Origin of the sequence: Bradyrhizobium sp. R2.2-H (assembly GCF_004346455.1) — a bacterium.
Classification (GTDB): Bacteria; Pseudomonadota; Alphaproteobacteria; order Rhizobiales; family Xanthobacteraceae; genus Bradyrhizobium; species Bradyrhizobium diversitatis.
Window position 1 is genome coordinate 565488 of sequence record NZ_SMBR01000003.1, and the last position, 111189, is coordinate 676676.

The 111189-nt window shown below is 64.5% G+C and carries 108 protein-coding genes, 3 tRNA genes and 3 pseudogenes (2 of these 114 running past the window's edge); 50 read left to right on the plus strand and 64 right to left on the minus strand.

Annotation, left to right across the window (positions count from 1 at the left end; all coding sequences use genetic code 11):
• The 19 genes from EDE08_RS10125 to pncA form a co-directional block, all read right to left on the minus strand.
• Positions 1-11, minus strand: the beginning of a protein-coding gene (locus EDE08_RS10125; RefSeq protein WP_131868740.1) for a hypothetical protein. The gene continues 1264 nt to the left of window position 1, outside the view; only the first 11 of its 1275 coding nucleotides appear in the window; it begins with the start codon at positions 9-11; the stop codon falls past the left edge of the window.
• Between the two features lies 1 nt (position 12).
• Complete coding sequence (locus EDE08_RS10130; RefSeq protein ID WP_131868741.1) at positions 13-360, minus strand: helix-turn-helix domain-containing protein; 348 nt, start codon at positions 358-360, stop codon at positions 13-15.
• 144 nt (positions 361-504) lie between these two features.
• Positions 505-1020: a hypothetical protein gene (locus EDE08_RS10135; RefSeq protein ID WP_131868742.1), complete on the minus strand. Its 516-nt coding sequence runs from the start codon at positions 1018-1020 to the stop codon at positions 505-507.
• Between the two features lie 61 nt (positions 1021-1081).
• Positions 1082-1804, minus strand: a complete 723-nt coding sequence (locus tag EDE08_RS10140) for a hypothetical protein (RefSeq protein ID WP_131868743.1) — start codon at positions 1802-1804, stop codon at positions 1082-1084.
• Between the two features lie 4 nt (positions 1805-1808).
• Positions 1809-2099: a hypothetical protein gene (locus tag EDE08_RS10145; protein ID WP_131868744.1), complete on the minus strand. Its 291-nt coding sequence runs from the start codon at positions 2097-2099 to the stop codon at positions 1809-1811.
• Between the two features lie 307 nt (positions 2100-2406).
• Positions 2407-2496 (minus strand) — tRNA-Ser (locus EDE08_RS10150).
• A gap of 541 nt (positions 2497-3037) precedes the next feature.
• Positions 3038-3361, minus strand: a complete 324-nt coding sequence (locus tag EDE08_RS10155) for a hypothetical protein (protein ID WP_131868899.1) — start codon at positions 3359-3361, stop codon at positions 3038-3040.
• A gap of 219 nt (positions 3362-3580) precedes the next feature.
• Positions 3581-5431 (minus strand): dihydroxy-acid dehydratase, encoded by a 1851-nt coding sequence (gene ilvD / locus EDE08_RS10160; RefSeq protein WP_131868745.1) that lies wholly within the window; start codon positions 5429-5431, stop codon positions 3581-3583.
• 360 nt (positions 5432-5791) lie between these two features.
• Positions 5792-6652, minus strand: coding sequence for an ABC transporter permease (locus EDE08_RS10165; protein WP_131868746.1), 861 nt, complete (start codon positions 6650-6652; stop codon positions 5792-5794).
• Entirely contained in the window at positions 6649-7578 is a 930-nt protein-coding gene (locus tag EDE08_RS10170; protein WP_165935806.1) for an ABC transporter permease, read from the minus strand. The genes EDE08_RS10165 and EDE08_RS10170 overlap by 4 nt, the downstream gene beginning before the upstream one ends.
• Complete coding sequence (locus EDE08_RS10175; RefSeq protein WP_131868747.1) at positions 7578-8564, minus strand: ABC transporter ATP-binding protein; 987 nt, start codon at positions 8562-8564, stop codon at positions 7578-7580. The genes EDE08_RS10170 and EDE08_RS10175 overlap by 1 nt, the downstream gene beginning before the upstream one ends.
• Positions 8561-9544: an ABC transporter ATP-binding protein gene (locus EDE08_RS10180; RefSeq protein ID WP_131868748.1), complete on the minus strand. Its 984-nt coding sequence runs from the start codon at positions 9542-9544 to the stop codon at positions 8561-8563. The genes EDE08_RS10175 and EDE08_RS10180 overlap by 4 nt, the downstream gene beginning before the upstream one ends.
• A gap of 1 nt (position 9545) precedes the next feature.
• Positions 9546-11183, minus strand: a complete 1638-nt coding sequence (locus EDE08_RS10185) for an ABC transporter substrate-binding protein (protein WP_131868749.1) — start codon at positions 11181-11183, stop codon at positions 9546-9548.
• Between the two features lie 28 nt (positions 11184-11211).
• A complete protein-coding gene (locus EDE08_RS10190) occupies positions 11212-12027 on the minus strand; it encodes a sugar phosphate isomerase/epimerase family protein (RefSeq protein WP_131868750.1) in 816 nt (271 codons plus the stop codon).
• Between the two features lie 452 nt (positions 12028-12479).
• Positions 12480-13709, minus strand: a complete 1230-nt coding sequence (locus EDE08_RS10195; protein ID WP_131868751.1) for a DUF1236 domain-containing protein — start codon at positions 13707-13709, stop codon at positions 12480-12482.
• Positions 13710-13811: 102 nt separating this feature from the next.
• Positions 13812-14195: a GrlR family regulatory protein gene (locus EDE08_RS10200; protein ID WP_131868752.1), complete on the minus strand. Its 384-nt coding sequence runs from the start codon at positions 14193-14195 to the stop codon at positions 13812-13814.
• Positions 14196-14231: 36 nt separating this feature from the next.
• On the minus strand, positions 14232-16265 hold the full coding sequence (locus EDE08_RS10205; RefSeq protein WP_131868753.1) for an NAD(+) synthase: 2034 nt from the start codon (positions 16263-16265) through the stop codon (positions 14232-14234).
• Between the two features lie 150 nt (positions 16266-16415).
• Complete coding sequence (locus EDE08_RS10210) at positions 16416-17531, minus strand: alpha/beta fold hydrolase (protein ID WP_131868754.1); 1116 nt, start codon at positions 17529-17531, stop codon at positions 16416-16418.
• 16 nt (positions 17532-17547) lie between these two features.
• The gene (gene pncA, locus EDE08_RS10215; RefSeq protein WP_165935805.1) at positions 17548-18174 is read right to left on the minus strand and encodes a bifunctional nicotinamidase/pyrazinamidase; all 627 of its coding nucleotides are present in this window, start codon (positions 18172-18174) and stop codon (positions 17548-17550) included.
• A 266-nt stretch (positions 18175-18440) separates the two neighbouring features.
• Here pncA and glk point away from each other — a divergent pair, with 266 nt between their 5' ends.
• Together glk and EDE08_RS10225 are read left to right on the plus strand one after the other, a co-directional pair.
• Positions 18441-19412 carry a glucokinase gene (glk, locus tag EDE08_RS10220; protein WP_131868755.1) on the plus strand — a complete coding sequence of 324 codons (972 nt, stop codon included), beginning with the start codon at positions 18441-18443 and terminating at the stop codon, positions 19410-19412.
• A gap of 146 nt (positions 19413-19558) precedes the next feature.
• Positions 19559-19762 carry a hypothetical protein gene (locus EDE08_RS10225; protein WP_131868756.1) on the plus strand — a complete coding sequence of 68 codons (204 nt, stop codon included), beginning with the start codon at positions 19559-19561 and terminating at the stop codon, positions 19760-19762.
• A gap of 44 nt (positions 19763-19806) precedes the next feature.
• Here EDE08_RS10225 and EDE08_RS10230 read toward each other — a convergent pair whose 3' ends face one another.
• Together EDE08_RS10230 and EDE08_RS10235 are read right to left on the minus strand one after the other, a co-directional pair.
• On the minus strand, positions 19807-20184 hold the full coding sequence (locus tag EDE08_RS10230) for a response regulator (protein ID WP_131868757.1): 378 nt from the start codon (positions 20182-20184) through the stop codon (positions 19807-19809).
• A 111-nt stretch (positions 20185-20295) separates the two neighbouring features.
• Entirely contained in the window at positions 20296-21081 is a 786-nt protein-coding gene (locus tag EDE08_RS10235) for a Spy/CpxP family protein refolding chaperone (protein WP_131868758.1), read from the minus strand.
• 479 nt (positions 21082-21560) lie between these two features.
• On the opposite strand from EDE08_RS10235, the gene EDE08_RS10240 reads away from it, so the two are divergent.
• The 6 genes from EDE08_RS10240 to EDE08_RS38345 all read left to right on the plus strand — a co-directional run bounded on the left by EDE08_RS10240 (position 21561) and on the right by EDE08_RS38345 (position 27679).
• A complete protein-coding gene (locus tag EDE08_RS10240) occupies positions 21561-22901 on the plus strand; it encodes an ABC transporter substrate-binding protein (protein ID WP_131868759.1) in 1341 nt (446 codons plus the stop codon).
• A gap of 122 nt (positions 22902-23023) precedes the next feature.
• Positions 23024-23962: a carbohydrate ABC transporter permease gene (locus EDE08_RS10245; protein WP_131868760.1), complete on the plus strand. Its 939-nt coding sequence runs from the start codon at positions 23024-23026 to the stop codon at positions 23960-23962.
• The gene (locus tag EDE08_RS10250; protein ID WP_131868761.1) at positions 23962-24873 is read left to right on the plus strand and encodes a carbohydrate ABC transporter permease; all 912 of its coding nucleotides are present in this window, start codon (positions 23962-23964) and stop codon (positions 24871-24873) included. The genes EDE08_RS10245 and EDE08_RS10250 overlap by 1 nt, the downstream gene beginning before the upstream one ends.
• Before the next feature lie 20 nt (positions 24874-24893).
• Positions 24894-25994: an ABC transporter ATP-binding protein gene (locus tag EDE08_RS10255; protein WP_035712328.1), complete on the plus strand. Its 1101-nt coding sequence runs from the start codon at positions 24894-24896 to the stop codon at positions 25992-25994.
• Between the two features lie 33 nt (positions 25995-26027).
• Complete coding sequence (locus tag EDE08_RS10260; RefSeq protein WP_131868762.1) at positions 26028-27017, plus strand: hydroxyacid dehydrogenase; 990 nt, start codon at positions 26028-26030, stop codon at positions 27015-27017.
• Between the two features lie 164 nt (positions 27018-27181).
• Positions 27182-27679 (plus strand): hypothetical protein, encoded by a 498-nt coding sequence (locus EDE08_RS38345; protein ID WP_165935804.1) that lies wholly within the window; start codon positions 27182-27184, stop codon positions 27677-27679.
• A gap of 3 nt (positions 27680-27682) precedes the next feature.
• Here the strand turns inward: EDE08_RS38345 and EDE08_RS10270 are convergent, their stop codons facing one another.
• On the minus strand, positions 27683-28180 hold the full coding sequence (locus EDE08_RS10270) for a DUF1993 domain-containing protein (protein ID WP_131868903.1): 498 nt from the start codon (positions 28178-28180) through the stop codon (positions 27683-27685).
• Positions 28181-28220: 40 nt separating this feature from the next.
• Here EDE08_RS10270 and EDE08_RS39055 point away from each other — a divergent pair.
• The 3 genes and pseudogenes from EDE08_RS39055 to EDE08_RS38350 form a co-directional block, all read left to right on the plus strand.
• Positions 28221-28352 (plus strand): annotated as a pseudogene (locus tag EDE08_RS39055) (transporter substrate-binding domain-containing protein); the annotation flags it as partial.
• A 209-nt stretch (positions 28353-28561) separates the two neighbouring features.
• Positions 28562-29434: a DUF2147 domain-containing protein gene (locus EDE08_RS10280; protein WP_131868763.1), complete on the plus strand. Its 873-nt coding sequence runs from the start codon at positions 28562-28564 to the stop codon at positions 29432-29434.
• A 65-nt stretch (positions 29435-29499) separates the two neighbouring features.
• Positions 29500-29661: pseudogene (locus EDE08_RS38350) on the plus strand (hypothetical protein); the annotation flags it as partial.
• Positions 29662-29724: 63 nt separating this feature from the next.
• On the opposite strand, the gene EDE08_RS10285 reads toward EDE08_RS38350, so the two are convergent.
• Positions 29725-30129, minus strand: a complete 405-nt coding sequence (locus tag EDE08_RS10285; protein ID WP_131868764.1) for a (R)-mandelonitrile lyase — start codon at positions 30127-30129, stop codon at positions 29725-29727.
• Between the two features lie 24 nt (positions 30130-30153).
• Positions 30154-30852: a ribonuclease activity regulator RraA gene (locus tag EDE08_RS10290; protein ID WP_027550912.1), complete on the minus strand. Its 699-nt coding sequence runs from the start codon at positions 30850-30852 to the stop codon at positions 30154-30156.
• Between the two features lie 260 nt (positions 30853-31112).
• On the opposite strand from EDE08_RS10290, the gene pxpB reads away from it, so the two are divergent.
• The 3 genes from pxpB to EDE08_RS10305 are packed head-to-tail and all read left to right on the plus strand — an operon-like array spanning position 31113 to position 33680.
• Positions 31113-31844, plus strand: coding sequence for a 5-oxoprolinase subunit PxpB (pxpB, locus tag EDE08_RS10295; protein ID WP_131868765.1), 732 nt, complete (start codon positions 31113-31115; stop codon positions 31842-31844).
• The gene (locus EDE08_RS10300) at positions 31841-32878 is read left to right on the plus strand and encodes a 5-oxoprolinase subunit C family protein (protein WP_131868766.1); all 1038 of its coding nucleotides are present in this window, start codon (positions 31841-31843) and stop codon (positions 32876-32878) included. The genes pxpB and EDE08_RS10300 overlap by 4 nt, the downstream gene beginning before the upstream one ends.
• Positions 32879-32909: 31 nt before the next feature.
• Positions 32910-33680 carry a LamB/YcsF family protein gene (locus EDE08_RS10305; protein ID WP_131868767.1) on the plus strand — a complete coding sequence of 257 codons (771 nt, stop codon included), beginning with the start codon at positions 32910-32912 and terminating at the stop codon, positions 33678-33680.
• 108 nt (positions 33681-33788) lie between these two features.
• On the opposite strand, the gene EDE08_RS10310 is transcribed toward EDE08_RS10305, so the two are convergent.
• The 6 genes from EDE08_RS10310 to EDE08_RS10335 all read right to left on the minus strand — a co-directional run bounded on the left by EDE08_RS10310 (position 33789) and on the right by EDE08_RS10335 (position 40399).
• Positions 33789-33941 carry a hypothetical protein gene (locus tag EDE08_RS10310; protein WP_035677849.1) on the minus strand — a complete coding sequence of 51 codons (153 nt, stop codon included), beginning with the start codon at positions 33939-33941 and terminating at the stop codon, positions 33789-33791.
• A 202-nt stretch (positions 33942-34143) separates the two neighbouring features.
• Positions 34144-35748: a sulfite reductase subunit alpha gene (locus EDE08_RS10315; protein WP_131868768.1), complete on the minus strand. Its 1605-nt coding sequence runs from the start codon at positions 35746-35748 to the stop codon at positions 34144-34146.
• On the minus strand, positions 35745-37526 hold the full coding sequence (locus tag EDE08_RS10320) for a NirA family protein (protein WP_131868769.1): 1782 nt from the start codon (positions 37524-37526) through the stop codon (positions 35745-35747). Before EDE08_RS10320 ends, EDE08_RS10315 begins: the two co-directional genes overlap by 4 nt.
• A gap of 333 nt (positions 37527-37859) precedes the next feature.
• Complete coding sequence (locus EDE08_RS10325; protein ID WP_131868770.1) at positions 37860-39023, minus strand: CmpA/NrtA family ABC transporter substrate-binding protein; 1164 nt, start codon at positions 39021-39023, stop codon at positions 37860-37862.
• Positions 39020-39610: an ANTAR domain-containing response regulator gene (locus tag EDE08_RS10330; protein ID WP_061881694.1), complete on the minus strand. Its 591-nt coding sequence runs from the start codon at positions 39608-39610 to the stop codon at positions 39020-39022. Before EDE08_RS10330 ends, EDE08_RS10325 begins: the two co-directional genes overlap by 4 nt.
• Positions 39611-39838: 228 nt before the next feature.
• Positions 39839-40399 carry a hypothetical protein gene (locus EDE08_RS10335; RefSeq protein ID WP_131868771.1) on the minus strand — a complete coding sequence of 187 codons (561 nt, stop codon included), beginning with the start codon at positions 40397-40399 and terminating at the stop codon, positions 39839-39841.
• A 155-nt stretch (positions 40400-40554) separates the two neighbouring features.
• Here EDE08_RS10335 and rimO point away from each other — a divergent pair, with 155 nt between their 5' ends.
• The gene (rimO, locus tag EDE08_RS10340; RefSeq protein ID WP_131868772.1) at positions 40555-41874 is read left to right on the plus strand and encodes a 30S ribosomal protein S12 methylthiotransferase RimO; all 1320 of its coding nucleotides are present in this window, start codon (positions 40555-40557) and stop codon (positions 41872-41874) included.
• A 103-nt stretch (positions 41875-41977) separates the two neighbouring features.
• Here rimO and EDE08_RS10345 read toward each other — a convergent pair whose 3' ends face one another.
• The 3 genes from EDE08_RS10345 to EDE08_RS10355 all read right to left on the minus strand — a co-directional run bounded on the left by EDE08_RS10345 (position 41978) and on the right by EDE08_RS10355 (position 43866).
• Positions 41978-42397 (minus strand): carboxymuconolactone decarboxylase family protein, encoded by a 420-nt coding sequence (locus EDE08_RS10345; protein ID WP_131868904.1) that lies wholly within the window; start codon positions 42395-42397, stop codon positions 41978-41980.
• A complete protein-coding gene (locus EDE08_RS10350; RefSeq protein WP_131868773.1) occupies positions 42330-42761 on the minus strand; it encodes a MerR family transcriptional regulator in 432 nt (143 codons plus the stop codon). The genes EDE08_RS10345 and EDE08_RS10350 overlap by 68 nt, the downstream gene beginning before the upstream one ends.
• A 157-nt stretch (positions 42762-42918) precedes the next feature.
• Positions 42919-43866 (minus strand): hypothetical protein, encoded by a 948-nt coding sequence (locus tag EDE08_RS10355; protein ID WP_131868774.1) that lies wholly within the window; start codon positions 43864-43866, stop codon positions 42919-42921.
• Between the two features lie 336 nt (positions 43867-44202).
• Between EDE08_RS10355 and EDE08_RS10360 the strand changes: the two genes are divergently transcribed.
• From EDE08_RS10360 to EDE08_RS10370, 3 genes are all read left to right on the plus strand, one after another.
• Positions 44203-44850, plus strand: coding sequence for a hypothetical protein (locus EDE08_RS10360; RefSeq protein WP_131868775.1), 648 nt, complete (start codon positions 44203-44205; stop codon positions 44848-44850).
• A gap of 268 nt (positions 44851-45118) precedes the next feature.
• The gene (locus EDE08_RS10365) at positions 45119-46309 is read left to right on the plus strand and encodes an acetylornithine transaminase (protein WP_131868776.1); all 1191 of its coding nucleotides are present in this window, start codon (positions 45119-45121) and stop codon (positions 46307-46309) included.
• Between the two features lie 116 nt (positions 46310-46425).
• Positions 46426-46498, plus strand: a tRNA-Arg gene (locus EDE08_RS10370).
• A 59-nt stretch (positions 46499-46557) separates the two neighbouring features.
• Here EDE08_RS10370 and EDE08_RS10375 read toward each other — a convergent pair.
• The 6 genes from EDE08_RS10375 to pcsA all read right to left on the minus strand — a co-directional run bounded on the left by EDE08_RS10375 (position 46558) and on the right by pcsA (position 53154).
• Complete coding sequence (locus EDE08_RS10375) at positions 46558-47322, minus strand: Crp/Fnr family transcriptional regulator (protein WP_131868777.1); 765 nt, start codon at positions 47320-47322, stop codon at positions 46558-46560.
• 187 nt (positions 47323-47509) lie between these two features.
• Positions 47510-49765, minus strand: a complete 2256-nt coding sequence (locus EDE08_RS10380; protein WP_131868778.1) for an alpha,alpha-trehalose-phosphate synthase (UDP-forming) — start codon at positions 49763-49765, stop codon at positions 47510-47512.
• 87 nt (positions 49766-49852) lie between these two features.
• A complete protein-coding gene (locus tag EDE08_RS10385; protein ID WP_131874988.1) occupies positions 49853-50257 on the minus strand; it encodes a hypothetical protein in 405 nt (134 codons plus the stop codon).
• Positions 50258-50635: 378 nt separating this feature from the next.
• The gene (locus EDE08_RS10390; RefSeq protein WP_131868905.1) at positions 50636-51610 is read right to left on the minus strand and encodes a quinone oxidoreductase family protein; all 975 of its coding nucleotides are present in this window, start codon (positions 51608-51610) and stop codon (positions 50636-50638) included.
• Between the two features lie 75 nt (positions 51611-51685).
• Positions 51686-52420: a TerC family protein gene (locus EDE08_RS10395; protein ID WP_131868780.1), complete on the minus strand. Its 735-nt coding sequence runs from the start codon at positions 52418-52420 to the stop codon at positions 51686-51688.
• Positions 52417-53154, minus strand: coding sequence for a phosphatidylcholine synthase (gene pcsA / locus EDE08_RS10400; RefSeq protein ID WP_207912919.1), 738 nt, complete (start codon positions 53152-53154; stop codon positions 52417-52419). The genes EDE08_RS10395 and pcsA overlap by 4 nt, the downstream gene beginning before the upstream one ends.
• Positions 53155-53283: 129 nt before the next feature.
• Here pcsA and EDE08_RS10405 point away from each other — a divergent pair, with 129 nt between their 5' ends.
• On the plus strand, positions 53284-54468 hold the full coding sequence (locus EDE08_RS10405; protein WP_131868781.1) for a UbiH/UbiF family hydroxylase: 1185 nt from the start codon (positions 53284-53286) through the stop codon (positions 54466-54468).
• Between the two features lie 6 nt (positions 54469-54474).
• Here the strand turns inward: EDE08_RS10405 and EDE08_RS10410 are convergent, their stop codons facing one another.
• Positions 54475-55428 carry an AEC family transporter gene (locus EDE08_RS10410; RefSeq protein WP_131868782.1) on the minus strand — a complete coding sequence of 318 codons (954 nt, stop codon included), beginning with the start codon at positions 55426-55428 and terminating at the stop codon, positions 54475-54477.
• Positions 55429-55534: 106 nt separating this feature from the next.
• Between EDE08_RS10410 and hspQ the strand changes: the two genes are divergently transcribed.
• On the plus strand, positions 55535-55867 hold the full coding sequence (gene hspQ / locus EDE08_RS10415; protein WP_061881708.1) for a heat shock protein HspQ: 333 nt from the start codon (positions 55535-55537) through the stop codon (positions 55865-55867).
• 72 nt (positions 55868-55939) lie between these two features.
• On the opposite strand, the gene EDE08_RS10420 is transcribed toward hspQ, so the two are convergent.
• Complete coding sequence (locus EDE08_RS10420; RefSeq protein ID WP_131868783.1) at positions 55940-56758, minus strand: invasion associated locus B family protein; 819 nt, start codon at positions 56756-56758, stop codon at positions 55940-55942.
• A 259-nt stretch (positions 56759-57017) separates the two neighbouring features.
• On the opposite strand from EDE08_RS10420, the gene EDE08_RS10425 reads away from it, so the two are divergent.
• The 3 genes from EDE08_RS10425 to EDE08_RS10435 all read left to right on the plus strand — a co-directional run bounded on the left by EDE08_RS10425 (position 57018) and on the right by EDE08_RS10435 (position 61678).
• On the plus strand, positions 57018-58862 hold the full coding sequence (locus tag EDE08_RS10425; protein WP_165935848.1) for an extracellular solute-binding protein: 1845 nt from the start codon (positions 57018-57020) through the stop codon (positions 58860-58862).
• 4 nt (positions 58863-58866) lie between these two features.
• Positions 58867-60369: a class I adenylate-forming enzyme family protein gene (locus EDE08_RS10430; protein WP_131868785.1), complete on the plus strand. Its 1503-nt coding sequence runs from the start codon at positions 58867-58869 to the stop codon at positions 60367-60369.
• A gap of 85 nt (positions 60370-60454) precedes the next feature.
• Positions 60455-61678: a GGDEF domain-containing protein gene (locus EDE08_RS10435; protein WP_131868786.1), complete on the plus strand. Its 1224-nt coding sequence runs from the start codon at positions 60455-60457 to the stop codon at positions 61676-61678.
• 12 nt (positions 61679-61690) lie between these two features.
• Here the strand turns inward: EDE08_RS10435 and EDE08_RS10440 are convergent, their stop codons facing one another.
• The 5 genes from EDE08_RS10440 to EDE08_RS10460 form a co-directional block, all read right to left on the minus strand.
• On the minus strand, positions 61691-61933 hold the full coding sequence (locus EDE08_RS10440; protein ID WP_131868787.1) for a hypothetical protein: 243 nt from the start codon (positions 61931-61933) through the stop codon (positions 61691-61693).
• A gap of 230 nt (positions 61934-62163) precedes the next feature.
• The gene (locus EDE08_RS10445; RefSeq protein WP_165935802.1) at positions 62164-63336 is read right to left on the minus strand and encodes an acyl-CoA desaturase; all 1173 of its coding nucleotides are present in this window, start codon (positions 63334-63336) and stop codon (positions 62164-62166) included.
• A 145-nt stretch (positions 63337-63481) separates the two neighbouring features.
• Complete coding sequence (locus EDE08_RS10450; RefSeq protein ID WP_131868788.1) at positions 63482-63691, minus strand: cold-shock protein; 210 nt, start codon at positions 63689-63691, stop codon at positions 63482-63484.
• Positions 63692-63938: 247 nt separating this feature from the next.
• Positions 63939-67457: a transcription-repair coupling factor gene (gene mfd / locus EDE08_RS10455; protein ID WP_131868789.1), complete on the minus strand. Its 3519-nt coding sequence runs from the start codon at positions 67455-67457 to the stop codon at positions 63939-63941.
• A complete protein-coding gene (locus tag EDE08_RS10460) occupies positions 67454-67744 on the minus strand; it encodes an FAD assembly factor SdhE (protein WP_131868790.1) in 291 nt (96 codons plus the stop codon). The genes mfd and EDE08_RS10460 overlap by 4 nt, the downstream gene beginning before the upstream one ends.
• 332 nt (positions 67745-68076) lie before the next feature.
• On the opposite strand from EDE08_RS10460, the gene EDE08_RS10465 reads away from it, so the two are divergent.
• The 4 genes from EDE08_RS10465 (at position 68077) to recG (ending at position 72513) form a co-directional block, all read left to right on the plus strand.
• The gene (locus EDE08_RS10465; RefSeq protein WP_131868791.1) at positions 68077-69267 is read left to right on the plus strand and encodes an RNA ligase RtcB family protein; all 1191 of its coding nucleotides are present in this window, start codon (positions 68077-68079) and stop codon (positions 69265-69267) included.
• A complete protein-coding gene (gene prfH, locus EDE08_RS10470) occupies positions 69264-69887 on the plus strand; it encodes a peptide chain release factor H (protein ID WP_131868792.1) in 624 nt (207 codons plus the stop codon). Before EDE08_RS10465 ends, prfH begins: the two co-directional genes overlap by 4 nt.
• Before the next feature lie 65 nt (positions 69888-69952).
• Positions 69953-70369: a hypothetical protein gene (locus EDE08_RS10475; protein WP_131868793.1), complete on the plus strand. Its 417-nt coding sequence runs from the start codon at positions 69953-69955 to the stop codon at positions 70367-70369.
• A 35-nt stretch (positions 70370-70404) separates the two neighbouring features.
• Positions 70405-72513, plus strand: a complete 2109-nt coding sequence (recG, locus tag EDE08_RS10480) for an ATP-dependent DNA helicase RecG (protein WP_131868794.1) — start codon at positions 70405-70407, stop codon at positions 72511-72513.
• Here recG and panE read toward each other — a convergent pair.
• The 4 genes from panE to glmS form a co-directional block, all read right to left on the minus strand.
• Positions 72510-73439 (minus strand): 2-dehydropantoate 2-reductase, encoded by a 930-nt coding sequence (gene panE, locus EDE08_RS10485; protein WP_131868795.1) that lies wholly within the window; start codon positions 73437-73439, stop codon positions 72510-72512. The two genes, recG and panE, sit on opposite strands and share 4 nt — an antisense overlap.
• Before the next feature lie 77 nt (positions 73440-73516).
• Positions 73517-74386 carry an NAD(P)-dependent oxidoreductase gene (locus EDE08_RS10490; RefSeq protein ID WP_165935801.1) on the minus strand — a complete coding sequence of 290 codons (870 nt, stop codon included), beginning with the start codon at positions 74384-74386 and terminating at the stop codon, positions 73517-73519.
• Between the two features lie 105 nt (positions 74387-74491).
• A complete protein-coding gene (locus EDE08_RS10495) occupies positions 74492-75262 on the minus strand; it encodes a DUF502 domain-containing protein (protein WP_131868797.1) in 771 nt (256 codons plus the stop codon).
• Positions 75263-75351: 89 nt separating this feature from the next.
• Positions 75352-77178 (minus strand): glutamine--fructose-6-phosphate transaminase (isomerizing), encoded by a 1827-nt coding sequence (glmS, locus tag EDE08_RS10500; RefSeq protein WP_131868798.1) that lies wholly within the window; start codon positions 77176-77178, stop codon positions 75352-75354.
• 220 nt (positions 77179-77398) lie between these two features.
• On the opposite strand from glmS, the gene EDE08_RS10505 reads away from it, so the two are divergent.
• Positions 77399-77617 carry a hypothetical protein gene (locus tag EDE08_RS10505; RefSeq protein WP_131868799.1) on the plus strand — a complete coding sequence of 73 codons (219 nt, stop codon included), beginning with the start codon at positions 77399-77401 and terminating at the stop codon, positions 77615-77617.
• Between the two features lie 6 nt (positions 77618-77623).
• On the opposite strand, the gene glmU is transcribed toward EDE08_RS10505, so the two are convergent.
• Positions 77624-78979, minus strand: coding sequence for a bifunctional UDP-N-acetylglucosamine diphosphorylase/glucosamine-1-phosphate N-acetyltransferase GlmU (gene glmU / locus EDE08_RS10510; protein ID WP_131868800.1), 1356 nt, complete (start codon positions 78977-78979; stop codon positions 77624-77626).
• 176 nt (positions 78980-79155) lie between these two features.
• Between glmU and EDE08_RS10515 the strand changes: the two genes are divergently transcribed.
• The 3 genes from EDE08_RS10515 (at position 79156) to EDE08_RS10525 (ending at position 81596) form a co-directional block, all read left to right on the plus strand.
• Positions 79156-80544 (plus strand): hypothetical protein, encoded by a 1389-nt coding sequence (locus tag EDE08_RS10515; RefSeq protein WP_131868801.1) that lies wholly within the window; start codon positions 79156-79158, stop codon positions 80542-80544.
• A 135-nt stretch (positions 80545-80679) separates the two neighbouring features.
• Entirely contained in the window at positions 80680-81120 is a 441-nt protein-coding gene (locus EDE08_RS10520) for an MgtC/SapB family protein (RefSeq protein WP_028178747.1), read from the plus strand.
• Positions 81121-81215: 95 nt separating this feature from the next.
• The gene (locus tag EDE08_RS10525; RefSeq protein WP_028178746.1) at positions 81216-81596 is read left to right on the plus strand and encodes a hypothetical protein; all 381 of its coding nucleotides are present in this window, start codon (positions 81216-81218) and stop codon (positions 81594-81596) included.
• Here the strand turns inward: EDE08_RS10525 and EDE08_RS10530 are convergent.
• Positions 81556-83115 carry a glycoside hydrolase family 17 protein gene (locus tag EDE08_RS10530; protein ID WP_165935800.1) on the minus strand — a complete coding sequence of 520 codons (1560 nt, stop codon included), beginning with the start codon at positions 83113-83115 and terminating at the stop codon, positions 81556-81558. The genes EDE08_RS10525 and EDE08_RS10530 overlap by 41 nt on opposite strands.
• A gap of 330 nt (positions 83116-83445) precedes the next feature.
• Here EDE08_RS10530 and EDE08_RS10535 point away from each other — a divergent pair, with 330 nt between their 5' ends.
• The 9 genes and pseudogenes from EDE08_RS10535 to EDE08_RS10580 all read left to right on the plus strand — a co-directional run bounded on the left by EDE08_RS10535 (position 83446) and on the right by EDE08_RS10580 (position 93139).
• Positions 83446-84042 carry a beta-1-3, beta-1-6-glucan biosynthesis protein gene (locus EDE08_RS10535; RefSeq protein WP_131868803.1) on the plus strand — a complete coding sequence of 199 codons (597 nt, stop codon included), beginning with the start codon at positions 83446-83448 and terminating at the stop codon, positions 84040-84042.
• 211 nt (positions 84043-84253) lie between these two features.
• Positions 84254-86920 carry a glycosyltransferase gene (locus EDE08_RS10540; RefSeq protein WP_131868804.1) on the plus strand — a complete coding sequence of 889 codons (2667 nt, stop codon included), beginning with the start codon at positions 84254-84256 and terminating at the stop codon, positions 86918-86920.
• A gap of 460 nt (positions 86921-87380) precedes the next feature.
• Positions 87381-87456, plus strand: a tRNA-Lys gene (locus EDE08_RS10545).
• Positions 87457-87818: 362 nt separating this feature from the next.
• Positions 87819-87974: pseudogene (locus EDE08_RS39625) on the plus strand (hypothetical protein); the annotation flags it as partial.
• Positions 87975-87990: 16 nt separating this feature from the next.
• Positions 87991-88812 (plus strand): acyltransferase family protein, encoded by an 822-nt coding sequence (locus EDE08_RS10555; protein ID WP_165935799.1) that lies wholly within the window; start codon positions 87991-87993, stop codon positions 88810-88812.
• 610 nt (positions 88813-89422) lie between these two features.
• Complete coding sequence (locus tag EDE08_RS10565) at positions 89423-90595, plus strand: peptidoglycan-binding domain-containing protein (RefSeq protein ID WP_165935798.1); 1173 nt, start codon at positions 89423-89425, stop codon at positions 90593-90595.
• 666 nt (positions 90596-91261) lie between these two features.
• Entirely contained in the window at positions 91262-91528 is a 267-nt protein-coding gene (locus EDE08_RS10570) for a hypothetical protein (protein ID WP_131868808.1), read from the plus strand.
• A 742-nt stretch (positions 91529-92270) separates the two neighbouring features.
• The gene (locus EDE08_RS38355) at positions 92271-92441 is read left to right on the plus strand and encodes a hypothetical protein (RefSeq protein ID WP_165935797.1); all 171 of its coding nucleotides are present in this window, start codon (positions 92271-92273) and stop codon (positions 92439-92441) included.
• 455 nt (positions 92442-92896) lie between these two features.
• Positions 92897-93139 (plus strand): hypothetical protein, encoded by a 243-nt coding sequence (locus tag EDE08_RS10580; protein ID WP_131868810.1) that lies wholly within the window; start codon positions 92897-92899, stop codon positions 93137-93139.
• Between the two features lie 46 nt (positions 93140-93185).
• On the opposite strand, the gene EDE08_RS10585 is transcribed toward EDE08_RS10580, so the two are convergent.
• Positions 93186-93455: a hypothetical protein gene (locus tag EDE08_RS10585; protein ID WP_131874989.1), complete on the minus strand. Its 270-nt coding sequence runs from the start codon at positions 93453-93455 to the stop codon at positions 93186-93188.
• Positions 93456-93666: 211 nt separating this feature from the next.
• Here EDE08_RS10585 and EDE08_RS10590 point away from each other — a divergent pair, with 211 nt between their 5' ends.
• Positions 93667-94362 (plus strand): UPF0149 family protein, encoded by a 696-nt coding sequence (locus EDE08_RS10590; protein ID WP_245524759.1) that lies wholly within the window; start codon positions 93667-93669, stop codon positions 94360-94362.
• 60 nt (positions 94363-94422) lie between these two features.
• Here the strand turns inward: EDE08_RS10590 and EDE08_RS10595 are convergent, their stop codons facing one another.
• From EDE08_RS10595 to EDE08_RS10610, 4 genes are all read right to left on the minus strand, one after another.
• Complete coding sequence (locus tag EDE08_RS10595; protein ID WP_131868811.1) at positions 94423-95091, minus strand: hypothetical protein; 669 nt, start codon at positions 95089-95091, stop codon at positions 94423-94425.
• A 408-nt stretch (positions 95092-95499) separates the two neighbouring features.
• A complete protein-coding gene (locus EDE08_RS10600) occupies positions 95500-96009 on the minus strand; it encodes a hypothetical protein (protein WP_131868812.1) in 510 nt (169 codons plus the stop codon).
• Between the two features lie 24 nt (positions 96010-96033).
• Positions 96034-97095, minus strand: coding sequence for a hypothetical protein (locus EDE08_RS38850; RefSeq protein ID WP_207912917.1), 1062 nt, complete (start codon positions 97093-97095; stop codon positions 96034-96036).
• 132 nt (positions 97096-97227) lie between these two features.
• Positions 97228-100335, minus strand: a complete 3108-nt coding sequence (locus EDE08_RS10610) for a DEAD/DEAH box helicase (protein WP_165935796.1) — start codon at positions 100333-100335, stop codon at positions 97228-97230.
• A 726-nt stretch (positions 100336-101061) separates the two neighbouring features.
• Between EDE08_RS10610 and EDE08_RS10615 the strand changes: the two genes are divergently transcribed.
• Positions 101062-101298, plus strand: a complete 237-nt coding sequence (locus EDE08_RS10615; protein ID WP_131868814.1) for a hypothetical protein — start codon at positions 101062-101064, stop codon at positions 101296-101298.
• 81 nt (positions 101299-101379) lie between these two features.
• On the opposite strand, the gene EDE08_RS10620 is transcribed toward EDE08_RS10615, so the two are convergent.
• Positions 101380-101772 carry an NUDIX hydrolase gene (locus EDE08_RS10620; RefSeq protein WP_207912915.1) on the minus strand — a complete coding sequence of 131 codons (393 nt, stop codon included), beginning with the start codon at positions 101770-101772 and terminating at the stop codon, positions 101380-101382.
• A gap of 144 nt (positions 101773-101916) precedes the next feature.
• A complete protein-coding gene (locus EDE08_RS10625; RefSeq protein ID WP_502700582.1) occupies positions 101917-102996 on the minus strand; it encodes an AI-2E family transporter in 1080 nt (359 codons plus the stop codon).
• 282 nt (positions 102997-103278) lie between these two features.
• Here EDE08_RS10625 and EDE08_RS10630 point away from each other — a divergent pair, with 282 nt between their 5' ends.
• Both EDE08_RS10630 and EDE08_RS10635 read left to right on the plus strand, forming a co-directional pair.
• Positions 103279-103506 carry a hypothetical protein gene (locus EDE08_RS10630; RefSeq protein WP_131868816.1) on the plus strand — a complete coding sequence of 76 codons (228 nt, stop codon included), beginning with the start codon at positions 103279-103281 and terminating at the stop codon, positions 103504-103506.
• Between the two features lie 106 nt (positions 103507-103612).
• A complete protein-coding gene (locus tag EDE08_RS10635; RefSeq protein WP_027575377.1) occupies positions 103613-103915 on the plus strand; it encodes a hypothetical protein in 303 nt (100 codons plus the stop codon).
• 67 nt (positions 103916-103982) lie between these two features.
• On the opposite strand, the gene EDE08_RS10640 is transcribed toward EDE08_RS10635, so the two are convergent.
• Positions 103983-104201, minus strand: coding sequence for a hypothetical protein (locus EDE08_RS10640; protein ID WP_028180534.1), 219 nt, complete (start codon positions 104199-104201; stop codon positions 103983-103985).
• Between the two features lie 476 nt (positions 104202-104677).
• Here EDE08_RS10640 and EDE08_RS10645 point away from each other — a divergent pair, with 476 nt between their 5' ends.
• The 3 genes from EDE08_RS10645 to EDE08_RS10655 all read left to right on the plus strand — a co-directional run bounded on the left by EDE08_RS10645 (position 104678) and on the right by EDE08_RS10655 (position 106278).
• The gene (locus tag EDE08_RS10645; RefSeq protein ID WP_131868817.1) at positions 104678-105265 is read left to right on the plus strand and encodes a formyltransferase family protein; all 588 of its coding nucleotides are present in this window, start codon (positions 104678-104680) and stop codon (positions 105263-105265) included.
• A 172-nt stretch (positions 105266-105437) separates the two neighbouring features.
• Entirely contained in the window at positions 105438-105788 is a 351-nt protein-coding gene (locus EDE08_RS10650) for a hypothetical protein (protein ID WP_131868818.1), read from the plus strand.
• A complete protein-coding gene (locus EDE08_RS10655) occupies positions 105733-106278 on the plus strand; it encodes a hypothetical protein (RefSeq protein WP_165935795.1) in 546 nt (181 codons plus the stop codon). The genes EDE08_RS10650 and EDE08_RS10655 overlap by 56 nt, the downstream gene beginning before the upstream one ends.
• Before the next feature lie 49 nt (positions 106279-106327).
• Here EDE08_RS10655 and EDE08_RS10660 read toward each other — a convergent pair whose 3' ends face one another.
• Positions 106328-106726: a RidA family protein gene (locus EDE08_RS10660; RefSeq protein ID WP_131868820.1), complete on the minus strand. Its 399-nt coding sequence runs from the start codon at positions 106724-106726 to the stop codon at positions 106328-106330.
• Positions 106727-106877: 151 nt separating this feature from the next.
• On the opposite strand from EDE08_RS10660, the gene EDE08_RS10665 reads away from it, so the two are divergent.
• The gene (locus EDE08_RS10665) at positions 106878-107753 is read left to right on the plus strand and encodes a DMT family transporter (protein WP_131868821.1); all 876 of its coding nucleotides are present in this window, start codon (positions 106878-106880) and stop codon (positions 107751-107753) included.
• A gap of 201 nt (positions 107754-107954) precedes the next feature.
• On the plus strand, positions 107955-109373 hold the full coding sequence (locus EDE08_RS10670) for a caspase family protein (protein WP_131868822.1): 1419 nt from the start codon (positions 107955-107957) through the stop codon (positions 109371-109373).
• 84 nt (positions 109374-109457) lie between these two features.
• Here EDE08_RS10670 and EDE08_RS10675 read toward each other — a convergent pair whose 3' ends face one another.
• Together EDE08_RS10675 and cysK are read right to left on the minus strand one after the other, a co-directional pair.
• On the minus strand, positions 109458-109697 hold the full coding sequence (locus tag EDE08_RS10675) for a BrnA antitoxin family protein (RefSeq protein WP_035678505.1): 240 nt from the start codon (positions 109695-109697) through the stop codon (positions 109458-109460).
• Positions 109698-109700: 3 nt separating this feature from the next.
• Entirely contained in the window at positions 109701-110678 is a 978-nt protein-coding gene (gene cysK, locus EDE08_RS10680; RefSeq protein WP_131868823.1) for a cysteine synthase A, read from the minus strand.
• A gap of 217 nt (positions 110679-110895) precedes the next feature.
• Between cysK and EDE08_RS10685 the strand changes: the two genes are divergently transcribed.
• A complete protein-coding gene (locus EDE08_RS10685; RefSeq protein WP_131868824.1) occupies positions 110896-111114 on the plus strand; it encodes a hypothetical protein in 219 nt (72 codons plus the stop codon).
• Between the two features lie 52 nt (positions 111115-111166).
• Here the strand turns inward: EDE08_RS10685 and tgt are convergent, their stop codons facing one another.
• On the minus strand, positions 111167-111189 hold the 3' portion of the coding sequence (tgt, locus tag EDE08_RS10690; protein WP_131868825.1) for a tRNA guanosine(34) transglycosylase Tgt. It continues 1123 nt past the right edge of the window; the window shows 23 of its 1146 coding nt (coding positions 1124-1146); the start codon falls outside the window, past its right edge; the stop codon is at positions 111167-111169.

The following is a 111189-nucleotide window of genomic DNA, read 5'->3' on the forward strand; positions in this document are numbered from 1 at the left end:
GGTGCAGTCATTTCAAGGCCGCCCATGATGCGATTGTGCCCCGGCAGCCACCAGTCGCCGTTTGGACGGAGGCGCGGCGGCCGTCTCAGTTGGGGTGCGAGTTGCCCCGGTGTTTGCATCACCAGATGATGCGAACGGAAGGCTTTCCAGCCACGCGAGCAAGTCGCTCCGTAAGATCAAAGTCTTGATGCCGAGCTTGCGCGCGCGAAGGGCGCCGCTCTGAATGGCTACGCCAAGATTGCTGCGGCCGATCCTCGCAACTTGGCACGCTTCAGCGATCGTGAGTGCCAGGGGGGTGAGGTACTGTGGCTCTAAGGGCGCAATCTGCCGCGATACTGCGGGCTTCGGTTGGTCGTCCATAACATTGCCTCCACCCCCACACTGGGGGGTTCATGATCATCGGCAACTTGTTTTGGACGGCGGCAAACAACCATAGAATTGGAGCGCGCGATAGCTGGTAACAAGCAAATTCTTGTGCGAACCCCTTCGCATGCGATCGTCGAGCTAGTCTGACCAGCGAATTTTCTGCCCTTTGAGGTGTCGCGTCGCGGCGGCATGCTTAATGGTGGATTCCATGCGAGCTTGGTCGACGATTGGAGAGATGACCAACTCAAGCCTGCGAACGATCCCGATGCAATGGGCAGGTGAAGGCACCGTCAGATTGTAGTTCGTGACATACCGAAAATCGTGATCGCCATTCATTTCTTGAATGCTAGCAAGGTAGATGCGCAGATCCGCAATCACGGGCAGGTGGTGGGCTTCACATAAATCGAGAAGTGCGATGAGGTTGTGACGGACATCCCTTCGCATCAAGACCTTCTTGGTGATTTGGCGCGCCGCCAAATATGACTTGAGGAATAGCTCGATCGAGTGCGCCAAGAGGAAGTACATTGGATAGAGAGGTCGCGGCTCGGGCGTATTTGCCAGCCGTTCAAAAGCATCGAGGTATTCGTGCGCCCGGATGAGTTGCTCTCCGGCGAAAATTCCCAACGGCTGCGGCATCTCGTGGTGGGAAGGCATTCGAACTCTCTGCAGTGAGACGTCGCTTTGAACATCCGTACGACCCATCTCACGGGCCTCTCTAATCTCCCGCTCGCTCTGTTTTGGAAGATCTTGCTTGTCGCAAACGACGAAGAACAATGACCAGTGCTACAGAAATCGCGACAACCGCCAAAACGATTTGAGCGAGAAAATATAGGAATTCTCTCTGACGGGCTTTGCGCTGAGCTTCCTGGACCACAGAAAGGAACATTTCCGGCGTCGGATGTAGACGATCGGTGACCGCCGGCAAGATCCTTCTGATTACATCGATTGTTCCGATTGTATCAGCTTGATCACCGTAGCGAAGGTGAAACGTGAAGTGCAGTTCGAGCCCGGGCGTCAAACTATCCGACTTGCCATCGGTTGCTCCGGCTAGGATTCCATTGAGCTTCGCAGAGGCTTTCGGACCGATGACGCCGAGCGACTGCAGGTCCAGCGTGGATGAGAGTTTATCGAGGCTTTGTTGACCGCTGGAAAGGTACAGATCACCTGCTTCGAAGGAATGCTCTACTCTCATGCTGAGAGGAACGATATTCGTCTCGGATCGGTTTATTATCGAAAGTGCGAAAGCCGCAGCGGAGGGGCCGCGTGGACTGATCTGCAGGTCGATGGCAGGTTGCTTTTCTTGGACCTCGCGCAGTTCTTTCGCAACACTGAGATCATAAGATCGCTTGGTGTAGATCAGGCTGCCAGCGGAAATGAGAATAGCCACGGTGGAAACCACTGTGGCATAGCCAGCCAGCGTTATTTTATTCCAAAACATCTGGCTATTTCTTGTACGCTGCCAGGGCACGCCGGCCTTCCTCGCTCACGCCGACTGTGATGCCATTGTGCCCGCCGTACATGACCGCCGATTCGACTTGTTCAACGGTCAGTTTGAGGTCGCGAGCAACCGAGTACCAAAGGTACTGCTGCATCGCCGCCTGATCGTTTGCGATGAGCGTGTTGATGTGGTCGACGACGCGTTGCGCCATCGCGTTGTGTTCATCGGCCTTCCGACGCTTTTTTGGGTCGGAGCCGCGGTAATCGCTCAGGCGTGGTTGAAGTGGAAGTTGCATTTGCCTAGCGGCCCTCTGAGGTGCACCAATCGCGTGCTTGATCGACCGCCTGCCAGTCCCCAACACACCACAACTGGGTCATCATGGGTCTGTATCCTCTGGCGAATCGCCACGTTTGGTACCCAGTTTAGCCAGAGCCGCGTCGATCCGGGCGACCTTCCAGCCGATAAGGCCGCCCCCGCCTCCACCTGAAGCTGGCGGAAGTCGCAGAGATGCCACGCCAACAGGGCTGATAGGGCTGGCGCTAGGGCAGAAGCTCCATGAGGAGCAATTTATGAAATGAGAACAATCGCTTAAGCCAGCTTACTGGCGGAAGGGGTGGGATTCGAACCCACGGTACCCTTGCGGGCACGCCGGTTTTCAAGACCGGTGCCTTAAACCACTCGGCCACCCTTCCCCGTCAGCGGGCTCAAGCACTTAGCCAATGGTGGCGTTGAACGCAAGGCGAACGAATAGTCTGGTTCTGGCCGCGCCGTCGCTCCCGCATGATCAAGCCGAAACAAGGCAATCCCGTTCTTGAACAGATCGTCGTCGCATCATCGAGACTGATCAACATGCGGCCGTCGCCAACGGCCGACGGAAATGATGCGCATATCCCCCGAAAACGCGAGCCCCCCCCCACCAAAAGCCGTCAATTCGCAGCCGGTAGGCGGCTCGATGGCTGTCCCAGGCTGGCACATGAACCTTGGCACGCGCCATGCAGACCTATCTTCAACCGGGGATTTTGCATTTCCCTCCCTGGGGCTGGAGCAACGCCGCCTGCCATATTTCAAGCAGGCGGCGTTGCTGTTCCCGCGGCCTGCGGATCGGGTGCACCTGTGTCAACGATCCGATTGTGCGGCGATCACGGAAGTTCTGCCTGTTCGCGCTCTGAAGCAGCACCGGAAAAGAAAACGGCGCCCCCGAGGGAGCGCCGCGTGATGCTCTTCCGTGTCGGCTCAGTAGCCGCAGGACGCGCAGCCCATCTGCACCGGGGCGTAGTAGGAATAGTCCGGCGAGACCATCTCGACGCGCTGGCGCGTGGCGTATTGCGGGGGGATGCGCTGGTACTGGACGCCCGGGGGCGCGACCATCACGGTCTGCGGCACCATCACGGTGCGGTACTGCGCCGGCGTGCGGTGCGCGACCACGGCGCCCGGCGACACCATCACGGTCTCGTCGACCGTGCGGTATTGCGGTGGCACGTATTGCTGCTGATAGCAGGTCGTGCAGGGCGGCGGCGTGTAGCAATTGTAGCAGCCGGCGGAAGCTGCGCCCGTCATGGAAACCGCGGCGACGGCAGTCGAGAAGACGACGGCGAAAGTACGAGACATTGTGGTGGTGCCCCAGTTGCCCGAAATGGATTTGCGAAGGTGCCGCAGTATACGCCGCAAAATCCTCGGCTGCCGAACTTCGTCGAGGCATCCTTAATGCGAACAGCCGGCTTTCGCCGGCCGTTCAGAACTCGTTGACCATCTGCGCCGCGCAAACGCAGCGCGCACTCAATTCGAGCGGCGCTTGACCTCGCGCACCGCGCCGCGCGCGGCGCTGGTGGTGAGCGCGGCGTAAGCCTGCAGCGCGGTCGAGACGTTGCGCTTGCGGCCCGTCGCCTGCCAGGCGGCATCGCCCTTCGCCTCTTCCGCTGCGCGGCGGCCGGCGAGCTCCTCGTCGGAAACCTCCAGCGTGATGCTGCGGTTCGGAATGTCGATGGCGATGATGTCGCCGTTGCGCACGAGACCGATGTTGCCGCCTTCGGCGGCTTCCGGCGACAGATGGCCGATCGACAGGCCGGATGAGCCGCCGGAGAAGCGGCCGTCGGTGACGAGCGCGCAGGCTTTGCCGAGGCCCATCGATTTCAGATAGCTGGTCGGATACAGCATCTCCTGCATGCCGGGGCCGCCGCGCGGGCCTTCGTAGATGATGACCACGACCTCGCCGGCGACGACCTTGCCACCCAGGATGCCTTCCACCGCGGCGTCCTGGCTTTCGAACACGCGCGCGGGGCCGGAGAATTTCAGGATCGAGGCGTCGACGCCGGCAGTCTTCACGATGCAGCCGTCCTGCGCGAGGTTGCCGTAGAGCACCGCGAGGCCGCCGTCCTTGCTGAAGGCATGTGCGAGGTCGCGCACCACGCCCTTCTCGCGGTCGGCATCGAGCTCGTCGTAGCGGCGCTCCTGGCTGAAGGCGACCTGGGTCGGGATGCCGCCGGGCGAAGCACGGTAGAAGGTGCGCACCGTCTCGCTCTTGGTGCGCTTGATGTCCCAGCGCGCCAGCGCATCGTTCATGGTCGGCGCGTGCACGGTCGACACCGAAGTGTCGATCAGCCCGGCGCGGTCGAGCTCGCCCAAAATACCCATGATGCCGCCGGCGCGGTGCACGTCCTCGACGTGCACATCGGCGACCGACGGCGCGACCTTGCACAGCACGGGCACGCGGCGCGAGAGCCGGTCGATGTCCTGCATGGTGAACGCCACCTGCCCTTCATGCGCGGCCGCGAGCAGATGCAGCACGGTGTTGGTCGAGCCGCCCATGGCGATGTCGAGCGTCATCGCGTTCTCGAACGCCTTGAAGTTGGCGATGTTGCGCGGAAGCACGCTGGCGTCGTCCTGCTCGTAGTAACGGCGGACCAGATCGACGATGGTGTGGCCGGCCTCGACGAACAGGCGCTTGCGGTCGGCATGGGTGGCGACCACCGAGCCGTTGCCGGGCAGCGCGAGCCCAAGCGCCTCGGTCAGGCAGTTCATGGAGTTGGCGGTGAACATGCCGGAGCACGAGCCGCAGGTCGGGCACGCCGAGCGCTCGATCACCTTGACGTCGTCGTCGCTGACCTTGGAGTCCGCGGCGGCCACCATGGCGTCGATCAGGTCGACCGCCTTGGTCTTGCCCTGCAGCTTGACCTTGCCGGCCTCCATCGGGCCGCCCGAGACGAACACGGCGGGGATGTTGAGCCTGAGCGCTGCCATCAGCATGCCGGGCGTGATCTTGTCGCAATTGGAGATGCAGACGAGGCCGTCGGCGCAGTGCGCGTTGGCCATGTACTCGACGCTGTCGGCGATCAGCTCGCGCGACGGCAGGCTGTAGAGCATGCCGTCGTGCCCCATGGCGATGCCGTCGTCGACGGCGATGGTGTTGAACTCCTTGGCGACGCCGCCGGCCTGCTCGATCTCGCGGGCGACGAGCTGGCCGAGGTCCTTGAGATGGACATGGCCGGGCACGAACTGGGTGAAGGAGTTCACGACCGCGATGATCGGCTTGCCGAAATCGGCGTCCTTCATGCCCGTGGCGCGCCAGAGGCCGCGGGCACCCGCCATGTTGCGGCCGTGGGTGGTGGTGCGGGAGCGATAGGCTGGCATGGCGGTTTCCGTCCTCGGGTTTGGGCCGGGCGGGAAAATGTGGAGCCGCCTCAGGCCTTTCCGGCCGGATAGCGCACGGGGTGAGCGGGCGCAACGGGAACTTGGGGCGGACAGGGCTCCCCTGCTCCCGGCGCGGGCTCCTGCCGCGCCTTCAGTTGTCGTCCCGGACAAGCGCGCCTTCGAGCGCGCGCCGATCCGGGACCCATACCCACAGGGAGCGGTAGGGGCGCGAAGCTGATCGCTCCAAGTCCCCGCAACCACATCCGCCAGTGGGTTTGGGTCCCGGATCTGCGCTTACGCTTGTCCGGGACGACGACTGAGAGTGTCGCACTGGCGCGTAACCGCCGGACGCCTCTCATGCTACTGCAGCGTCGGATCGAGCCGGTCGCGCAGCCAGTCGCCGATCACGGAGACGGCCAGCGTGGTGACCACGATCGTTGTTGCCGGCGCCAGCATGATCCAGGGCGCTCTAGTCAGGTATTCCCGGCCATAGCCGACCATGTTGCCGAGGCTGGTCATCGGCGGCTGCACGCCGAGGCCCAGGAAGGACAGGCCCGACTCCATCAGGATCACCTCGGGGAAGACCAGCGTGGTCGAGACGATCAGGGTCGAGGCGATGTTGGGCAGGATATGCCGGAGATAAATCCGCGACGGCGTCGCCCCCAACTGGCGCACCGCAGCCGCATAGCCTTGGGCATTGGCCGAGATGGCAAGGCCGCGGGCGATACGGGCATAGCGCTCCCAGCCGAACAGGCCCATCAGGCCAATCAGCAGGGGCAGCGAATTGCCGAAGAAGGCGAGCACGGCCAGCGCCATGATCAGGAAGGGCATGCTAGCCTGGAAGTCGGTCAGCATCAGCACGAGCTGCTCCGCGGCGCCGCGGAAATGCGCAGCGAGGAAGCCCAGCGTGGTGCCGACGATTGCCGAGATCGCGGTGGCGCCGAAGGCGATCAGCAGCGAGATGCGGATGGAAACGAGCAGCCGCGACAGCACGTCCCGGCCGAGCTCATCGGTGCCCAGCCAGTGCGCGGCATTGCCGGGCGCCGCCAGCCGGTTGCGCAAGTCGAGCTGGGTGAAGCCGTAAGGCGCGATCTTCTCGGCGAAAGCCGCGATCACCAGCATCGCGATGATCCAGGCGACCGCAAGCGCGACGGAGACTGGAATTGCCGGCAAGCTGACACGGCGACTAACCGCGGTATCCTTCAGCGTCGCGTCGGTCATGCGTGGGCTCCTTTCGCGCGCAGCCGCGGGTCGAGGAAGCCGTAGAGGAAGTCGACGATCAGGTTGGACGTCACCATGGTCATCGCGACCAGCAACAGGATGCATTGCACGACCGCGAGGTCGCGGTTGGCAACGGCAACGACGAGAAGCCGCCCTACCCCCGGCCAGGCAAACACGCTCTCCACCACCACCGCGCCGGCGATCAGCGTGCCCACCATGAAGCCCAAAATGGTGACGGTCGGGATCGCCGCATTCGGCAGCGCATGCGACGTCACCACCCTTCGCCACGGCACGCCCTTGGCCGAGGCAGTGCGGATATAGGGCTGCCCAAGCACCTCCAGCATCGCGCTGCGGGTGAAGCGCGCCAGCACCGCAGCGCCGCCAAGGCTGAGGGTTGCGATCGGCAGGATGGCGTGGCGCCAGCTGTCCTGCCCGCCTGACGGCAGCCAGCCGAGCTGCACGGCAAAGACGAGCACCAGCAGCAGCGCCAGCACGAAGCTCGGCACCGTGAAGCCGGCGACCGCCGTCATCATCACGGCGCGGTCGATCGCCGAGCCACGATGCAGCGCGGCGTAGATGCCGGCGGGAACGCCGAGCGCGACCTTGAAGAAGAATGCCGGCAAGGTCAGCGCCAGCGTGGCCGGGATGCGCTCCAGCACGAGCTCGATCGCAGGCCGCCCGTCGCGCATGGAGCGGCCGAGCTCGCCCTTGGCGATGGCGCTAAAATAGTCGAGATACTGGAACCAGATGGGATCATCGAGGCCCCAGGCCTTGCGGAAGGCGGCCAGCACCTCGGGCGGCGCTTCCGGCCCCAGGATCATTAGCGCGGGATCGCCTGACAGCCGCAACACGACGAAGGCGAAGGTGACGACGAGCACGATCGTCAGCGCCGCGCGCCCGATCCGAATGGCGAAATAACGTCCCATCAGGCGGCGTCCCGTGTCGCAGCGCCGGTGACGAGATGGCAGGCGACCTGCCTGTTGCCGCCGACGGCCGCGAGTGTCGGCACCTCGCTCGCACAGCGCGCGATGGCACGCGGGCACCGCGGATGGAAAGCGCAGCCGCTCGGCCGTGCCGCCGGGTTCGGCGGATCGCCCGACAGCACGATGCGGCCCGCGCTGCGGCGGCCCGGTGCCGGCGATGCGGAGACCAGCGCCTGGGTGTAGGGATGCTCGGGCCGCGCGAACAGGTCGTCGGCGCTGCCGATCTCGACGATGCGGCCGAGATACATCACGGCGACGACATTGCTGATCTGCCTGACGACGCGCAGATCGTGGCTGATGAACAGCAGCGTCAGCGACAGCCGGGCCTGAAGATCGGCGAGCAGGTTCACCACCTGTGCCTGGATCGAGACGTCGAGCGCGCTGACCGGCTCGTCGCAGACCAGGAAATCAGGTCTGGTGGCGAGCGCCCGCGCCAGCACGATACGTTGGCGCTGGCCGCCGGACAGTGCGCCCGGATAGCGCGCACCATGCGCCGGCGCCAGCTCGACGGCGCGCAGCAACTCGCGGACGCGCTCCTCGCGCTCGGCGGGCGTGCCGAGGCCATGGATGTCCAACGGCTCGCGGATTTGCGTCGCCACCGGCAGGCGCCGGTCCAGCGCGCCGAGCGGATCCTGGAAGATCATCTGCATGCGTGCCCGCTGCGCGCGCCAGGCGGCCGTCCCGGCTGCAGCCATCGGCTTGCCCTGGAAGCGCACTTCGCCCTTATCGGGCGGCTCGAGGCCGAGCACGATGCGCCCCGTGGTCGACTTGCCCGAGCCGGACTCGCCGACGAGACCCAGCGTTTCGCCCTTGGCAATCGTGAGCGACACGCCATCGACCGCGTGCACGGCCGTGCTGCGGCCGAACATTCCGGAGCGCATGGCATAGCTGCGCGAGATCGCAGACACCTCGACGAGCGGCGGGCTCATTCAGCCGCGACCCCAAGCAGCGCGCGGCGCGAGGTCTCGGCGCGGATGCAGGCGACGCTGCGGTCATCCGCGATCGGCGCCAGGCTGGGAGCGGCAAGGCCGCACGGCTCGGCCGCCAGCGTGCAGCGCGGCGCGAAGGCGCAGCCGCTCGGCATGTGCGCCGGATCAGGCACCGTCCCGGGAATGGCGGTGAGACGCCGCCGTGGTCCATCGAGCGGCGGCAGCGCGCCGATCAGACCCTGCGCATAGGGATGCACGGGATCGGCGAAGAGCTGGTTGCTGGGCGCCTGCTCGACGATGCGGCCGGCATACATCACCGCGACACGGTCGCAATTCTCGGCGACGACGCCGAGATCGTGGCTGATCAGCACCATCGCCATGCCGAGCTCGCGGCGGACCGTCGAGAGCAGCTCCAGGATCTGGGCCTGGATGGTGGCGTCTAGCGCCGTGGTCGGCTCATCCGCGATCAGGAGATCGGGATTTCCGGCGAGCGCCATCGCGATCATGATGCGCTGGATCTGGCCGCCGGAGAATTCGTGCGGATAGGCCTCTAACCGCCGCACCGCGTCGGGAATGCCGACGAGATCGAGCAGCCGTCGCGCTTCCGCCTTCACGGCGTTACCTTGGAGATCACGATGCAGCGCCAGCGCCTCGCAGAGTTGCTTGCGGATGGTCAGCACCGGGTTGAGCGCGCTCGCCGGATCCTGAAAGATCATGGCAATGCGTCCGCCCCGCACGCGATCGAGCTCGGCGGCCGACGCGCCGAGGATCTCTCGTCCCTCGAGCCGCACCGAGCCGGAGACCTGCGCATGGCGCGGCAGGAGGCCCAGCGCGCCGAGCCATGTGACCGACTTGCCCGACCCGGACTCGCCGACGAGGCCGAGGGCCTCGCCCTTCTCCAAGGTGAGATCGACGCCGCGCAGGACCGGCACGCCGCTGAAGGCGACGCTCAGGCCTGCAATGCTGACCAGCTGCGGCACGTCAGGCCTCGAAATTGCCGGCGCGGAAATCCATCGCGAAGGCGGGAGATGCCTTCCACTTGATCGATTTCGGCTTGGCGGTGAAGGTCGCGTTCTGGTGCAGCACCGTGTAGGCGGGGTCTTCGCGCTCGGCGATCTCCAGCATGCGGCGGAACGCCTTCTTGCGCGCCGCGCGGTCGGTCGAGGTCTCCAGGAACTCGGAAAGCTTGTTCAGCTCGGCATTGGTCCATTCGCCGATCTGCTGCTGCTGGCCGTTCGGCCCGTGCTGGGCGACCAGCGAGGACACGGGATCGTTGAACGCGGCCGAGTTCGACCAGTCGCGGACGGCGCGCGCGGGTCCACGCTCCATGACCTGCGACCAGTTCTCCTTGGTCTCGATCTGCACGTTGAGGCCGACCGACTTCCACATCTCGACCAGGATCTGCGCGGTCGCGACCTGGTTGGTGTAGTAGTTGTTGAGCAGGCGATAGGGAATCGGGTCGCCCTTGTAGTTGGCCTGCTTGAGCAGATCCTGCGCAAGCTTGGGATCATACGCGGGCACGCTCCAGTCGGCGTTGAACATGTCGCCGTAGAATTCCCACTGCAGGCCCTTCGGCACGCGGGTGCGGCCGGCCCACAGGCTGTCGACGATGGCCTGGCGGTCGATCGCATGGGTGAACGCGCGCCTCACCAGCGGATTGGCGAGCTGGGCGTGGTTCTTGTCGAACACGGTCAGGCGATGATTGAGGATGGTGCCGCCCTGCACTTCGAATGCGGCATTCTTCTCGATGCCGGCGATCTGGTCCGGCGGGATGTCGCAGGCGAACTGGTATTCGCCCGACAACAGGCCGTTGATGCGGCTCGCGACTTCAGGCACTTCGAGGAAGCGGATGCGCTTGAGCGGCGGACGGCCGCCCCAATATTCGTCGTGGGCTTCGAGCGTGAGCGAGACGTCGGGCTTGAGCTCGACGACCTTGTAGGGGCCGGTGGTAACAGGCTTGCGCGCCCAGTCGAGATAGCTCGCGGACTCATCCCAGGCGCGGCGATTCATGATGTCGGAGCCGTAGCGCGACAGCCGGCCCTCGATGGTGACGTCGGGCGTCGCGTTGTAGAAGCGCACGGTATACTTGTCGACGGCATCGACGCGCACGAGGTCCGGCCAGATGCGGCGGGCGACGGCCGGCACATCCGGCGGCAGCTCCTTGCCCGGCCGCGGCGTCGGGATCTTCTCGAACGCCTTGATGGTGGAGCGGTTCTTGGCCTCGGTCTCGCCGAACATGCGTTCGCGGCTGAAGGTGAAGACGACGTCGTCCGCCGTCAGCTCGTCGCCATTGTGGAACTTGACGCCCTGGCGCAGCTTCACCTCGACGGTCTGATCGTCGATGCGGCGCCATTCGGTGGCAAGGCCGGGCACGGCTTCGAGATTGCCACGCCAGTTCTTGGAGATCAGGCCTTCCCAGATCGAGGAGAAGAATACGCGCTCGCCGACATTGGACTGCTCGCGCAGCACGTCGAGCACGTTCGAGTTGGTGACCTTCTGCACGGCGATCGTGACCGACGGACGGTTGTCGCCTTGCGCGATCGCAAAGCGCGGGAGCAGCAGCGTGCTTGCGGCAACGCCGCCGGATTTCAGGATGCTGCGACGGGTGAGCTTGCTCATGATGATGACCCTGCCTTTGTGATGACGGCTATTCGGCGAGGCCGAGCGCGGCGAGATGGGCTGCGCCGGTGCGGACGTCGTCGTGATTGCGGAGCTCGAGGATCAACCGCGGATTTGACGTCAGACGGCCCAGGGCACGGAACACGGCCACCCACGGGATATTGCCTTCGCCCGGGGCCCAGTGTCGGTCGGCAAAGCCGTCGGTGTCCTGGAGGTGCACATGGGTCAGCATGTCACCGGCGGTCTCGACATAGTAGTCGACCGGCGGCGCGCCGGTGGAGACATGCGCGTAGTTGGCGTGCCCGGTGTCGAGCGAGACGCGGACCTTGCTGCTTTCGAGCGCCCTGGCGAGGCGCACGCGGTCGCGCGGATCCTTGTCCTCGATGTTCTCGATGACGATCTCGCAGCCGATGGTTTCAGCGCGCGCAATCACCTCGGCGAGCGTCGCCTTGACGCGTTCGACGATGTTGCCGCGGTTCTCGGGATACAGGTCGAGATTGTTGTGGTCCCACGTCGTGAACGGCGAGTGGATCACCATCTGCGTCGCGCCGAGGAACTCGGCGGCATCCAGCCCCTGAAGCAGGCGCTTGGTCACCGCCTGGCGGATCATCGGATCGTGGCTGTCGATCTTGAAACCCCAGAACGGGCCGTGGATGCCGAGCCGACCGGAATGGCCGGAAAGCATCTGCTTGATCTCGCCCGCCGTGCTCCGCCAATCGCTGTCGAGCAGATCGGCGCGGAAAAAATCCTGGATCTCGAGATCGCGCTGCCGTTCGAGAAGCCAGTCGCGATGCGCGGGGATCGATTTGGTGGACAATGCGGCGCCCAGCACCGGCTTCGACATGGCTTGCTCCTTGACCGTCGGCGATGACGGGAGCAGCGCTAGACCAGTTCAATGACAGGCCCGTGAATGTGTCTTCGGCGGCGCTGACGAGATGTGGACATCCCGCGCATTGCAAGCAACGATGTTGAGCAGCGGTGCTGCCGTCAATGCAGGCATCTGCGGATTCCCGCAGCAGCAAGTTCGATCGTGTCCGTAGTGATCCGGATTCCAATCCTATTCAGACTCGCGTACATCGCGCAACATCGATCGGCGGCACTTCAAGAGGCATCACCTTCTGATCGCGCACCTCGGGGTTGGGGGACCACATGGGGCGGGGGATCTAAGGCTGGGGCAAGGTGACGAGGTCCGGACTCCTAGGCACTCCGGACCTCGAAACTTTCGACATCGAACGCAATCGCGCCGCCCGGCTGGTTTCTGCCGGGCGGCGCGTTGTCGTTTCAGCATCGTCGCAATCAGCGCGTCTGCGGCTCGATCGTCACCGTGCAGTCGCCCTGCCCTTGCGTTGCGACCACGATGTTGCCCGCGGGAGCGCCGAGCGCGATCGGCGCGGACGAGCCGCCATCGGGCATCTGGACCGTCACGCTCAAGGAATCGGTGCGCGCAGTTGAGCCAACGGTCGAGGGCTCCGCTTGGGCCACATTGCCCGAAGCGTCACGCCGCATGATCTGGCAGTTCAAAGGGCTTCCGCCGGCCGCCGCCATGCTCGACGAGGCGCTGCCGCCCATTTGTGCACGCGCCCGCGACGGATCGCGGGGCACCTGGCTGACGATGCGATGCGTCCGGGGCTCGACAATGACCACCTCGTCGTCCGTTGCGAAATATTCGTAGTCCCGATATTCGGGCTCGATCGAGACGATCTCGGGCGGCAGCCGGTGGAGACGCACGCGCGGCGGAATCGTCTCGCCGATCCGGATCGAAATGTTCAGATTGCGCTCCGGCTGCGCGAGGCGTGTGCGGCTCATCGTTTCGGAAATCCGCACCTGCTTCTCGGTCGTCACCTGGGCCTGCTGATTGACCTGCGTGTTGGTCTGGGTGGCTTGATTGGCTTGATTGCTCTGCGTGCCCGATGTGCCGGGTGCGGTCTGCGCATTGCTGGCCGGAGCCGTCCGGTTCGTATCGGTCGCGGTGGCCGGCCGGTTGGTCTGTTGCGCTGGCTGCTGTTGCTCGGCAGCATTGCGCGGCGGCTGAGCCTGGTTGCGCTCGTTCTGCTGAGCAGTTGGGGCGGTCCTGGACTTCTCAGACTCGGCCGTTGATTTCTGCGGCGCAGACTTGTCCTGCTTCGTCTCCGCGCTGCTCTTGCCGCTGTCGCGTCCCGGCTTCGCGCTCTCAGCCTCGCGGTTGCGATCGCGTGAAGGTTCGCGAGAGTCTCGTGCCTGATCCTTCGCCTTCGGTTGATCGCGCCCGGCAGAAGGGGACGGCTGGCGCTTGTCGTTGTCGGCCTCGCGCTTGGCCGCGCCGCCGTTGTCCTCGCGTCCCGCTCCCTGCAGTCTCTCTTGAGCGTCTTGCGCACGCTCTTGAACGCGTTCTTGAGCCGGACCACCGCGCTGTGGCGCAGCGCCCTTTGCGGGTTCCTCGGTTCGTTTCGGCTCGTCCCTTCGCTCACCGGGCGCCTGAGCGTAGGCGAATCCGGATGCGAGCATGAGTCCGATGGCCGCAGTCGATAGCATCAAGTGTTTACGCATGGTCCCTCTCCTCGAAAATCCTCAACAACAGACGCGAACGTTCTGTCGTTGCGAAGGTTCCTGAGCGGGAACGTAGCGGTTAGTGAGTAGATCGGGTCGCGCTCACATCGCATCCTTGAGAGTCAGTCGCGCCGTGAACGTCACGCTGGTCTTGCCGACCAGTGCCATGCCTTCGACTTCCGCACCGCCGGGGAAATAGTCGCCGGAAAAGCCGCAGGTGACCTCCCTGCCGCCGAATGCAAGCGTCCTGCCGACCGCCTCGGTGTGCTGATTGACGACCAAGTCGCCACGCCACTTGCCGTTCCGGAAACTGTAGCTGCCGGTGTAGTAGAAGTAGCTGTCGCCGCCCATGATACGGCCCTCGCAGAGCACGACCACGCCTCTCGCCCGCCCGCGCTTGCCATCACGCATTTCGATGTCGAAGATGTAGAGGCCGTTGATGACCTTGGCCTCCTCGCTCGTTTGCGCCCCATCTCCGGCCGACATCGATCGCCTCCCAACAATGCCGATCGGCCGCGCCGATCAGTCCGGCACGTTCCGTTCGAGATCCTCAAGCCAAGCGGCCGCACTCGAATCCGACGGCGCACGCCAGTCGCCGCGCGGCGACAGCGAGCCGCCGGCCGAGACCTTCGGCCCGTTCGGCATGGCCGAGCGCTTGAACTGGCTGAACGCGAAGAAGCGGCGCAGGAACACTTCGAGCCAGCGGCGGATCTCCGGCAGATCATAGGCCTTGCGCCGATCATTCGGGAATGCTGGCGGCCACTCGCCCTTTGCGACGTCCTTCCACGCCTGGAAAGCCATGAAGGCGATCTTGGACGGCCGCATGCCGAAGCGCAGCGTGTAGAACAGGTTGAAGTCCTGCAGCTCGTAAGGCCCGACGGACGCTTCCGTGCTCTGCGGCTTCTCGCCGGCCTCGACCGGTACGAGTTCCGGCGAGATCTCGGCCACAAGGATCGCGCCAAGCGTCCGATTGACGTCGTCGCTGAACTGTTTGGAGGAGATCACCCAGCGGATCAGATGCTGGATCAGCGTCTTCGGCACGCCCGCATTGACGTTGTAGTGCGCCATCTGGTCGCCGACACCATAGGTGCACCAGCCGAGCGCAAGCTCGGAGAGATCGCCGGTGCCGATGACGATGCCGCCGTGATGGTTGGCGAGCCGGAACAGGTAGTCCGTCCGAAGGCCCGCCTGCACGTTCTCGAAGGTGACGTCGTAAACCTTCTCGCCCTTGCCGAAGGGATGACCGATGTCCTTCAGCATCTGGGTTGCGGTGCTGCGGATGTCGAGCTCCTGCCAGCTCGTCCGCAACGCCTGCATAAGTGCCAGCGCATGGGTCTTGCTCTCGCTGCCGGTGGCAAAGCCCGGCATGGTGTAGGCCAGGATGTTCTCGCGCGGCAGGCCGAGCAGATCGATCGCCTTGGCGGCCACGATCAGTGCATGGCTGGAATCGAGCCCGCCGGATACGCCGATCACGACGCGCTTGGTACCAGTCGCGCGCATGCGCTGCACCAGCCCGGCGACCTGGATGTTGTAGGCCTCGTAGCAATCCTGCTCGAGCAGGCTCTCGTCGCTCGGCACGAACGGAAAGCGCTCGACCTTGCGCAGGAAGCCGATGTCAGCGGCTGGCGGCTTCAGCGCGAATGTCACCTTGCGGTAAAAGGCCTCGCGCTGCCGCCGGTTGTCGTCGAACGTTCCCATCAGGGCGCGTTCCTGCCTGAGCAGGTCGAGATCGACGTCGGCCAGCGTGATCTGCCCGCCCTGGCGGAATCGCTCGCCCTCGGCCAGCAGCACGCCGTTCTCGAAGATCGAGGTCTGGCCGTCCCAGGCGAGATCCGTGGTCGATTCCCCTGCCCCGGCAGCCGCATAGACGTAGGTCGCGAGGCAGCGCGCTGACGTCGATTGGCACAGCAGTGCGCGCGAGCGCGCACGGCCGATCGTGATCGGACTCCCGGAAAGATTGATCAGAACACTCGCACCCGCGAGCGCGAGCTCCGAAGCCGGCGTCACCGGGATCCACATGTCCTCGCAGATCTCGACGCCGATGGTGAGGCCCGGGACGTCCTCGGCGGCGAACAGGAGATCCACGCCGAACGGGGCCTGCAGGCCGCCGAAGGCGATCGTCTCGCCGGCGATGCCGGCGCCGGAGGCGAAATGCCGTCCCTCGTAGAACTCGCGGTAGGTCGGCAGGTAAGATTTCGGCACCACGCCGAGGACGTTGCCGCGATGGATGACGACAGCGCAGTTGTAGATGCGATGACCAAAGCGCAGCGGCGCCCCGACGATCAGGACCGTCATCAGCCCCGCGGACGCTTCAACGATCGCGGCGAGCCCGCGCTCGACGGCATCGAGCAGCGGATCCTGCTTGACCAAGTCCTCGATCGCATAACCGGACAGGCACAGCTCAGGGAAAACCGCGACCGCCGCCGACTGCTCGTGGCAGGCATCGGCCGCTGCCAGGACAGCCCTGGCGTTGGCCGTGGGGTCGGCGACATGGGACGTGGTGACACAGGCCGCCACGCGCGCAAATCCGTGAGCGTAGATCGAGTGGAAAGTCATCGAGCGCCGTACCCTTAAATCTCTTCAATCTCTTCGCTGGCGAAGCCGTTCAGCCCCGGATCCTATGTAGCCCATCGACCGGGTCCCGTGCGAGCCATCCGCCGGCATGCATAACGGACTTGCAGCGCGGCCCGCCCGGCGCCGGCGAGCTCAGGCGCTGCGAGCCAGCACGCCGGGCAGATCGTCGCGCAGCCACCCGGCGATCCGGCGCCAGGCATGCGCGTGGGTGCGCGCGCCCATGAACAGTCCAAGATGATTGCTCGGCTCGGAGGCCGCCGCAATGAAGGCTGGCGGTGTGCCAACAAGCCCGGCGGTGGCGAGCGCTTGCGCCGCCGGCACCACATCGTCGTCGAGCCCGGCCAGCAGGAAGATTGGCGTCTTGACGTCCTTCAGATGAACCGGGCGGCCGAGCGCGACGAAACTGCCCCCGGCAATCCGGTTCTCCCGGAAAATTCCGTTGACGATCTCGAGATAGTAAGTGCCCGGCAGATTGAGCGTCTCGGCGTTCCAGCGGTCGAAGCGCGCGAGCAGCGCGGCACCCTGCTCATCCGAGAGATCCCGCTGCAATGCCGCTGCGATATCGTCGCTATCAGGCGCCTTGGACCAGAAGTGCAACATCTCCTCGCCGCTGACATTGCCGCCGCCGCGCGAGACGAGCTGGTCGTAGACCAGCTCGGGCGCGTTGCGCGCGAGGCGGGAAAGCGAGGAATCGATCGACAAGTCCACGGGAGCACCGACCAGGACCAGCCGCCGCACCTTGGCTGGAAAGCGCGCCGCGTAGAGCAGCGACAGCCATCCGCCCTGGCAAAGGCCGACGAGATCGACCGGCGCACCGATCTCGTCGATGGCGACGTTGAGGTCGGCGAGATAGCTGTCGATCGAGAGATAGCGCATGCTGGGGGTGGCCGACCGCCAGTCGGTGACATAGACCCTGTCGACACCGCCTTCTTGCAGCGACTGCAGCACGCTATGGCCTGGCGCGAAATCGGCGATCAGGGCGCGATGGAGCGCATAGGGGGCGCAGACCAGCGCCGGCTGGCCGGACCGGGTCCGCGAGCAGTCGCGCAGCTGCATCGTTGCGAGCTCGAGGGCAACGCTGTTGGGCGTCGTCCATGGCAGGCTGCTCTCACCCTGCTTCGCGGGTCCGCGCTCCAGCCACCAGAAACAGGCATCCATGGCGAGCTGCGCCGCCGCAAACGGCCACAGCCGTGGATCGTCAGGGGCATGCCCTGGTCCACGTGGCTGTTTGGCGGTCCTCTCCACCATGGCTACCTCTATATCCTCACAGAAACGCCTCGAGGCTGGCGACAGCGATGCCGCGGTCCCTGAAACTCTGATGGGTCGCGGCCACCGAGCCGTCGAGATCGATGCCACGGCAGGCATCCTCGATGACGGCCACCTCCAACCCCGCCTTACGCGCATCCTCCGCCGAGAAGCGGACGCAGAAGTCCAGCGCCAGACCGGCGACAAAGACGGTCTTCAGCTCGCGTTCGCGCAAATAGCCAAGCAGTCCGGTCGGCGTCCGATGGTCGTTCTCGAACAGCGCCGAATAGGAATCGATGCCACGGCGAAAGCCCTTGCGCACCACGAGGCTTGCCCGCTTCACGTCGAGATCGCGATGAAATTCGGCGCCCGCCGTGCCTTGCACGCAATGCGGCGGCCATAGCACCTGCGTGCCGTAGTCGAGCTCGATGACCTGAAACGGCTGCTTGCCCGCATGGTTCGACGCGAACGAGACATGGTCGCTCGGATGCCAGTCCTGGGTCAGCACCACATTGGCGAATTTCTGGGCGATCCGGTTGATGGCAGGGACGACCTTCTCGCCACTGGGAACGGCGAGCGCTCCGCCGGTACAGAAGTCGTTCTGCACGTCGATCACCAGCAACACGTCGCGGTCGGAAATCTTCATTGCAGGGCCCCACTCGATCCGTCCGGCGTCAGGCGCCGGACGCTCCTTCCCAATGTCGATCTTCCGGCGCAGCTTAGCAACCACCGACCGCGTGCGGCGATACCGCGCTGACAGCCAGGATTTGCCCAGAATGCAACGGTTTGACCTTGTCCGTGTTGACTAGGAACAACCAAGCGAGGATTCTCAGACCGTCCGCGGTTTGCGGATCGGATCAGGAACGGAGGAGAGGTTCCCGAGGGCCGCAAGGCCGCGGAAGCCGCAGGGCTATGGGCATCGGCAAGACAGGAACCATTCTTCTCGCCGATATCGGCGGCACCAATGCGCGCTTCGCGCTGAACCGGAACGATCAGACCGGACCGATCGACTACGTGAAGGTCGCCGACTTCCCGACCGTACGGGAAGCCATCGCGGATGTCCTGGCGCGCCGGTCAGGCGGCGAGCAGCCCCAAAGGGCGGTGCTGGCCGTTGCCGGTCCCGTCACCAACAACCGCTGCGTCATGACCAACAGCCCCTGGGTCATCGACGGCAACGAGCTGCAGCCCGCGCTCGGCTTCGACAGCGTGCACGTGCTGAACGATTTCGAGGTGGTGGCCTGGTCCCTGCCCGCCTTGCAGCTTGCCGATCTGATTCCGCTCGGCGGAGGCGATGGCCTGCCCGGAGAGCCGTTGCTCGTCGTCGGGCCCGGAACTGGCTTTGGTGTCTCCTGTCTGATCGAACGCCATGGTTCGCGACTGGCCGTCGTCACTGAGGCCGGACATGCGACCCTGCCGGCGGAGAACGAGCGCGAGGAACGCGTGATCGCCTGCTTGCGCCGGCGCCTCGGCCACGTCTCCATCGAGCGCGGCGCCCTCTCTGGTTCCGGGCTGCAGAACCTCTACGAGGCGCTGGCCGAGATCGATGGCGTCCAGGTGCCGCATCGCGACGCCGCCGCCATCACCAAGGCCGCGCTGGAGAACAGCTGTCCCGTCAGCCGCGCGACGCTGGAGATGTTTTGCGCCACCCTTGGCTCGGTCGCCGGCAATCTCGCCGTGACCTTCGGCGCGCGCGGCGGCGTCTATATCGCCGGCGGAATCGTGCCGCGCTTTCGCGAGTTCCTCGCGGCCTCCGCGTTCCGGGCGCGCTTTGAAGCCAAGGGACGTTTCCAGGACTATCTGCGCGACATCCCGACCAGGCTGGTGATCAAGCCCGATGCGAGCTTCGTCGGCCTGAAGATGTTTGCCGACCACACTGCGGATTGACGGACGATCACGCTCCGCTTGCTGGCGTGTTCCAGTAATTCACAGATGATTCAGCACGCGCCCGGTTCCAGGCCGGAACGTGCTTGCGTGCATGTTTCAGATACGAAACAATCTTCCCGTGTGTGGCGTAGTTGCGGGGGCGTGACATGCGTAAGCAGGATCTGGGTTTCGATTATCACCGCTATCACCGTCTGCTGAGCGAAGCGGACAGCGAAGACAAGCGGCTGGCCCTGATCGAACTCCTGATCGAGGAAAAGGCACGCGACCGGCTGGCTGCTCAGCGCGCGTCGGATCGCGCAGCCATGACGGCCCACACCATTGCCAAGGTGCTGAGGAGCGGTCGCAACTGAGCCGGCTGAATCACCCTGCGGCCGTGCGCGTCGGGCGTGATCGGTCAGCCCAGAGTTTTGGTTGACGGCCCGGGAAACATCGAATCGATCATCGCCTTGAGCTGATCCATTGCGATCGGCTTGCGCAGGATCGGCCTGCGTCGGAGCAAGGACGGCAGCAGTTCCGGACCATAGCCGGTGGCGAACAGAAACGGTTTTCCGCGACGTTCGATCAGATCGGCGACTGGATCGACGTAGACACCCATGAGATTGATGTCGAGGATGGCCATGTCGTATTGCGCGGTCATGGCAAAGGCGCTGGCGTCGCGCACATTATCCGCTTCCGCGACGACGTGGTGGCCGAGTTCCGCCACCATGTCGGCCATCATCATCCGGATCAACGCCTCGTCTTCGACCAGGAAAACGGAGAGTCCGTCCGCCATATCAACCCCGCAGTCAGCTTACGAAGCTAATCATAATCGAATTGCGGGGAGGATTCACGAATTCGTGGCGGGCGCCGTTAATTCGGCCCCGCCCGGACCGATTCAACTTGATCAGTCCAGCCCCCGCTCGTGACTGAGGTGCACCATCTCCTGAATGAAGACCTGCTTCTGCTTGTCGTCGAGGCTCGAATAGAGCGGCTCGGCAGCGTCGGCAACGTTGCGCTGGTCGGCGGCGCGATCAATCAGGAATTGGGCCTCGTTGCGCATCTGCTCGATGATGTCGTCGGGCGGATCCCGCTTGGCGCGCGCGACCCTCAGGTTGAGCCGCTCTGCACCATTGTGCCCAAGGTAGTGCATCGCGCTCGAGAAGCCGTACCAGTGCTTCTCCTGTTCCGGCGTGAGGTTCAGCTGGGTCTTGATCCGCTCGATGTAGGAATCGCTGTTGGCGACGATCTGTTCGGCGGTCAGCTGCGGCGTGCCGGGCTGGGTTAGAACCGTGACGTCCTTGTTGCCCTTGTCCTGCGGCGTGTTCTTGGCCTCTTTGGTCGCCTTGGCGCCCTTGCCCGGCTTGGCGCTCTTGGCCGCCTTGTCCTTGGCTGCGCCTTGCTGCTTGGCGTCCTTGCTGGACTCCTTGGCGGCCGGCGGAGGATTGCCGCCGTTGTTGTTGCCGACGCCGAGCACGCCCGTGAAGACCCCAACCACGCCGCCGATTGCGCCGCCGAGCACGCCACCGACGGGACCTGCCGCCTTGTTCCCGGCCGCAGCGCCTTCCTGAACGCCTTTGACCAATCCCTGAGCATTCGCCCACGACGTCGCGCCGAGCAACAGCGCGAGCATAGACCCCAGCGCGAGCCATCGTCGCAGGTAAGGCCGCGCTGGCGGCGCCGCATTGATCATTCTCGTCTCCATCGTCGATCCAATTGGGCTTGGCGGGCGGAAGCAAACCACCAGCTGAACTCTATCGTTTCCAGCGCTTCGCGGTCCAGACAGGGCCGAGTGCTGTCCACGCCGGAAAAGTCTGTCGCGCGAAGCGGTTATGCAGGCTCATTCGAAACTGCGGCGTAATTGCGCAACGGATCGTTCCGGGTTGATCTGTGCGCTGTGTGCGTCGCAAAATGTGCGTTTGCTGTTCAAGTTCGACGCATGGTTCTGACATGCGGCGACGCACGTCTTGGGCACAACGTTAGTTTTAGACGCGGAGCCGCTCGGCTTTCTCGACAGACGCCATCAATCATGATCTGATCGCGCTACCAATTTGCCCCGGGCGGCGTGAATTTTCACGTCGACCGCCGGCATCAATAAGAAAATTCGAAAACAAGAAGCTCAAAAGTCTCTCAGAGGAAACTCCAACAACAACACCCAGGCGAGGAAACGAGATGTCACGCAAGACACTGACGCGACGTCAATTTGTGGCTGCCACTGCAATGTCCTCCGCGGCGCTGATCACGGCGCCCTACGTCCGGGGCGCCTACGCCGCCGGCAAGCTCTCGATCGGCTTCTGGGACCATTGGGTTCCGGGCGCCAACAAGGCCTCGACCGAGCTCGTCAACGAATGGGCGGCGAAGGAAAAGGTCGAGGTGACGATCGACTACATCACAAGTCAGGGCAAGAAGATCGAGCTCACCATCGCGGCCGAGGCGGCGGCGAAGTCAGGTCACGATGTCCTGGCGATGCCGACATGGTGGCCGCACGCCCATGCCGAACTGCTCGAGCCGGTCAATGACATCATGGAGCCGATCATCAAGCAGAACGGCGACGTGAACGGCACCGTCAAATATCTGGGACGGGCCGGCAACAAATGGCTTGCGGTGCCCGCAACAATCGGAAGCCAGATCAAGGGGCCCTGCTCCCGCATCGATCTCCTCAAGAAGTTCGCCAATATCGATATCCTGGAAATGTATCCGGCCGGCAGCCAGCCCAAGGCCGACAACTGGAAAATGGAGACATTCCTGAAGGCGGCCGAGGCCTGCCAAAAAGGCGGCGTGCCTTTCGGCATCGGCCTGGGCGAGACCACCGATAGTACCGACACTGCCGGCGCCATCTTCCAATCGTTCGGCGCTGAGCTCGTCAATGCCAAGGGCGATCTCACGGTGAAGACGGACGCGGTTCGCCAGGCGCTCGAATTCTACAAGAAACTGATCGCGGTCCTGCCGCCCGACGTCGCTGCCTGGGATGACGCCTCCAACAATAAATGGCTGATCTCCGGCAAAGGCGCGCTGATCATGAATCCCCCGAGCGCGTGGGCGGTCGCCAAGCGCGACGCGCCGCAGGTCGCCGAACAGTGCTGGACCCACGGCATGCCGTCTGGTCCGAAAGGCCGTTATGCGCCCTACCTACCCTATTTCTGGGGGACCTGGAGCTTCTCAAAGAACAAGGAAGCGGCGAAGAGCCTGCTCACGCATCTGTCGCAGCCGTCATCGATCGAGAAGTTCGTGGCCGCGAGCGGCGGTTACGACCTGCCGGCCTACGCGAATATGACGACGCTGAAGACCTGGCAGGAGGAAGGGCCGCCGAAGGGCACCCTTTATCACTATCCCAATCCCCACAATCACCAGACGCTGTCGATTGCGGCTTCTCCTGCTCCGCCCAAGATCGCCCAGCAGATCTATGCGCAGGCGACGCTGACCAAGATGTGCCTCCGCTACGCGCAGGGCGAGAAGATGGAGGCGACGCTCGCTTGGGCGGAAGGCGAGTGCGAAGGCTTTATGCGAAGCTGAGACAGCGACCGGGCGGCTCAAGTAGGACGTGAGCCGCCCGGTCTGGCTGCCGCCACACGCATCAATTTCCAAAGCCGGTCCGCCGGCTTCCGTGCGAACGAATTCTGCGAGGAAGATGCATCATGGCTGATGCCGTAGTTCGGCAACCTGGCGTCGCCCGGCCTGCGAGCGCCCGTAAACGTGCAAGCCTGCACAACATCCTGAGGCGGAAATCGACCGCGGCGTTCCTGATGACGCTGCCGCTGATCCTGCTGATCACGCTGCTCGTGGTCTATCCGGCCTTCTATTCGCTGCATCTGGCAACGCTGAACAAGTCGATGCAGAGGTTTGTAGGCTTCGGCAATTTCGAGTTTCTGTTCAGGCGCGACACATTCTGGCTGGTGGTCAAGCAATCCTGCATCTTCGCCATCACGGCCGTGGTCTTCAAGGCCCTGATCGGATTCGTCGTCGCGCATTTCGTTCACAACATTCCGGCCAAGGGCCAGCGCAAATGGCGCGGCATGCTGCTCGTGCCCTGGGTGATCCCGCCCGCGATGAGCACGCTTGCCTGGCTCTGGCTGTTTGACCCGTCCTACAGCGCCTTCAATTACACACTTGCATTCTTCGGTATCGGGCCCATCCCGTGGACCGGCGACGCCGCCTGGGCGCGTTTCGCCGTGATCCTGGTCAACGTCTGGTATGGCGCGCCCTTCTTCATGATCATGTATCTGGCCGCCCTAAAATCGGTGCCCGATCAGCTCTACGAGGCCGCGGCCATCGACGGCGCCAATTGGTGGCAGCGCATCTGGTATGTGACGCTGCCGATGATGCGCAACATCATCGCGATCACCACGCTGTTCTCCCTCATCGTCACCTTCGCCAATTTCGACATCGTGCGCATCCTGACCGCGGGAGGCCCGCTGGATCACACCCATATCTTTGCGACATGGGCGTTCCGGGTCGGCATCGAGGGCAGCGACATTCCGCTCGGCGCCAGCGTTTCGCTGTTCATGGTGCCGATCCTGGCGGTCGCCGCAATCTTCATCCTTCGCGACGTCAACAAACGCGGGAACGAAGCCTGATGAGCACCATGACAATCGACAAGGCCGGACCGCGCCGCGACGTCAAATACGGCAGCATGAGCCGCGACCGCGCCTGGGCGCTGCGCTGGTCCTACTTCTTCCTGGTGCTGTTTGCGATCTTCTCGCTGACGCCGCCACTCTACATGCTGATCACCTCGCTGAAGAGCAGCGCCGAGATTTCGGCGGCGACCAACCCTTGGTGGGTGTTCCATCCGACGCTGGAAAACTATGCCGAGCTGCTGACGTCCAACCAGTTCCTGCGCTTCTTCTGGAATTCGGCGTGGGTCTCGATCATCGTGGTGACCCTCACCATGCTGATCAGCGTGCCGGCCGCGTTTGCGCTGGCACGCATGAAGTTCTGGGGCTCGGCGACGCTCGCCACCGGCGTGTTCCTCACCTACCTCGTCCCCGACAGCCTGCTGTTCATTCCGCTGTTCAAGATGTTCGCGCTGATCGGCGACTGGACGGGAGTCCAGCTGATCAACAGATGGTACGTGCTGCTCTTCATCTATCCGACGCTGACGGTCCCGTTCTGCACCTGGATCATGATCGGCTATTTCGCCTCGATCCCGAAGGAACTCGACGAGGCCGCCATCATCGATGGAGCGTCCTGGTTCCAGACTCTGACGCGGATCTTCATTCCGGTCGCGCTGCCCGGCCTGATCGCCGCGACCATCTTCGCCTTCACCGTGTCCTGGGCGCAATTCCTCTATCCGCTCGTGTTCACGACCTCAACGGACCAGCTCGTTTTGCCCGTCGGCATCATTACAACGCTGATCAAGGGCGACGTGTTCAACTGGGGGCAGATCATGACCGGCGCGCTGCTCGGCGCCGCGCCGCCGTTGATCATCTACGCATTCCTGATGGACTACTACATTGCCGGCCTGACCGCCGGCGCGACAAAGGGTTGATGACGAGGAGCTGAAGTTCGATGGCTGACGTTGCTTTGCGGAAGGTAGTCAAGCGTTACGACGATGTCGAAGCCGTGCGCGGCATCGACCTCGACATCGCCGACCACGAGTTCATCGTGCTGGTCGGCCCCTCCGGCTGCGGCAAGTCGACGACGCTGCGCATGATCGCAGGCCTCGAGGACATCAGCGACGGCGACATCATGATCGGCGGCGACGTCGTCAACGACGTGCCGCCAAAGGACCGCGACATCGCGATGGTGTTCCAGAATTACGCGCTCTATCCGCACATGACGGTCGCCGAGAACATGTCGTTCGGGCTGCGCCTGAAGCACTACCCCAAGGCCGAGATCAAGGCCCGGGTGACGGAGGCCGCCCGCCTCCTCGACATCACCGACCTGATCGACCGCAAGCCGAAGCAGCTCTCCGGCGGCCAGCGCCAGCGCGTCGCGATGGGCCGGGCCATCGTGCGCAATCCGAAGGTGTTCCTGTTCGACGAGCCGCTGTCCAATCTCGACGCCAAGCTCCGCGTGCAGATGCGGATCGAGATCAAGAAAGTGCACCAGAAGGTGCGCACCACCACGGTCTACGTCACCCACGACCAGGTCGAGGCGATGACGCTGGCCGATCGCGTGGTGGTGATGAACAAGGGCCGCATCGAGCAGATCGGCACGCCGAACGAGCTCTACCACAAGCCGGCGACGCGCTTCGTCGCGGGCTTCATCGGCTCGCCGGCAATGAACTTCATTCCGTGCCGGCTCGAGGATGTCGGCGGCACGCTCCAGATCCGCCTCACCGACCGCATCGCCTTCCCGCTGCCGCCGGCCCGCGCCGCGCGCTACAACGCGCTGCCGCGCACCGACAAGCTGCTGCTGGGCCTCCGGCCCGAGCATCTCACCGAGTCGCACGCGCATCTGGAGCCCGGCGTCGAGACCTTCGACACGGTGCTCGACGTCACCGAGCCGATGGGAATGGAGACGCTGGTCTATTTCGGGCTCGACGGCACGCCGGTCTGCGGCCGCGTCAATCCCAATGCCGGCGCCAAGGACGGGGCACCCATGCGCCTGGCGATGGACCTCAACAACATGCACCTGCTAAATGAAGAGACCGGCGTCGTGTTGTGACGCCGTGAAGAAACGCGAGCAGGCAGGGGAGCGATGGCGACCAACAAGAAGAAGATTTTCGTTACACAAACTTTGTCGCAAGGGGCACGTGCCCTCCTCACCCAGCGGGACGATATCGAGCTCGTCGAGTTTCCGAACCTGATCTCGGCGAAGGACTTCGAGGCCTTGCTGAAGAGCCATGCCCCCGTCCACGGCGTCGCCCTCGGCGCAACGGCCTTCGGAGAGACCGAGCTCGAAGCCGCCCGCGACATGAAGGTGGTGACCCGCATCGGCGTCGGCTACGACGCCGTCGACGTGCCCGCCCTCTCCCGCCGCAAGGTGCCGCTGATGGTGGCGGGCAGCGCGAACTCGCCCTCGGTTGCGGAAGCGGCGCTGTTCATGATGCTGACGCTGGCCAAGCGCGCGCAGGAGATGCACGCCTGTGTCAGGGACGGCAAATGGGCCGACCGGCTCGGCATGCTGCCGTTCGACCTCTACGGCAAGACCGTGCTGATCGTCGGCTTCGGCCGCATCGGCAGCCGCACCGCCAAGCGCTGCCTGGCCTTCGAAATGAAGGTGCAGGTCTACGATCCCTACAAGGACGCCGCCGACATCGAGGCCGCCGGCTGCGAGCCCGTCACCGACCTCGACGCCGCGCTCCCCAACGCCGACTTCGTCACCATCCACTGCCCGAAGACGCCGGAGACGGTCGGCCTGTTCGACGGGGCGCGGATCGGCCGGATGAAGCCGAAGTCGTACCTCATCAACACCGCGCGCGGCGGCATCGTGAAGGAAGCAGCGCTCTACGACGCCCTAGTCTCCGGCAAGCTCGCCGGCGCCGGCATCGACGTCTTCGAGGTGGAGCCGCCGCCGGTCAGCAACGCGCTGTTCGCGCTGCCCAACGTCATCGTCGCCCCGCATGTCGCCGGCGTGACGGTCGAGGCTGTCCAGCGCATGAGCGAACAGACCGCGCGCAACATCCTGAGTGTGCTGGACGGCGATCCCATCCGGCAAAACGTCATCAACCAGGACGTGCTGGGCTGAGCCGAACTGCGGGCGGGCGTGCGCCCGCCTTCGGAGCGCCAGAAAGCGTCCCATTTTGGTGCAGATCGAGCCCCAACTCAGCCTTAATCAAACGCGCGTAATAAGACCCGCCGCGGCGGCAGTGGGACAGACTGGCTCGCCGCGTCGAGCTGGAGGATGAACCCTTGTCAGAGATCGACCCGACCGACCACGCGCTCGCGACCATCGCCAGCATCCTGGAGCATCCCGAGCCCGTCCTCGTCGTTCGTGAGACAGAAACCATCCGGGAAACCGAAACCATCCGGGAGACCGAGATCGTCGTCGTCGCTGAGGAGCCGTCGGTCGAAGAACATCATGCGGTCGACGAGCATCCGATGATCGACGAGCAGCCGCTGGTGCCGGAGCACATCGATGCGGATGGCTACAGCAAGGTTGGCCCCGGTCCGATGGTCGCGATCCGCCTGAAATGGACGGTCCATCGCGGCGATGACGGCCAGTACTACGTCCATGAAACCATCGGAGAGCAATCCGCCCCCGTGGTCAGCGGCCCGATGACGAGCGAGGCCGCCGTGCGCTTCGTTGACGAACGGGAGGACGAGTCACATCGTCGCTTCGAAGAGCTGCGCAGCGAGATCGCCGGCCGAAGCTCGCTCGCCGACTACGAGCGCAAGGGCGAAGCGTAAGCTCTACCGCCGTCCGAGATAATCCTTCTTCACGAGCTCGACGCCGGCGTGTCGTAACAGGTCGTAAGCCGTGGTGACGTGAAAGAAGAATTGCGGGACGCTGAATGTCAGCAGCAGTGTCCGCCCGGTGAAGGGCAGTTCGGTCCCGTTCTTCAACCTGAAGAAGACATTCCGTTCCGCAGCCGCATCGATCTCCGCGCGCGGCAGGCTTTCGATGAACTCGAGGGACGTTGCGATGCGCGCCTGAAGACCGGCCATGTCGTGCTCGAGGGCCGGCAGCGCCACCGGCTCGCACTGCGCCAGCAAGGCCGGCGCGACCACCGCGTGACGACAGGCTTCGCCGACCTGCTGCGCCAGATCGTACATGTTCGGCGCAAGGCGCATGCCGAGCAGAACCGTGGGATTGAACTTGCGGGCCTCCGCATCAGCGACGCCCTTGTCGAGCAGCGCGGACAGGTTGCGCAAATAGGGCGCGAAGAGGCCGACCGAGGCCTCGTACATCGAGATCGTCACGTCAAGGATTCCCTTCGATTTCTACCTCCCCGAAAGACCGTTCGATTTTTCGGAAAAGGCCTGTTGGATCCAGCGCGACATTGCGCTGAAGGCCTTCGTCGACCAGTGGCTGCACATTGCCATGGAAGGCGGCACCTACAAGAGGATCTATGCGGCCTTTCGATTAGACCGCGTCCTCCTGTCGCTTGCCTTGGCCCAAGTTTGGATTGGCCCAAGTTTGGATTGGCCAAAGTTTGGACCGGCTCCGGGCCTATTGAACCCGGAACCACCGGAAGACGACTCATACCAACGACAGTGATCTAGATCACTTTTTGCGAGCGAACCGGCGCGTAAGCGTCGGTCCGGGGACCACCTGTTCAGGAGACGGAAATGAGGAAGCTGTTGGGCACGGCCGCATTCCTTTTGGCGAGCACCGCCGCACAGGCGCAGTACACGTTCGAATATGGCGGGCGCACCATCCGCATCGATCCGGACCGCGGCACGGTGCAGATCCCCGGCGTCTACGACAACACCGGCCAGAGCAAGCCCAAGAAGGCCAAGAAGAACGAGACGGCCCCGGGCCAGCAGGCGCCACAGCAGGCCACGGTCGAGCCGCAATCGCCGGCCACGCCAGCTCCCGCCCCCGCTCCCGTCGCCCCACCGCCCTCGGCTACGCAGGCACCTGTGCCCGCTGCACCCGCTGCCACAGCAGCACCGCCTGCTCCGCCTCCGGCGGCAACCGCCAGCAATGCGCCGGCCGAGACTGCCGTGCTGCCGCCGCCCGCGCCGCCCCCGGCGCCTGCACCGGCCACGCAGCAGGTAGCTCCCGCCGTGACACCGCCACCGGCCCCAGCCGCGGCTGCGGCCCCTCCGGCGCCGCCCGCTCCGTCCCCGGCAACCGTCCCCGTCCAGGCGGCTGCCGTCGCGCCGCCTGCTCCTGCAGCGGCACCCACGCGCGATCTCAATTCACCGCTCGGCGTCTGGCTGACTGAGGAGAAGGAAGGCAAGGTTCGCATCGAGCAATGCGGCAGCAATCTCTGCGGTTATTCAGTCGACAGCAGATCGAACCAGAACGGCGAGCAGGTCCTGATCAACATGAAGCCCGGCAAGGACCAGAAATGGTCCGGCCGCATCCTCGATCCGAACTCCGGCTCGACCTATGATTCCACGATCGCGATGAAAGGCACCGACCGGCTGCGCGTACAGGGCTGCGCCTTCGGCGGCATGTTCTGCGGCGGCCAGACCTGGACACGCGTGAACTGAATTCTTTGCACTCTCCAGTACCGAGTCATTCCGGGGCACGCGAAGCGTGAACCCGGAATCTCGAGGTGAACGCGTCCGGTCGCGTCGCCGATGCCGGCGGCATCAACGTCACCCTGAGCACCGGCATCAAGCGCGCCGTCGGCTTCGGCCGGCTCAGCGGCAGCTCGGGCTCCGGCGCGTGGCGCGGCGCCATGTGCGCGGGCACGTGGACGGCAGATCGGATGTAGATTGCCGTGTCCCGGGCAAGTGGCAACGCGAAGCGTTGCCGCGCAGAGCCGGGACACGAGGCTCTAGCCCAGCGCGGCCCCGTACTCCGCGTCGGTGACCGGCTCCAGCCAGGTCGAGTAGACGCCGTCGAGCGCTTCCTGCATGGCAATGTGGCACATGGCGTTGGTCGGCGATGCCCCGTGCCAGTGCAGTTCACCCGGCGGAATCCAGACGGTGTCGCCGGGACGGATCTCGCGGATCGGCCCGCCCTTGGCCTGGATGCGGCCGACGCCGGAAATGACGTAAAGCGTCTGCCCGAGCGGATGGTGATGCCAGTTGGTGCGCGCGCCCGGCTCGAACGACACGCGCGAGCAGTTCAGCCGTGCCGGCGCAGGCGCCATGATCACGGGGTCCTGCAAGACAGTGCCGGTGAAGTGTTCCTTGGGCGCCCGGCGGGTCGGCCGCGTGCCTGCAACAGTGATCTCCATCGAAATGACCTCTCTTCTTCCCGGTTACTTCTTGCTCGCGGCGTAGCGCGCCTTGGTTTCGGCATTCATGGGGTAGAGGCCCGGCAGCACCGCGCCGTTATTCACCTCGTTGACGATCCAGGCCTCCATCCGCTCCTGCTCGACGCCCTCGGCGAGGACGTGATCGAGCATCGCCTGCGGGATCAGCACGCAGCCGTCCTGGTCGGCGACGACGATGTCGTTCGGGAAAACGGCAACGCCGCCGCAGCCGATCGGCTCGCCCCAGCCGACGAAGGTCAGGCCCGCAACGGAAGGCGGCGCGGCATAGCCGTCGCACCACACCGGCAGGTTGGTGCCGAGCACGCCCTCGACGTCACGCACGACGCCATCGGTGACCAGCGCGGTGACGCCGCGCTTGACCATGCGCGCGCACAGGATGTCGCCGAAGATGCCGGCATCGGTGATGCCCATGGCGTCGACCACAGCGATGCATCCTTCCGGCATCGCCTCGATCGCGGTGCGGGTCGAGATCGGCGACGACCAGGATTCCGGCGTCGCCAGATCCTCGCGCGCCGGCACGAAGCGCAGCGTGAAGGCCGGTCCCACCAGGCGCGGCAGGCCCGGGCGGAGCGGCCGGGCTCCGCGCATCCACACATTGCGCAGCCCCTTTTTCAGCAGGACCGTGGTGATCGTGGCGGTGGTGATGCCGGCGAGGGTCTTGCGGGCTTCGGGGGACAGCGACATGGACGAGAACGAGCTCCGGATAGGCGGGAAAGAACGCGCGCATCTTGCGAGCCGCAGCCCTTGCGTCAAGAGCCAAGAGGGCCCCGATAACGCAGGGCCGCTGAGCTGTTATGCGACGCGATAACAAGGCTTTATCGGCTCCCCTTGCATTAATTTATTGGACTTGCGGGCGCATTTACGCGAAGCAGGGGTAACGCGGAACTCAACGTCGAGCCCGCGCACTTCCAAAAGTCCGATTTCGACAGCTCTTCGACAGCTCAATGGCCGCGACGCTTCCCCCGCCCCGCCTTCTGCCCAGTGGCGACAGCGCCGTCACGGTCGAGTTCAGCCGCACCATCGACGAGGACGCCAACCAGCGCGTGCTGGCGCTCGACAAGTCGCTCGCTGCGAGCCCCATCGACGGCATCACCGAGACCGTGCCGACCTATCGCTCGCTGCTGGTGCACTACGACCCCGAAAAGATCGGTTTCGACGCGCTCGGCGAGAAGATCCTTCCGATCGCCATTCGGCCGCTGCCGCCGGTCACCAAGGCGCGCCGCTGGCGCATTCCCGTGGCCTATGGCGGCGAGCATGGCATCGACCTCGAGGATGTCGCGAAGGCGCTCAACACCACGCCCGACGACATCATCGCCCGGCATGCGGGCGGCGACTACAAGGTCGCCATGATCGGCTTCACGCCGGGCTGGTCCTATCTCAGCGGCCTCGACAAATCGCTGCACATGTCGCGGCGGCAGAATCCGCGGCTGCTGACGCCGGCCGGCACGATCTCGATCGGCGGTGTCCAGGCGGGAATCCAATGCCTCGCCGCGCCGAGCGGCTGGCATCTGCTCGGCCGCACGCCGGTGCGTACCTATCAGCTCCACCGCAATCCGACCTTCCTCACCGAGCCCGGCGATCGCGTGACGTTCTTCGCCATCGACCACAAGACGTTCGCGGACCTGGACCGCGCCGCGGAAGCCGGCGAGATCGTCGCCGAGCAGGTGGACGCATGAGCCGCCTCGTCGTCGCCAGCATCGGCCCTGCAAGCTCGGTCCAGGATGGCGGCCGTTTCGGCGCGCAGCGCTACGGCTTGACGGTCAGCGGGGCGATGGATCGCCTGTCGCTCGCGGCAGCGAATACGCTGGTCGGCAACGAGCCTTTCGCCGCCGCCGTGGAGATCGGCCCGTTCGGCGCCTCCTTCACTGCCCGCGACGGCGCCGTCCGCGTCGCGATATCAGGCGCGCCGCGCAATGCGGACATCGCAGGGACCCCGGTGGCGATGGACACATCGGTGACGCTGAAGGACGGCGAGACCTTGACGCTCGGTTTTGCCCGCGGCGGCGCCTTCACCTATCTCGCGATCGAGGGCGCCATCAAGGGCGAGCCGGTGTTCGGCAGTCTCGCGGTCAATGCCCGCGCCGGCCTTGGCAGCCCCTACCCGCGCCCGCTTCAGGCCGGCGACGAGTTCAGCGTCGATGCTGCGAGCGGTGCGCCGGAACGAGGCATCGAATTGCCGAAGCCTGCGACAGGTCCGATCCGGGTCCTGCCGGGCCCGCAGGATGACGAGTTCGACGAGGCCAACAAGGCGCTGTTCCTGAACAGCGAGTGGAAGATATCGGCAACCTCCGACCGAATGGGCTACCGGCTCGAAGGCCCCGCCATCGAGCATCTGCACGGCCACAACATCGTCTCCGACGGCACCGTCAACGGCAGCATCCAGGTGCCCGGCAACGGCGCGCCGATCGCGCTGATGATGGATCGCGGCACCTCCGGCGGCTATCCGAAGATCGCAACCGTGATTACGGCCGATGTCGGCCGGCTCGCCCAGACCTCGGCGGGAACCGCGTTCCGCTTCAAGGCCGTCAGCATGGCCGAGGCGCAGGACGAGGCACGCAAGTTTGCACGGCTGATCCGCAGCCTGCCCGATCGCCTGCGCTCCTCCGACACCGTCGCGCTCAACATCGCGGCGCTCAGCGATGCTAACGTGGCGGGCCATGCGGTCAGCGCCGTCGATGCCGGGACCTGGCAGGTCACGGCCGAGCCGTAAGCCACAACAAGACCAGAGGCGGAGAGCACCCATGAAGACAGTCGATCTCAATTGCGACCTCGGCGAGGGTTTTGGCGCGTGGGAGATGGGCAACGACGCGGCGATGATCGAGCTCGCAAGCTCGGTCAACGTCGCCTGCGGCTTCCATGCCGGCGACCCCGACATCATGCGCCGGACGGTTGAATTGGCGAAGGCGCGCAGCGTCTCGGTCGGCGCGCATCCCGGCTACCGCGACCTGCACGGCTTCGGCCGCCATCCGATCGCAGGGCTCAAGGCCTCCGAGATCGAGAACCTCGTCGCCTACCAGATCGGCGCGCTGCAGGCGATCGCGACCGCCGCCGGCCACAAGGTGACCCATGTGAAGGCGCATGGCGCGCTCTCCAACGTCGCCTGCGAGGACGACATGACCGCGAAGGCAATCGCCGCCGGCATCAAGGCGGTCGATCCCAGCCTGATCTTCGTCGTGCTCGCCAATTCGAAGCTGGTGAAGGCCGGCGAAGCGGCCAACCTGCCGATGGTGCACGAGGTGTTCGCCGACCGCGCCTATGAGGACGACGGCAACCTCGTCTCGCGCAAGAAGCCCGGCGCGGTGCTGCACGATGCCAAGGCGATCGCCGACCGCGTGGTGCGCATGGTGCAGGACGGCGCCGTGGTGTCGGTGACGGGCAAGGTGATCAAGATGCGGACCGATACGGTCTGCATCCACGGCGACACGCCGGGCGCGGTCGACATCGCGCGCGGTGTGCGTCAGGCGTTGAAGGATGCGGGGATCGAGGTCGCGCCGTTCAGGCGCGGGACGTGAGCAGACTCGGTGCCGTAGGGTGGATTAGCGAAGCGTAATCCACCTCTTCTGCTGCAGCCATACCAGTGGTGGGTTACGCCTTCGGCTAACCCACCCTACACAGAGACATCAGAACGGATGCACCGAGAGCGTGCCGAACACGATCGCCGCGATGACCGCAAACGCGCTGTAGAGCGCCAGATGATGGGCGTTCGCCCGGGTCTGCCGCGAGAGCGAGCGCGCGTAGAAGTGCAGCCTGGCTTCCGCCGATAGTTCGCGCATGGTCGATCTCCAACGCCCCATTTGTGGGAGTATGAGGGATCAACCAGGGCGGGAGGCAAGATGGTGGCAAAAATAGCGATGCGCCTCCTCCGAGGCGGCCGTCTCGCAGACGTAAATTCTCTGATGGCCCGGGTTCCGAGAATCTTATTCGTTCAAATCCGAGCCAGTCGGAACCGGCTCGGATAACGGTGAGCGGCAGCGGTCAGTACACATCAGCCTGGAAGCGGCCGGTCTTCTTCAGCTCGGCGACGAAGCTGATGGCTTCGTCGGTCGAACGTGCGCCGAACTGGGCGACGATGTCGACCAGCGCGCGCTCGACGTCCTTGGCCATGCGCTTGGCGTCGCCGCAGATGTAGAAGTGCGCGCCATCGGCAAGCCAGGTCCACAATTCGCGGCCGACCTCGCGCATGCGGTCCTGCACGTAGAACTTCTTCTCGCCGTCGCGCGACCAGGCCAGCGACAGGCGCGTGAGCACGCCCGATGTCTTCATGGCGTTGAGCTCGTCCTGATAGAAGAAGTCGCAATCGCTGCGCTGATGGCCGAAGAACAGCCAGTTCTTGCCGGGCGCACCGGTGGCCTTGCGGTCGAGCAGGAAGGCGCGGAACGGCGCGATGCCGGTGCCGGGACCGATCATGATGATCGGCGTCTTCGGGTCCTGCGGCAGGCCGAAACCGTGCGCCTTCTGCACGTAGACCTTGAGCTTGTCGCCGTCATTGATGCGCTCGCCGAGAAAGGTCGAGGCGACGCCGAGCCGCTTGCGCTTGCCGATGACGTAACGCACGGAATCCACCGTCAGCGACAGCCTTCCGGGCGTGGCATTGTGCGAGGACGAGATCGAGTAGAGCCGCGGCTGCAGCGGCTCCAGCGCCTCGACGAAGGCCTCGGGATGCGGCCGCATGCCGGAAAACTTCTGCAGCGCCGCCATCACGTCGAGGGTGGCGGCATCGCCGTCGGGATCCTCGCCCTGCGCCAGCGCCCGCGCCTTCTCGCGCGCCGCGCCGCCGGTGATGAAGGAGATCAGCTCGAACAGCGTGTCGGGGGCCGGCGACAGCGAGACGTCGTCGATCAGCACCTCGCGCAGCGTCTTGCCGTTGACTTTGGTGGTGTGGGAGGCGCCGAGCAGCGCGATGATCTGGTCGACGAGGCCGACATCGTTGCTCGGGAACACGCCGAAACTGTCGCCGACGACGTAGTCGAGCTTGCTGTCGGAGAGATCGAATTCGACGTGATAAGTCTCCTTCTCCGACTTCCCCTTGTTGAGAAGGCGGCGTGACAGGAAGGTTGCGGTCACGGGGTTGTCGCGCGAGCGGCCCGGCTCTGCGATCGTCACTGTCACGGCCGGCGCCGCCGCGTCCGCCTTTTCGGCCGATTTGGCCACTGGGGCCTTGTCGAGCTCCTCGTACAGCGACTTCAGCATCCGCGCGGTTTCCTTGCCGCCGGGAACGCAGAGGTTGAGCCGTGCTTCGCTGCGGTTCGCGATCGCCTCCGAATAATCGAGGCAATTGTAGCCGCACTGGCCGCAGTCCTGCTGCGCCATCGCCGCCATCATCTTGCGGCGCAGGGGTCGTCCCTCGGCGAGCTTCATCCGCTCGGCAATCGGCATGGTCTGGTCGTGCCACGGCGCTTCGCCGTCGTCGCCGTCACCGGCTTGCATGACGGCTGCGCCCTGCTCCGCCGACAATGGTGTTGCGGCGTCAGGCGACAGCAGGCCGGCGAAGAAGCCGTTCAACCAGGAGCGTTGCGCCTCCGAGAACGGTGCGCTGGGTGGGATGATGTCGAGCTTGGGTGGAGGGGTGATCTGGTTCATGCGGACACCTGTGCATCGGCAAGCTTGCGCAGCGTTTCGCCGTCATGGCGGCGCGCAAAGGAGAGGAAGGTTTCATCGGGCGATGAGCGGTGGGCGAGATAGGCCTTGAGCAGTCGTTCGACCGTCTTCGGCGCGTCCTCGGCCTTGAGGTCGTGATAGACCTCCTGCCCCACGTCGGCGTCGGGGCCGAACCCGCCGCCGGTGAAGAGGTGATAGCCCTCAACGGTATCCTCCTCATTGATCGGCACGCGCGCGCCGATCATCCCGATGTCGCTGATGTAGTGCTGCGCGCAGGAATGGTGGCAGCCGGTGACGTGGATGTTGACCGGCTTGTCCATCGCGACGCGCGGCTCGCACCAGTCGCCGATCTCGGCGGCATGACGCTTGGTGTTGGCGGCGGCGAAGCGGCAGCCGGCATTGCCGGTGCAAGCGACCAAGCCGGCGCGGATGTGCGAGGCCTCGACCGCGAGCCCGATCCGCTTGATCGCCGCGACCGCAAGCTCGACATTCTCGTCGCGCACGCCCGGGATCAAGAGGTTCTGCCAGACCGTGAGGCGGATCTCGCCGTCACCGAGATCCCGCGCGACCTTGGCAAGGCCCCGCATCTGATCGGAGGTGAGCTTGCCGAGCGTCAGCGAGACGCCGATCCAGTTGAGGCCGTCCTGTTTCTGCTTGTGCACGCCGATATGGGCCATGCGATCCGCCGCGGGGCGCGGGAGAAACGCCTCTTCCGGCACGCGCGTGAATGGCGCCTTCAGCCGCTCCTCGACCAGCTTGAGGAAGCCGTCATGGCCCATGGCGTCGAGCACGTATTTCAGCCGCGCCTTGTTGCGGTTGGTGCGGTCGCCATGGTCGATGAACACGCGCACGATGGCGTCGGCGACGGCGGTCGCCTGCTCCGGCTTGACGATGATGCCGGAATATTTTGCAAAGTCCTTGTGTCCGGTGATGCCGCCGAGGCCGAGGCGGAACCAGACGCCGGGCTCGACGCCGAACCCGTCCTTCACCTCATAGGCGGTGAAGGCGATGTCGTTGGTCTCCTCGAGCACCGCGATCCTGCCGGCACCGTCGAAGGCGACGTTGAACTTGCGCGGCAGACCGTAGAGCGAGCGGTCGTTGAGGATGTGGTAGTGCCACTCGCGCGCATAGGGCCGCGTGTCGATCAACTCCTGTGGATCGATACCGGCCGTCGACGTTCCCGTCACGTTGCGGATGTTGTCGGCGCCGGAGCCGCGCGAACACAGGCCGAGGTCCTGGATACCCTCGATCAGCTTCACCGCATGCTTCGGCGGAATCTCGCGAAGCTGGAGGTTGGCGCGCGTCGTGACGTGGCTGTACGGGCCGCAGAGCTCATCGGCGAGATCGGCAAGGCCCGACAGCTGCCAGTGCTTCATGATGCCGTTCGGAATGCGCAGGCGGCACATGTAGGAATCCTGCGTCGGCGCGACGTAGAAGATTCCGTAATAGCGCCAGCGGAAATTGTCCGCCGGGCCTGGCGGTGCGTTGTCGAGCGCCTGCTGGCGCAGCCGCGGATAGGCATCGAAGGGATGCTCGTCGCGCTTGAACTTCTCCTGGTCGGCGAGCTTCTTGCCCGACGCGATCACCTTGTCCTGCGCCCTGATGTGCACGGCATCGGGACCAACAGGCTCGGCATTCGCCTTGCCGGCACCCGCGCCGAGACCGCGGCCGACCCGGCTGAACTGCAAGCCGGTCGTGAAGCCTTCGAGATAGCGTTTCTGCTCGTCGGTGAAGTCGACTGAGAGCGTTTCGATTTTCATGGTCGGTAACGAAGCTCCTGCGGCCACCAAAGTGGCTTCGACGGGAATTGTGCGCCCCGCGGGGAACTCGGCCGGCTCTGAGCCCGCTTCGCAACCCGACGGTCCGTTCAGCTTCGTTGCTGTGGGACTTGGCTCAGCAGGCACCTATGACAAGCTGGCCGCAGCGCAACATTCAAGTTGCGTGCCAGCTCGATCGAAATAGAAAACTCTAAAATATCAAGTGATTAGGATAGCCCATGGGAAATACTGGCCCGAGAGCTCTCCCGAAATTCGAGCAGCCAGCCCAAACATTAGCCAACGAACCTACGTGCCCGAAAACGAAGCAGATCCGAATCAGGTCTTCCAGCGCCCGACCTCGAAGGCCTCCAGATGCCCCCGGATGTTGTCGGGATCGAACACAGGCCCGGCGAAGGCGCCGAACGCCGCTGGAGCTTCAAGGGGCGCCGGGCTGCCCAGCGCGGCGTCGTAAAGCTCGGGCCTGAACACCGCCATTGCCGTCTTGACGCCGTCAGGGGTCAGGGCCGTCTGCCCCCAGCGCACCATCTGGGCATAGAGCCAGGCGGCCTGGACCGGATCGGGGCGCCCTGCTCCCTCGCGCCCAACGAGGAGGTAGCGGCCGCTTTCGCGGAAGGTGCCGTCGGGCGAGATCTTCAGACGTCCGTCGAGCGTGCGCTGGATGACCTCGGCATCGACGCCGATCCGCTCCGGCTGGGCCAGGATCTGCGCCACCTCCGTGCGGTTCACTGGATGCTCGATGAACTCGGCGGCTTTCACGGCCGCGCGCACCAGCGCCGCGACCACGTCCGGATTCTTGTCGGCCCAGGCCTGGCGGACGGCCAGCACCTTCTCGGCCGCACGGATCAGGATGTCGGAGACGAAATGCAGGATGTGTCCAATGCCGAGATCGACCGCGACCGAATTCCAGGGCGCGCCGACACAGAAGGCATCGACGTGGCCGTTCCTGAGGCTGTCGACCATGTAGGGCGGCGGCAGCACCACGAGGCGCACGTCCTCATCGGGATCGACGCCCGCCGCGGCCATCCAGAACCGCAATTGATAATTGTGGGTGGAGAACGGGAAGGTCATGCCGAAGGTCAGCGGCTCGGCCCCTGCCTTGCGCCTGATGGCAACGACCTTCGCCAGCGCCTTCGCGGTCGCCATCGGGTCAAACCGATCGCCGTCGATCTCCTCCATCAGCGCGGCATGGAGCGCCGGCGACACCGTGATGGCATTGCCGTTGATGCCGAGATTGAAGGGCGCAGCGATCGGCACCTTGACGTGACCGAGCCCGAGCGAGGACGCGATCGCCACCGGCGCCAGCAGATGCGCGGCGTCGAACAGGCCGATATTGAGCTTGTCGCGGACGTTGGACCAGGACACCTCGCGCACCAGCTCGACGTCGAGGCCTTCGGCTGCGGCAAATCCCTTGTCGACGGCGACGATCAGGGCGGCGGCATCGACCAGCGGAATGAACCCGATGCGGAGGGGAACGGTCATTTCAGCATCTCCGACGCGGTGATGATCGACTGCGCGATCTCGCCGATTTTCTTCTTCTCGCGCATTGCGGTGGAGCGCAGCAGCACATAGGCCTCGTCTTCGGTCAGGCCCTTCACCTTCATCAGAATGCCCTTGGCGCGCTCGATGACCTTGCGGTCCTCCAGCTGCGACTTGGTCCGCTCCAGCTCTTCCTGCAGCTTGGCGAAGGCGTTGAAGCGGGACACGCAGAGGTCGAGAATCGGCTTGATGCGCTCCTTCTTCAGCCCGTCGACGATGTAGGCGGACACCCCCGCCTCGACCGAGGCCTGGATCGAGGCTGAATCGCTCTGGTCGACGAACATGGCGATCGGCCGCTTCACGGCGCGGCTGACCTGGAACATCGCCTCCAGCACGTCGCGGCTGGGGTTCTCCAGATCGATCAGGATGATGTCGGGGTCGACCGCATAAATACGGGCGAGCAGGCTCTGCATCTCACTGATATGGACGACCTGGGTGAACCCGGCGTCCCGCAACCCTTCCTCGAGGATCGCGGCCCTGACAGGGCTTTCGTCGACGATCACGATTTTGGGCGACTGTTCGGCGCTCATGGCTCACTCGCGGCAGCTGATTCATCCATAGCACGCCGGAACGCCCTGCAAAGGGTTGTAATTATGAGCAATTGGGACTAGCTCAGGCCGGTCAATCAGGCAGTTCAGATATGGATCAGACGGCTGCGCCCGAGGTCAGCTTCGTGTCGCTCGGGTGCGCGTGAGGAAACGAACGTGAACTTTCAGTGCCCCACTCTGCCCGAGGGCAGCTGATCTAAGCCTACGCTCTCACGGAATCTTCGCGCCAACGATCATCTTGTCGATAAGCGGCACCGCGGCCAGCACCGCTGCCTCAGTGCGGCCGGAGACCGCGAGCCGCACGACGTAAGAATTGCGGTCCTTGTCGAGATCGGCGTAATGCGCGATTAACTCAACCGGCTGGTCCTTCAAGGATGGATTATCGTAGCGGTTGACGATGACCTTGGGGTTGACCGAAAGAAGCGGGGTGATCTTGGCATTCTTGCCGGATGTCGTCGCCCAATCCTTATCGCTCGTTGCGACCCATTCAACCAATTCGGTCCGGTCGTGGTTGTAGCGGCTTTCGGCATAGATGATCACTTCGGCCTTACCAAAACTCTTGCCGTTGGGCACGAACATCGAGACACCGTACTTGAGGCTCGCGGCCTCGTCCCTCGCCCACCCATCGGGTGCCGTCACGCGTGGCCTGAATTCCGGACACATTCGTTCTTGCCGATCGCAGACATGGATGATCTTGTCGACTTCAGCTCGTGCCGGGAACATCGCGCAGGAAGCAGTAATGAAAGCCAAGCCGAAGATGAAACGGCGCATCGTGATCAAGCTCCGTGAAATTCCGTGAAATCAAGCGACGCGCGAGGACTGCATTGGATTGGCTTCGCGCCGCATACGTTAGTTGTTGAATTTTGCCGTCGGTTCAATTACTTAGATCACAAATCCAGACAATTCAGATAGGCTCCAGGCGATACATGGACAGAGCGCCGCGCATTTCATTCACGTCCCTCGGCTGCCCCAAGGCATTGGTGGATTCCGAGCGCATCATCACGCGGCTGCGCGCGGAGGGCTATGAGCTCGCCCGCAAGCATGACGGGGCCGACATCGTCATCGTCAACACCTGCGGCTTCCTCGACAGCGCCAAGCAGGAATCGCTCTCGGCGATCGGCGAGGCCATGGCCGAGAACGGCAAGGTGATCGTGACCGGCTGCATGGGCGCGGAACCGGAAGCGATCGAGCAGGCCTATCCCGGCGTGCTCTCCATCACCGGCCCACAGCAATATGAGAGCGTGCTCGATGCCGTGCACCGCGCGCTGCCGCCCGCGCACAATCCGCATCTCGACTTGGTGCCGCCGCAGGGCATCAAGCTGACGCCGCGCCACTACGCGTACTTGAAGATCTCCGAAGGCTGCAACAATCGCTGCACCTTCTGCATCATTCCGAAGCTGCGCGGCGACCTCGTCTCGCGCCCAGCCAACGACGTGCTGCGCGAGGCCGAGCGCCTGGTCGGCGCCGGCGTCAAGGAGCTGCTGGTGATCTCGCAGGACACCTCCGCCTACGGCGTCGATCTCAAATTTGCCGAGAGCCCGTGGAAGGACCGCCAGGTCCGCGCCAAATTCCTCGACCTCGCGCGCGAGCTCGGCGAGTTGGGCGCATGGGTCCGGCTGCAATACGTCTACCCCTACCCGCATGTCGACGAGGTCATCGCGCTGATGAACGAGGGCAAGGTGCTGCCCTATCTCGACATCCCGTTCCAGCATGCGAGCCCCGAGGTCTTGAAGGCGATGAAGCGCCCGGCGGCGCAGGACAAGACGCTGGCGCGGATCAAGCGCTGGCGCGAGGAATGTCCCGATCTCGCTTTGCGTTCAACCTTCATCGTCGGCTTCCCCGGCGAGACCGATGCGGACTTCGCCTATCTGCTCGACTGGCTCGATGAGGCCGAGATCGATCGTCTCGGCTGCTTCAAGTACGAGCCGGTCGCCGGCGCAACGTCGAACGCGATCGAGAACCCGGTACCGGAAGAGGTCAAGCAGGCGCGCTACAACGCACTGATGGCCCGCCAGCAGAAGATCTCGGCACGCAGGCTGAAGCGCAAGGTCGGGACGCGCCAGCAGATCATCATCGACGAAGTCGGCCCGACCGTCGCCAAGGGTCGCTCCAAGGCCGACGCGCCGGAGATCGACGGCGCGGTCTATCTGACGAGCCGCCGCCCCTTGCGCGTCGGCGAGATCGTCACCGCCAAGATCGAGCGCGCGGACCAATACGATCTGCACGGCAGCGTCGCGGGATTCTGAGAGCACGGCGTCAGGCCGGCCATTTCGGTACCCAGCGCTGCGGCTTGGGTGCGCGGAAGAGATCGCATGCACTGACCAATGAAGAGGGTTTGAGGCGAGTTGGTCATGTCGCTTCTCCCGATGCCCGCTGTTCGTCCTGCGCGGCGAACACCTCCTTGGCTGCGAATAGCCCGTTCAGCGCAGCCGGGAAGCCCGCATAGACGGCCATCTGCATGATGATCTCCACGATCTCGTTGCGAGACAGCCCGACGTTCAGACCCGCCTCGAGATGCACTCTGAGCTGAGGCGCAGCATTTCCGAGCGCCGTCAGCGCGGCGATCGTCGCGATCTCTCGATCGCGCAAGCCGAGGCCCGGGCGGCAGTAAATGTCGCCGAACGGAAACTCGATCACGTATCGCGCGAAATCCGGAGCGATGTCGGCGAGTGAGGCGATGACTTTTTCGCCGGCACTGCCGTCAATGCGTGATAGGGCCCGCTGACCGCGGTCGAAGCGGCTTTCGGCTTGGGTTTGGGCGTGCGTCATTTTCCTTCGTCCTCTGTTCGCCGCCGGCATAGCCGGCGATCTTGGTATCAAGGACGAGCAGGCATTCCTGGAGTTCGGCAATCTGCGTGCGAACCTGTTCCCGGTGGATTTCAAGCATCTGCCGCCGGGCGGGCCCGGTGGCTTCGCCTTCGTCACGAAGCGCCGCATAACGCAACATGTCCCGGATTGGCATTCCGGTGGTCTTGAGCCGACCGAGGAATGCGATCCATGTCAGGATTGATGCGTCAAAATCACGTTGACCGGAGCGATCCCGGTCAGCGTATGGAAGCAGCCCGATGCGCTCATAATAGCGCAGCGTGTGGGTCGACAAGCCGGTTCGTTTTGCGAGGTCGCCGATCTTCATGTGTGCCCGTTCTCGTATTGACGCAAGCACAGATACCCCTTCGAGCGCACTCTAAGTCAAGGGGGATCGGAGGTGCCGTTCCCGCGAGGACAGGATGGCGCGACAGCAGAAGATTTTGGCGCGCCGGCTGGGCGGCAGGATCGCGGGATTCCGAGCTTCAGGATGCCGCCAGCCATTTCGGCACCCAGCGTTCCGGGCGCGGAGCGCGGGCGAGATCAGCCTTCGCTTCGGATAGCAACGCAGGCTCACCGTCGATGGTCGGGCGCACATCGTATTCGAAGCTCGGCATGACGCGGCCGTCGGCATAGAGACCGAACTTCATCGCATACCATAGCCCGAGTTCGGGCTGCGCGCGGCGCATCTCCTCGCGCAGATCGCGAAGCAGGGATTCGATCGAGGCGGCTTCCCCGAACGGCTGCGGCCCGCGTGACAGGACGCGCGCCTCGTACTGCTTGCCGACGATCGCAACCTCGAAATGCGTCTTGTCCCATGGAGTCTTGCCCTTGGGTAGATGCGCGGCAAGCCGCCAGCCGAGCTCGGCCATCAAGCGGTGATTGGCCCAATAGTCCTCGCGATCCCTGCTCCATTTTTCGACAAAGCCGCGGAAGTCGGGCAGATCCGGCGCACCTTCTTCAGATGTCGACTTGTCACCAGCCGGCTGCCGGGCGAGCCATTGCGCAAGCTCGACCGTCTGACACGCGACATCCTCATGCGGCCGCAGATCGCTCCAGGCGCGGTCGAAAGCCTGCGATGTGAGCTTGCCGAGCAAAGCATCGAGGCTCGGTGCGAGCAGCTCGTAGTCGCCCTCCGACCCCAGTCCCACGATCGGCGGATTGTCCCGGTCGAGACCGGCGCCGTACCAGCCACCCACGGCCGAGCCGTCCGGCAGACGCATGAACAGCGAGAACCTGTCGCGCAGGGGACTGCCGTCGACGATCGGCGCGTGATCTGCGAACTGGCCCTGCAGCGCAAAGCAGCCGACGCTGCCCCAGGGACGTCCCTCGAGCCAGCCGGCAAAGTCGACCAGCAGCCGCGGCGTCTCGATCCCCGGCGGAAATGCGCCGCGAATGCTGTCGAGGTCGATCGGATAAGGCGTGTCGGACAAGGCTGAAACTGTCTCGTTGGTCCCGCCCTCTTGGTCTGAGCCGCCGTGCGTCCGGTTCGAACCAATTGGCGTACCTCGATCACAAACGCGCCAGCGACGCGATGGTTTCTGCGCGGCGACAATGAAATGACGGGAAACCAGCGGTATCTGGAGCAGACCATGCGCGCGCCGGTAACCGCGTCGGCCTCACTCGCACGCTTCGTCGTCTCGGCCGCCGCGGCGCGACGCGCGAAACTGCCTGCGGAGCGCGTATTGTGACACTATAGTGCATTCACGCAGGGGTCACGGACTCGGCCTAACTCTGCCCGCGCTTTTCAACGCGAGCGAGGAACGAGGATGAGCCTCTCGGGTATGCTGCGCACACAGCGCTTCGACGATTACCGCTTCTACCACCAGAGCACCGTCAACCAGACGCTGCATCTCTTCAGCGCCGTGATCTTCCTGTTCTGCTACGCGCTGCTGTTCATAGACCCCGCGCTCGCCGGCATCGTCGGTTGGCTTGCGATGCTGACGCGGCAGACCGGTCATTTCTTCTTCGAGCCGAACGGCTATGACGCCGTCAACGGCGTCAGCAACGAGTACAAGGAAGCAGTCAAGGTCGGCTACAACCAGACCCGCAAGATCGTGCTGCTGCTGGTCTGGGGCAGTGTGCCGCTTGTGCTGTTCGCCTTTCCGACGCTGTTCGGACTGTTCGATCCGCCGGCCGGGCGCCTCGACTTCGTCCGGCACGTCGGCGCGCTCTGGCTCGCGGTCGGCATCGCCGGCGGACTGGCGCGCATGCTCCAGCTCTTCGTCACCCGCGACCTCACGACCGGCCTGGTATGGGCGTTCAAGGTGCTGACCGACCCGTTCCACAATATCGCGCTGTACTGGAATTCGCCGCTCAAGCTGATGCGCGGCGAGCTGATCGACTCCGCGATTGCGGAGGCGGATTGGGGCGACGAAGACGCCGAGGAAGCCGAGGAAGCCGCCCACCTGACCTGACCGATGCACGCGAGGCGCGTGTTCGGCAAAACGCCCGCTTGACAAGCCCCGGCATTCGCATGTATTGCCGCGCCCCATGATCAACCGGACCAACCAGCGCACCGCAATGCTCCGTCGTCGCTCCCGCGACGACGAGAGGGTGCGCCATGTCCGACGACGCCGCTGAACCACTAGAATTCAGCTCAAGTCTTCGAGAAGGCCGCACCCGCAAGGTGCGGCCTTTCTGCTTTTTGCGCCCGTTTTCCACCCGCCTCCAGAGGAGTACGACATGACCACGCATCCGTATGACGCGCTGATGGACATCACCGCACGGCCCAAGACCGTGTTCGTCCGCGGCGCCGGCTCCTACCTCTGGGACGACAGCCGCAAGCGCTATCTCGATTTCGTGCAGGGCTGGGCCGTGAACTGCCTCGGCCACTCCCCGCCCGCGGTCGCTGACGCGCTTGGCGCGCAAGCCAGGCGGCTGCTGACGCCGAGCCCGGCTTTCTACAACGAGCCGAGCCTCATGCTGGCGCAGGCACTCGTCGCAAACAGTGCTTTCGATCAGGTGTTCTTTGCCAACTCCGGCGCGGAGGCCAATGAAGGCGCGATCAAGCTCGCGCGCAAATTTGGCAGCGTGCACAAGGGCGGCGCGTTCGAGATCATCAGCTTCGAAGGCGGCTTCCACGGCCGGACGCTGGCGACGATGTCGGCCTCGGGCAAGAAGGCATTCGAGCCGCTGTTCGAGCCGAAGGTCGCAGGCTTCAAGAAGGCCAAGCTCAACGACATCGCCTCGGTCGAAGCTCTGATCAACGACAACACCGTCGCCGTGATGCTCGAGCCGATCCAGGGGGAATCCGGCGTGTGGCCCGCGACCGACCAGTTCCTGCAGCAATTGCGCGCGCTCACCGAGGAGCATGGCCTCTTGCTCATCTTCGACGAGATCCAGACCGGCATGGGCCGGACCGGAAAGCTCTTCCATTACGAGCACACCGGCATTGCGCCCGACATCATGACGCTCGGCAAGGGCATCGGCGGCGGCGTGCCCCTCGCCGCGCTGCTGGCGACCGAACGCGCCTCCTGCTTCGAGCACGGCGACCAGGGCGGCACGTTCAACGGCAACCCGATCATGTGTGCGGCGGGGCTCGCGGTGCTCGAGGAGGTCAGCAAGCCGGACTTCCTGAAAGCGGTCACCGAGACCGGCCTCCTGCTCGAAAGCGAGTTGCAGAAAGTCTCGGCCCGGCACGGGCTCGGCGGCGTACGCGGACGTGGGCTCTTGCTCGCGCTCGATCTCAAGCTGCCGATCGCGCCGGGCATCGTCGCGCAGGCGTTCGAAGCCGGCGTGCTCCTGAACGCACCGCAGGTCGACACGCTGCGCTTCATGCCGGCACTCAACGTCACGAAGGCAGAGATCGCCGAGATGATCGATTGTCTCGACGGCATCCTGACCAAGGCCGGCGCGGCACGGCGGGTGGCGTAAAGCATGATCCGGAAAAGTGCGCAGCGGTTTTCCGAAAAGATCATGCTCAAACAATAACGTAAAGCGCGATGACGATGCATCCTGATCGCATCGCGCTTTAGTGAGCGAAGGTGCAAGGTTCCGTAGCTCAGGGGATAGAGCACCGCGTTGCGGGCGCGGAGGTCCGAGGTTCGAGTCCTCGCGGGACCACGATCACGACTGAGTCAACCCGGCGCCCCGGCGCGCTAAGGCTCGACCACTGCGTCCCGTCACATGACGCGACGATGATGGGGCATGTCGCGGAAGAGGCGAAACCTGTCCTTCAGGATCCGCTCGCATTCGCAGGCCTCCCCGCGCAGGGTATCGATATCCCGGATGCGAATGGCCCCACGCCTCCCCTCGATGATGCCTTTCGCCTCGAAATCGGAAAGGGCCTTCGACACGCTCGGCCGCCTCACGCCGAGCGCGGTCGCCATGACTCCATGTGTCACGGGAATGCGGTCGCCCCCGATGCGATCCTGGGTGAGCAACATCCAACGCGCAACGCGCTCGGAGATGTCGTGCCTCGCATTGCACAATGCGATCTGCGCATTCAGCGCAATCAACAGCTGGACATATCCCAGCATGTGTTCGCGCGTCTCAGGGCTTTGGTGCAGGATCTCGCGGAACGCTTCGGCTTCGATGCGTAGCGCACTGCCGGGAACGCGGACAACGCTCCTCTGGACCGTCTGCGCCGCACCAAGCACCAGCGATACGCCGACAAAGCCAAACTTCCCGACGACCGCCACTTCGACCAGACCGTCCTTCACCGTTCGCACCATACGCGAGACCACGCCTGACTCGATGAAGTATGCAGCGTCCGGATGCCGCAAAGCATCCTGGAGAATTTCGTTCCGCTTCAGCGAGACGGCCTTGAGGTGCGGTCGAAGCAATTCGAATTGTGGCTCGGGCAGGGTCGCGAGGATCGCGTTCTGCACCGTACAAGGCGTCGTATGCGCCCCACCGACAAGTTTCGATGAAACGGGATTGAACATGTCCTACACTTGCCCCGCTATCGCAATCGGCAGATGGTCGTCTCCGAAACGAAGCGACCATCGACTTCGCCGCAAACTAGCCTTCGACCGCCGGGCTGCGTTGTGACATAGCAGCGCAGGCGCGACACACGGAACTGCAGAAGGGCCGAGAGCCCGCATCAACCTCTCACCCGCCTCACTCTCGGGGCTACGACCAGTGTGTCCGCGCACCCGTCGCGCCGGCATGCGCGCTCTCGCCGGATGACGTCAAAGCAAGAATTCGCTCTCGCGTGCGACTTCGCGCGGAATCGACCAGCATGGTGCCGGCCCAACGATAGACATTGTTCTCCCTGACCTGCTGCCGCATCAGCTTCATCCGCTCGGCTTGCTCATCCAGCGGCATGCTCATCGCACGCTTGATGGCGGCCGCGAGTTCCTCCGTGTCATAAGGGTTCACGATCAGGGCTTCCGACATCTCTCGCGAGGCTCCCGTAAAGCTGGAGAGAACGAGGACGCCGGCGTTGTCGTCACGCGAGCTGACGAATTCCTTGGCGACAAGATTCATGCCGTCGTGCAGGCTGCTGACGACACAGACATCAGCGGCGCGAAACAGCTTGAAAACGTCGGACGATTCATAGTGCCGCGCCACCAGTCGAATGGGAGCCTGCCGGTCTTGATGCCGAGCATTTATCGCATCGGCAAGGCTTTCAGCCTCAGCCTGCAGCCCGGAATACGTGTCGAGCTTACTCCGCGTTGGCGCTGCAACCTGAACGAAAGCGAGCCGCCCTTCCCAGGAAGGATCACGCGTCAAAAGCGCGTCGATCGCCCTCATGCGATCGGGAATGCCCTTGGTGTAGTCGAAGCGCTCGACACCGACGATCAGCTTTGTTCCCTCAGCCAGATCGAACTCTCTAAAGACTTCCGCCCGACACGTCTCTCGCGTCGGCACACTCGCGAGCGCGCTGGGAGGCCACTCGATCGAGATCGGATAAGCGCGAATCCTGGTTTCGTGGCCGCCAAGGCTGACTGCCTGCACCTCGCGGTCGATCCGGCTCTCCACAAAGCGATCGACGCACTCAATGAAATTGTTGCAGTGGAACTGGGTGTGAAATCCCAGAATCGTGCTTCCCAACATTCCCTCGATGATCTCCCGCCGCCACGGGCAGATGCTGAACGTCTCGGCGTTGGGCCAGGGGATGTGCCAGAACGAGATGATCGTCGCTTTCGGCAGACGCTGACGGATCATCTTGGGGACCAGGGCGAAATGATAGTCCTGGACGAGGACGACGGGATCTTCGGTTCGCGCCTCTGCGACGACGGCATCGGCGAAGCGTTGGTTTATCTCCCGATACATGTGCCAGTCGCCGCTTCGAAACGCCGGTCGCACGAACACGATGTGACAGAGCGGCCACAACCCTTCATTGGCGAAGCCATAGTAATAGCCGTCCTGCTCTGCTTCGGATATCCACACACGCCGCAGAGTGTAGCTAGGTGCACCTTCCGGAACCCTGATCCTGTCGTTCGCGTCGACGGTTTCCCGGTCCGCGCTGCCACTGCCGTGCGCGACCCATGTGCCGCCGCAGGCGCGCATGATGGGCTCCAGCGCGGAGACCAGCCCACTTGCCGGACGTTGGACGACAATTCCGTGATCCGTCCGGTTATGAATGTAGGGCTCGCGGTTCGAGAGGACCAGAACCTCGGCGCCCGGCAACACGCCATGGAGTAGCTCCTGCAATGCTTTCGGAGTCCAGTCGATCTGATGCGCCACGCTGAAATCTTCAGTCCGCCGCAGCAGCTTGTGAATCTCGCGATCAAGGGCCGACCCGGTTGCCGGAGGATGCTTCCCCGCCGTCCCTAGACGAACCTCGTCGACTGCGCGCCTGAGTGAACTCATCCAGCTCCTGAGCATGAACACGGCAAAGATGATCGAGCCGACGGTCAGGACCAGCACGACACTGGCCAGGGAGGCTAGCAAATAGGCCACGACCTGGCTCGAGCGCACGCTGGCAAAGCTCAAGTCGGTCAGGATCACGAGGTAGGATCGGCCCCTGAAACCGTTGACGGGAAACGCCGCGACGAGAATCCGTCGCCCATCGACAACGATGTCCGAGAAGCTCTCGTTTTCCGATTTCGCGATCTTGTCGCAGCCGAAACTCGGCGGCATTTCTGGCGTCGGCGCGACCAGCGCGCCCGCGTGGCTGCAAAATCCGACCGCGAGAATCTTCTTGTCCTGCGCAACGCGCCCAAACAGATCGCTCAGGCGGTCCCACGACTGATCTTCGACGTCTCGGTCGAGGAAGGGCTGGATCGCATTGAAGACAAGCCGCGACCGCGCCTGCACATCGCTGCGCGACCATTGCTGAACGATTCCGCCCGTGAACGGAGAGATACCAAACGCGACGATCATGGCGACGGCAACGCCGAATACGCCGAAGCGGAGAAAATCCCTGAACCGGATCGGCATGACTTCAACGCGACCGGTTCTGGATCGTGAGTGCGGCTTTGATCAGCGGTGTCGGCGCATACAGTCCATAGATGATGGAGGACACGGTCACGACCCCTTCCGGAATTTGAACGCGTCGGCGAATGAGCCGATCCTGCGAGGTTTCGAGTGAACGAGGTTCGTGACTGCAATAAGATGGTGCGAGTAGACCTCCACCAGTTGCTCGATCAACATCCGATTCTGATCGGGCACGCCTTCAAGGCGGTAGATTTCATCGACGCAGGACAATAGCTCGGAGGTGCACAGGCGGCTCAAGGCCTCTGCTGCATCCGACTTGCTGATGTACAGCCGCTCCGCGAGCCGCGTGGCGCTCCACTCCGATCGAGGATCGGATCGAATGAGAAGAAGCGCCTCGATCTGTGCCACGGAGTCGATCCGCTCAAAGATGAAGTCGCGCAACTCCTCGGAAACGTACTGATCTGCCATTGCGAGCGTGCGAGCATTGCGTTTCATGACCAAGGGCGTACGGCGCGCCTATCGACCGTCGTGGGCCTAATTCCTGGCCAGGTCCGAGGGCCTTTCGGAGTTGCACGCAAGACAGACCGATCGCACGACCATGCGCCCCGCGACCGCACGCCGTTCGTGCAGATGCGGCGTCCGCGCTGCGCAGACCATGCATTGCGCTTCAGGATATTTGAATTCGGATTTTGCAGTATCTGACATCTTGCCCCCGCAACAGATCGTCGGAATTCCACCCGCCACAACCGGGATCGAATCGTGGCAGCCCCGAGAACTTGATGTGCCGCAAAAGCGGACACAATCGGGCATAGGACACGATGGGTACGATACCGTACCGACAAATCCCGTATTGCGGGTTCGCGCGCCGGCGTCTCAGGGTTTCAGGATCGAAGCCCCCGTGGTCTTGCGGCTTTCGAGATCGATATGCGCCTTGGCGGCGTCCTTGAGCGCATAGGCGTGGTTGATCGGCACGTGCAACTTGCCGTTGATGACGGCGGCGAACAGCGTGTCGGCGCCCTCCAGCAGTTCCTTGCGCGTGCCGACATAGTCGTTGAGCTTGGGCCGCGTCGCGAACAGCGAACCGTGATTGTTGAGCTCGGCGATCGAGAACGGCGGCACCGGACCTGAGGCATTGCCGAAGGAGACGAACATGCCGCGCGGCTTCAGGCAGGACAGCGAGCCCGGAAAGGTGGCCTTGCCGACACCGTCATAGACGACGTCGCAGCCCTCGTTGCGGCTGATCTGCTTCACGCGGGCGACGAAATCCTCCTCGTTGTAGAGTATGACGTGATCGCAGCCATTGGCCTCCGCAAGCTCGGCCTTCTCGCGCGAGCCGACCGTGCCGATGACATGCGCGCCGAGCGCCCTCGCCCATTGGCAGGCAAGCAAGCCGATGCCGCCGGCGGCTGCATGAATCAGCACGCGGTGATGCGGCTCGACCTTGAACGTCTTGTGCAGGAGATACCAGACCGTCAGCCCCTTCAGCATCAGCACGGCGCCCTGCTCGTAGGTGATGTGGTCGGGCAGCTTGACCAGCTTCTCCCAGGGGATGTTGCGCTCGCCGGTATAGGCGCCGAGATTGTGATAATAGGCGACACGATCGCCGGGATGAAAATTCGTGACGCCCGGCCCGACCGCGACGACCTCGCCCGAGGCCTCGTTGCCCGCGATGAAGGGCAGCCCCGGCGCCTTGTAGAGGCCGGTGCGGTAATAGACATCGATGAAGTTGAGGCCGACCGCATGCTGGCGGATGCGCACCTCGCCCGGCCCGGGCGCCGGCACGTCGACGCCCTCATAGACCAGGGCCTCGGGGCCTCCGACCTTGTGCACACGGATGGCTTTGGTCATCATTTGACCTCCTCTTCTCGCGACTGAGCGAAAGCCATCGCGCCAGCCTTGTCAACTCGGGGCCGGCCGCAACGATCAAGCAGACGACTTGCGGGCCTTCCTGCGGTTGCGCTTGGCCAGCACGTTGAAGAATTCCACCGCCGCCGAAAACGCAATCGCGAAATAGATGTAGCCGCGTGGAATATGAAACGCCAATCCGTCCGCGACCAGCGCGACGCCGATCAGCACCAGGAAGGCCAGCGCCAGCATCTTCGTCGTCGGATGCTCCGCGACGAAGCGCGACACCGGGCCCGACGAAATGTACATGATCAGGCATGCGATCACGACGGCCGCGACCATGATTTCGATGTCCTGCGCCATGCCGATCGCGGTGATGATCGAATCCAGCGAGAACACGATATCGATGACGATGATCTGGACGATCACCCAGAAGAAGGCGCTCCCGCCGGACTTGTGGTCGCCCTCGCCGTCATCGGCCTCGACCTCGGCGTGAATCTCGTGCGTCGCCTTGGCGATCAGGAACAGGCCGCCGCCGATCAGGATGAGGTCGCGCCAGGAGAAGTCGTAACTCGCAAACGAGAACACCGGCGCAGTCAGGCCGATCAGCCAGACCAGCACGCTGAGCAGGAGGATGCGGAACACCAGCGCCAGCGCGAGCCCGATCTGGCGGGCGCGGTACGCCTGCTGCTCCGGGATGCGCGAGACGATCACCGAGATGAAGATGACGTTGTCGATGCCGAGCACGATCTCGAGCGCCGTCAAGGTGAGCAGCGCTGCCCAGGCTTCCGGGCTGGTCAACAGGTGCATCACGCCAAGCATCTCGCCAAGGATCTCACCAGGCGGATCAAGGCGTCGCTGAAGCTGATCCAGAGCGCGATGGCGCAGAGCACGACGGTCACGCCGGTGCCGACGCGGAAATCCATCGCCAGCGTGTAGAGGCCCAGCACCGCCCAGATCGCGATCAGCGACATCGTCAGCCAGCGCAGCCGCACGACGCGGACCGGATGCAGCACGTGGAACGGCACGAAGGTCAGCACGACGAGTGCGGCCACCAGCAGCGTCGACCAGAGCGGCGGCCAGTGCAGCAGGAACAGATAGAACGCCGCCGCATTCCACAGCGCCGGGAAGCCGCGGAAATGATTGTCGTCGGCCTTCATGCGCAGATCGGCGAAATATAATGCGCTGGTGACGATGATGGCGACGCCGAGCAAGGGGGCTGCGACCGGCAGCAACAGCCCGCTCGCCACGATCGCGTAGGCCGGCACGAAGACATAGGTGACGAAGTCGACCACGAGATCGAGCACGTCGCCCGACCAGTTGGGCTGCACGTTCTTGACGTCGAGCCGGCGCGCGATCGGCCCATCGATCGCATCGATGATCAAGGCGACGCCCAGCCATTGAAACATCGCCGTCCAGTGCTCGCGCACGGCCTCCAGCATCGCCAGAAGCGCGATCGCCGCGCCGAACGCGGTGAAGATGTGCACCGAGAAGGCTGCGGCGCGGATCGCCGGTCTCGGCTTCAGGGAATCCTGCTGCGTATCCATGGCTTCTGCTATCAGAATGCGACCGGTTTGCACATCCGCCAATGCGGCGCACGATCGCACAATTCGCAATAAAATCAGGGAAATATAGGTGGGCTTGAATTTGCCGCCCGGCGTGTCAAATGTCGTTCCATGACAGACGCATCGACACTCCATGACGCGGCCGTGATCGGCGGCGGACCTGCCGGTCTTGCCGCGGCAATCGCCCTGGCGCAGGCGGGTGCCCGGACTGCACTGGTGGCGCGCCGCGTGCCCTACGCCGACAATCGCACCACCGCGCTGCTGGGCGCCTCCGTCGATCTCCTGGAAGGCCTCGACGTCTGGCCGCGCTGCAGGGACAAGGCGGCTGCGCTGGAAGTCATGCGCCTCGTCGACGACACCGGCCGGCTGTTCCGCGCGCCGGAGGTGCGATTCTCCTGTCACGAAATCGGCCTCGATGCGTTCGGCTACAACATCGACAACCGTTCGCTGATGCTGGCGCTGGAACAGCGCGCGGCCGAGCTGGCCAACCTCGTCCGCTTGGACGACGAGGCCGAAAGCGTCGTCATCGAAGCCGACGACGTCGCGCTGCGCACGGCCTCCGGACAATTTCTCTCGGCCCGCCTGGTGGTCGGTGCCGACGGCCGGCACTCGCTGTGCCGCGAGGCCGCCGGCATCGAGGTGACGCGGCGCGAGCTGAACCAGACCGCCCTGACCTTCAACGTCGGACACGCACGGCCGCATCGCAATGTCTCGACCGAGTTCCACACGCCGCACGGGCCTTGCGTGTTCGTCCCCCTGCCCGGCGATCGCTCCAGCGTCGTCTGGGTCTCCGCGCCCGCGGAAGCCGAGCGGCTTCGCGGCTTGAGCGACGAGGAGCTGTCCGCCGCGATCGAGAAGCAGTCGCATTCGATCCTGGGACGCATGACGGTGGAGCCCGGGCGCAACCTGTTCCCGCTCGCGATCGAACGTCCAAAGTCCTTCGGCCGCGACCGCATCGCGCTGGTCGGCGAAGCCGCCCATGTGGTTCCGCCGATCGGCGCCCAGGGCCTCAATCTCGGCCTGCGCGATGCCGCCGATATTGCGCGGCTCGCGAACCATGCCATCGCCTCGGGGCAGGACCCCGGCGCCGACGAGATCCTCAGGCGCTACGACCGCGCGCGGCGGCCGGATATTTTGAGCCGCACCTTTGCGATCGACATCGCCAACCGATCTTTGCTCAACGATTTCCTGCCGCTCCAGCCGGTCCGCGCCGTCGGCATGCACCTGCTCGGCGCCATCGGCCCGCTCCGGCGCTTTGCGATGCGCGAGGGGCTGACGCCGACGTGGCGGCGATAAGCCTCCTCACGGAAACGCCAGCCGGCCGGTCTGGATCGCCCACATTACGCTGGTCAGCGTGACCACCGAGGCGAAGGTGCCGAGCAGCACTGCCACGGAGGCGGATTCGATCCAGGCGTCGTTCTGCCGGGCGATCACGAACACGTTCAGCGCCGGCGGCAGCGAGGCCATCAGCACGGCGGTGGCCGCCCAGGGCTGTGCGAACGGACCGAACGCCAGCATCAGGCCGAACGCTGCGAGCGGATGAATCAGGAGCTTGACCGCGATCACGCCCGGCACTTCCCACGGCACCCGGTCGAACGGGCGCAGCGCCACGGTCACACCGAGCACGAACAGTGCGGTCGGAGCGGCTGCGTTCTGGAGGAAGGTGATGGTGCGGTCGAGCGCGACCGGCAGCTCGATATGCAGCGCAGCCACAGCCGCGCCGAAGCAGGCGGACATGATCAGCGGGTTGAGCACGATCTGCTTCAGCACGACGCCGAAGGCGTGCACGAGCGAGGGATGGTCGCGGTCGGAGAGCTCGATCAGGAGCGGCACGATCGTGAACAGGAAGATGCTGTCGCAGCAGAAGATCAGCGCGGTCGGCGCCGACGCCTTCGGCCCCAGCACCGCGAGCGCCAGACCCGGCCCCATGTAGCCGATATTGCCGTAGCCGCCGGAGAGACCTGCGAGCGTCGCCTCGCGCAGCGTCAGCCGGCCCAAGACCTTGCCGACGACCAGCGCCAGCGTGAACGCGGCAACCGTCGACAGCGTGGTCGCGACCAGGAATGGCGGGTTATTCAATTCCGAAAACGGTGTCTTCGACATGATCGCGAACAGCAGCGCCGGCAGCGACACGTAGAGCAGGAAGAAGTTCATCCAGGCGAGGCCCGATTCCGGGAGGGATTTGACCTTGCCGCAGGCGAAGCCGACGAAGATCAAGCCAAAATAGGGCAGCGCCAGATTGAGGATATCGGCCATTGATGAAGTGTTTTCTGAAGGCTTGGGGGCTATCCGCCCCGGAAACGAGGGTTAATTCCAGACGAGGGCACTAGCATCGGCCACAATCCTGGTCTATCGACGGGGAATGATTAAAGCGCGGACCGCGAAATTCCAGATCGGACAGGTCGTTCGCCACCGGATCTTCTCGTTCCGGGGGGTGATCTTCGACATCGATCCGGAATTCAACAACACCGAGGAGTGGTGGCTGTCGATCCCCGAGGAGGTGCGGCCCAACAAGGACCAGCCGTTCTATCACCTGCTCGCGGAGAACGCGGAATCGGAATACGTCGCCTATGTCTCGGAGCAGAACCTGTTGCCCGACGATTCCGGCGAGCCGGTCCGGCATTCCCAGGTCGCGGAGATCTTCATCAAGGACAAGGCCGGCGGCTATCGCCCCCGCAACTCATCACTGAACTGATCGTTGCCTGTTGGCGGCAAGCAAAAAAGGCGCTCGAAACGAGCGCCTTTTTCATATCGGAATCTGGCCTGATTACTTCTGCGCAGTCGGAGGTGCCCCGGGCGCGCCGCCCTGCTGCTCGAGCTTCTTGCGCTGCTCGTCGGCCTTCTTCTGAAGCTCTTCCTGAAGCTTCTTCTGGGTTTCCTCGAACACCTTCGGATCGGTCGGCGGACCGTCATAGGCCTTCTGGAATTCGCCGGCGAGCGGCAGCGGTAGGGTCAGCGGCGCGCCGTTGGCATTGATCGCCTGGACAACGAGATTCTGGCCCTTCTTCATGTTGTTGATGAGCTCGGGCGTGGCCTCGTAGTCGGACATGCAGCCGTTCTGGAAGCAGATCACATACGGGCTCTGCAGCGGTGGATTGTTGTCGACGATGATGCGGGTGCCGTGCACGAGCTGCATGCCGAGCGGCAGCGTCACGCGCAGGATCTTCTTGGGCTCGCCTTCCGGCTCGATGATGACGGCCGCGATGACCGGCTGTCCCGACTCGATGCGGCCGTCCTTGCCGGTGAAGCAGACTTGCTTGGCGTTGGCATCCTGGCCCTTGAGACAGAACTTGGTCCAGGGGGCGTAGATCAGCTGGATCTGCTGGTCGGCGGGCTGGGCCGCGCCCTGCTGCCCGGGAGCGCCCTGGGCGGGAGCCTGCTGGGCCTGCGGAGACGCTGCCGGTGCCGGTGCCTTGGGGGCAGCCTTGGGAGCCGCTTTCGGGGCCGGAGCCGCCTTGTGCGCGCCCGGGGCTGGTGCAGGGGTCTGGGCCTCGGCGGCAAACGGAATGGCCAACGCCGTCGCCGTCAACAGGGCGAGAAGTCGCCCGCGCGGCCGGACGGACGCGGCCAAGTAACGGAAATTCATTGCGGAAAACCCTTTCTGAACGGGAAGTGCCCGAACCGCTCCGAAGCGCCGAACCTGGCCGCCTTGGGCGCGGCTCTCTCCCCGTCAATTGAGGCGGATAGGTGACGGGCTCGACGCTCTTGCGCGATTGCCCGCCTTTTAACGTGGCCGACGAAAAGATCAATGCCGACAACCGCCTTTGGCCGGCTTGGCGCCAACGCCCCACCAAATTCCCTGTGATAGGATTCAGGCCCGCCGGTCGTCGAATCACCGTGTGCCGATGTTCATGTTCCAGCGCCTCCTCGAAGGCTTCGGCGTCCGCCTCTGCGTCCTCGCCCTCGCTGTGGTCACCGGACTTTTGGCAGGCGCCGCCCGGGCCGAGGAGGCTCATGCCATCGCCATGCACGGCAAGCCGGCGATGCCGGCCGACTTCACCCACATGCCCTACGCCAACCCCGACGCCCCCAAGGGCGGCCGCTTGACCTGGGGTATTCTCGGAACCTTCGACAGCCTCAATCCCTTCATCGTGAGAGGATTGGCCGTGCAGCAGATGCGGGGCTACGTGGTCGAGAGCCTGCTCGCCCGCGGCAATGACGAGCCGTTCACGCTCTATGGCCTGCTCGCCAGGACGGTCGAAACCGACGACGAGCGGAGCTTCGTCACCTTCCGCCTCGATCCGCGCGCCCGCTTCTCCGACGGCAAGCCTGTGCTGGCTGAGGACGTACTGTTCTCCTGGCAGCTGCTGCGCGACCACGGCCGCCCCAACCACCGGCAGTACTACGCCAAAGTTGCCAAGGCCTGGGCGACCGATCCCCTCACCGTCCGCTTCGATCTCACAGGCGCCAACGACCGCGAGCTGCCGTTGATTCTCGGCCTGATGCCGGTCCTGCCGAAGCACGCGGTCGACGTCGCGGCCTTCGAGGAGACCACGCTGATGGCGCCGGTCGGCTCGGGCCCTTATCGGGTGACGGCCGTGAAGCCCGGAGCCAGCGTGACGCTGACCCGCAATCCCGACTATTGGGGCCGCGACCTCGCCATCAACCGCGGGCTCTACAATTTCGACGAGATCCGGCTCGATTATTTTCGCGAGGCAAACGGCCAGTTCGAAGCCTTCAAGCGCGGGCTCTACGATTTCCGCATCGAGCACGAGCCGCTGCGCTGGCACGACGGCTACGATTTTCCGGCCGCACGGAGCGGCGATGTGATCCGCGACACCGCCAAGCCCGGCTTGCCGCAGCCCTCCGAATTCCTGGTGTTCAACACCCGCCGCCCGATCTTTGCCGACATCCGGGTGCGCCAGGCCCTGACGCTGCTGTTCGACTTCGAACTGGTCAACCGCAATTACTTCTTCGGGCTCTATTCGCGCGCTGCCGGCTATTTCGCCGGCTCGGACCTGTCGGCCTATGGCCGCCCGGCGGATGCACGCGAACGCGAACTGCTCAAGCCGTTCGCCGCACGGATTCCGACCGATATCATGGATGGCAGTTATCGCCTGCCGGTCACCGACGGATCGGGCCGCGACCGCACGACGCTGCGCGCCGCGCTGAAGCTGTTGTCGGAGGCCGGCTACGATCTCGACGGCACCGTGCTGCGCAATCGCGCGACCAAGGCGCCCTTCACCTTCGAGATCATGGTGACGACCCGCGACCAGGAGCGCATTGCGCTCGCCTTCCAGCGCGACCTCAAGCGCGCCGGCATCGAGCCGACCGTTCGCTCGGTCGATCCCGTGCAGTTCGACCAGCGCCGGCTCGCTTACGAGTTCGACATGATCCAGAACCGCTGGGACCAGTCGCTCTCGCCCGGCAACGAGCAATATTTCTATTGGGGCAGTGCTGCCGCGGACAATCCCGGCACGCGCAATTACATGGGCGCCAGGGATCCCGCGGTGGATGCCATGATCGCCGCCCTGCTGGAGGCCCGTGAACATACGGACTTCGTCCCGGCGGTGCGGGCGCTCGACCGCGCTCTGATCGCGGGCTTCTACACAATCCCGCTGTTTAACGTATCGGAGCAATGGATCGCGCGCTGGAATCGGATAGAACGGCCCAAGGCCACCTCGCTCTCGGGCTACTTGCCGGAGACCTGGTGGGCGAAGGGGCAGCCGCAAGCTCATCAGGCAAAGTGACGCCGTGAACCAGCCAGCAATATCGCCGACGCTCGACACGCTGTTTCAGCGCACGCTGATGCGGCAGCCGCACGCGCTCGCTCTGCTCGATCCCCTCAACAAGGCGCGTGTGACCGGGCACCAGCCGCGGCGGATGACCTATGCCGAGGCTGACACGGCCATCGAGGCGCTGTCGGCACATTTCGTCGAATCGGGCCTGCCGGCCAATTCCGTCATCGCGATCCAGCTGCCGAATACCGTCGAGTTCGTGCTCACCGTGCTCGCCGCCCATCGTGCCGGCCTCGTCGTCGCGGTGCTGCCGCTGCTCTGGCGGCACGCGGAACTGACCGCCGCGCTGAACCGGACCGCCGCGCGCGCCATCGTCACCATGAGCACGGTCGACGGCGTCAGCTATGCCGACCTCGCGATGCATGCGGCCGCCGAAGCCTTCTCCATCCGTCACGTCTGCGGCTTCGGAGGCGATCTGCCCGAAGGCATGGCGTCGCTCGACGACGTCCTCGCCCGCCCGCCCGGCCTGACGCGCGCCGTGATCCAGGACGGCCGCAAGGCGGCGATGATCTCCTTCGACGTCACCGCCGAAGGCTTCCGTCCGGTGCCGCGGCCGCATTTCAGCCTGATCGCCGGGGGGCTCGCCATGTCGCTGGAAGCCGATATCCGGCAGGGAGCGACCGTGATGGCGGCGTTCGCCCCGATGTCGTTCGCGGGCCTCGCCTCCTCGCTCGCGGTATGGCTGCTCTCGGGCGGCACGCTGGCGCTGCATCACCCGTTCGAGAACGAGGTGCTGGAGCAGCAGATCAACGAGCACGAATGCGAGGTGCTGATTGCGCCGGCGCAGCTCGCGCTGCGGCTCGGTGATGCCGACCTAGCGGCACGGCTGCCGACCGTGCGCAATGTCATCGGCCTGTGGCGCGCGCCCGAGCAGGTCGCGGCGAGCGATGCCTGGATCGCGCCGCATGCGCCGCTGACCGATGTCTATCTGTTCGGCGAGGCCGGACTGTTCGGCACCCGCCGCGGCGAGGACGGCATGCCGGTGCCGGTCATGCCCGGGCCGCACGGCGCCCCGCGCGAGCAGTCGGGCTCCTCCATTGCCGGCGAAATCCTGCTGACGCCGAAGGGCACGCTCGGCCTGCGCGGCGCGATGGTGCCGATCGCGGCTTACGCCCCGCCGCAGCCTGTCGGCGAGACGCTGACCGCGCAGCCGCCGCGCGACTATGTCGACACCGGTTACGCCGCGCGGCTCGACCGACCGAGCGGCGCGATCTGCATCACTGCGCCGCCCTCCGGCATCATGGCCGTCGGCGGCTACCGCTTCCTCTCCAACGATCTCCAGGAATGGGCGCGCCGGCTCGGCCAGGGCGCCCTGCTCACGGCGCTGCCCGACCGCCTCTCGGGTCACCGGCTGGCGGGACGCGCCCAGGACAATGCCCGCGCCCGCGAAGCGCTCAGCGAGCTCGGGCTTAACCCCCTGATGGTCGAGGCCTTTCGCGACCGCTCCGGCTCGGTCTAGGCATAGTTTTGCCCGTTCCGTTGACACTGCATTAAGGCGGCCGAACTAGGCTGCGCGGCATCTGTCGCGTGATCAGAGTTTGTCGATGTCCCAGGCGGGCCCGATCCTGTTTGTGTCCGATGCCCAGCGTCCCGCCTTCGTGGCCGCGCTGGACCAGGCCCGGCTCTTTCCCGTCGTCGACACCGATTGGGCCAGCGCGGCGCGCGCGGTCGACGAGGTGCAGCCGGCCGCGGTTCTCGCTGCGATGCATGCCGAACACGAGCCGCCTGTAACGGCGCTCGCCAAGAAGATCGCCGACCAATCGCCTTACGTGCCTTTCGTGACCCTGGATGCGGCGGGCACGTTGCCGCACAACGCGCTGCCCTTCTCCTCGCGCGGCGGCAATCCCGAGCGCCTGATCGCGCGGCTCCGTGCCGCGCTACGCGTGCGCACACTGCATGCAACGGTTCTGCGCCGGCTGCCGGAAGCGAAGCTCGCGCTGCCGGAAGGCGATCCCGCACGCGATGCCACCGTGCTCCTGATCGGCCGCGGCGCAGCCTATCCCGCGCTCTCCGTCGCGCTGGGTGAACGCTTCGGCGTGGTCGGCGCGCTCTCGATCGAGGCCGCCGCCAAACACCTCAACACCCGCGACCTCGACGGCGTCGTGCTGGCCGAAGGTTTTACTCCGCGCGTGACTGATGCCTTCCTCACGGTGCTCGCGGAGGACACCCGCTTCCGCAGCCTGCCGGTGGTCCTCACCGCGCATCAGCTGACGCAGACTTATGATCTACCCAATCTCGAGCTGATTGCCGGCGAGCCGGCGAAGGTCGCCGCCAATGCGCTGCCCTTGATCCGCCAGCACGCGATGGAAGCGCAGCTGAGCCGCACGCTGCGCTCGATCGATGCGGGCGGCTGGATCGATCCGCGCAGCGGCCTGCTCACGGTCGAGGCCTTTGCCCGCGATTTTGCCAAGGCGGTCGAGCAGGCGCTCGCCCGCGGCGGCGGCCTCTCGGTCGCGCGCTTCGCTTTCGATCCCGGCAATTCCCGTGCCCAGCTCGATGCCGCGCGGATCCTCAGCCGCCTGATGCGGCAGATGGATTTCGGCGCGGCGCAAAAGGACGGTTCAGTGATCGTCGTGTTCGCGGAGACCGACTTCCGCACGGCGCACATGATCGCCCGCCGCCTGTCGGCGGTGATGCGGCACACGTCCAATGGCAAGCACGAGATGCGTAGCGATCCCGTGGTCAGCGTGGATTCGCTGTCCCCGTCGGATACGGCCCGGTCGCTGCTGGCGCGGCTATCGGCGGATGCGTCGCGGGCGGCATCCTGAAGCGCGATGCGATTACGTCGGCGGCATCGCGAGTCTGATCTCGCCGTTCTCGACCTTCCCCAGCACGAGAGCGTCACGAGCCATCTTCTCGACGACCGGCCAGTTCGCGAGAAGATATCGCTGCGCCTGCACCTTGGTCGGCAAGTTCGTCTGCAGGATGCAGTTCTGCCGCCTATTCCCATGCGCGATCTGGAAGGCCACCGCTTGCGGGCCCTCACTCAGCTCTTGTTCGGTAGGATCGGGAAATTTGCGCATGCAGCACCTGCTCCCGGTCAACGAACCGCTGGAAGGATCTTGAACGCCTGACTGGAAACAGATGGGCCTTCGGCGATCGTCGGCGCCTTCGCCTGGTTTCGGTCAAGGACGGGGCGCGTGTTGCGGACCGCTTCGGTCAGCATCTCGCGGAGTTCTGCCTTGGATCTGGGTGCTTGTCGCGGACTGGACTTCTGCCAATGTGTCATACCCTTATATGGGTATCGCCCGCGCTAAACGCCACCATTCGCCGTCGATTTCGCGTGGACCGGCTGGGCGGGAGTGACCAGGAGAAAGCTAACGGAGTCGCTCAGGAGTTCGTGGGCGCGGTCGACAATGTCCTCCAGAGAGATCGTCTTCGCGAACATGCGCTGCGCTTCGGCCAGCAGCTGGTCGCGAGTCGGCACGCTGGGCAAACGCAAGTCGGCACGCTGCTGCAACAGAAGGAGCGCGTCCCGCAGCGACAATTCGGTTTCATGAATCGATGTCTTGATCGCTGACGCGATGTGTTCGGGATTGAAGCGGCCGGCAAGCTGCTCGGCCGCTTGCCTTATCGCGCGCGATCCCAGCCGATGCTCGTTGCGCAGAACCTGAATGGGTGGCGTCTTCAGATCCCAGACAATTCCGAGCCAGGACATCGCCACCAGAACATAATAGGTCAGATCGATTTCGTACCAGTAGAAGCCCTGTCGGGCGCTGGCCTGGTAGGCGTGATGGTTGTTGTGCCACCCCTCACCCATCGTCAGGAACGCGAGCAGCCAGTTGTTGCGGGAGTCATCGCCGGTCACATACCGTTTGCGTCCATGAACATGTGCGAGCGAGTTGATGCAGAACGTGGCGTGATACAGAACCACGGTGCTCCAGAGGAATCCGACCACGAATCCGGACCAGCCGCCGATGAGGAAGCAGAGCCCCGCGAGCACGACCGCCGGCAAAAGCTCCAGTCTGTGCAGCCACGTCAGTTCGGGATACGATGCCAGATCCGACACTTTCACCAGGTCGGTCCCGTCGTGCTGCCGATAGAAGATCCAGCCGACATGGCTGTAGAGGAAGCCCTTGTGCCGGGGCGAATGCACATCCTGCGCAGTGTCCGAGTGAAGGTGATGATGGCGGTGCTTGGCGGCCCACCACAGCACGCTCTTCTGGGCGCTGCTCTGGGCAAGGAAGGCAAGGACGAATTGGAACACCCGGCTCGTCGCGTAGGCCCGGTGTGAGAAGTACCGGTGATATCCGGCCGTGATCGCAAACATGCGCAGCCAATACAGCGCGACGCAAAGCCCGGCCGCCTGCCACGAAACACCCGACCAGATCGCCGCGACACATCCGACGTGGATCAACAAGAACGGCAGAACCTGCGGATACATGACGTCGTCATGTTCCTCATCTGACTCGATATTCGCAGACACGCTCGAACCTCAGCTGTTGCGGTGGGCGGACCACCGCGCATGCAGTGCAAAAAACCCGCGGCCGGTAAACCAGTCGCGGGTCGCAAGAACCTGAAGCTCTGCCAATACATCCATGGTCAAAGCGACAGGCGCCGGCTGCGGCAGCTTATGCGGCGCGCAGATTGTCCGCAGCAGACTTGCCGGTCCGGCGGTCTGCAACGACGTCGAAGGAAACCTTCTGACCCTCGTTGAGGGAACTCATGCCGGCACGTTCAACCGCGCTGATATGAACGAAAACATCCTGGCCTCCCTGGTCCGGCTGAATGAAGCCGAAACCCTTTTGGCCGTTGAACCACTTCACTGTTCCCGTCGTCATGGGGAGCGTCCTTTGAGATAGATAAGTCTTTAGAGCCGCACAGGGGTGCGGTCAGCGAATTCGAGATCTGGAGGGAGGGTCATCAGTCAGGCGCGCAAATCGCGGCGAGGCCAAGTCGTTCGGCCGAAACTCGAAGATTCGAACATGACTATTTATTGGTCATTCCGCAAGTGACGATATGTCACCCCCTTCGGGCCCAAGTGCGGTGCGCCGTTCGCGCTGCGCCGCACTTGGCTAAGGTAGCCGCTTACGCCGCCTTCTTGCTCTCGGCGAGCTGCGCCAGTTGCCTCATGATCTCGGTCGTGCCGGCGAGGCGCTCCTCCGGCGTTTCCCAGTCCTGCAGGAACACCACCTTCATGTCGGGCCGCACCTTGGCGGCCTGGCCGTAGCTGCGGATGAAGGTCACGAGGCGATCGGGATAGGCAAAGGAATTGTCGCGGAACACGATGACGGCGCCCTTCGGACCGGCATCGATCTTCTCGACATTGGCCCTGCGGCAGAACGCCTTGATCGCGGCGACCTTGAAGAGATAACGCACCTCGTCCGGCAGCACGCCGAAGCGGTCGCGCATCTCGGCGCCAAAGTTCTCGATCTCCTCCTCGGTGTCGAGATCGGCAAGGCGCCGGTACAGCGACAGCCGCACCGAGAGGTCGCTGACATAGTCGTCCGGAATCAGCACGGGCATGCCGATGGTGATCTGCGGCGACCAGCGGTCGGCAGCGGGCTCGGAGACGCCGGCCTTGAGGTTGACGATCGCCTCCTCCAGCATCGATTGATAGAGCTCGAAGCCGACCTCCTTGATGTGGCCGGACTGCTCCTCGCCGAGCAGATTGCCGGCGCCGCGGATGTCGAGGTCATGCGAAGCGAGCTGGAAGCCGGCGCCCAGCGTCTCCAGCGATTGCAGCACGGTGAGCCGGCGTTCGGCCTGCGCGGTGATCTTCTGCTGCGCCGGCAGCGTGAACAGCGCATAGGCCCGCAGCTTGGATCGGCCGACCCGGCCGCGGAGCTGGTAGAGCTGGGCCAGGCCGAACATGTCGGCGCGATGCACGATCAGCGTATTGGCGTTGGGGATATCGAGGCCGGACTCGACGATCGTGGTCGACAGCAGGATATCGAACTTGCCGTCGTAGAACGCGGTCATGATGTCCTCGATCACGGCAGGCGGCATCTGGCCGTGCGCGACCGCGACCTTCATCTCCGGCACGTTCTTGTCGAGGAAGTCCTTGACCTCGGCGAGGTCGTCGATGCGCGGCACCACGTAGAAAGCCTGGCCGCCGCGATAGCGCTCGCGGAGCAGTGCCTCGCGGATCATCAGGGGATCGTGCGGGGCGACGAAGGTGCGCACTGCCAAGCGATCCACCGGGGGCGAGGCAATGATCGACAGCTCGCGGACGCCGGTCAACGCCAATTGCAGCGTCCGCGGGATCGGCGTCGCCGACAGCGTCAGCACATGGACCTCGGCGCGCAGCGCCTTCAGCCGCTCCTTGTGGCTGACGCCGAAATGCTGCTCCTCGTCGACGATGAGGAGGCCAAGGTCGCGGAACTTGATCGCCTTGCCCAGCAGCGCATGGGTGCCGACCACGATGTCGACGGAGCCGTCGGTGAGGCCCTTCTTGACCTCGTTGAGCTGTTTCGTGGGGATCAGGCGCGAGGCCTGGGCGACGTTGACCGGGAAACCCTTGAACCGCTCGCTGAAGGTCCGGTGGTGCTGGCGCGCGAGCAGCGTGGTCGGCACCACGACCGCAACCTGCTTGCCGTCGAGCGCGACCGCAAAGGCGGCGCGCAGCGCGACTTCCGTCTTGCCGAAACCGACGTCGCCACAGATCAGCCGGTCCATGGGCCGGCCCTTTTCGAGGTCCTTCAGCGTGGATTCGATGGCGCCGAGCTGGTCCTCGGTCTCGTCATAGGGGAAGCGCGCGCAGAACTCGTCATAGAGGCCCTGCTGCACCGGCAGTTTCGGCGCTTCGTGCAGCATGCGCTCGGCGGCGATCTTGATCAGCTCGCCCGCGATCTCGCGGATGCGGTTCTTCAGCTTCGCCTTGCGGGTCTGCCAGCCCGAGCCGCCCAGTCGATCCAGCTCGACGTCGGTCTGGTCGGAGCCGTAGCGCGACAGCAGCTCGATGTTCTCGACGGGGAGAAACAGCTTGGTCTCGGCGGCGTAATGCAGCTCGAGGCAGTCATGCGGCGCGCCGGCGACGTCGAGCGTCTGCAGGCCGATGAAGCGGCCGATGCCGTGATCGACATGCACGACGATGTCGCCGGCATTGAGGCTCGTCACCTCCGAGATGAAATTGTCGAGCTTGCGGCTCGCCTTGCGCGGCCGCACCAGGCGGTCGCCGAGGATATCCTGCTCGCTGATGAGCGCGATCTCGTCGGTCTCGAAGCCGCTTTCGAGGCCGAGCACGGCGAGCATGGTCTCGTTGCGCGGCGTCGCCTGCACCGTGCGCCAGCTGTTGACGCTGGTGGTGTGGGTCAGCTTGTGATCGCGCAACATCGACGTCATGCGGTCGCGCGAACCTTCGGACCACAGCGCGATCACGACCTTCTTGCGCTGGGCCTGCAAGGCCATCACGTGCGCGACGACGGATTCGAACACGTTGACGGCGGTGTCGTTGCGCTCCGGGGCGAAGTCGCGGCCCTTGCGCGCGCCGGCGTCAATGATGCTCGTGCCGTCGGTCGGCACGGAGAACGGCGTCAGCCGCGCCAACGGGACATCGCCGAGGCGCCTGCCCCATTCCTCGTCGGTCAGATAAAGCCGATCGGGCGGCAGCGGCTTGTAGATGGCGCCGCCGCCGGGGTGCTCCATCGCCTCGCGCCGGGCCTCGTAATAATCGAGGATCTGCTTGAAGCGTTCGCGCACGGCGTCCTCGGCCTGCGGCTCGATCGCGATCGGAGCGCCTTGCAGATAGTCGAACAGCGTGTCCATACGGTCCTGGAACAGCGGCAGCCAGTGCTCCATGCCGGGATGGCGCCGCCCTTCGCTGACCGCCTCGTACAGCGCATCGTCACGCTCGGGCGCGCCGAACTCGGCGACGTAGCCCATGCGGAAACGACGGATGGTGTCGGTGACGAGCTGGAACTCGGACACCGGCACGAGGTCGAGCGAACGCATGTCGAGCAGCGTGCGCTGCGTTTCGGCATCGAAGGAACGGATCGATTCCAGGCTGTCGCCGAAGAAGTCGAACCGCACGGGCTGTTCGAGGCCGGCCGGAAACAGATCGAGGATGCCGCCGCGCACGGCGTATTCGCCGGGCTCGCGCACGGTCGAGGAGCGGTTGTAGCCGTTGTGCTCGAGCCAGGCGACGATAATGTCCATCGGCACGACATTGCCGGGGGCGACCGACAGCGCCTGCGCCGCAACGAGCTCGCGCGCGGGCACGCGCTGCACCACGGCGTTCACGGTCGTCAGCACGATCAGCGGCTTGTCGCTGCCGGTCAGCGAAGCCAGCCGGGCCAGCGTGGTCAGGCGCTGCGCCAGGATGCCGCCATGCGGTGAGACCCGGTCATAGGGCTGGCAGTCCCAGGCCGGAAAGGTCAGCACCGGCAGATCCGGCGCGAAGAAGCGCAGCGCGCGTTCGAGCTGCTGCATGCGCCCGCCGTCGCGGCAGACCACGGCGAGGCTGACGGCCGGCTTCTTCGGCCGCGCCGCAATGGCGCGGGCGAGATCGGAGACGACGAGGCCTTCCGCGCCCTCCGCGACATTGGCAAGCGTCAGCGCGCGGCCGGGCGTGAGCAGCTCGGCCGGCGACTTCATCCCCTGCTTCATAGATTGCCGTCCGTGATCGGAAACGCCTTGATGCGGGCGAACAGCGCGCCGGTGACATCGGCGGGCAGCACCTTGTCGCCGGTGATGGCGGCATAGAGATCGGGATCGTTGACCTCGAGCAGGCGCTCGAGTTCGTCCAGCTCGGCGTCGGACAGATTTGCGATCTCGGCATCCGCGAAGCGGCCGAGGATCAGGTCCATCTCGCGCGTGCCGCGGTGCCAGCAGCGGAACAGAAGCCGCTTGCGCCGGTCGTCCAGCCCGCTGCTCGATCGTATCGTTCCCGTCATGTCTCAAATCCAGTCAAACGCAGAAAGCCCGGACGTGCCGGGCCGGGGTGATATAGGCCCTGCACCTCGAAATGTCAGCAGCCTTTTGTCGCCGGAAGGACATCTGTCGCCGGAAGCACATCGCCTGTGGCTTGCGGCTTCTCGCTTTCGCCGCTATGTGTCTGCCCCGATCCGGCGCCGCTTGGCGCAATCATCAGGGAGAAGGCTCGATGACGTTCATGTCTCGCCGCCCCGTCGAGGGCATCGCCTAAACTGCGCGTGCGTTGGCCGCGCCGTTAGGGAAACCACGCGCCTTGCGCGTGTCGACGATCCCTATCTTCTGAAAGCTTTCAATGGGCACGTTTCCCAACGTGGACGGCCGCGCGCCGATCCACATCTTCGCCTCGTCCAAATCATGGATCGAAGGCAATGCAACACTTCAACTGGAACAGGTCGCCGGCCTCCCTGGAGTCCGGTCGGTCGCTGCCATGCCTGATCTGCATCCCGGCAAGTATGGCCCCGTCGGCTGCGCCATCCTGTCCGAGCGGATCCACCCGCAACTCGTCGGTTCCGACATCGGCTGCGGCATGGGCCTGTTCCAGCTCGATATCGCCGCGCGCAAGCTGCGGCTCGACCATCTTGCCGAACGCATGCACGCGCTCGACCAGCCCTGGGCCGGCAACGTGGAGAACGCGCTTGCGGACGCAAACCTCGGCGCGACCGCCTTCGACGCCGCGCTCGGCAGCATCGGCGGCGGCAACCATTTCTGCGAACTCCAGGCCGTCGACGAGATCCTCGAGCCGGACGCGGCCGCACGCGCCGGCCTCGACCGAAATCTGGCCTATGTCCTGGTGCATTCCGGCTCGCGGGGCCTCGGCTTCTCGATCCTGGAACGGGTCTTGCGGGATGGATCTGAGTCCTTGTCCATCGGCAGCGACGCAGCAAATGCCTATCTTGCCGACCACGATCGCGCCGTGAGATGGGCGAAGCTCAATCGCCGCATCATCGCAGAGCGGACCGGAGCCGCCGCGCGCGCGGCTCTGCGTCCGGTGAGCGACCTCGCCCACAACATGGTCGAGAGCCGGCCCAGCGCCGCCGGCGATGTGCTGGCGCTGCATCGCAAGGGCGCGGCGGCGGCCGATCGCGGACTGGTGCCGGTGCCGGGGTCGCGCGGAACGCTGTCATATCTGGTCGAGCCTCTGGCGGACATGCAACCCGAAGCGCTGGCATCGCTCGCGCACGGCGCGGGCCGCAAATACGACCGAGCGTCCATGCACGGTCGCGTCCGGGTCAAGAAGACGGACGTTGCCAGGCTGAAACGCAACCCGTTCGGCGGTATCGTCGTCTGCGGCGATCGCGGCCTGCTCGCGGAGGAAGCGCCCGACGCCTACAAGAGCATCGAGCGCGTCATCGCCGATCTCGTGGAGTTCGGCCTCGCTCGCGTGGTGGCCACCTTCCGGCCGCTGCTGACCTTCAAGAAGGGTCAGTCGAGCGCCGCGGCGAGCGGCAAGCGCGACAAGAGCTGGCGGGAGGATCGCCGATGATCCGCCTCCTGTTTACCAGCGGACGCGGTCCGGCGGAATGCCGGATCGCGGTCGGCAAGGCCGTTTCGGCGCTGACAGCCGAAGCCACCGCGCTCGGGCTCGAAACCGATTGCGTCGAGGGCCCGAAGCCCGACCGGCATGGCCCCGCTTCGGCCATCGTCGTCATCCATGGCGAGGCCGCTGCGGCGTTCGCCCGGCCGTGGGTCGGTGCAATCCAGTGGGTGGCGCCAAGCCCGATCCGGCCGCATCACAAGCGGAAGAACTGGTTCGTCGGCGTGTTCGAGCTTCCAGCACTGCCGGATGCACCGAAGCCGCTCGCAGTCCAGGACGTCCGCTTCGAAGCCTTCCGGGCCGGCGGTCCGGGCGGCCAACACCAGAACAAGACAGAGAGCGCGGTGCGTGCTACCCACATCGCAAGCGGTCTCTCCGTCGTGGTGCGGGAGGAACGCTCGCAGCACCGCAACAAGGCGCTGGCGTTGGAGCGAATGGCGGCGCTTCTCCGGCTGCACGGGGAAATGGCGGCCATCACCGCACAAAACGATGCGCATGCCGCACACGATAGCCTGGAACGCGGGCGACCGGTGAAGCGGTTCAAGGGCAGCGCCTTCCGGGCATTTTAGTATAGGTTGGCGAGCGCCGGACGCGCCTCGCTATGGCTCCCGTCTCACCGCTTTGGAACGCCCCCATGACGAACGTGGTACAGGTTTTCAGCTATCGGTTTTCCAACCCCGAATATGAGATTTTGCGCTTTCAGGTGCGGCTTTCCGAAATCGCAAAGTCCCTGGGGTTTGAGATCGAAAGCTGGACAGACGAATTAGGCCCGACAGGTGCAATTTGCCTTCGGCTCCCCACGGGACGGGTCGTCGTGCTCATCGAGCGCCAACATTTGATTGATCACTATGGCGAGAAGGGGCCACACGTCCAAGTCGACGCCGCTATCCTTGCGGAGTTCGGAGCAGAGTCTTTGATAGACGAAGTTCTGACAAGTCTTGGTTTATCAGACCAATTGGTTGACTGGCGCGCGACCAGCGAGCAGCAGCAATATGCAATTGATTTCATAAAACGGGCGGCAGCTCACAAAATGGAAAAAGGAACCACTTGATTCCGTCTGCAATGACGCCGAGCTAGATCTTCCCGATGCGCCCCAGCCTGCTCAATCCGCTGTTTGCTCCCGTGACCAGCCTGCCCGGGGTCGGTCCGAAGCAGGACAAGCTGCTGCAGTACCTGCTCAGCCGCAGCGAGACGCCACGGCTGGTCGACCTGCTGCTGCATCTGCCGAGCCAGGTCATCGACCGCCGAGCCCGGCCGAAGATCCGCGACGCGGCCCAGGGAACCATGGTGACGCTGGAGGTCACCGTCGATCGTCACCGCCCGCCCCCGCCGCGCAATGCGCGCGCGCCGTATCTCGTCTACGCCAGCGACGACACCGGCGATGTCGTGCTCACGTTCTTCCGCGCCAAGCCCGGCTATGTCGAGAAGCTGCTGCCGGTCGGCGAGAAGCGCTACGTCTCCGGCACGCTCCAGATGTACGACGGCATCCCGCAGATCGTGCATCCGGACCGCGTGCTCGACGAAGAGGCGATCTCGAAACTGTCGGGCATCGATCCGGTCTATCCTCTGACCGAGGGTCTCGCGCTCGGCTCGCTCCGCCGCGCGATCGCGCAGGCGCTGCTGAAGCTTCCTGCCTTGCCGGAGTGGATCAGCCCCGAGGTGCTGCGACGCTGCCACTTCCCGCCGATCGCGGAAGCGCTTAATCGCGTGCACCAGCCGGTCGAGCTGACCGACATATTGCCGGACCAGCCGTTCTGGTCGCGCCTCGCCTTCGACGAGCTGCTGGCCGGCCAGCTCGCGCTCGCGCTGATCCGCGCACAGCTGCGCCGCCCCGCCGGCGTGCGCAATGCCGGCGACGGACACCTGCGCAACAGGATCATCGACGCCCTTCCTTACGCGCTCACGCCATCTCAGCGCAACGCTGCCGCGGCAATCGCCGACGATCTGAAGCAGCCGGTGCGCATGCTGCGGCTGCTCCAGGGCGACGTTGGCTCGGGCAAAACGGTCGTAGCGCTGCTCGCAGCCGCCGCCGTCGCCGAGGTCGGCAAGCAGGCCGCGCTGATGGCGCCGACGGAAATTCTGGCGCGTCAGCACATCAAGACCATCGCCCCGCTCGCCGAGCGCGCCGGCATGCGCGTCGCCATCCTCACCGGCCGGGAAAAGGGCAAGGAGCGGCGCGAGATCATCGCCCGGCTCGCCGCAGGCGAGATCGACCTTCTCGTCGGCACCCATGCGCTGATCCAGGACGATGTGATCTTCCATGATCTCGCGCTCGCCATCGTCGACGAGCAGCACCGCTTTGGCGTACGCGAACGGCTTGCGCTGACGTCCAAGGGCGAAGCCGTCGACGTGCTGGTGCTGAGCGCGACGCCGATTCCGCGCACGCTGGTGCTGACCTATTTCGGCGACATGGACATTTCCGAGCTGCGCGAGAAGCCCGCCGGCCGCCAGCCGATTGACACCCGCGCCGTCGCCATGAGCCGGCTCGGTGAGGTGATGGACGGTGTCGGCCGCGCGCTCGAAACCGGCAAGCTTGTCTACTGGATCTGCCCGCTGGTCGAGGAATCCGAAGCCGAGGGCACCGAGCACCTGACCAATGCGACCAAGCGTTTCGAGAGCCTGCAAAAACGTTTCGGCGAGCGTGTCGGCCTCGTTCACGGCCAGATGAAGGGCACCGAGAAGGATCGCGTGATGGGCCAGTTCGCCGCGCACGAGATCGGACTCCTTGTCGCGACCACCGTGGTCGAGGTCGGCGTCGACGTGCCCGCCGCAACCATCATGGTGATCGAGAACGCCGAGCGCTTCGGCCTTGCCCAGCTGCACCAGCTGCGCGGCCGCATCGGCCGCGGCTCGGAAGCCTCGACCTGCATTCTGCTCTATGGTGAGCCGCTCGGCGAGATGTCGAAGGCGCGGCTGAAAGTGATCCGCGAGACCACCGACGGCTTCCGCATCGCGGAGGAAGATTTGAAGCTGCGCGGCGAAGGCGACGTGCTGGGGGTGCGCCAGAGCGGCCTGCCCGGCTACCGCATCGCGCGCCCGGAGGTGCACGGCCAGCTGATCGCCCAGGCTAGAGACGAGGCGCTGCGCATCCTCAAGGACGACCCGAAGCTCAAGGGCGAGCGCGGCGAGGCGCTGCGGTGCCTGTTGTACCTATACGAACGAGACGAAGCGATCCCGCTGATCGGGGCGGGCTAGCCGGCCGCCCGTCGCCGCCCCACCTCGTAGGCCGCCACATGCGCCCGCGCCAGATCCAGCACCGGCGTGTCGATGCCGAGCGCACGGGCGCGATTGGCCATATCGCCCAGGATATGCTCCGCCTCGGTGATCGAGCCGCGCTCGATGTCGCGCAGCATCGAGGCCTTGAGCGGCGAGTCCAGGGTCGTAAACAGTTTTCGGTCGAACTCGATGAACGGCGCGCGCGGCTCAAAACCGGAGGCCGTCGCAACGGCGCAGCATTCGGCGAACAGGCGGAAAATGGATTGCTCCCCGTTGGGGACGGCCAGGATGTCGCCGATGCTCGCGCGCATCAGGCAGGTGATGCCGGCGAGCGTCGAGAGCTGCACGAACTTCTCCCACATGTCCTGCATGATCGCTTCGCTGGCGCGCACGTCGATGCCGGGGACCTGGAGCAGTGTCTCCAGCGCGAGCGCACGTTCGCTCAGTGCCCCCTCGATCTCGCCGAAGACGATGGTCTGATTGGCCATGAACTGAACGACCCGGCCCTCCGCATCGAGCCCGGCACTGACATTTGCGAGTCCGCCGAGGACGCGAGCAGCGCCGAGCCTGGCGGTGAGAGCGTCGAGATGTTTCAACCCGTTCAGGATCGGCAAAATCATGGTGTGGGGGCCGACGGCGGGCGCAAACTGGCTCATCGCGTCGTCGAGCGAGTAGGCCTTCACGCCGACGAGCACGATGTCGAACGCCTCCTTGAGATCGCCAGCCGCAAGAAGCTTCGGCTGCACCGCGAAGTTGCCGTGCGGGCTCACGACCTGCAATCCATTCCGCCGCAATTGCTCGGCCCGCTTCTCGCGCACCAGGAAGGTCACGTCGCGGCCTGCCCGGACGAGGCAAGCTCCGTAATACCCGCCAAGCGCGCCCGCGCCGATCACAAGCACTCTCATTCGAACTCCCATTGCATGCGTCGGCCATTCAGCCATTGCCCGACCGGAACGGCAAGCCGATTGCGAGAGGCCGACAGCTAGACTTTCTTTTTCGCGCTCTTTTCAGCGAATGCCTTCATCAGTTCCGCATCCACCGCCTCGCCATTCGCATCCTCCGCGAGGTGCTCGAACCAGCGCGCAAAGCCGTCGTAGATCTGGCCAGCCGGATGGTCGGGGCCAAGGAAGCCGGAAATCTCCCGCATCTCCGCGACCCAGCGATAGGCCTTCGGAATCATGTCGGGCAGCGCCACTTCGAGTCGCGCCAGGATCGCCGGCTGGCTGAGCGCAAGCTCGTCGCGCAGCGCATCGGCCGCGCCCGCTTTCGTGGCCGCGATCACCATGGCCGAGCCGATGCCGGCGAGACCCTTGACGATGCCGGCATAGGACATTTTCAGAGCGGATGCCGCGCCGACCGGGCCTTCGACGATCCGCACGTCGAGGCCGAGGTCCTTCAGCACGGCGACCTCGCTGGCGAACTCGCCGGACATGTAGAAGGCCGGACTCTTGCCGCCTGGCTGCGGCGGAAAGCCGATGATGCCGGCATCGACGAACGGTGCCTGGGCCGAGCCGATGATCTCCTCGATCCTTTGCACGGTATCGACATTGACGGCATTGCAGTCGACCACGATCGGCTTCTTCTCGCGCCTAACGATCAGCGCGGCCAGCCGCTCAGCCAGCGCGACGGCTTCGCCCGGCGGCACGATCGAGAGGATGATGTCGGCTTCCGCGATCGCATCGTCCTCGGCACCGACCATGCCGGCGTCCGCCGCGCGCTTCAGCGTCGCCTCGCTCCGCCCCTTCAGTGACGTCAGCACGCGCGCACCGTTCTCGCCGAGACGGCGGGCCACGGCGCTGCCCATTGCACCGGGGGCGAGGATCGCAATGGTCTTCGACGTCGTTTTGGACATCATGCACTCCAGATCGGATTCCGGGCGGCAGGCTCGGGTTCAACCGGAGACTAGCAGATGACGAAAACGCCTGCGTGAACGCGGCCATCCCGCGGGGGAATGGCCCTACTCCGCCTTCGCAGGTTCGGGCTGGAGCTTGGAGGCATTGGCGATGCGCGCGGCATTTGCCACGCCGGCAAGCGCGGCCGCCTTCTTCGGATCGGGGGCTGAGCCCGGCTGCACCACGCCGGCCGACATGATCAGCGTCGCGGCATCCTCGGCGGTGAGATCGACCTCGATGATCTTGCTCTTCGGGACATAGAAGAAGAAGCCGGTGGTCGGGTTCGGCGAGCACGGCAGGAACACCGAGACGTGCTCCTCCTGCCCTGGGAGGCTGCGCGCGATGTCCTCGTTCGGCGATTGCGAGATCAGCACGATCGACCACATGCCCGGCGAGGGAAACTCGACGAGGCCGACCTTGCGGAAGCTCGAGCCCTTGCCCGAGAACAGCGTCTCGAACACCTGCTTCAGGCCGCGATAGATGGCGCGCACCGCCGGGATCCGGCCCAGAAACGTCTCGCCGACATCGACCAGCGTCCGGCCGATCAGATTGGCCGCCAGGAAGCCGACCAGCGTCAGCGTGAAGAATGCGACGACCAGTCCCCAGCCGGGAATGACGTAGGGCAGATAGGTCTCCGGCCGGTAGGCCAGCGGCACGAAGGGCCGCACCACGCCGTCGACCCAGGTGACGAACCACCAGACCAGATACAGCGTGATCGCGATCGGCCCGGTCACGACGAGCCCGGTCAGGAAATAATTGCGGAAGCGGCCCATCAGGCCGGTATGCGGTTCCGGGACGGGATCAAGAGGCGCAGGCGCGTCGTCGCGGGGGGTCATTCTGGTTCCAGGTCGGTCGCTAGCAACAAGCTAGGGTCTTCTAGCAGGTTTTGGAAGACCACGAAGCGACCGACCGATGTCCGTTTTGCCTATTCCACGGTCACCGATTTGGCGAGATTGCGCGGCTGGTCGACATCGGTACCCATGACGACAGCCGTGTGATAGGCGAGCAGCTGCACGGGGACGGCATAGACCATTGGTGTGAAGGCCGCCGCCATGTCGGGCATGACGATGGTGACGAGGGACTCGACGGTCGCCTCCTCCGCGCCCTTGGCGTCCGTCATCAGGATGATATTGCCGCCGCGCGCGGCGACCTCCTGCATGTTCGAGACGGTCTTTTCGAACACCCGGTCGTAAGGCGCGATGACGACGACAGGCATGGTCTCGTCGATCAGCGCGATCGGCCCGTGCTTGAGCTCGCCGGCGGCATAGCCTTCGGCGTGGATGTAGGAGATCTCCTTCAGCTTCAGCGCGCCTTCGAGCGCCAGCGGGAAGCTGGTGCCGCGGCCGAGATAGAGCACGTCGCGCGACTTGGCGATCCGGTGCGCGAGCTTTTCGATCTGGGGCTCGGTGGTGAGCGCGTCTGCCATCAGGCGCGGGACCTCGACGAGGCCATGGACCAGCCTGGTCTCGTCCTCGTCGGACAATTCGCCTCTCGCCTTGCCGGCTGCGATCGCAAGGTTTGCCAGCACCATGAGCTGGCAGGTGAAAGCCTTGGTCGAGGCGACGCCGATCTCCGGTCCCGCCAGCGTTTGCAGCACGGTCTCGCTTTCGCGCGCGATCGTGGAGGTCGGCACATTGACGACGGCGACCGTGTGCACGCCTTGCGCCTTGGCATAGCGCAGCGCGGCCAGGGTGTCGGCGGTCTCGCCGGACTGCGAGATGAAGATGGCGAGATCGCCCTTGTGCAAGGGCGCCTCGCGGTAGCGGAATTCGGAGGCGACATCGACCTCGACCGGCACGCGCGCAAAGCGCTCGAACCAGTACTTCGCGACGAAGCCGGCATAGCTCGCGGTGCCGCACGCCGTGATGTTGATGCGCTGGATGGTCTTGAGGTCGAACGGGAGCTTGACCGGCAGCGCGACGCGCTCGGTCGCCATGTCGACGTAGCGCGCCAGCGTGTGGCCGACTACTTCCGGCTGCTCGTGGATCTCCTTTGCCATGAAGTGGCGGTAATTGGCCTTGTCGACCAGCGAGGTCGAGGCGGCGTGCCTGATCTTGTCGCGCTGGACGGTGTAGCCGTCCTTGTCGAAGATCGTCGCGCTCTTGCGGGTCAGCACCACCCAGTCGCCGTCCTCGAGATAGCTGATTGTGTCGGTGAACGGGCCGAGCGCGATGGCGTCGGAGCCGAGATACATCTCGCCGTCGCCGTAGCCGATCGCCAGCGGCGGTCCGTTGCGGGCCCCGATCATGAGGTCGTTGTCGCCGGAGAAGATGAAACCGAGCGCGAAGGCGCCGCGCAGCCGCGCCAGCGTCAGCTTGACGGCTTCGACCGGCTTGTTGCCGCGTGTGAGCAAATCGTCGACGAGATGCAGCACGATCTCGGTATCGGTCTCGGTGTGGAACACCGTGCCGTTCTTCTCGAGCTCCTCGCGCAGCTCGCGGAAATTCTCGATGATGCCGTTGTGAACGACAGCGACTCGCTCGGTCGCGTGCGGATGGGCATTGTTGACGGTCGGCTTGCCGTGGGTGGCCCAGCGCGTGTGGCCGATCCCGGTGGTGCCCTTCAGAGGCTCGGCTTCGAGCCGCTTCTCCAGGTTCTTGAGCTTGCCCTCGGCGCGGCGGCGCTCCAGGTGCTTGCCTTCGAGCGTGGCGACGCCCGCGGAATCATAGCCGCGATATTCAAGACGTTTGAGCGAATCCACCAATTGCTCTGCAACCGGCTCGCGCCCGAGAATGCCGACAATCCCGCACATGCGGATCACTATCCCCCAAATCGTCGAAAAATCGCCTAAACGACGCGCTCAGTTTTTAGCGAAATTCCCCGCGAACCAGATACTCAATAATTATTGCCGATTGAGACAGCACCGGGCGCCCTGCACTTCGCCTGCGTCGAATTGGCCGGCGTTAAACCGCGCGCATTAACTTGTTGTCAACCGGTTTAGCCAACGATTTCCATCCAGGAGATACAAGGTCATGAAGGGCTCGTCCGACCGCAAAGGCCTGTCATCGATGTCCGTCCGCCCCAGCGAGACCACGGGCACGCGCCTTGCGCATTGGCCGCCGCCCATGCGCGGCAAGGAAAGCAAGCCCGTCTTCGTCAAGCATGACCAAGGCGAGCCGGTGAAGCGCGCCAAGCCGCGCGGCTGGCGCCTGACCCGCGCCATCTTCTCCGAATTCGCCGACGACGAATAGCGCCGCTCACTTCTCCGGCTTCTTGCCGCCCGTCTTCATCTCGCGATAGCGCGCCGCGCCGCCTTCCCTGATGACCTGCTGGTTGCGCTCCAGCGCCATCGCGTCGTCGGGTACATCCTTCGTGATCACCGAGCCGGAGCCGATATAGGCGCCCTTTCCGATTGTCACCGGGGCGACCAGCGAAGAGTTGGTGCCGACGAACGCGCCCTGCCCGATCACCGTCCTGTGCTTCTTGAAGCCGTCGTAGTTGCAGGTGATGGTGCCGGCGCCGATGTTGGAGTTGGCACCAATGGTGGCATCGCCGATGTAGGAGAGATGGTTGACCTTGACTCCGGCCTCCAGCGTCGCCGCCTTGGTCTCCACGAAATTGCCGATGCGCGCGCCGTCGCCGAGCGAGGTGCCGGGACGAAGCCGCGCATAGGGACCGATCGAGACGTTCTTGCCGAGCGTGGTCTCGACGATATGCGAGAATGAATGGATCACGGTGCCGTCCGCGATCGACACACCGGGGCCGATCACCACGAACGGCTCGATGGTCACGTCCTTGCCGAACACGGTGTCCGCGGAGAGATGAACTGTCTCCGGCGCGATCAGCGTGACGCCGGCCTCCATCGCCGCCTTGCGCAAGCGCGCCTGGATCACGCCTTCCGCTTCGGCGAGCTGCGCCTTGTTGTTGATGCCGCGCACCTCGTCCTCGCTGGTCTCGATCACGACGGACTCCCATCCCTTTTCGCGGACGATTTCGACTGCGTCCGTCAGATAATATTCGCCCTTGGAATTCGCATTGCCGATTTGCCCGAGGATGTCGAGCGCGCGGCGGCCGTCGATCGCCATCACGCCGGCGTTGCACAGATCGATCTTGCGCTCATCCGCACTGGCGTCGGCTTGCTCGCGGATCGCGACCAGGCGGTCGCCCTCGACGATGAAGCGGCCGTAGCCGGTCGGATCGGCGGCGCGAAAGCCGAGCGCGGCAATCGCGGCGCCGCTGGCGAGCGGCGCGCGCAGCCGCGCAAAGGTCTCGGCCGAGATCAGCGGCGTGTCGCCGAAGGCGATGAGGAGATCGTCAACGCCGCGCGCGATCGCCTCGCGCGCCGCCAGCACCGCGTGCGCGGTGCCAAGGCGTTCGTTCTGCACGAAGATGAGCACGTCGGGACGGATGCGCTTCGCCTCATCCGCGACGGCCTGGTGATCGGGGCCGATCACGACCGCGAGCGAGGTGCCGGCTCCCGTCGGTGCGGCGGCGAGCACGTGGGCGAGCAGCGTCTGGGAAGCTACGGGATGCAGCACCTTCGGCAGGCTCGATCGCATGCGCGTGCCTTCACCGGCGGCGAGCACGATCGTGAGGCTGGAACGGGCGGTCATCGAAATCCTGTCAGATATAGCCGAATCAATTGGCGCAACGGGCAGCGAGCGCCCTCGGAAGGCTATCGCCTTGCTACCCCCGCAAACGCCCGGAATTCAAGTGCGAGGCGCTTTTCCTGTTAATGTTCCCTGATTGATTCGGGGAAGTCCGGACCGGGGCTGGGCACTTAACGTACATGGCAAAGGATTCCGACCGACTGGCGGATGCCTTCGGCACCAAGGAGACCGGCGGGCTGTTCTCCGGACTTTTGGCGGAGGAAAGCGCGTTCGACCGTCGCATGATGTGGCGGCTGGGCTCGTGGGGCGTAGCGGCCGTGGGCGCGGTCGTCATCGCGGTGATGGCCAACCAGGCCCAGCTCGGCTGGCGGCGCGACCAGGCTGCCGCCACCGATCTCGCGCGCCAGGCCGACCGGCTCCAGATGCTGACCAGGGAGAGCCAGAACGAGGCCCGCCGGCTCGCCGCCGCCATCGAGACGCTGAACACCGATCGCGACCGGCTCTATTCGCGCGTCACCGTGCTGGAGCAAGGGCTCGATTCCGTCACCGGTGCCATTGCAAAGCAAACCACCACGCCGCAGCAGGGCGCGAAGCCGCAGGACCCGGCACCCGCAGCCCCCAGCGTCGCGCCGGTCGCCTCTAGTCCAACTCCGGCAAGCGAGAAGCCGCGCACCGAGGCCGCCAGGGATTCTCAGAAGGATACTCCGAAGGAACTGAAGGAGGCACCGAGCCCACCGCCACAGACCGCAGCCGCCGCCTTGCTCGTGCAACAGACTCCCGCAATGAATTCGGCGTTGCCGGCCATTCCGCTGGTGCCGTCGAAGTCGCTCATGGCACCGCCGGATTCGTCCGCACCGAAACTGGCTCAACCGGACGCCGCTGAGAAGGCTGCCGAGAAGAAGGCCGAGCCGGCGCCCGCCGCCGAGGTCGTCGCGGCAGCAACGAAGCCCCCCGAAGCGGCCGAGAACGAATCCCCTGCGATCGCGGTTCAGCAGACCCGTTTTGCGATCGATCTCGGCGGCGCCAACTCGATCGACGGCCTGCGCGCGCTCTGGCGCGGCCTGACCAAGTCCCATCCGGAGATCGCGGCGCTGCGGCCGATCATCATGATCAAGGAAGGCACCACCGGCCTCGGCATGCAGCTTCGCTTGGGAGCCGGCCCGCTGGTCAACGCCGCCGTCGCCGCAAAATTCTGCGCGAGCCTCGCCGAGAATGACCGTCACTGCGAGACCACCGTGTTCGATGGTCAACGTTTGTCGATGCGTGGCGGCCAGGAAAAGGGACAAGAAAAGGGACAAGAGAAGGGCCAGGAAAAAGCGCAAGAGAAGACCCAGGACAGGGTTCAAGAGAAGAGCCCGGAGAAGAATCAGGACGCGGTGCCGCAAGCCGAAGCTGCGCCGGCCGCAAAGCCCGAGAAGCCGCAGCGCCGCCGCAACTACTCCTCGAAACGATCGAAGCGCGAGGAGCCTGCGCCCGCTCCCGTGGCTCAGCCCGCGCCGGCACCGGCGAAACCGGAGGCAGCATCGACGTCAGCGGGATCGACGCCATCGTCGTTCTTCAGGCGGTAAACGCCTTCTCCCCGAACGGAAGCTGCGGGCATGCGACCAACGGCCGCTTGGACGCGAGCCGCTCTTTCGCAGCAAGCTTGCAGTCATGTCCGGCGCAATCCAAATGCCGCCCCGTTTCCGAACTCGTGGGTTTTGATGAACGAGCTGGATGATGTCCTGAGGCTTCTCGTCGCTGCCGGAACAGGGCTGCTGATCGGCATCGATCGCGACATGAACGACAAGCCGGTGGGCATGCGAACCCTGGCGCTGGTGGCTCTCGGCTCCGCGCTGGTCTCGATCTCCGTGATCGAGTTCCAGAACCTGCGCGACCACCCGGATGCGATCTCAAGGGTCATTCAGGGCGTCGTTGCCGGCGTGTTGACCGGCGTCGGCTTCATCGGGGCAGGCGTCATCCTGCACGACGCCAAGGCGAAGACGGTTCACGGCCTCACCACGGCCGCGACGGTCTGGATCGCGGCCGGCCTCGGCATTGCCTGCGCGTTGGGAGCCTGGCTGCTCGTCGGAGCAGCCATCGCGGTGACGTTGCTCGTGCTGTTCGTGCTGGGCTGGGTTGAGCGCCGGCTGGGGTTGAAGTAATCCGGGCGTCGGCAGGACACGTCCGCCCCATATCGGTCAGCGGAAACATCGCCTGCCCTGTTGCCTGCCCGCGCCATCCCGATCATATTGCGCCCATGACAAAGAAGCCCTTTCGCCTCACGCCCTACCAGGTGCAGTTCCTGATCGTCGTCGGCTTCGTCTCCGTCGGCTATGCCAGCTACTTACGCTATCTCGGCATCGAGCTCTCGACGGTCGCGCTTGCTTGCGACGCCGGCCTGCAGACCGCGATCTGCAAGGCGCGTTCGGTCGCGACCGTCCTGTTCAAGAATTCGGTGTTCGGCATCGTCGCGCTGGTGGTGGCAACGCTGAACCTGATGCGGCCGTCGATCGTGCTGCTCACGGTCGGCATCGTCGCCGCCGGCCTTGGCATCGTGCTCTACAACGTCGTGCTGTCCGGCCTTGCGATCGGCCTGTTCATTCTTGGGTTTGCTCGGCCCGCGCCCGCCACAGCGTGAGGGCGAACAACAGATAGATCACGCAGGTCCACAGCGACTGCCAATTGTCGCGGCCCTCGTTGACCAGCACATAGGCGGCCGAAAGCGTCAGCACGCCCGCGAACACCGCTTCCGCGATTGGACGCTGGCCGATCTGCGGCCGGTTCAGCATCAGCAGCGCAAACGGCACCACCGCCATCGTCAGCGCGGCGTAGGGAAAATCCTTGTAGCGCGGGTCGAACACGAAGCCGAGCGCGGTCGCGGAAGCGATCACCGCCGTCACTGCCAGCGTCAGGCCGAGCACCGCGGTGAGCTTAGACCATTTCCGGCCCTCGCGCGGGCCGAGCAGGTCGAGGAAGGTCGGAAGGCTGCGGCCGATCACCATCGCCTGCGCGCAGAAGATCGGCGACAGGATGCCGGCGAGCAGCAGCGCGCCCCACAGCAGCCAGCCGCCGATGCCGTAGCTCTCGTAGTACATCTTGTCGATGCCGATACCGAGCAGGCTACCCGCCGTCGTCGCCGAGATGCCGACGCCGAGCCAGGCCGAGAAGCGCGGCGTCCACGGCCGCCGGCGCAGCGTGATGAGCGCGACGGCGAACACCAGCACGCTGAGGCCCATGCCCGCGCCCATGTACCATTTCCAGTACGGGAAATTGCTGATCGGCTGGCCGGGCGGATATTTCAGGTTTCGGCGCACCGAATCATACAGGCCCCAATAGCCGCCGACGGTGCCTTCCAGCTTGCGCTTCCAGGGCTGGTCGTAGGACTCGATCAGATTGACGCGAAACTTCTGCGCCTTGGCAAGGCCGAGGATTTCCGAGACGACGCGCGCCTGGTTGGTGCGCGACGGCAGCGCACCGTCGCGCATCCGGCCCGCGCTCGGCCAGCCGGTTTCGCCGATCAGGATCTCCTTGCCGGGAAACGCCACCACCATGCGCTCGCGGATCTGCTCGACATGGGCGGCAGCGAATTTCGCTCTGACGGGGAAATCCTCCCAATAGGGCAGGATGTGGATCGTGACGAAGTCGACGGCGTCATACACCTCGCGGTTCTTCAGCCAGTATTCCCAGACATCGGCATAGGTGACGGGCACGCTGACCTGCGCCTTCACCGAGCGGATGATCGAGATGAGGTCCGCCGTCGTCATCTCGCCACGCAGCAGCACCTCGTTGCCGACGATCACCGCGCTGATGATGTCGGGGAATTCCTTGGTGAGGCGAACCGCGAGCGCGGCCTGCTCGAAATTCTTGGTGCGGTTGCTGGAGAGCCAGATGCCCTGGAGCACTTTCAGCCCGCCGACCTTGGCGGCAACCGCCGGCACCTGGTCGAGCCCGTTCTCCATCGAATAGGTGCGAATGCAGTCGGTGATCTCTTTGAGCTGGCGCAGGTCCTGCTCGATCTGCTCGGCCTCGATATGGGTCCACGCCTCCAGCGGGGTCTGCTCGCCGCGGAACGGCGCGTAGGAGACGCACTGGACCTTGTCGGCGGGATCGATCGGGGCGCGCGCGAGCGTGATCGGCGTGGCAAGCCACCACCACACGGCAGCGATCGCACCCAATGAAACGAGCAGAAGCGCCAGTGGCGTACGAAGAGAAATCGGTTCCGTCCTCCGCGAAGGGTCCGTCGATTACCTGCTCGCACGCCTTCTGCCAAGGGGTAGCAGGCGACCGACCCGCTCCTCACCCTGCGGAATTTGGCCGCGGCCGTTCAGTCGTGGGCTAGGATCGTGACTTTGCTGGACAAAATTCGAAATACAGGTCATGGGATTCGACGGGAATTTTCCGCCGCATTGGAGACCCATTTGGACGCCATCAGCTAGCGCGTCCGCGAGGTCTCGGCGCGGACGGTCAGCGGATATATTGGGGAATTCATGCGGCAACGGGTGTTCGAGTCACGAAATGCGGTCCTGCGGCAGTTCGCCGCCACCTTGGCCGTCTCCTCCTTGCTCGTTCTGATCGGTGTCGGCGGCGCTTCCGCCCAGAGCGGCACCCCCACCCCCGAGCAGGGCAAGGCCGCCGCCCAGCCTGCCGACGCCGCCAAGGAAGCGGCCCAGAATCAGCGTCGCACCGACGAATTTGCCGAAGCGGCCAAGGTCATCAACGGCCCGGCCGGCAACCCCGAATGCGTCTGGCTCGGCCGGCGCGTGGTCCGGCTGATGTGGCGGGACGACCTCGATACCGCGTTCCGCCATCTCGATCTCTACGACCGCTTCGGCTGCCCCGGTGGTCACATCCAGGCCGCCTTCCGCTGCCTGACCCGATTCGGCGGTCAGATCGATCCCAAGGTCGCCGAGACCCTGGATAGCCGCGTGCACGCGTGCTGGATCAACCCGAACGCCCAGCCGCAGCAGGCCGCGGCCACGGCTTCCCCGCCGGCGGCAGCACCGGCCTCGGGCAATCCGCCGGCACCGCAGCCCGCCGCGAGCCCCTCGCCTGCGGCAAGCCCGTCCCCGGCCCCCTCGAAATAGCGCGATCGTTTCAGCTGCCGTTCAGGAACGATCGGCGATAGAGACGGTTGGCACTGCCACGCATCCCAAAAGGCATGCCCTCATAAGGACATGAGGCCATGACAGTTGTGAAACCGCGCGGCAGAGATATGCTCCCCTTGCCGCGGACTCGGTCGGATCTCGGGGTCAGATCCGCTTCCCTGCCACCTCAGCCCCTTTTGGTTTAGCCGCGATGCGCGTAGTCGCCGCCGTTCTGTTGCTCGTGTCTGTGCTCCATGCAGGAGTCTGGGGGGTCTTGCGCGACAAGGAACCCGCGCCCGATTTCAACGGCCTCCTGCCCAGCGTCTCCTACGCGCCGTTCGAAGGCTCGGCCCACCCCGACATCGACAACATCCCGACGGTCGAGAAAATCCGCGCCGACCTGAAGACGCTGTCGACCATGACGCGCGCGATCCGCCTTTATTCGTCCACGGGCGGCGTGGAACTGGTGCCGCCGATCGCGGCCGAGTTCGGCCTCAAGGTCACCGTCGGCGCCTGGATCGACAAGGACAAGGATCGCAACGAGCGCGAGATCAAGGCCGCCATCGAGCTCGCCCGCAAGAACAGCAACGTCGTCGGCGTCGTGGTCGGCAACGAGGTGATCTATCGCGGCGAGCAGAAGGTCGAAGACCTCATCGACATGATCAAGAAGGTGAAGGGCGCGGTCCGCGTGCCCGTGACCACCGGCGAGATCTGGAACATCTGGCGCGACAATCCCGACCTTGCCTCCAACGTCGATTTCATCGCCGCCCACGTGCTGCCCTATTGGGAGAACTTCCGCTCGGACCAGGCGGTGGACCAGGCCGTCGACCGCTACAACCTGCTGCGCAACCTGTTCCCCGGCAAGCGGATCGTGATCGCCGAGTTCGGCTGGCCGAGCCAGGGCTATAATCTGCGCAACGCCGACCCCGGCCCGTTCCAGCAGGCGCTGGTCCTGCGCGACTTCGTCAGCCGTGCCGAAGCCATCGGCATGGAATACAACATCGTCGAAGCCATCGATCAGCCCTGGAAATTCTTCGAAGGCGGCGTCGGTCCGTACTGGGGCATCCTCAACGCCAGCCGCGAGCCGAAATTCGCCTGGACCGGCCCGGTGGAGAATCCCGACTATTGGAAGCTGATGGGCATCGCGCTGCTGGTCGGCATCCTGTTGTCGCTGCCGATCTTGCGGATCCAGAAAGCGACTGCGAAGCAGGCCTTCCTGCTCTCGGCGACCGCCAACGGCGTCGGCGCCTGGGCCGCGACCGTGTTCGCCTTCTGGAACAGCCATTATTTCATCTTCGGCTCGGCCTTCGCGCTGACGCTCGGCATGATCCTCCTCGTTCCTCTCGTTCTCATTGCGATGGCGCGCATCGACGAGATCGCCGCGGTCGCCTTCGGCCGGCCGCCGCAGCGGCTTCTCACCAGGAGCACGCCGGTCGAGAACGTGCCGGAGAGTTACTATCCGAAGGTCTCGATCCATATCCCGGCTTATTTCGAGCCGGTCGACATGCTCAAGCAGACGCTGGATGCGCTGTCGCGGCTGAACTATCCGAACTACGAATGCGTGGTCATCATCAACAACACGCCGGATCCCGCCTTCTGGCAGCCGATCCAGGACCATTGCCGCGCGCTCGGTGAACGCTTCAAGTTCATCAACGCCGAGAAGGTGCAGGGCTTCAAGGCCGGCGCGCTGCGCATCGCGATGGACCGCACCGCCGCCGATGCTGAGATCATCGGCATCCTCGATGCCGACTATGTCGTCGAGCCCGATTGGCTGAAGGACCTCGTGCCGGCCTTCGCCGATCCGCGCGTCGGCCTCGTACAGGCGCCGCAGGAGCATCGCGACGGCGATTTGTCGATCATGCACTACATCATGAACGGCGAATATGCCGGCTTCTTCGACATCGGCATGGTCCAGCGCAATGAGGCCAACGCCATCATCGTGCACGGCACGATGTGCCTGATCCGCCGCGCCGCGATGGACATGGCCGGCGGCTGGTCGTCCGACACGATCTGCGAGGATAGCGATCTCGGCCTTGCGATCCAGGAGCTCGGCTGGACCACCCACTACACCAACACGCGCTACGGCGCAGGCCTGCTGCCGGACACCTACGAGGCCTTCAAGAAGCAGCGGCACCGCTGGGCCTATGGCGGCCTGCAGATCGTCAAGAAGCACTGGCGCCGCTTCCTGCCCGGCGCGAGCCGGCTGACGCCCGACCAGAAGCGCGAATATGGCCTCGGCTGGCTGAACTGGCTCGGCGCCGAAAGCCTCGGCGTGGTCGTGGCGCTGCTCAACCTCGTCTGGGTGCCGATCGTCGCCTTCGCCGACATCGCCATCCCCGACAAGATCCTGACGTTGCCGATCATCGGCGCCTTCGTCGTCTCGCTGGCGCACTTCCTGTCGATGTACCGCGCCCGCGTCGCGATCAAGCCGGGCCAGATGCTGGGCGCGATGATCGCGGCGATGAGCGTGCAGTGGACGGTGTCACGCGCGGTGGCGCAGGGCCTGATCACCGAGCACATCGCCTTCGCCCGCACCTCCAAGGGCGGCCTCAGCAGGATGTCGATCGAGTTCCAGGCGTTCTGGGAAGCCGTGATCGGCTCCCTGCTCTTGATCGGCGCCGGCGTGCTGGTCGCCTCCAACAGCTTCCGGCAGATCACCGAGATCTACATCTTCGCCGGCGTGCTGGTGCTGCAGAGCCTGCCGTTCCTGGCCGCGGTCGCCATCGCCATCCTCGAGCTCAGCCGGATCAACTCGTTCCAGTTCTGGCGCGACAGCGCGATCCGCACCGCCGAGCTGATCGGCCTCCGCCCGGTCGCCCTGCCCCCCGTCGGCGCGCCGCAAACCGTGCCGAGCGAGGTGCGGCGCGAGACGAACTGACGGGCGAAAAGCTCGCCCGCCATCCTTCGAGACGCCCGCCCGCGGCGGGCCCTCAGGATGAGGCCGTATTGTGGGGCGAGACTATCAGACCCTCATGGTGAGGAGCCCGCCAAAGCGGGCGTCTCGAACCATGGAAGGCCCGGCTCTTGCGGCAGCCTCCTCCCCTCGCGCAGGAGCTCATCGCTCTTCGGCGTGGATGGCGGTCCGCCAATCAGGTTGAGATTCCCGGCCTAACCAGCGGAAGCAGCGAGCGAATCCCCGCTCCTGCCATGAACTTCGGCAACCATCCGCACTATTGACCTCCGCAGCCACTCCCCCTACACAGCGCGGGCCGAGAGCATGATCCGGAAACAGCCGGTTTTTCCCCGCGACGCAAGCTCAAGAGCGCAGCGGCAAGACATGCTTCTCGAATGTCCGAGCACGATGGCGATCTCTTAATCTTAGCCATCAGCGGCCATGGGAGCGCGTAGCTCAGCCGGTAGAGCACGTGACTTTTAATCACGGGGTCCTGGGTTCGAGCCCCAGCGCGCTCACCAAGCAAGATCAATAGCTTAGGAAGAAGTGCCGGATTTTAGTTTTGTGCGCGGGGCGCGCAGGGGCAATGACTGAAACTACCTGGCTCGACATTTTCACGCGCTATGTCATTCCGCTGCTTCTCGGCGGTGCTGGCAGGCCTTATCGGCATTTGCAGCCAGTGAGGTACTGAGAAGCGCCGCAACAGACTTGAGACACGACGCGACCTGTCGGCCGATGGCGAACCCACAAAATCCATCCCCTTCCGGGGGCACATTCGCGCGCGTTGTGCTATGTGGGCCCCATGGGGATGACTTTCAGCCTGGACAGATCAAAGAACGACACATCCGTAACGCTCGATCTGATGCGCGCCGTTGCCGCTCAGATGGTCTGCGTGGGACACGCGTATGTCTTCTTCATCGGCAATTGGCCGGCCGGTCTCCCGTACGTTCAAAACGTCGGCGTTCTCCTGTTCTTCCTGCTTTCGGGATTTCTGATTACCCACACACTCATTTCACGTTCGGCAAAACCGGATTATGGATTCCTGCAATTCTTCATTGACCGCTTCGCCAGGATCTATTCGGGCCTCATCCCGGCCTTGTCTGACCGCCGAGCCGACGATTGCGCGCTACTACACACTGAAAACCTTCATCGCCAATCTGTTCATGCTGGAGGGCTACCGCGGCGTGTATCCCGACACGCTGCAATGGTCGGCATTCGGGTCGGCCAGCCCGCTTTGGACACTGGCGATCGAATGGCATATCTATATGTTCGCCGGGTCCTTGTTCTTCATGTGCCGGAATCTCAGAACAATCCCGCTGCTGGCGCCCGTGGCGTTGTTTTTCGGTCAGACCCCGGTTCACTTCCTGTTCGGCGCCTTCCAAAGCGACGGCGTCGGCCGCGGCCTGTTCACGCTCTGGCTCGCCGGAGCCGCAATCTATGTTGTGGCAAGACTGCCCTATCGGCTGCCGCGGGCAGCCCTCTTGGCTTTCGTCAGTGCCGCGGCCTTTGTCGCGATCACACCCGCCGGCAAGGAATACAGCTTCGTTGGATATCCATTGTTGGCAGCGGTGGTGTTCGGCATCGTCGCAGCGACTCAATCAAGTCACCGGCTCACGTCGCAGAGGGTGCAGCGAACGATCGGATTTTTTGCCGATTATTCTTTTTCGCTCTACCTGGTTCATCACACCATCATGTCGGCGATCTGGCTGCTGCTCCCCGACCGGGGAGTTTCGGTGTTCATCCTCGCGGTGGTGATCTCCAATGTGGTTGCCATCGGCCTAGCCTTCATCGGTGAGAACAAGCATAAGTTCATTGCTCGCCTTCTCACCGAAAGTTTTGCCTTCAGGCGCAACAAAGCCGCGCATACAGTTTCCTGATTAGAATTCCATCGCTTCGAAATTTATCCGGAGACAATAACGTGCCGCCTGCCGCGCAGGCTCCCTACTTCCAAGCGATCGCCCGCGCCTGTCGCCGCTATCCGCCTCGGCAGACGTTCGACGAGGCATTGTCGAGCCAGCGCCGCGTTGCTTCGTCACTCCAGCCGGGGACCGCGAAGCGTGCCGGTTGGCGTCGCACCTTCGTCAGATGCGCGAGACGGGCGTGCGCGGCATCCTCGCTTGTTGCGCCGACTATCGGTGCAGCCAACGCTTGGCTCTCATGCTGACGCAGGCCTGACGACATGCAGCCGACAGATCTCGAGCAGCGGTTTGTCTGCAGAGCGTGCGGTCGGCGCGATATTACGGTGACAGTGCACTTAATGGCAGCTGCGGAACGGCGCACGGAGCAGGTTCTTTCGATTTAAGTGCACTGTCACCGTAATTGTGGCCGCGTTGATGGTGGCATGCCGCGAGGTGAAGCTTTATGACGGCAAAACCTGAGATTGCGAGCGTTAGAAAGATTCGGTTAAATGCTCCGCCGATCGCCAAAAGCGGGATCTGGCGCAGAACATCTCTACATCGCATCGTCCGAACCCCAAGGGGTCGTGGCATGGCACTAGAATCCGCGATCCTGGCTGGAAACGCCCGCCTCGAACAGGCTGCCAAGGGCCCCCCGTCGATCAAGAGGCGGCCCCCCGATGATGACGCCGATGCGGTGCGGCGAATCCAGAGCGCGCTCGTGGCGCTCGGCTTCCCGCTCCCCAAGTCGTTTCGCAGCGGACCCGGTGCCCCACCCGACGGCCTGTTCGGCGACGAAACTTGGAGCGCCGTGAAGGCGTTTCAGCAGAAGGCGTTTCCCAGAACGCCAGCCGAGTGGGACGGCCGGGTCGGCAAGGCGACGCTCGCCGAGATGGACCGGCGCTTGACCGGAGCCACCAAGTATCTCATCGTTTACAAGGGGCTGCGCACGATCCCCGCGAGCCTGCGCGAGTTCGTCAAGTCGCGACTGATTGAGGTGTACAAACCATTCAATGTCGAACTCGACTTTAGCGAAGCGCGCGCGGCGAAAGACCTGTTGATCACGTTCACATCCGAAATGCCGGCGATTCCCATCTACGGCGAAAGTTCGCGTGTCGAGGCCACCACCGACGGCGCCACGAGGGCGGGGAGCGGCGACGGCTCGATCTATGTGCGCGCCCTCCAGGTCACTCGGATCGAATTGCCAAATAACAATTGTGAGGCGGCGTTTCTCGAAAAGGAGGACAAGCTCGGCGCCGCGATTGTGTACGTGACCGTGCATGAGACGGCCCACATGCTCGGCCTCAATACGGGCGGCTTTGACGACGGTGGACACTCGACCGACCCGGCCAACTGGATGTGGGACCCCGGCAGCCGGCCCGGCCCCAGTCCCCCCTTGTTCTTCGACTACATCGTCCAGCAGGGCGATACGCTGGGGATGATCGTCTTGCGCTATAAACAGGGAACGCTAACCAACTGCCATGTCGGACCGACGGATCTGACCGTCCAAGGCGTGTGGAACCATCCCAGAAATAAGAACGCCGGGTTCATTGCCGACCCGAACAAAGGAAAAATCCCCGGCCGGCGCGCCAACAATCCCAACTTCATTTACCCCGGCGAAAAAGTAGCGCTCTTCAACTACAACGTGAAGAAGCCTTCGTTCCGCGGCGCGGTCCCGCTTTTCGTGCAGAACAAAAGTTTCACGGACGAGCAGCAGGCGACGATGAACCGCTTCATTTCAGAGCGCAGGAAAATCGTGAAATGAGGCGCGGCCGCGGAGTGCATCAGTTTGAAAATGCATCGCCGAATTACGGTGACATGGCCGGACTTAATGCAGCGATATCGACTTCAATATTCAATATGTGTGTCGTAATGGTCGTTGCCGGCGAAGGATACGCAAGAGCCCAACCAATCCTACGTGCTGATTTTCACTGCGAGGGTTATGGGCGACCCGGTGGCTGGGTATTGGTGTTGTGGCGTGTGCGCCACCGGGCCTCGCCGATCCCGAACCTGGGCTGGGCCGGAGATCGACTACCAATAAGGTATGTGGCGTGCTCACCGGCGATTTGCGATCCGTCAAGTTCTATCAAGCCCGTAGGATGGGTTGAGCTCTTGCGAAACCCATCGCTCGTTGCGATCAGCGCCGCTGCGATCCGCGATCGATTATCGGAGCAATCCTCGAAGGACCGCGGAGTGGCCGACCGAATTGCCGGCGATGGGTTTCGCAAGAGTTCAACCCATCCTACGCACTGTCGGAGATCGAGCCGCGCTTCGTCTGCACCGCATGGGGCTGACATCAGGCCCGATTTTCTCGTCGGACCGACCGCCCGATGGCGGTCATCGTTCAAGCCGATCAGCGTCAAACAGCTAGTTTGACAGGCCTCGGTTGCAACAGCGATAACATCCATCGGAGCTGGCTGGGGTTATCACAATGCGAAAAACTGTTTTCCTCTTTTTGCTGCTGCTGACGGGCTGCATGAGCAAGGAAGAACGCATGGCGGCTGCCAATGCCAAGGACGACCAACAGTGCCTGTCGTACGGGGCCCAAAAGGGCACGGACGCTTATGTCAACTGCCGCGCTCAGCTTGAAGCTTCGCGACGGCAGGCTGATGCTGCACTAAGCGCAGCCAGCGATTCGAACCGCCCTCGGAGTTGCATCAACACTGGCGGGTATGGCGGCACGATCATCTGCAACTGAACTGACGATGATCCGCCTTCCCGCTTCTCTAACGCGCGCTCGATAAGTGCAGCCAACGCTTGGCTCTCATGCTGACCGCAGGCCTGACGACATGCAGCCGACAGATCTCGAGCGACGGTTTGCCTGCAGAGCGTGCGGTCGGCGCGGCCCCGACGTTCGGCCGGAGTAAGCCGCCGATGGCCCTCGCGGCGACCGATCACGTGAACCAACGAACAAATGGGAAAAGCCGCAGCGTGGTTCCAGCCCCCACTGCGGCATTCCCGGCAGAAATAGAACCAAGTACTTAAATCGCGCCGGTGTTCTTTCTATAGAACACCCCGTTCCGAAAATGGATTCCGTATAACTACCGGAGTGCGATGTTCTACGCATTGCCGCCCGGATGCGAATGTGGCACGGCTCGGGTTCCAGCCCCCAAATGCTCCCGGCTGCCGATTCAATTGCGGATCAGAGCGCCGGGAGTGCCGGGCGGGATAAGGTGGTCGTCCGACCTCCCGTCTCCCAAAAGGCAAATCCCTCGTCCCTGATACGATCGATATGTCGCACAGCGATGGCTCTGCGCCTCTGGAGGCTGCACTGATGTCATCATTTCTGAGCGCGTTGGAGTTGCGGTGACAGTGCATGCAACTATCGCGCTTACCACTCCGCTTGGCACTTGGCTGCTGTTCCCAAAGCCCTCCCACTCCAAAAATCGGAAGACACCCCGCCGGAAACGTGTACGCTTCTCCAAAACCGGAGGGACAGCATGTTTGAGATCAACGGTTTCGATACGGCGGGCGTCGTCAAACTCAAGCGGCTATCACTCGCCGCCGCCCTCAAGAAGGCCAAGGAGCTTGTTCAGGACGGCTGCCGGGACGTTCGGGTCGTTGATCCCAGCGGCCGCATCTATACTTCGTTCGACGAGCAGGCCGCCTAGTTCCGAGTGATCGCCTGCGCCTGTCGCCGCTATCCGCCGCGGCCGACGTTCGACGAGGCGTTGTCGAGCCAGCGCCGGGTTGCTTCGTCACTCCAGCCGGGGACCGCGAAGCGCGCCGGTGGCGTCGCATTCGGGCGTGGCCGGTCTACCGCAAGAGGGCGTGCGCGAGGGCGATGCACCGTTGCTGCGTCTGCGGCGGTGCACAGCACGAGCGACAGACCCACGAGACACAAGGCAAAAAGAGAGCGCATCGCATCAGCTCCAATCGAGCAATCGTTCCGTCATGTGTTGCACCTGTCGGTTCGCCACGATCGACCGCGCCTTCACAAGCAGGCGAGACAATCGCGGGCTGTTGCGCCGGCAATCGGTGACGCGGGCGCGCGCTCCCATTGCCAGTCTATTCGTTTGGGCGCACGCTCTCTCCAGGCGCTTCAGACGCCGCACGGGAGAGACACATGAAGGAACCGGGCCTGGATGGCCGCCATCGGGACAGGGATGGCCAGATCAGCAAGAAGCACGGCAACACGCTGGTCGGCACATTGCGCAAGATCTACGGAAAGGGTTTTGCGGCCGGCTATCCCGATGCGGCGCAGCTCAGCGAGGTCCTGGCCCAGCTGAACGAGACATCGCTGAGCCAGCTGCGCCGCGATCACGACACCGGGCATCTTGGGCACAAGATCGATCACGCCTTGAAGTGAGGCCTCGCGGTGAGAGCAGCCATCAAAGGCGCACATCCAGCACCAGTTACTGGCGTTCCTCATACTTGTTGCAGCGGCCATCGCCATGTTGGACCCGGCTGAGCTCCTGAAACGGCGGATCACAACGCAGGAGCGTGTACACTCTGTAGGAGGGCGGCGGGACGCGCCAGCAGAGATTCTGGCCCGCTGGTATCTGGTACGTATCCCCGTTCGCCAGCGTATAGCTGCACGAGGCGTCCTGAGCGTTCACCTTCGCCTCTGCGTGGGCCTGGCTCAGCGAAGCCACCGCGAGGAACATCACCAATAATCCGCGCATTTTGTCCTCCGCACATCTGATCGCACACTGTCCAACTGGGGTGCGGACATCACTGGAACAAGTCACGGATTCCTGAAAAGCACGCCTGGACCGTTCCAGGCGAGCCCCCAAAAGCTCGCTGACAACCCGCCAGAAACGTGTAGGATTCACCAAAACCGGAGGAGTGCAACGTCACCGTCATTCCACACGGATGGCTTCACGAACCGCCAGCATGGAATTGAAAGCGCCCATGTCCGGACCATCGCGCCGCGCCAAGCAGCTTGACGAAGAACTGCTCGCTCTCGGCGAGGGCACCATGCTGCTCGACGAGCTCGATGGCTTCATCGCCGGCTTGCTGACCTGCCCGGAACTGATCATGCCGAGCGACTGGCTTCCTGTCATCTGGCATGAGGACAGCGCAGACCAGGCGCCGATCTTCGAGAATCGTGATCATGCCAATCGGGTTCTCGGGCTCGTCATGGAGCACTACAACGACGTCGCGCGCACGCTGATGGAACGCCCCGAGCGCTACGGTCCGTTATTCTGCGTCGACACCCGTAATGACGACGTGCTCTGGGAGCTTTGGATAGAGGGCTTCGAGAAGGCCGTCGCGCTACGCCCGGCAGCCTGGAAAGAGCTGCTCGACGCCGATGCTAATACGGCGGCGGCGATGAGCGGGATGCTGCTGCTTGCCGAGATCGCCCGGGGAGACAAAGAGGTTGAGCTCGACGATCCCATCCTGACCGCAGCACCTGACAAGATCGCCGACTGGGTCGTCATCCTCAACGAATGGCGTCTTGCCAACCACCAGCCGATTCAGGATAGCGGCCCAACGACCTTCACTGCCCCGGGGACAAAGGTCGGTCGCAACGAGCCGTGCCCATGCGGCTCGGGCAAGAAATACAAAAAATGCTGCGGGCTCAACTGAGCACGCCCGCCGTCCTCACCGGATGCCTACCGTGAACCACGGCGCCGGATGATCGCCCCTTCAGCTCTCCGGAGCAGCAGCAGCCGGCACGGTCAACGGCGCCCCCCCGATCGAAACCGGACCCACGGGCTTCGCCGGCCGCACCATGCGCTTGCGCATCGCTGCGGACAGTCCATAGCGGGCATTCGCGCGTCGGACGGAGGACGTGACGTCCGACATCAAGACATTCTGCGAAAGCGTGTCGACCTTCGCGATCAGCGTGGACAGCTGCGACGATATCTTCCTCACGTCGACCCGCTCTTCCGTGATGCTCTGGCGCAGCGACAGCAGCACCAGCGAATCCTGCTGCAGGAGGGCGGCATTCTGCTGCAAGGCCTGGTTGTTCTCCTGCAGCGAAGCGGTGTGCTGCTGCTGCGCCGACTGGATGTCCTTCAAGGCAGCAACGACGGGATCCGGTTTCGGCGCCGGCGCTTCCCGGCGCGGAAGGAGTTCAGCCAGGCGGGCAACACTGAGGGAAGGCAAGCCGTACGGCAGCGTATAGATCGCCGCCGCGCCGTTGATGGCAATGGCCAGGGCACACGCCGTCAGCAGCAGGACTGTTTTGCGGTTTGGCCGCTCGACCGATACCGGTGCGTCCGCGAGCACAGATTCGTGTGCCCCGGCGGCGGCTGCAAGCGCGACGGCGTCGAGCTCTTCGGCGAAGCTTGGCGTTTCAAAGGACGCGGTCATTTGCACTGACCCCCATGGAGCGAGCAACAGGAAGCCGCCCCTGGAACGCCCTCGCGACGATCCTCTTACGCAGCACCCTTACACAACTGCCTAAAATTGTGGGCATTCTGGATTAATTCCACGTTAGCAGCGCTGCCGGCGGCCGGCCCTGCGGATCCCGTCCGATTACGGGTTCCTCCGCACCGCATTTGCGCGCGATCACCTCGGTCCGCGGCAGCGGCATTCGCTGCAGCGGATTTTCCGAAGATGGCACTATGCCACTGTTTTGCCCGACGGATCAAAGGGAAATTTGCGGCGGACGCGAGTCCTGTCGCAGAAGCCCTTATGCTGCAAGCATTTGGCTACTGTGCATGGGGTTGTTTTCGCATTTTGCGTTTCGCCGCCGTTGCAAGGAGTCGGCAGCCCCTCTCATGTCGGCGCGGCTTCGCATTTGGCGAGCTGGGCCAATGCGTCGGGCAAGCCCGACATGTCGGCCTGATATTGTCGTCCGGCCACGTCGATGGTCAGCGCCGCCGTGCTCAGCTTCGCGATGAGCTCGGGCGTCTGGCTGCTGGTGGGATCGGCCGAAACGAACGCGGGTCCCGCAACCTGCGTGCGCAGCGTGCCGATGGTTTTCCCCGCCTGGACGAACGACATGTCGCCCGCGCCGGTCGGCGGCTGCGCCTCGTCCACCACCAGCAGCACGTTCTCTGCTCCGCTCCGGACGATGGTCAGCCCGAACGGACGGGGAGCCTGCGCCGCCTTCCCGGTCGAGCAGACCCTGGCGCCGTTCGGATGCACGCGCATCTCGGTGAGCCAGCCGTCCGGCGTTCGCCAGGAATTGACCAACTGGCCTGCTGCAAGCGCGGGAAAGGTGGACAGGGTGATGATTGCGGCCAGAGCCACGGCTCCGCGCGCCACAAGGTTCGGTCTCGTCATGTCAGGAACTCCAATGGAAAGGGATCATCGCGCTGCGCCGGCGTCGCGCCGGCGAAAGCCCGCATAGCCGCCGTCGGCGTCGTAGAGGACGTCGAAGCCGTTGAGCAGATGGAAGCTGGTGTTGACGAAGGTACGCTCAGGCGAGACCCTCAGATGAATCTGGTCCGGCGCCAGCGCCGAGCCGCCATCGACGGCGAAGCGGTAGAGCTCTGGGGACGTCTCCGCCGTTCCCACGCGGATGGACACATTGCTGCCTGAGTCCAGGGACGTCGTCGCGCCGCCCGCCTGCTCCACCGGAACGGTCATGTACATCACGGAGACGCCGGTATCGACCAGCATGGTGCCGCAGGCCGGCGGCGTCCGGCCGTTCAACGAAATGCAGGCCGGTGTCGCCGACCAGTCGGGCCGGTCCTTCTGTTTCGACAGCTTCGTGAAGGAGAACGTCCCGCGGGTATTCGCTCCGGTGAGACCGACATGGACGCCGTGCGCCGTCAGCACATAGCCGCGGCGCCGTTCGCCGTGGCCGCCTGTCACGCGCAGCAACGGGTTCTTCTCCGGCGTGCTCTGGCTCTGCAGATCGCCCTCACGCCCGTAACCGATGCCGACCATCGCGATCCCACGCGGTGCATCCGACGGCGTACAGTCGCGGGCATGCTGCAGGCAATCGACACGGGTCACCGCGAGCACCGGCATCGGCTCGGTCTGCACCGCCGCGCCATCCAGGCCAACCAGAGCGACCGGCGTGACGACCCATTGTCCGAGCATGACCCGGCCGGAACTCGAATAGGTTAGCTTGCCCTCGCCCAGTGAAGCGAGCCGGTCGAAATTCGGAATGAAGCTCGCCGCAACCACGATGCCCGTCGAGCCGGAATCCAGCACCGCCCGGATCGGCCGCTCACCAAAGGACAGCCCGATCCGCGGAACCTCGCGCAAGTCGCCCTCTTCGGCATTGAGGTATCGCAGGAACAGACCCTCGCGGTAACGTGCGTAGTCTGGCAGGCCCTCCTGCGCAGCGGCCGCGGAGGCCAGAGATGCCAGCAGGGACACCAGGAACAATTTCACGCGCGTTTGGATGGAGAATTGCATCGTTCGCTTCCGTTGATCGCACGGCAAGCTACGCAGCAGGCGTTACCAAGTCGCTTCAAGATCCGCGCAATTGCGAGACGCTCCAAGTTCCCCGCAGTTCCTCTGCATCGGCGCGCCGATCGAGCCCGCGCCTTACCGTTCGTCGAGCAACTCCAACAGCTCCTCCACCCGCTCGAACGGTGCATCGCGCATCGGACCGTGATGGACGACGCGGTCGCCGTCGCGCTGCAGCGACTTGCCGCGGGACTTGCGCAGGCGTCCGGGCAGGAACGTTGCTGCCGCTGCTTCAGGACCGACATCGAGGCGGATGATGCCCCTGCGCTTGCACGCGATCCTGAGCCTGGCCGCGTCGAAGAAGTCACGCGCAGCCGTCGGCAAGGGCCCGAAGCGGCGCGCGGTCTCCTCCTCGAGGTCGTCCAGATCGTCTTCGTCATTGCACCGTGCCGCGCGGGCGTAGAGCTCGAGCCGCACCGGCTCGGACTGCACATAGCTGTCGGGCAGCATGTCCCCGACCGGCAGGTTCAGGTCGGGCACCCACACCGCAGCGCGCTCCTCGTCGGCCTTCTCCGAGGCCATCTTCAGGAGGTGGCTGTAGAGCACGGGCCCGAACACCTGGACGTGGCCGGACTGCTGCTCCGAGAACAAATCGCCCGCGCCCCTGAGATCGAGGTCGCGCTCGCTGATGGCGAAGCCGGCGCCCGGCCGGCTGAACTCCTCGAGCACGGCCAGCCGCTTCTCGGATTGTCCCGACTCCGTCTCGGTCAAGAGATGGGCGAAGGCGCGAATGCCGCTGCGGCCGACGCGTCCGCGCAGCTGGTGCAGCTGGGCAAGGCCGAACTTTTCCGGCCAGCAAACCACGATGGTGTTGGCGCGGGGAATGTCGAGGCCGCTCTCGACGATGTTGGTCGCGAGCAGGACGTCGGCACCGCCCTCGACGAAGCTCATCATCCGGTCGTCGATCTCGTCGGCAGGCAGCTTGCCGTGCAGACAGACGATGCGCAGATCCGGCGCCACCGCCTGCACCCGCGCCAGCATCGGATCGAGATCGTGGATGCGCGGACAGATCAGGAAGCTCTGCCCGTGGCGGCGCTGCTCGCGCAGCAGCGCGGAGGCGATGGCGGCATCCGACAGCGGCGCAATCCGGGTCGCGACCGGAAGCCGGTGCACCGGCGGCGAGGCGATCACGCTGAGATCGCGGAAGCCGGCAAGCCCGGCGGCGAGCGTCCGCGGGATCGGCGTCGCGCTCATCATCAGCACGTGGACGTTCCTGGCGAGGCCGGCGAGCCTGGCCTTCTCGGCCGCGCCGAAATGCTGCTCCTCGTCGACGATGACGAGGCCGAGATCGTCGAACTTGACGTCCTTGCCGGTGAGCGCCTGGGTGCCGATCACGACCTTGATCCGGCCGCTGCGCAGGCCCTCCCTGGTCTCCCGCAGCTGCGCACCGGACGTTGCCCGCGACAAGTTTCCCACCTCGATGCCGAACGGCGCAAAGCGCTTCTGGAACGTCGCGACGTGCTGCCTTGCCAGCACCGTCGTCGGCACCGCGACCGCCACCTGCTTGCCCGACAGCACCACCGCGGCCGCCGCGCGCAGCGCCACCTCGGTCTTGCCAAAGCCGACGTCGCCGCAGATCACCCGGTCCATGGGATGACCGGATGCAAGATCGTCCAGCACGTCGCTGATGGCCTGGGCCTGGTCAATCGTCGTGAAGTAGGGGAAGCGCGCGACGAACTTCTCGTAGGCCGATCCCGGCGGCACCAGCTTTTCGGCGCGCCGCCGCCGGCGCTGGCTGATGTGCTTGGCGAGCACCTTGCCCGCGGCCTGGATCTCGCGCTCGGCCTCGCCGCGGCGGGCCCACCACGTGCTGCCATCCGCCTTGTCGAGCGCGAGCTTGCCGAGTTCGGTCGCGTAAGGCCACATCAAGGCGAGATCGGCCGGCGGCACCAGAACCGCATTGTCGCCTGCGAACTTCAGGCGGATCATCTCGCGCATGGCGCCGCCGCCGGTGTTGACGGTCTGCAAGCCGTCGAGCACGGCAAGGCCGCGCTGGAGGTGGACGACCACCGTGCCCTGCTCGGGCACATCGGCATGGTCGAAGGCCGCACTCCAGGCGCGCGCCATCGGTTGCGGATGATGCGCGCGGCTGCCGAGCACGTCCGACGCCGTCACCACGACCAGAGGCTTCTTCCCCGGCACGACGAAGCCGGCATCGAGATCGGCCAGCAACGTCGCCTCGCCGCCCCGCCCGCGCGCCGCCTCGTCCCAGTCGTCGCAGCGCTCCGCCTTGACGCCGCTCATCCGCTCCATCACGCGCAGATCGTCCTCGTGCGCGGCGACGAGGATCAGTCGCGATCCGGCCCGGCGTGTCTCCTCGACGAAGCCACGCAGCGCCTTCCTGGAGGACGTCAGCTTCGAAAACTCCGGGATGTGCTGGAAGGGCGCAGTCCGCGGCAGCACCTTCATGCTCTTGGAGAGCTGCTTCCAGTCGCGCCGTGCGAGATATTCGCGCTCCCGCTCCGATCGGCCTGCGGCCTCCTCGATCGTGTCCAGCCAGGCGTCGGCATGCAACGGGACGCCGGCGTCCGCGATCCATTTGGCGCCCCCGCAATAGTCGAACAGGCTCGCGCGCTTGCCGCGTTTGCCGGCAAGGCCGAGCCGCTCCGACATGGGATCGACGAGCAGCTCTTTGGTCTCGAAGATGATCCTGTGCTCGTTCGGGTCGAAGGCCACGATCCGCCTGATCGCACGCTCCGAATGCTCGATCCGGAACGGCCCCAGCGCGCCTGCGGGAAATATCTCGAAGGTCTGCCCGTGGAACAGCGCGCCGCCCGGATAGTCCGGCTCGTCGTCGAGATCGTATCCGAGGGCCTGGAGGCGGGTCTCGAGGTCCCGCTCCGAGAACGGACCGCCCACTTTCAGGCTCAGGCTCAGACGCGACAGGCTCGCCGGCGGCGGCAGTCGCTCCATCACCGCTTCCGCGGTCGACACGAGAAACAGCGGCTTCCTGGATTTTGCAAGGCGCCTCAGCACGGAGGCTCTGCGCCCTGCGAGCTCGTGCGACGGCTCGAGCTGATCGAACGGCAAGGTGTTCAATCGCGGAAACACCAGCACCTCGCAGGACGGGTCGAGCGCGTGAATGACGCTGCCCAGCCGCTCCGCCCTGTTCTCGCTCTCGGCGAGGAAGACGATCCCGCTGCGTCCGGACTGCTTCCATTGTGCAAGCAGGTGAAGAGCCATCATGCCGAGGGGCGACGAAGACGAGATCGTGGCGCGGTGCGATCCTTTGCTCTTCTTCGGCGCCTTCCTGGCCACCCCTGTCTTTTTCGAAAGCCTCACTTGAACCCGTTTCTGGTCTTGCATTGTAGCCAACAGAATGCGAGCCGCCCTCATCCCGAATCGGCAACTCGCCGCCATGCATATGGGATTTGCCCCGCGAACGCACCCCTCGTCGCAACGTTCAAGGGCGGCGCCGCGATCCCGACAAGCTGGCTGTTTTGCTGGGCCTGCAGCACGGAACTCATGCAGCCCGCGATCGGCATCGCCCGATGCAAGCATCGCGACGATCGAAGACGCCGTGCTCGCATGCAGCCACGAAAAAGCCCCAGCGCTTGGAGCCACACTGGGGCGTTTCGGTCAACATGAATAGGTTAAGCAATGACGTCTTCATAGCAGCGGTTTCGCCGCGCGCGTGTGAACTGGTTCACACGCTTTGCGTCGAGCAAACGACCTCAGCGCGAGAGGCCCTGAGGTCGCCAACCTTTATGGGAAAGGTTTTCTCGCGGCCCGGGGGCGTTGGGGCTTGGGGTGGGCCGTGAGCCTGGATTCGACGCACGCCGCGTAGAGTCGTTCCAATGATCGACGACCAACCTGCTGGGCGCTCCAATCACGCCGGAACGGAGTACCTCATCCCCCGGTTTGAGCGCGCACGCGCCACGCGTTAGAATGCCCGTTTTTATGGAGGCTCATTTGAGGTCATTCATTTTCATCGGCACCATCGCAATGCTTGCGACGGCCGCCCACGCACAGACACTGGTCGATCCCAACAAGGTTGCTCCCGAATACCGCGAGGCAGCCGAGAAGCGCCGCGCCGAGCAGTTGCGCCAGCGTGAATGCGCGCTGAAGGCCGATCTCGAGAAGGTGCTGCCCAGGGATCGCACCGCCTTCCTCAACCGTTGCCTGGAGACGATGGCGGCCAAGCAGTAACGGCCGACTATTCCAGCCGGCGCCTTGGCGCGATGCGCACAAGGTCCGCGGTCATTTGCCACGCGGGGTGAGAGGACCAGCTCAGCTCCGCCGCCGCTTTCGCGGAAACAGGCGGTCGCGGATGTAGCGCGAGGTCGGCGTCAGGCGGATGCCGCGCGGCTTGTGCCAGGCGGCGCGGTCGATCTCCTTCTTGTCGCCGATCAGCAGCCTGCCCTTGGCGGCCTTGGCAATGAAGATCGCATCGCTCATCTTGCGTCCGGAGCGCTTGTTCCTCGTCTTCACTTCCTTCCAGAGGGTGATCCTGCCGAGCTTCAGCTTTGGCAGCTCCTCCTTGATCTCCCGCCGCAGACAGTCCTTCTCCGACTCGCGCGGACGCTTGCGGCCGCCCGGAAACATCCAGAGGCCATCCGACCGGCGCCTGACCAACAATACCTTGCCGCGCCTGGCGGCAACCAGCTTGGAAGACTTTGCCATCGCTGCCGTTGTCGAAAACAGAATCGGGTCAATGGTAACTTGTCTAGTGGAACAGACAAGTTGTGACGCGCCTTGATCACAGGCCAAGCCTTGTCCGGTCTCTGGTGCGGCATGGCCGGCAGACCGCCCGCTGGCAGCGCGAGATCAACCCTTCCCCGCCTCCGCCCGGTCCTCGGTCCTGATCCAGGCCATCATCAATTCCCAGGCCACCGACAGGATGATCGGGCCGATGAACAGTCCGACGATGCCGTGGGCCAGTGTGCCGCCGATCACTCCGACGAAGATCACGATGGTCGGGGTGGTCAGGCCGCGTCCCATGACGAGCGGCTTCAGCATGGTGTCGATGAAACCGACGATGACGAGAAACACGGTGAGCAGCAGCGCCGTGGTGACGTCCTTGGCGGTCCAGATCCAGATGATCACCGGCAGCAGCACCAGGAAAGCACCGATCTGCACGATCGAGAGCAGCAGCACGATGAAGGCAAGAAGACCCGCACTCGACACCGATGCGAGCTTGAAGCCGATACCGGCCAGCAGCGCCTGCACGATCGCGACGCCGATCACGCCCTGCGCCACTGCGCGGATGGTCGCACCGGCCAGCGAGAGGAAATGCTCGCTCTGCTCCGGCACGATGCGGAACAGGAAGCTGCGGCCGGCGCCGACCAGGCGCGGCCCGTGCGGAAACAGGAATCCGGCCACGAACACGGAGACGAGAAACTGCAGCGTGCCGAGGCCGGCGTCGCCCGCGAGCGAGAGCAGCGGGCCGGCCAGCGGCTGGAGATACGGCGCCACCTCGCGTACCACCGCCCTAATGTTGGTGTAAGCCTGATCCCAGAGCTCGTAAAGCCAGGGCCCGATCAGCGGCCAAGTCTTGAGCTGCTCGGGCGCTGTTTGGAGCACGAGGTCGCCGGTGCCGAGCTGCTGCGCCAGCTCACGCACGCCGTCCACCGCGCTGATCCCGAGCCAGGTCGCCGGACCGATGACGATGCCCAGCGTAATCAGCGTCAGGATCGCTGCTGCGGTCTTGGGCCGGCCGCCTAAGATCTTCGCAACCCAGCTGAACGCCGGATAGAATGCGACCGCCAGCACGCCGCTCCAGGCCAGGATCGGCACGAACGGGCGGATGATCAGAAAGGTCCAGATGATCAGCAGGGCGAGCAGGCCAAGCCGGATCACGAGCTGGATGACATCCTCTCCGGTCAGGAGCTGACGGAGACTTTTCACGGGCACGGCTTTCCTTGCGGCATGAACGCAACTTCCGGCGCTTGCACGGCCCGGCCGTTATTGCCAGCAACGTATCCGGCGTCAAGACGACTGGAACTGACCGTGCCTCGATCAGGCCCCCATCGGGCCATCCGGCGTTGCGCGACGACGACGCGCCATCCCGGCCCGCGTCCCAGCCCGGCTTGGCTAACGCCCGTTAACCGGATTTCGCCGCGCCGGTTTACGCCGCTGCAAACGCTGGCGGCTACCGTGGATCGAGATCACCGAAACGCATTCCGTGCAATGGCCAACAGCATCTGGACGATTGAAGAGTTCACCTGTGCGGGTTGCGGCATGAACTACGCCGCGACCAGAGAGGAGCACAACGAGGCCCATACCGGCAGTTTCAAGTGCGGCATCTGTAGCGGCGTCGTGCACGCCTGGTCCGGCAAGCATCATTTCTTCGGCTGGCAGGCCGTGAAGACGAGACCGCCGGTGTTCGGGAGGCGCTGGTCGGGCGTCGAATGGTAGGCCGTCCGCGGCATCGCAGGATCGGCCGAATTGCACCGGCGCCGTTTGCACTCCGTTCACCGGTCGCCGCTAGATCAGGATGGATCCTCCGCGCCAAACCCCAATCATGGCCGACCTCAACGCCGTCCTGACCAGGCTCAACGACCGTCTGCTCCGCCTCGAGGGCGAGCTGTTCGTGCTGCGCTCGCTGGCACGCGCGACGCTGACGGCCGGCGACGACCATGCGGCACGCATGCGCAAGCTGGTCGAGGCCGCGAAGGTCGCGCTCGACGACGAGGCCAAGCGCCCGCTCGACAAGCCGACGCGCAAATATGTCGATGCGGCAACCGCGCTGGTGGAGGAGCTGCTGGTCGAGCCGACCCCGGCGCGGCCGCTGTTTACGGTCATCGACGGCGGCCGTCGCGATTGAGCGACCGACATTTTAGGCCCGCCATCGGTCAGCGCGCAGACATGCCGGGCGCACGCGCCGCAGACCTCTAGGTCGCCGTGGAGTTCTCCGCCTTGAGCCGGCTGAGCCCCGCCTCGATGATCGCGATCTCCTCGTCGATCTGGCCGATCGGCAGGCTGAAATCATAGCCAGACCTGCTCTTCAGATCGACCGCGAGCCGCTGCCTGTGCATCATCAGCTCGTCGAGCCCGCGGCGATTCTTCAGGCGCACATAGGCGTCGACGATCTGCTCGATTGCGCTCGGCATGAAATCTGTCCCGTGAAAAGGCCCGGCGGCGCGCCCGCGCCGGGGGGCGTTTTCGGTGTCGCGGTACGCAATACAAATCCGCGACGGTTTCCTCGATACGCCAAGCTGGTTGAGATCGTGTTACCGTCGCATGATTTCGTGATGCATGGCGTGAAAAGGCCGCCGGCGATCACGCCGACGGCCTAAGCCGGGTTCGAAAATGGATGCGGGTTGAAATGTAGCCAGCCCCGGTCGGGGCACATTATCAGCCGATCGAGGATATCTTTGTTAAAATCGAAACACAGGAACCGCTTATCGGCCACTTATCGTCCGACCGTGGCGGCGCGGCAACGCTAGTCCGTGACGCAGAAATAGGTGCACCGGCGGCTCGCGCCCGGCGGATTGTTGATAACCCGCGCAAACGCGGCGCGGGTGGTGACAGGGCGTGCTGACGTGTTATCGGGGAATGACGCAGTTGCGAAACGGATCGGACACCCATGCGCATTACCCTCGTCGGCTCCCGCCATTTCGGCGTGACCACCCTGAACATGCTCCGGGAGCACAGCGTTTCGGTCGTCCGGGTCGTGGTAGCCGATGCCGAGGATCGCCTCGCCGCGACGGCGAGGGCCGCCGGAATCGAGGTCGTGGTCCAGGCCAATCCGAAGCTCGTGGTGGCTGCCGAGATTGCCCCCGACACCGATCTGATCATCACGGCCCACAGCCACGCCCGGATCGGCAAGGACGCGCTCGCCGCCTCCAAGCTCGGCGGGATCGGATATCATCCCTCGCTGCTGCCGCGCCATCGCGGCAAGGCCGCCGTGGAATGGACCATCAAGGAAGGCGATCCGATCGCCGGCGGCACGATCTATCATCTCGCCGACCGCATGGACGCTGGCGCCATCGCGGCCCAGGACTGGTGCTTCGTCAAGAAGGGCGAAACCGCACGGGAGCTTTGGGAGCGCGCGCTGGCGCCGCTCGGGCTCAAGCTGCTGGCCGATGTGATCGACTACGCCAAGGTCCACAAGGCGCTGCCTGCCAAAGTCCAGGACGAACAGTTCGCGACCTCCGCGCCGAGTCTGTCCTGACGTTTACCCTTAATGTGAGCCCGCGTTGATTCTGCTTCGAAAACCGGAGTCAGAATCTCAAATAAACCATTGTTCCAACAGGAACAATTTTCGATTTGGCATCGCAACAAATTTCCGTCACATTTCGTCCGAATAAGCGTCAGCATATCAGACAAATTCAAGGATGGGATTTATGCGTTTTGGTCGCATTGCGGTGTTCTGTGCCGCTTCAGTTTTCGCAGGCACCCTCGCTGCCACCGCTTTCGCCCAGAGCCCCTATGACGGCAATTGGCACGTCACGATCGTGACCAAGACCGGCTCTTGCGAGCCGACCGCGAGCTCCACGCTCACGGTTGCCGACGGCAAGATCACCGCCCCCGGCGCTAACGTTTCCGGCACCATCGGTAGCGGGGGACTTGTGAAAGTTTCGATCAATGGTGCATATGCCAACGGTCAACTCAACGGCAACGCCGGATCGGGGAAGTGGAATGGAGCATCAGCAGGCATACCGTGCAGCGGGCGGTGGGAAGCATCGCGTCTATAAACCAACGCAGGTTCGTGCCCGAAATCGGCGGCTGTTGATCGCGGCCGCCGTTTTGTTTGCGGCTACGGCCGCCAATTCCGAAAGCAAAGCACAATCCGGTCCATTCGCTCCGATGGCAGGAAGCTGGAGCGGCGGTGGCACGGTCAGCCTCGAGGACGGATCGACGGAACGCATCCGTTGCCGGGCCAAATACGCTCCCGTCGGCCCCACAATGGAAATGACGCTGACCTGCGCCAGCGACGCCTACAAGTTCATCCTCTCCGCCAACGTTCAGTCGGCGGGAAATGCCATTACGGGAAGCTGGAGCGAGGCCAGCCGCAACATCTCCGGCTCGCTCCAGGGCCGCGGTGGCGGCGGAAACTTCGAGGTGGTTGCCTCTGCCGCCGGCTTCAACGCCAGCATCGCGCTGAGGACGCACGGCAACAAGCAGACCGTCACGATGCGCGCGGACAGCCAGTTCCGCGGCGCCAACATCTCGATGTCGCGCTAAGGCGGACGACATATTGACAATCGGCCCGGCGACTTCGCCGGGCCGTTTTTTACGCGGCCGGCACGAACGCCGTGACCTCGATCTCGACCTTGGCCCGGTCGTCCACGAGCCCACCGATATAGAGCAGCGTCGAGGGCGGGAAATTTCGTCCGAGCGTTTCCTTCCAAGCCGCACCGATGCCAGCACCGGCCGCTTCATACTCGTTGCGGCTGGTCAGATACCAGGTCAGGCGGACGATGTGCTCGGGGCCGGCGCCGGCCTCGCCCAGGAGCTGGATGATCCGTTTCAGCGCAGTCGAGACCTGCGCTGCCATGTCGGGCGCGTAATTGCCGGCTTCGTCGCCGCCGGTCTGGCCGGCCAGAACCACCCAGCGCCCCGGCCCCTCGACGACGACCCCATGGGAAAAGCCGCGCGGTTTTTTCCACTCGGCCGGCTGCAAGATATGCATGAGCGACGCTCTCCCCATCTTCTCGTTGTCCGGAGATGCCTACCATGCACATTGCATCGCTGCATCCGTTGATTTGGCCGTTGCAAACGCCGGTGATGTCGCCGATACCGGCCGTCCCTTCGGGTTTCCTTCCTCCGGTATCCTGCCCCCAATGAGCGCGACACCGTCCAGAACGATGGCTGCACTGTGGATGGCCGGCTGGCTGTCGCTGATGCTGGTCATGGCGGTTGCCGGACGCGAGACGACGCGCGAACTCAATGTTTTTCAGATCATGGAAGTGAGGTCGCTGGTCGGCTTCGTGTTGCTCTCGCCGATCATCTACCGCGCCGGCGGCTTGAAGATGCTCAAGACATCGCGCCTGCCGGCGCATGTCGGGCGCAACCTCGTGCATTATGTTGCGCAGCTCGGCTGGTTCTTTGCGCTGACGCTGATCCCGATCGGCCAGGTGGTGGCGATCGAGTTCACGATGCCGATCTGGACGGCGATCCTCGCGGCAAGCTTCCTGTCCGAGCGGATGACGCCATGGAAGATCGCCGCCATCGTGCTCGGACTCGTCGGGGTGATCGTCATCGTCCGACCCGCGACCGGGGAGATCAATCCGGGCCAGCTCATCGCGCTCGGGGCCGCCATGGGATTTGGCGTGTCGATGGCGCTGGTCAAATCGTTGACCCGCACCGAAAGCGCGCTCTCGATCCTGTTCTGGATGCTGGTGGTGCAATCGGCCGCGGGCTTCGTTCCGACATTGTTCGTCTGGACCTGGCCATCGACCTATGTCTGGGCCTGGGTCGGGGTAATCGCCGTCTGCGGCACATTTTCACATTATTGCCTTGCCAGCGCGATGCGCCACGCCGACGCGACGATCGTGATCCCGATGGACTTCCTGCGGGTTCCGTTGACCGCAGCGGCGGGCTGGCTGCTGTATTCCGAGCGGCTCGACGCCTGGACGGTGGTCGGTGCGGCATTGATCCTTTTCGGCAATCTCCTCAATCTGAAGCCCGTCTCGCCGGTTCCCGCCCGCGCGCAGTGAACCTCGTTTCGCCTGACGCGACAAATCAAAGTGGCCGTGTGATTTGGATCACGTTGGGAAACGATTCCACCGTGCACATTCGGCCACACAGCAGCGGGTTGAACGCAGCGGACTGCCGTTTTGGTGGCGCGGAGTCGGGCACTTCGTGTAGGTTCGTTGCCAATTTGTTGCTGCCTGCAATTCGATTCTGGGGATTTCAGAATGCGCTATCTCACCCTCCTCGCTTCGCTAGTGTGCATGGCACTGTCGATCGGTGCCGCCAAGGCTGACCGCCGCGTCGCCTTCGTCGTCGGCAACGGCTCCTACAAGAATGTCGCGCAATTGCCGAACCCGCCGATCGATGCCAAGGCGATGGCAGCCACGCTGCGCAATGTCGGCTTCGAGGTCATCGAAGGCTCCAATCTCAGCCGCGACCAGATGACGGAGAAGCTGCTCGATTTCGGCCGCAAGGCGCAGGGCTCCGACATCGCGCTGTTCTATTATGCCGGCCACGGCATCGCCGTCAGCGGCACCAACTATCTTCTCCCGGTCGATGCCGACATCAAATCGGAGATGGACGTCAAGCTAGGGGCCGCCATCAACATCGACCTGACGCTCGAGCAGACCATGGGCGATGCCAAGGTCAAGCTCGTCTTCCTCGATGCCTGCCGCGACAATCCGTTCGCCGCCAAGATCAAGTCGAACTCGGCGACCCGCAGCGTCAACGTGCAGAGCGGTCTCGCCGAGATGAAGTCCGGTGAAGGCACGCTGATCGCCTTCGCCACCGGTCCCGGCCAGACCGCGCTCGACGGCCAGGAGGGCAACAACAGCCCGTTCACCCGCGCGCTGATCGACAACATCACCAAGCCCGGCGTCGAGATCCAGCAGGCGATGACGTCGGTCCGCGCCCAGGTCAATGAAGAGACCCGCAAAGGCCAGTTGCCCTGGGGCCACACCAACCTGACGGGCTCCGTCTATCTCAATCAGGCGCCGACGACCCAGGTCGCCAATGCGGCGCCGACCGCGTCCGGCATCGTGCCGGCGGCGGCCGGGGATGGTGTCGAGCTCGAATACTGGCGCTCGGTCAAGGAGTCCAACAAGCCCGAAGAGCTCAACGCTTACCTCACCGCCTACCCGAACGGCCAGTTCAAGGCGCTGGCGCTGGCGCGCCTCGCGGCGATCAAGAGCGGTGCCTCGACTGCGACCCGCACGCTGAACGCCGGCGTCGATCCCGCAACCTTCACGGACGAGGCCACGCAAGTCACCGAGGACCAGATCGGCCTCGACAAGAACAAGCGCCGCGACGTGCAGCGTCGACTGACGGCGCTGGGGTTCGACACCAAGCTGACTGGCGTATTCAACGACGAGACGCGGTCCGTGCTCAAGCGCTGGCAGACCGCGCGCGGCTATCCCTCGTCGGGTTATCTCAACAAGAACCAGCACAAGGCCCTGCTCGCGGAGATCATTGCTGCCCCGGCGACCGCCAGCGACACAAGCCAGAAGCCGGCCCGGCGCGCCAGCGCTCCGCCTCCCAGCAGCGCGCCGGCGCCGCAACACCGCAGCAGCCCCGGCGACGCCGCCGGTGCGGCCTTCGTCGGCGGTGTCGTGGGCGGCATGATGGGCGGCATGTTCCGCCGCTGAGCCGAGCGAGATCGACAACGCCAAAGCCCGGCTCACGCCGGGCTTTTTTCTTTGGTCGTCCTCGCAGTGGCGTCGAGTTGGTGCCTACTTCCCCGCAGCTTTCCGCAGCGCCTCGTTGATGCGGTCCTGCCAGCCGGGACCGCCCTCCTGAAAGAACTCCAGCACATCCTGGTCGATGCGCAGGGTGACCTGCTCCTTGATGCCGGGAACGGCGCTTTGTTTCGGCGGCGCCGCGGCGACCTTGGCGGTCACCTTCTTGAATGCCGCCTCCGCTTCCGTCCTGGCATCGCCAAGCGTGCGCGGTCGTCTCGGTTGATCCGCCATCTGCTAGATTCCTTCGAACAGCGCCGTCGAGAGATAGCGCTCGGAGAAAGACGGCACGATCGCCAGGATGGTTTTTCCCGCCGCTTCCGGCCGCTTGCCGATCTGCAGCGCGGCCGCGATCGCCGCGCCCGAGGAGATGCCGCCCGGGATGCCTTCATGCCGGGCCAGCGCGCGCGAGGTCTCGATCGCGGTCGTCGAGTTGATCTTCACGATCTCGTCGATCACGGAACGGTCGAGGATGTCAGGAACAAAGCCTGCGCCGATCCCCTGGATCTTGTGCGGCGTGTGCTGTCCGCCGGACAGCACCGGGCTTTCCTCCGGTTCGACCGCAACGACCCGCAGCGAGGCCTTGCGTGGCTTGAGCACCTGGCCGACGCCGGTGATCGTTCCGCCGGTGCCGACGCCGGCCACGAAGAAATCGATGTTGCCCCCGGTGTCGTTCCAGATTTCCTCCGCGGTGGTGCGGCGGTGCACCTCTGGATTGGCGAGGTTCTTGAACTGCTGCGGCATCACCGAGTTCGGCGTCGTCTTCACCAGTTCCTCGGCGGCGGCGATCGCGCCCTTCATGCCTTGCGCCGCCGGCGTCAGCACCAGTTCGGCGCCGAGAAAAGCCAGCATCTTGCGCCGCTCGATCGACATCGACTCCGGCATCACCAGCTTGAGCCGGTAGCCGCGCGAGGCCGCGACGAAGGCGAGCGCAATACCGGTATTGCCGGAGGTCGGCTCGATCAGCACGGTGTCGGGCTTGACGATGCCCGCCTTCTCCATCGCGATGATCATGGCCGCGCCGATGCGGTCCTTCACGCTTGCTGCAGGATTGAAATATTCAAGTTTTGCCAAAATGGTCGCGTTTACGCCGTGCATGCCGGGCAGCCGGCGCAAGCGCACGATGGGCGTGTTGCCGAAGGCGTCGACGATCGAGTCATAGATCCGGCCGCGGCCGGCTTGGTGCGTTGCACCCGTAACGGAAGATGCGTCCATGATGAACTCCCTGTGGCAACGATCTGCCATCGCGGCCATTGCGCAGTTACAGACAGCTTGCGGCGACACGCAAGCGACAATGCGGCACATGTTAAATACGCTGCATCGCAAAATCACGTGAGCGGTAAAATCAGAAAACCTACGCATTTGTGTTGCGACCTCGTCAACTGATTCTGCTTATGTTAGACTTGGGTCTCAAAGCAGGGAGGTCACCACGATGTCAGCGGTTGCTGAAGTGATGTCGACCGTAACGCTAAGGCGTGATCCGCGTTGCAGCGAGCTGCCGACCTGTCCTGTCTGCGCCGACTCCATGGTCGCCGCCGAAGCTTCCGCCTACGTCTCGGACCACATGATCAGCTATCTCTGGACCTGCGATAATTGCGGCTATGGCTTCGTGACCAAGCACGCCCTGAAGCAACGCTTCACTTGCAACTGATCTTGGCTTGCAACTGATCTTGACTTGCAACTGATCTTGACTTGCAACTGATCTAGCGCGGTGCGATGTCGCCCC

What these genes read in the sequence shown, in the direction of transcription:
- EDE08_RS10130 (WP_131868741.1), bottom strand. Translation starts at nt 360, where the DNA reads ATGGACGACCAACCGAAGCCCGCAGTATCGCGGCAGATTGCGCCCTTA.
- EDE08_RS10135 (WP_131868742.1), bottom strand. Translation starts at nt 1,020, where the DNA reads ATGCCTTCCCACCACGAGATGCCGCAGCCGTTGGGAATTTTCGCCGGA.
- EDE08_RS10140 (WP_131868743.1), bottom strand. Translation starts at nt 1,804, where the DNA reads ATGTTTTGGAATAAAATAACGCTGGCTGGCTATGCCACAGTGGTTTCC.
- EDE08_RS10145 (WP_131868744.1), bottom strand. Translation starts at nt 2,099, where the DNA reads ATGCAACTTCCACTTCAACCACGCCTGAGCGATTACCGCGGCTCCGAC.
- EDE08_RS10155 (WP_131868899.1), bottom strand. Translation starts at nt 3,361, where the DNA reads ATGACGGGCGCAGCTTCCGCCGGCTGCTACAATTGCTACACGCCGCCG.
- ilvD (WP_131868745.1), bottom strand. Translation starts at nt 5,431, where the DNA reads ATGCCAGCCTATCGCTCCCGCACCACCACCCACGGCCGCAACATGGCG.
- EDE08_RS10165 (WP_131868746.1), bottom strand. Translation starts at nt 6,652, where the DNA reads ATGACCGACGCGACGCTGAAGGATACCGCGGTTAGTCGCCGTGTCAGC.
- EDE08_RS10170 (WP_165935806.1), bottom strand. Translation starts at nt 7,578, where the DNA reads ATGGGACGTTATTTCGCCATTCGGATCGGGCGCGCGGCGCTGACGATC.
- EDE08_RS10175 (WP_131868747.1), bottom strand. Translation starts at nt 8,564, where the DNA reads ATGAGCCCGCCGCTCGTCGAGGTGTCTGCGATCTCGCGCAGCTATGCC.
- EDE08_RS10185 (WP_131868749.1), bottom strand. Translation starts at nt 11,183, where the DNA reads ATGAGCAAGCTCACCCGTCGCAGCATCCTGAAATCCGGCGGCGTTGCC.
- EDE08_RS10190 (WP_131868750.1), bottom strand. Translation starts at nt 12,027, where the DNA reads ATGTCGAAGCCGGTGCTGGGCGCCGCATTGTCCACCAAATCGATCCCC.
- EDE08_RS10195 (WP_131868751.1), bottom strand. Translation starts at nt 13,709, where the DNA reads ATGCGTAAACACTTGATGCTATCGACTGCGGCCATCGGACTCATGCTC.
- EDE08_RS10200 (WP_131868752.1), bottom strand. Translation starts at nt 14,195, where the DNA reads ATGTCGGCCGGAGATGGGGCGCAAACGAGCGAGGAGGCCAAGGTCATC.
- EDE08_RS10205 (WP_131868753.1), bottom strand. Translation starts at nt 16,265, where the DNA reads ATGACTTTCCACTCGATCTACGCTCACGGATTTGCGCGCGTGGCGGCC.
- EDE08_RS10210 (WP_131868754.1), bottom strand. Translation starts at nt 17,531, where the DNA reads ATGGTGGAGAGGACCGCCAAACAGCCACGTGGACCAGGGCATGCCCCT.
- pncA (WP_165935805.1), bottom strand. Translation starts at nt 18,174, where the DNA reads ATGAAGATTTCCGACCGCGACGTGTTGCTGGTGATCGACGTGCAGAAC.
- glk (WP_131868755.1), top strand. Translation starts at nt 18,441, where the DNA reads ATGGGCATCGGCAAGACAGGAACCATTCTTCTCGCCGATATCGGCGGC.
- EDE08_RS10225 (WP_131868756.1), top strand. Translation starts at nt 19,559, where the DNA reads ATGCGTAAGCAGGATCTGGGTTTCGATTATCACCGCTATCACCGTCTG.
- EDE08_RS10230 (WP_131868757.1), bottom strand. Translation starts at nt 20,184, where the DNA reads ATGGCGGACGGACTCTCCGTTTTCCTGGTCGAAGACGAGGCGTTGATC.
- EDE08_RS10235 (WP_131868758.1), bottom strand. Translation starts at nt 21,081, where the DNA reads ATGATCAATGCGGCGCCGCCAGCGCGGCCTTACCTGCGACGATGGCTC.
- EDE08_RS10240 (WP_131868759.1), top strand. Translation starts at nt 21,561, where the DNA reads ATGTCACGCAAGACACTGACGCGACGTCAATTTGTGGCTGCCACTGCA.
- EDE08_RS10245 (WP_131868760.1), top strand. Translation starts at nt 23,024, where the DNA reads ATGGCTGATGCCGTAGTTCGGCAACCTGGCGTCGCCCGGCCTGCGAGC.
- EDE08_RS10250 (WP_131868761.1), top strand. Translation starts at nt 23,962, where the DNA reads ATGAGCACCATGACAATCGACAAGGCCGGACCGCGCCGCGACGTCAAA.
- EDE08_RS10255 (WP_035712328.1), top strand. Translation starts at nt 24,894, where the DNA reads ATGGCTGACGTTGCTTTGCGGAAGGTAGTCAAGCGTTACGACGATGTC.
- EDE08_RS10260 (WP_131868762.1), top strand. Translation starts at nt 26,028, where the DNA reads ATGGCGACCAACAAGAAGAAGATTTTCGTTACACAAACTTTGTCGCAA.
- EDE08_RS10270 (WP_131868903.1), bottom strand. Translation starts at nt 28,180, where the DNA reads ATGTACGAGGCCTCGGTCGGCCTCTTCGCGCCCTATTTGCGCAACCTG.
- EDE08_RS10280 (WP_131868763.1), top strand. Translation starts at nt 28,562, where the DNA reads ATGAGGAAGCTGTTGGGCACGGCCGCATTCCTTTTGGCGAGCACCGCC.
- EDE08_RS10285 (WP_131868764.1), bottom strand. Translation starts at nt 30,129, where the DNA reads ATGGAGATCACTGTTGCAGGCACGCGGCCGACCCGCCGGGCGCCCAAG.
- EDE08_RS10290 (WP_027550912.1), bottom strand. Translation starts at nt 30,852, where the DNA reads ATGTCGCTGTCCCCCGAAGCCCGCAAGACCCTCGCCGGCATCACCACC.
- pxpB (WP_131868765.1), top strand. Translation starts at nt 31,113, where the DNA reads ATGGCCGCGACGCTTCCCCCGCCCCGCCTTCTGCCCAGTGGCGACAGC.
- EDE08_RS10300 (WP_131868766.1), top strand. Translation starts at nt 31,841, where the DNA reads ATGAGCCGCCTCGTCGTCGCCAGCATCGGCCCTGCAAGCTCGGTCCAG.
- EDE08_RS10305 (WP_131868767.1), top strand. Translation starts at nt 32,910, where the DNA reads ATGAAGACAGTCGATCTCAATTGCGACCTCGGCGAGGGTTTTGGCGCG.
- EDE08_RS10310 (WP_035677849.1), bottom strand. Translation starts at nt 33,941, where the DNA reads ATGCGCGAACTATCGGCGGAAGCCAGGCTGCACTTCTACGCGCGCTCG.
- EDE08_RS10315 (WP_131868768.1), bottom strand. Translation starts at nt 35,748, where the DNA reads ATGAACCAGATCACCCCTCCACCCAAGCTCGACATCATCCCACCCAGC.
- EDE08_RS10320 (WP_131868769.1), bottom strand. Translation starts at nt 37,526, where the DNA reads ATGAAAATCGAAACGCTCTCAGTCGACTTCACCGACGAGCAGAAACGC.
- EDE08_RS10325 (WP_131868770.1), bottom strand. Translation starts at nt 39,023, where the DNA reads ATGACCGTTCCCCTCCGCATCGGGTTCATTCCGCTGGTCGATGCCGCC.
- EDE08_RS10330 (WP_061881694.1), bottom strand. Translation starts at nt 39,610, where the DNA reads ATGAGCGCCGAACAGTCGCCCAAAATCGTGATCGTCGACGAAAGCCCT.
- EDE08_RS10335 (WP_131868771.1), bottom strand. Translation starts at nt 40,399, where the DNA reads ATGCGCCGTTTCATCTTCGGCTTGGCTTTCATTACTGCTTCCTGCGCG.
- rimO (WP_131868772.1), top strand. Translation starts at nt 40,555, where the DNA reads ATGGACAGAGCGCCGCGCATTTCATTCACGTCCCTCGGCTGCCCCAAG.
- EDE08_RS10345 (WP_131868904.1), bottom strand. Translation starts at nt 42,397, where the DNA reads ATGACGCACGCCCAAACCCAAGCCGAAAGCCGCTTCGACCGCGGTCAG.
- EDE08_RS10350 (WP_131868773.1), bottom strand. Translation starts at nt 42,761, where the DNA reads ATGAAGATCGGCGACCTCGCAAAACGAACCGGCTTGTCGACCCACACG.
- EDE08_RS10360 (WP_131868775.1), top strand. Translation starts at nt 44,203, where the DNA reads ATGAGCCTCTCGGGTATGCTGCGCACACAGCGCTTCGACGATTACCGC.
- EDE08_RS10365 (WP_131868776.1), top strand. Translation starts at nt 45,119, where the DNA reads ATGACCACGCATCCGTATGACGCGCTGATGGACATCACCGCACGGCCC.
- EDE08_RS10375 (WP_131868777.1), bottom strand. Translation starts at nt 47,322, where the DNA reads ATGTTCAATCCCGTTTCATCGAAACTTGTCGGTGGGGCGCATACGACG.
- EDE08_RS10380 (WP_131868778.1), bottom strand. Translation starts at nt 49,765, where the DNA reads ATGCCGATCCGGTTCAGGGATTTTCTCCGCTTCGGCGTATTCGGCGTT.
- EDE08_RS10385 (WP_131874988.1), bottom strand. Translation starts at nt 50,257, where the DNA reads ATGAAACGCAATGCTCGCACGCTCGCAATGGCAGATCAGTACGTTTCC.
- EDE08_RS10390 (WP_131868905.1), bottom strand. Translation starts at nt 51,610, where the DNA reads ATGACCAAAGCCATCCGTGTGCACAAGGTCGGAGGCCCCGAGGCCCTG.
- pcsA (WP_207912919.1), bottom strand. Translation starts at nt 53,154, where the DNA reads ATGGATACGCAGCAGGATTCCCTGAAGCCGAGACCGGCGATCCGCGCC.
- EDE08_RS10405 (WP_131868781.1), top strand. Translation starts at nt 53,284, where the DNA reads ATGACAGACGCATCGACACTCCATGACGCGGCCGTGATCGGCGGCGGA.
- EDE08_RS10410 (WP_131868782.1), bottom strand. Translation starts at nt 55,428, where the DNA reads ATGGCCGATATCCTCAATCTGGCGCTGCCCTATTTTGGCTTGATCTTC.
- hspQ (WP_061881708.1), top strand. Translation starts at nt 55,535, where the DNA reads ATGATTAAAGCGCGGACCGCGAAATTCCAGATCGGACAGGTCGTTCGC.
- EDE08_RS10420 (WP_131868783.1), bottom strand. Translation starts at nt 56,758, where the DNA reads ATGAATTTCCGTTACTTGGCCGCGTCCGTCCGGCCGCGCGGGCGACTT.
- EDE08_RS10425 (WP_165935848.1), top strand. Translation starts at nt 57,018, where the DNA reads ATGTTCATGTTCCAGCGCCTCCTCGAAGGCTTCGGCGTCCGCCTCTGC.
- EDE08_RS10435 (WP_131868786.1), top strand. Translation starts at nt 60,455, where the DNA reads ATGTCCCAGGCGGGCCCGATCCTGTTTGTGTCCGATGCCCAGCGTCCC.
- EDE08_RS10440 (WP_131868787.1), bottom strand. Translation starts at nt 61,933, where the DNA reads ATGCGCAAATTTCCCGATCCTACCGAACAAGAGCTGAGTGAGGGCCCG.
- EDE08_RS10450 (WP_131868788.1), bottom strand. Translation starts at nt 63,691, where the DNA reads ATGACGACGGGAACAGTGAAGTGGTTCAACGGCCAAAAGGGTTTCGGC.
- mfd (WP_131868789.1), bottom strand. Translation starts at nt 67,457, where the DNA reads ATGAAGCAGGGGATGAAGTCGCCGGCCGAGCTGCTCACGCCCGGCCGC.
- EDE08_RS10460 (WP_131868790.1), bottom strand. Translation starts at nt 67,744, where the DNA reads ATGACGGGAACGATACGATCGAGCAGCGGGCTGGACGACCGGCGCAAG.
- EDE08_RS10465 (WP_131868791.1), top strand. Translation starts at nt 68,077, where the DNA reads ATGGGCACGTTTCCCAACGTGGACGGCCGCGCGCCGATCCACATCTTC.
- prfH (WP_131868792.1), top strand. Translation starts at nt 69,264, where the DNA reads ATGATCCGCCTCCTGTTTACCAGCGGACGCGGTCCGGCGGAATGCCGG.
- EDE08_RS10475 (WP_131868793.1), top strand. Translation starts at nt 69,953, where the DNA reads ATGACGAACGTGGTACAGGTTTTCAGCTATCGGTTTTCCAACCCCGAA.
- recG (WP_131868794.1), top strand. Translation starts at nt 70,405, where the DNA reads ATGCGCCCCAGCCTGCTCAATCCGCTGTTTGCTCCCGTGACCAGCCTG.
- panE (WP_131868795.1), bottom strand. Translation starts at nt 73,439, where the DNA reads ATGAGAGTGCTTGTGATCGGCGCGGGCGCGCTTGGCGGGTATTACGGA.
- EDE08_RS10490 (WP_165935801.1), bottom strand. Translation starts at nt 74,386, where the DNA reads ATGTCCAAAACGACGTCGAAGACCATTGCGATCCTCGCCCCCGGTGCA.
- EDE08_RS10495 (WP_131868797.1), bottom strand. Translation starts at nt 75,262, where the DNA reads ATGACCCCCCGCGACGACGCGCCTGCGCCTCTTGATCCCGTCCCGGAA.
- glmS (WP_131868798.1), bottom strand. Translation starts at nt 77,178, where the DNA reads ATGTGCGGGATTGTCGGCATTCTCGGGCGCGAGCCGGTTGCAGAGCAA.
- EDE08_RS10505 (WP_131868799.1), top strand. Translation starts at nt 77,399, where the DNA reads ATGAAGGGCTCGTCCGACCGCAAAGGCCTGTCATCGATGTCCGTCCGC.
- glmU (WP_131868800.1), bottom strand. Translation starts at nt 78,979, where the DNA reads ATGACCGCCCGTTCCAGCCTCACGATCGTGCTCGCCGCCGGTGAAGGC.
- EDE08_RS10515 (WP_131868801.1), top strand. Translation starts at nt 79,156, where the DNA reads ATGGCAAAGGATTCCGACCGACTGGCGGATGCCTTCGGCACCAAGGAG.
- EDE08_RS10520 (WP_028178747.1), top strand. Translation starts at nt 80,680, where the DNA reads ATGAACGAGCTGGATGATGTCCTGAGGCTTCTCGTCGCTGCCGGAACA.
- EDE08_RS10525 (WP_028178746.1), top strand. Translation starts at nt 81,216, where the DNA reads ATGACAAAGAAGCCCTTTCGCCTCACGCCCTACCAGGTGCAGTTCCTG.
- EDE08_RS10535 (WP_131868803.1), top strand. Translation starts at nt 83,446, where the DNA reads ATGCGGCAACGGGTGTTCGAGTCACGAAATGCGGTCCTGCGGCAGTTC.
- EDE08_RS10540 (WP_131868804.1), top strand. Translation starts at nt 84,254, where the DNA reads ATGCGCGTAGTCGCCGCCGTTCTGTTGCTCGTGTCTGTGCTCCATGCA.
- EDE08_RS10565 (WP_165935798.1), top strand. Translation starts at nt 89,423, where the DNA reads ATGGCACTAGAATCCGCGATCCTGGCTGGAAACGCCCGCCTCGAACAG.
- EDE08_RS10570 (WP_131868808.1), top strand. Translation starts at nt 91,262, where the DNA reads ATGCGAAAAACTGTTTTCCTCTTTTTGCTGCTGCTGACGGGCTGCATG.
- EDE08_RS38355 (WP_165935797.1), top strand. Translation starts at nt 92,271, where the DNA reads ATGTTTGAGATCAACGGTTTCGATACGGCGGGCGTCGTCAAACTCAAG.
- EDE08_RS10580 (WP_131868810.1), top strand. Translation starts at nt 92,897, where the DNA reads ATGAAGGAACCGGGCCTGGATGGCCGCCATCGGGACAGGGATGGCCAG.
- EDE08_RS10585 (WP_131874989.1), bottom strand. Translation starts at nt 93,455, where the DNA reads ATGCGCGGATTATTGGTGATGTTCCTCGCGGTGGCTTCGCTGAGCCAG.
- EDE08_RS10590 (WP_245524759.1), top strand. Translation starts at nt 93,667, where the DNA reads ATGGAATTGAAAGCGCCCATGTCCGGACCATCGCGCCGCGCCAAGCAG.
- EDE08_RS10595 (WP_131868811.1), bottom strand. Translation starts at nt 95,091, where the DNA reads ATGACCGCGTCCTTTGAAACGCCAAGCTTCGCCGAAGAGCTCGACGCC.
- EDE08_RS10600 (WP_131868812.1), bottom strand. Translation starts at nt 96,009, where the DNA reads ATGACGAGACCGAACCTTGTGGCGCGCGGAGCCGTGGCTCTGGCCGCA.
- EDE08_RS38850 (WP_207912917.1), bottom strand. Translation starts at nt 97,095, where the DNA reads ATGCAATTCTCCATCCAAACGCGCGTGAAATTGTTCCTGGTGTCCCTG.
- EDE08_RS10610 (WP_165935796.1), bottom strand. Translation starts at nt 100,335, where the DNA reads ATGATGGCTCTTCACCTGCTTGCACAATGGAAGCAGTCCGGACGCAGC.
- EDE08_RS10620 (WP_207912915.1), bottom strand. Translation starts at nt 101,772, where the DNA reads ATGGCAAAGTCTTCCAAGCTGGTTGCCGCCAGGCGCGGCAAGGTATTG.
- EDE08_RS10630 (WP_131868816.1), top strand. Translation starts at nt 103,279, where the DNA reads ATGGCCAACAGCATCTGGACGATTGAAGAGTTCACCTGTGCGGGTTGC.
- EDE08_RS10635 (WP_027575377.1), top strand. Translation starts at nt 103,613, where the DNA reads ATGGCCGACCTCAACGCCGTCCTGACCAGGCTCAACGACCGTCTGCTC.
- EDE08_RS10640 (WP_028180534.1), bottom strand. Translation starts at nt 104,201, where the DNA reads ATGCCGAGCGCAATCGAGCAGATCGTCGACGCCTATGTGCGCCTGAAG.
- EDE08_RS10645 (WP_131868817.1), top strand. Translation starts at nt 104,678, where the DNA reads ATGCGCATTACCCTCGTCGGCTCCCGCCATTTCGGCGTGACCACCCTG.
- EDE08_RS10650 (WP_131868818.1), top strand. Translation starts at nt 105,438, where the DNA reads ATGCGTTTTGGTCGCATTGCGGTGTTCTGTGCCGCTTCAGTTTTCGCA.
- EDE08_RS10655 (WP_165935795.1), top strand. Translation starts at nt 105,733, where the DNA reads ATGGAGCATCAGCAGGCATACCGTGCAGCGGGCGGTGGGAAGCATCGC.
- EDE08_RS10660 (WP_131868820.1), bottom strand. Translation starts at nt 106,726, where the DNA reads ATGCATATCTTGCAGCCGGCCGAGTGGAAAAAACCGCGCGGCTTTTCC.
- EDE08_RS10665 (WP_131868821.1), top strand. Translation starts at nt 106,878, where the DNA reads ATGAGCGCGACACCGTCCAGAACGATGGCTGCACTGTGGATGGCCGGC.
- EDE08_RS10670 (WP_131868822.1), top strand. Translation starts at nt 107,955, where the DNA reads ATGCGCTATCTCACCCTCCTCGCTTCGCTAGTGTGCATGGCACTGTCG.
- EDE08_RS10675 (WP_035678505.1), bottom strand. Translation starts at nt 109,697, where the DNA reads ATGGCGGATCAACCGAGACGACCGCGCACGCTTGGCGATGCCAGGACG.
- cysK (WP_131868823.1), bottom strand. Translation starts at nt 110,678, where the DNA reads ATGGACGCATCTTCCGTTACGGGTGCAACGCACCAAGCCGGCCGCGGC.
- EDE08_RS10685 (WP_131868824.1), top strand. Translation starts at nt 110,896, where the DNA reads ATGTCAGCGGTTGCTGAAGTGATGTCGACCGTAACGCTAAGGCGTGAT.